The organism is Arthrobacter sp. 10T416 (genome assembly GCF_056394165.1).
The window spans coordinates 455,153-569,357 of sequence record NZ_JBFTHI010000001.1 but is presented as its reverse complement, the minus strand read 5'-3'; the positions used below and the strand labels follow the sequence as shown (position 1 = coordinate 569,357).

Annotated in this window: 108 protein-coding genes and 2 riboswitches (2 of these 110 cut by a window edge); of the genes, 66 read left to right on the top strand and 42 right to left on the bottom strand. The window is 67.5% G+C overall.

Features of this window, described 5'->3' with window-relative positions:
• Positions 1-1,956, bottom strand: the 5' portion of a protein-coding gene (locus AC1DBE_RS02585) for a bifunctional polysaccharide deacetylase/glycosyltransferase family 2 protein (protein WP_476969503.1). It extends 387 nt beyond the left edge of the window; only the first 1,956 of its 2,343 coding nucleotides appear in the window; it begins with the start codon at positions 1,954-1,956; its stop codon lies off the left edge, out of view.
• 428 nt (positions 1,957-2,384) lie between these two features.
• Between AC1DBE_RS02585 and AC1DBE_RS02580 the strand changes: the two genes are divergently transcribed.
• The 7 genes from AC1DBE_RS02580 to nrdF all read left to right on the top strand — a co-directional run bounded on the left by AC1DBE_RS02580 (position 2,385) and on the right by nrdF (position 9,568).
• Positions 2,385-3,038, top strand: a complete 654-nt coding sequence (locus AC1DBE_RS02580; RefSeq protein ID WP_476969502.1) for a hypothetical protein — start codon at positions 2,385-2,387, stop codon at positions 3,036-3,038.
• Positions 3,039-3,256: 218 nt separating this feature from the next.
• Positions 3,257-4,159 carry a hypothetical protein gene (locus AC1DBE_RS02575; RefSeq protein WP_476969501.1) on the top strand — a complete coding sequence of 301 codons (903 nt, stop codon included), beginning with the start codon at positions 3,257-3,259 and terminating at the stop codon, positions 4,157-4,159.
• Between the two features lie 212 nt (positions 4,160-4,371).
• Positions 4,372-5,094, top strand: coding sequence for a hypothetical protein (locus AC1DBE_RS02570; RefSeq protein ID WP_476969500.1), 723 nt, complete (start codon positions 4,372-4,374; stop codon positions 5,092-5,094).
• A gap of 456 nt (positions 5,095-5,550) precedes the next feature.
• Positions 5,551-5,796 (top strand): glutaredoxin-like protein NrdH, encoded by a 246-nt coding sequence (gene nrdH, locus AC1DBE_RS02565; RefSeq protein ID WP_018773329.1) that lies wholly within the window; start codon positions 5,551-5,553, stop codon positions 5,794-5,796.
• Positions 5,797-5,838: 42 nt separating this feature from the next.
• Entirely contained in the window at positions 5,839-6,306 is a 468-nt protein-coding gene (gene nrdI, locus AC1DBE_RS02560; RefSeq protein ID WP_476969499.1) for a class Ib ribonucleoside-diphosphate reductase assembly flavoprotein NrdI, read from the top strand.
• A gap of 77 nt (positions 6,307-6,383) precedes the next feature.
• Complete coding sequence (nrdE, locus tag AC1DBE_RS02555; RefSeq protein WP_476879812.1) at positions 6,384-8,504, top strand: class 1b ribonucleoside-diphosphate reductase subunit alpha; 2,121 nt, start codon at positions 6,384-6,386, stop codon at positions 8,502-8,504.
• 89 nt (positions 8,505-8,593) lie between these two features.
• On the top strand, positions 8,594-9,568 hold the full coding sequence (gene nrdF / locus AC1DBE_RS02550) for a class 1b ribonucleoside-diphosphate reductase subunit beta (RefSeq protein WP_018761532.1): 975 nt from the start codon (positions 8,594-8,596) through the stop codon (positions 9,566-9,568).
• Between the two features lie 152 nt (positions 9,569-9,720).
• Here the strand turns inward: nrdF and AC1DBE_RS02545 are convergent, their stop codons facing one another.
• The 4 genes from AC1DBE_RS02545 to AC1DBE_RS02530 all read right to left on the bottom strand — a co-directional run bounded on the left by AC1DBE_RS02545 (position 9,721) and on the right by AC1DBE_RS02530 (position 13,941).
• Positions 9,721-10,995: a S53 family peptidase gene (locus tag AC1DBE_RS02545; protein ID WP_476969498.1), complete on the bottom strand. Its 1,275-nt coding sequence runs from the start codon at positions 10,993-10,995 to the stop codon at positions 9,721-9,723.
• A 225-nt stretch (positions 10,996-11,220) separates the two neighbouring features.
• Positions 11,221-11,994 (bottom strand): hypothetical protein, encoded by a 774-nt coding sequence (locus AC1DBE_RS02540; protein ID WP_476969497.1) that lies wholly within the window; start codon positions 11,992-11,994, stop codon positions 11,221-11,223.
• A 29-nt stretch (positions 11,995-12,023) separates the two neighbouring features.
• Positions 12,024-13,097, bottom strand: a complete 1,074-nt coding sequence (locus tag AC1DBE_RS02535) for a DNA polymerase IV (RefSeq protein WP_476969496.1) — start codon at positions 13,095-13,097, stop codon at positions 12,024-12,026.
• An 88-nt stretch (positions 13,098-13,185) separates the two neighbouring features.
• Positions 13,186-13,941, bottom strand: coding sequence for a polysaccharide deacetylase family protein (locus AC1DBE_RS02530; RefSeq protein ID WP_476969495.1), 756 nt, complete (start codon positions 13,939-13,941; stop codon positions 13,186-13,188).
• 268 nt (positions 13,942-14,209) lie between these two features.
• Here AC1DBE_RS02530 and AC1DBE_RS02525 point away from each other — a divergent pair, with 268 nt between their 5' ends.
• The gene (locus tag AC1DBE_RS02525; RefSeq protein WP_476969494.1) at positions 14,210-14,929 is read left to right on the top strand and encodes an SDR family NAD(P)-dependent oxidoreductase; all 720 of its coding nucleotides are present in this window, start codon (positions 14,210-14,212) and stop codon (positions 14,927-14,929) included.
• Positions 14,930-15,029: 100 nt separating this feature from the next.
• A complete protein-coding gene (locus tag AC1DBE_RS02520) occupies positions 15,030-15,827 on the top strand; it encodes a dioxygenase family protein (protein ID WP_476969493.1) in 798 nt (265 codons plus the stop codon).
• Here AC1DBE_RS02520 and AC1DBE_RS02515 read toward each other — a convergent pair.
• Positions 15,824-18,262, bottom strand: coding sequence for an alpha/beta fold hydrolase (locus tag AC1DBE_RS02515; protein WP_476969492.1), 2,439 nt, complete (start codon positions 18,260-18,262; stop codon positions 15,824-15,826). The two genes, AC1DBE_RS02520 and AC1DBE_RS02515, sit on opposite strands and share 4 nt — an antisense overlap.
• Before the next feature lie 69 nt (positions 18,263-18,331).
• Between AC1DBE_RS02515 and AC1DBE_RS02510 the strand changes: the two genes are divergently transcribed.
• Positions 18,332-18,964, top strand: coding sequence for a TetR/AcrR family transcriptional regulator (locus AC1DBE_RS02510; RefSeq protein ID WP_476969491.1), 633 nt, complete (start codon positions 18,332-18,334; stop codon positions 18,962-18,964).
• A 26-nt stretch (positions 18,965-18,990) separates the two neighbouring features.
• Complete coding sequence (locus tag AC1DBE_RS02505) at positions 18,991-19,845, top strand: 3-hydroxyacyl-CoA dehydrogenase (protein ID WP_476879955.1); 855 nt, start codon at positions 18,991-18,993, stop codon at positions 19,843-19,845.
• Positions 19,846-19,873: 28 nt separating this feature from the next.
• Here AC1DBE_RS02505 and AC1DBE_RS02500 read toward each other — a convergent pair whose 3' ends face one another.
• Both AC1DBE_RS02500 and AC1DBE_RS02495 read right to left on the bottom strand, forming a co-directional pair.
• On the bottom strand, positions 19,874-20,206 hold the full coding sequence (locus AC1DBE_RS02500; RefSeq protein WP_476879954.1) for a carboxymuconolactone decarboxylase family protein: 333 nt from the start codon (positions 20,204-20,206) through the stop codon (positions 19,874-19,876).
• A gap of 80 nt (positions 20,207-20,286) precedes the next feature.
• A complete protein-coding gene (locus AC1DBE_RS02495) occupies positions 20,287-21,486 on the bottom strand; it encodes an MFS transporter (protein WP_476969490.1) in 1,200 nt (399 codons plus the stop codon).
• A gap of 129 nt (positions 21,487-21,615) precedes the next feature.
• Between AC1DBE_RS02495 and AC1DBE_RS02490 the strand changes: the two genes are divergently transcribed.
• Positions 21,616-22,503, top strand: a complete 888-nt coding sequence (locus AC1DBE_RS02490) for a helix-turn-helix transcriptional regulator (protein ID WP_476879952.1) — start codon at positions 21,616-21,618, stop codon at positions 22,501-22,503.
• Positions 22,504-22,507: 4 nt separating this feature from the next.
• On the opposite strand, the gene AC1DBE_RS02485 is transcribed toward AC1DBE_RS02490, so the two are convergent.
• Positions 22,508-23,767 (bottom strand): amidohydrolase, encoded by a 1,260-nt coding sequence (locus AC1DBE_RS02485; RefSeq protein ID WP_476879951.1) that lies wholly within the window; start codon positions 23,765-23,767, stop codon positions 22,508-22,510.
• A gap of 168 nt (positions 23,768-23,935) precedes the next feature.
• Between AC1DBE_RS02485 and mscL the strand changes: the two genes are divergently transcribed.
• The 3 genes from mscL to AC1DBE_RS02470 all read left to right on the top strand — a co-directional run bounded on the left by mscL (position 23,936) and on the right by AC1DBE_RS02470 (position 25,656).
• Positions 23,936-24,343 carry a large conductance mechanosensitive channel protein MscL gene (gene mscL, locus AC1DBE_RS02480; protein ID WP_476879950.1) on the top strand — a complete coding sequence of 136 codons (408 nt, stop codon included), beginning with the start codon at positions 23,936-23,938 and terminating at the stop codon, positions 24,341-24,343.
• 209 nt (positions 24,344-24,552) lie between these two features.
• Positions 24,553-24,774: a hypothetical protein gene (locus AC1DBE_RS02475; protein WP_476903321.1), complete on the top strand. Its 222-nt coding sequence runs from the start codon at positions 24,553-24,555 to the stop codon at positions 24,772-24,774.
• Between the two features lie 195 nt (positions 24,775-24,969).
• Positions 24,970-25,656 (top strand): dienelactone hydrolase family protein, encoded by a 687-nt coding sequence (locus tag AC1DBE_RS02470; RefSeq protein WP_476969489.1) that lies wholly within the window; start codon positions 24,970-24,972, stop codon positions 25,654-25,656.
• Here AC1DBE_RS02470 and AC1DBE_RS02465 read toward each other — a convergent pair.
• The 4 genes from AC1DBE_RS02465 to AC1DBE_RS02450 all read right to left on the bottom strand — a co-directional run bounded on the left by AC1DBE_RS02465 (position 25,634) and on the right by AC1DBE_RS02450 (position 30,653).
• Positions 25,634-27,106 (bottom strand): AAA family ATPase, encoded by a 1,473-nt coding sequence (locus AC1DBE_RS02465; protein WP_476969488.1) that lies wholly within the window; start codon positions 27,104-27,106, stop codon positions 25,634-25,636. The genes AC1DBE_RS02470 and AC1DBE_RS02465 overlap by 23 nt on opposite strands.
• Positions 27,107-27,149: 43 nt before the next feature.
• The gene (locus tag AC1DBE_RS02460; protein WP_476969487.1) at positions 27,150-28,193 is read right to left on the bottom strand and encodes a Gfo/Idh/MocA family protein; all 1,044 of its coding nucleotides are present in this window, start codon (positions 28,191-28,193) and stop codon (positions 27,150-27,152) included.
• 118 nt (positions 28,194-28,311) lie between these two features.
• The gene (locus AC1DBE_RS02455; RefSeq protein WP_476969486.1) at positions 28,312-29,544 is read right to left on the bottom strand and encodes a hypothetical protein; all 1,233 of its coding nucleotides are present in this window, start codon (positions 29,542-29,544) and stop codon (positions 28,312-28,314) included.
• Positions 29,545-29,936: 392 nt separating this feature from the next.
• Positions 29,937-30,653, bottom strand: coding sequence for a family 16 glycosylhydrolase (locus AC1DBE_RS02450; RefSeq protein WP_476969485.1), 717 nt, complete (start codon positions 30,651-30,653; stop codon positions 29,937-29,939).
• Positions 30,654-31,368: 715 nt separating this feature from the next.
• On the opposite strand from AC1DBE_RS02450, the gene AC1DBE_RS02445 reads away from it, so the two are divergent.
• Together AC1DBE_RS02445 and AC1DBE_RS02440 are read left to right on the top strand one after the other, a co-directional pair.
• Entirely contained in the window at positions 31,369-34,497 is a 3,129-nt protein-coding gene (locus AC1DBE_RS02445) for an Ig-like domain-containing protein (RefSeq protein ID WP_476969484.1), read from the top strand.
• A gap of 72 nt (positions 34,498-34,569) precedes the next feature.
• Complete coding sequence (locus AC1DBE_RS02440) at positions 34,570-35,217, top strand: DNA alkylation repair protein (RefSeq protein ID WP_476879943.1); 648 nt, start codon at positions 34,570-34,572, stop codon at positions 35,215-35,217.
• Here the strand turns inward: AC1DBE_RS02440 and AC1DBE_RS02435 are convergent.
• Positions 35,184-35,438 (bottom strand): hypothetical protein, encoded by a 255-nt coding sequence (locus AC1DBE_RS02435; RefSeq protein WP_476879944.1) that lies wholly within the window; start codon positions 35,436-35,438, stop codon positions 35,184-35,186. The genes AC1DBE_RS02440 and AC1DBE_RS02435 overlap by 34 nt on opposite strands.
• A gap of 201 nt (positions 35,439-35,639) precedes the next feature.
• A riboswitch (cyclic di-AMP (ydaO/yuaA leader) is annotated at positions 35,640-35,805 on the top strand.
• 4 nt (positions 35,806-35,809) lie between these two features.
• Between AC1DBE_RS02435 and AC1DBE_RS02430 the strand changes: the two genes are divergently transcribed.
• Complete coding sequence (locus AC1DBE_RS02430) at positions 35,810-36,562, top strand: NlpC/P60 family protein (RefSeq protein WP_476879945.1); 753 nt, start codon at positions 35,810-35,812, stop codon at positions 36,560-36,562.
• 82 nt (positions 36,563-36,644) lie between these two features.
• Here AC1DBE_RS02430 and AC1DBE_RS02425 read toward each other — a convergent pair whose 3' ends face one another.
• The 12 genes from AC1DBE_RS02425 to AC1DBE_RS02370 all read right to left on the bottom strand — a co-directional run bounded on the left by AC1DBE_RS02425 (position 36,645) and on the right by AC1DBE_RS02370 (position 48,184).
• Entirely contained in the window at positions 36,645-37,202 is a 558-nt protein-coding gene (locus AC1DBE_RS02425; RefSeq protein ID WP_476879946.1) for a dihydrofolate reductase family protein, read from the bottom strand.
• A gap of 54 nt (positions 37,203-37,256) precedes the next feature.
• On the bottom strand, positions 37,257-37,634 hold the full coding sequence (locus AC1DBE_RS02420) for a cupin domain-containing protein (protein ID WP_476879947.1): 378 nt from the start codon (positions 37,632-37,634) through the stop codon (positions 37,257-37,259).
• Between the two features lie 85 nt (positions 37,635-37,719).
• Positions 37,720-39,147, bottom strand: a complete 1,428-nt coding sequence (locus AC1DBE_RS02415; protein ID WP_476969670.1) for a DUF5129 domain-containing protein — start codon at positions 39,145-39,147, stop codon at positions 37,720-37,722.
• 107 nt (positions 39,148-39,254) lie between these two features.
• Positions 39,255-40,142: an esterase/lipase family protein gene (locus tag AC1DBE_RS02410; RefSeq protein ID WP_476969483.1), complete on the bottom strand. Its 888-nt coding sequence runs from the start codon at positions 40,140-40,142 to the stop codon at positions 39,255-39,257.
• 242 nt (positions 40,143-40,384) lie between these two features.
• Complete coding sequence (locus tag AC1DBE_RS02405) at positions 40,385-41,539, bottom strand: cation:proton antiporter (protein WP_476969482.1); 1,155 nt, start codon at positions 41,537-41,539, stop codon at positions 40,385-40,387.
• A gap of 104 nt (positions 41,540-41,643) precedes the next feature.
• Positions 41,644-42,642 carry a sensor histidine kinase gene (locus tag AC1DBE_RS02400; RefSeq protein ID WP_476879055.1) on the bottom strand — a complete coding sequence of 333 codons (999 nt, stop codon included), beginning with the start codon at positions 42,640-42,642 and terminating at the stop codon, positions 41,644-41,646.
• 7 nt (positions 42,643-42,649) lie between these two features.
• On the bottom strand, positions 42,650-43,324 hold the full coding sequence (locus AC1DBE_RS02395; protein WP_476879056.1) for a response regulator transcription factor: 675 nt from the start codon (positions 43,322-43,324) through the stop codon (positions 42,650-42,652).
• A gap of 4 nt (positions 43,325-43,328) precedes the next feature.
• A complete protein-coding gene (locus AC1DBE_RS02390) occupies positions 43,329-44,075 on the bottom strand; it encodes a DedA family protein (RefSeq protein WP_476879057.1) in 747 nt (248 codons plus the stop codon).
• Positions 44,076-44,085: 10 nt separating this feature from the next.
• Positions 44,086-44,844: a phosphatase PAP2 family protein gene (locus AC1DBE_RS02385; RefSeq protein WP_476879058.1), complete on the bottom strand. Its 759-nt coding sequence runs from the start codon at positions 44,842-44,844 to the stop codon at positions 44,086-44,088.
• 87 nt (positions 44,845-44,931) lie between these two features.
• A complete protein-coding gene (locus tag AC1DBE_RS02380; RefSeq protein ID WP_476969481.1) occupies positions 44,932-46,122 on the bottom strand; it encodes an alkaline phosphatase family protein in 1,191 nt (396 codons plus the stop codon).
• Positions 46,119-47,384 (bottom strand): alkaline phosphatase family protein, encoded by a 1,266-nt coding sequence (locus AC1DBE_RS02375; protein WP_476969480.1) that lies wholly within the window; start codon positions 47,382-47,384, stop codon positions 46,119-46,121. The genes AC1DBE_RS02380 and AC1DBE_RS02375 overlap by 4 nt, the downstream gene beginning before the upstream one ends.
• A gap of 92 nt (positions 47,385-47,476) precedes the next feature.
• The gene (locus AC1DBE_RS02370; protein ID WP_476879073.1) at positions 47,477-48,184 is read right to left on the bottom strand and encodes an endonuclease/exonuclease/phosphatase family protein; all 708 of its coding nucleotides are present in this window, start codon (positions 48,182-48,184) and stop codon (positions 47,477-47,479) included.
• Between the two features lie 124 nt (positions 48,185-48,308).
• Here AC1DBE_RS02370 and AC1DBE_RS02365 point away from each other — a divergent pair, with 124 nt between their 5' ends.
• The gene (locus AC1DBE_RS02365; RefSeq protein WP_476879061.1) at positions 48,309-49,112 is read left to right on the top strand and encodes a thioesterase family protein; all 804 of its coding nucleotides are present in this window, start codon (positions 48,309-48,311) and stop codon (positions 49,110-49,112) included.
• A 19-nt stretch (positions 49,113-49,131) separates the two neighbouring features.
• On the opposite strand, the gene AC1DBE_RS02360 is transcribed toward AC1DBE_RS02365, so the two are convergent.
• Positions 49,132-49,515 carry a DUF2177 family protein gene (locus tag AC1DBE_RS02360; protein WP_476879062.1) on the bottom strand — a complete coding sequence of 128 codons (384 nt, stop codon included), beginning with the start codon at positions 49,513-49,515 and terminating at the stop codon, positions 49,132-49,134.
• Between the two features lie 16 nt (positions 49,516-49,531).
• On the opposite strand from AC1DBE_RS02360, the gene AC1DBE_RS02355 reads away from it, so the two are divergent.
• Entirely contained in the window at positions 49,532-50,281 is a 750-nt protein-coding gene (locus tag AC1DBE_RS02355) for a lipoate--protein ligase family protein (protein WP_476879074.1), read from the top strand.
• 13 nt (positions 50,282-50,294) lie between these two features.
• Here AC1DBE_RS02355 and AC1DBE_RS02350 read toward each other — a convergent pair whose 3' ends face one another.
• Positions 50,295-50,798 (bottom strand): DinB family protein, encoded by a 504-nt coding sequence (locus tag AC1DBE_RS02350; RefSeq protein ID WP_476969479.1) that lies wholly within the window; start codon positions 50,796-50,798, stop codon positions 50,295-50,297.
• A gap of 311 nt (positions 50,799-51,109) precedes the next feature.
• Positions 51,110-51,207: riboswitch (glycine riboswitch) on the top strand.
• Positions 51,208-51,360: 153 nt separating this feature from the next.
• Here AC1DBE_RS02350 and cycA point away from each other — a divergent pair.
• From cycA to AC1DBE_RS02330, 4 genes are read left to right on the top strand one after another with little or no spacing between them, the layout of a single operon-like run.
• The gene (gene cycA, locus AC1DBE_RS02345; RefSeq protein WP_476969478.1) at positions 51,361-52,830 is read left to right on the top strand and encodes a D-serine/D-alanine/glycine transporter; all 1,470 of its coding nucleotides are present in this window, start codon (positions 51,361-51,363) and stop codon (positions 52,828-52,830) included.
• The gene (purU, locus tag AC1DBE_RS02340) at positions 52,827-53,738 is read left to right on the top strand and encodes a formyltetrahydrofolate deformylase (RefSeq protein ID WP_476969477.1); all 912 of its coding nucleotides are present in this window, start codon (positions 52,827-52,829) and stop codon (positions 53,736-53,738) included. Before cycA ends, purU begins: the two co-directional genes overlap by 4 nt.
• 34 nt (positions 53,739-53,772) lie before the next feature.
• Positions 53,773-54,663: a methylenetetrahydrofolate reductase gene (locus AC1DBE_RS02335; protein WP_476969476.1), complete on the top strand. Its 891-nt coding sequence runs from the start codon at positions 53,773-53,775 to the stop codon at positions 54,661-54,663.
• Entirely contained in the window at positions 54,660-54,893 is a 234-nt protein-coding gene (locus AC1DBE_RS02330) for a hypothetical protein (protein ID WP_476969475.1), read from the top strand. The genes AC1DBE_RS02335 and AC1DBE_RS02330 overlap by 4 nt, the downstream gene beginning before the upstream one ends.
• A gap of 39 nt (positions 54,894-54,932) precedes the next feature.
• On the opposite strand, the gene AC1DBE_RS02325 is transcribed toward AC1DBE_RS02330, so the two are convergent.
• The 3 genes from AC1DBE_RS02325 to AC1DBE_RS02315 form a co-directional block, all read right to left on the bottom strand.
• The gene (locus AC1DBE_RS02325; protein ID WP_476969474.1) at positions 54,933-55,571 is read right to left on the bottom strand and encodes an MBL fold metallo-hydrolase; all 639 of its coding nucleotides are present in this window, start codon (positions 55,569-55,571) and stop codon (positions 54,933-54,935) included.
• The gene (locus AC1DBE_RS02320) at positions 55,568-56,653 is read right to left on the bottom strand and encodes an S-(hydroxymethyl)mycothiol dehydrogenase (RefSeq protein ID WP_476969473.1); all 1,086 of its coding nucleotides are present in this window, start codon (positions 56,651-56,653) and stop codon (positions 55,568-55,570) included. Before AC1DBE_RS02320 ends, AC1DBE_RS02325 begins: the two co-directional genes overlap by 4 nt.
• A 112-nt stretch (positions 56,654-56,765) precedes the next feature.
• The gene (locus AC1DBE_RS02315; protein ID WP_138769191.1) at positions 56,766-57,023 is read right to left on the bottom strand and encodes a mycoredoxin; all 258 of its coding nucleotides are present in this window, start codon (positions 57,021-57,023) and stop codon (positions 56,766-56,768) included.
• A gap of 134 nt (positions 57,024-57,157) precedes the next feature.
• Between AC1DBE_RS02315 and AC1DBE_RS02310 the strand changes: the two genes are divergently transcribed.
• The gene (locus AC1DBE_RS02310; RefSeq protein ID WP_476969472.1) at positions 57,158-57,904 is read left to right on the top strand and encodes an SOS response-associated peptidase; all 747 of its coding nucleotides are present in this window, start codon (positions 57,158-57,160) and stop codon (positions 57,902-57,904) included.
• Positions 57,905-57,957: 53 nt separating this feature from the next.
• On the opposite strand, the gene AC1DBE_RS02305 is transcribed toward AC1DBE_RS02310, so the two are convergent.
• Positions 57,958-58,380, bottom strand: coding sequence for a VOC family protein (locus tag AC1DBE_RS02305; protein ID WP_476969471.1), 423 nt, complete (start codon positions 58,378-58,380; stop codon positions 57,958-57,960).
• Between the two features lie 14 nt (positions 58,381-58,394).
• Here AC1DBE_RS02305 and AC1DBE_RS02300 point away from each other — a divergent pair, with 14 nt between their 5' ends.
• On the top strand, positions 58,395-58,721 hold the full coding sequence (locus tag AC1DBE_RS02300) for a chorismate mutase (RefSeq protein ID WP_476879071.1): 327 nt from the start codon (positions 58,395-58,397) through the stop codon (positions 58,719-58,721).
• A gap of 29 nt (positions 58,722-58,750) precedes the next feature.
• On the opposite strand, the gene AC1DBE_RS02295 is transcribed toward AC1DBE_RS02300, so the two are convergent.
• Positions 58,751-59,137, bottom strand: coding sequence for a hypothetical protein (locus AC1DBE_RS02295; protein ID WP_476903330.1), 387 nt, complete (start codon positions 59,135-59,137; stop codon positions 58,751-58,753).
• Between the two features lie 132 nt (positions 59,138-59,269).
• On the opposite strand from AC1DBE_RS02295, the gene AC1DBE_RS02290 reads away from it, so the two are divergent.
• The 6 genes from AC1DBE_RS02290 (at position 59,270) to pdxS (ending at position 67,440) form a co-directional block, all read left to right on the top strand.
• The gene (locus AC1DBE_RS02290; protein WP_476969470.1) at positions 59,270-59,599 is read left to right on the top strand and encodes a DUF6504 family protein; all 330 of its coding nucleotides are present in this window, start codon (positions 59,270-59,272) and stop codon (positions 59,597-59,599) included.
• Positions 59,596-63,045, top strand: a complete 3,450-nt coding sequence (locus AC1DBE_RS02285) for a DNA polymerase III subunit alpha (RefSeq protein WP_476969469.1) — start codon at positions 59,596-59,598, stop codon at positions 63,043-63,045. Before AC1DBE_RS02290 ends, AC1DBE_RS02285 begins: the two co-directional genes overlap by 4 nt.
• A 19-nt stretch (positions 63,046-63,064) precedes the next feature.
• A complete protein-coding gene (gene thrS / locus AC1DBE_RS02280; protein ID WP_476903332.1) occupies positions 63,065-65,071 on the top strand; it encodes a threonine--tRNA ligase in 2,007 nt (668 codons plus the stop codon).
• Between the two features lie 14 nt (positions 65,072-65,085).
• Complete coding sequence (locus tag AC1DBE_RS02275) at positions 65,086-65,721, top strand: HIT family protein (RefSeq protein WP_476879961.1); 636 nt, start codon at positions 65,086-65,088, stop codon at positions 65,719-65,721.
• The gene (gene pgsA, locus AC1DBE_RS02270; RefSeq protein ID WP_476969468.1) at positions 65,711-66,349 is read left to right on the top strand and encodes a phosphatidylinositol phosphate synthase; all 639 of its coding nucleotides are present in this window, start codon (positions 65,711-65,713) and stop codon (positions 66,347-66,349) included. The genes AC1DBE_RS02275 and pgsA overlap by 11 nt, the downstream gene beginning before the upstream one ends.
• A 164-nt stretch (positions 66,350-66,513) precedes the next feature.
• Positions 66,514-67,440 carry a pyridoxal 5'-phosphate synthase lyase subunit PdxS gene (gene pdxS, locus AC1DBE_RS02265; protein ID WP_476903334.1) on the top strand — a complete coding sequence of 309 codons (927 nt, stop codon included), beginning with the start codon at positions 66,514-66,516 and terminating at the stop codon, positions 67,438-67,440.
• Positions 67,441-67,636: 196 nt separating this feature from the next.
• Here the strand turns inward: pdxS and AC1DBE_RS02260 are convergent, their stop codons facing one another.
• Complete coding sequence (locus tag AC1DBE_RS02260; RefSeq protein ID WP_476969467.1) at positions 67,637-69,649, bottom strand: M3 family metallopeptidase; 2,013 nt, start codon at positions 69,647-69,649, stop codon at positions 67,637-67,639.
• A gap of 81 nt (positions 69,650-69,730) precedes the next feature.
• Here AC1DBE_RS02260 and AC1DBE_RS02255 point away from each other — a divergent pair, with 81 nt between their 5' ends.
• Both AC1DBE_RS02255 and AC1DBE_RS02250 read left to right on the top strand, forming a co-directional pair.
• Positions 69,731-71,038 carry a CapA family protein gene (locus AC1DBE_RS02255; protein WP_476969466.1) on the top strand — a complete coding sequence of 436 codons (1,308 nt, stop codon included), beginning with the start codon at positions 69,731-69,733 and terminating at the stop codon, positions 71,036-71,038.
• 2 nt (positions 71,039-71,040) lie between these two features.
• Positions 71,041-71,538 carry a P-loop nucleotide/nucleoside kinase family protein gene (locus tag AC1DBE_RS02250; protein WP_476969465.1) on the top strand — a complete coding sequence of 166 codons (498 nt, stop codon included), beginning with the start codon at positions 71,041-71,043 and terminating at the stop codon, positions 71,536-71,538.
• A gap of 53 nt (positions 71,539-71,591) precedes the next feature.
• Here AC1DBE_RS02250 and AC1DBE_RS02245 read toward each other — a convergent pair whose 3' ends face one another.
• The 3 genes from AC1DBE_RS02245 to AC1DBE_RS02235 all read right to left on the bottom strand — a co-directional run bounded on the left by AC1DBE_RS02245 (position 71,592) and on the right by AC1DBE_RS02235 (position 74,231).
• Positions 71,592-72,074, bottom strand: coding sequence for a GNAT family N-acetyltransferase (locus tag AC1DBE_RS02245; RefSeq protein ID WP_476969464.1), 483 nt, complete (start codon positions 72,072-72,074; stop codon positions 71,592-71,594).
• Between the two features lie 58 nt (positions 72,075-72,132).
• The gene (locus tag AC1DBE_RS02240; protein ID WP_476879819.1) at positions 72,133-72,810 is read right to left on the bottom strand and encodes a type 1 glutamine amidotransferase; all 678 of its coding nucleotides are present in this window, start codon (positions 72,808-72,810) and stop codon (positions 72,133-72,135) included.
• Positions 72,811-72,926: 116 nt separating this feature from the next.
• Entirely contained in the window at positions 72,927-74,231 is a 1,305-nt protein-coding gene (locus tag AC1DBE_RS02235; RefSeq protein WP_476969463.1) for a MurT ligase domain-containing protein, read from the bottom strand.
• 92 nt (positions 74,232-74,323) lie between these two features.
• On the opposite strand from AC1DBE_RS02235, the gene pdxT reads away from it, so the two are divergent.
• The 9 genes from pdxT (at position 74,324) to AC1DBE_RS02190 (ending at position 84,308) form a co-directional block, all read left to right on the top strand.
• Complete coding sequence (pdxT, locus tag AC1DBE_RS02230) at positions 74,324-75,025, top strand: pyridoxal 5'-phosphate synthase glutaminase subunit PdxT (protein WP_476969462.1); 702 nt, start codon at positions 74,324-74,326, stop codon at positions 75,023-75,025.
• 3 nt (positions 75,026-75,028) lie between these two features.
• Positions 75,029-75,784, top strand: a complete 756-nt coding sequence (locus tag AC1DBE_RS02225; RefSeq protein WP_476969461.1) for a YebC/PmpR family DNA-binding transcriptional regulator — start codon at positions 75,029-75,031, stop codon at positions 75,782-75,784.
• Entirely contained in the window at positions 75,781-76,359 is a 579-nt protein-coding gene (gene ruvC / locus AC1DBE_RS02220) for a crossover junction endodeoxyribonuclease RuvC (RefSeq protein ID WP_476879270.1), read from the top strand. Before AC1DBE_RS02225 ends, ruvC begins: the two co-directional genes overlap by 4 nt.
• A gap of 129 nt (positions 76,360-76,488) precedes the next feature.
• Positions 76,489-77,133 carry a Holliday junction branch migration protein RuvA gene (gene ruvA / locus AC1DBE_RS02215; protein ID WP_476879269.1) on the top strand — a complete coding sequence of 215 codons (645 nt, stop codon included), beginning with the start codon at positions 76,489-76,491 and terminating at the stop codon, positions 77,131-77,133.
• Positions 77,126-78,247, top strand: coding sequence for a Holliday junction branch migration DNA helicase RuvB (ruvB, locus tag AC1DBE_RS02210; RefSeq protein WP_476903338.1), 1,122 nt, complete (start codon positions 77,126-77,128; stop codon positions 78,245-78,247). Before ruvA ends, ruvB begins: the two co-directional genes overlap by 8 nt.
• 213 nt (positions 78,248-78,460) lie before the next feature.
• Positions 78,461-78,895, top strand: coding sequence for a preprotein translocase subunit YajC (gene yajC, locus AC1DBE_RS02205; RefSeq protein ID WP_476903339.1), 435 nt, complete (start codon positions 78,461-78,463; stop codon positions 78,893-78,895).
• 107 nt (positions 78,896-79,002) lie between these two features.
• Positions 79,003-80,763 (top strand): protein translocase subunit SecD, encoded by a 1,761-nt coding sequence (gene secD, locus AC1DBE_RS02200; protein ID WP_476969460.1) that lies wholly within the window; start codon positions 79,003-79,005, stop codon positions 80,761-80,763.
• Positions 80,764-81,771: a protein translocase subunit SecF gene (gene secF, locus AC1DBE_RS02195; protein ID WP_476879265.1), complete on the top strand. Its 1,008-nt coding sequence runs from the start codon at positions 80,764-80,766 to the stop codon at positions 81,769-81,771.
• Positions 81,772-81,914: 143 nt separating this feature from the next.
• A complete protein-coding gene (locus AC1DBE_RS02190) occupies positions 81,915-84,308 on the top strand; it encodes a RelA/SpoT family protein (protein WP_476969459.1) in 2,394 nt (797 codons plus the stop codon).
• Positions 84,309-84,376: 68 nt separating this feature from the next.
• On the opposite strand, the gene AC1DBE_RS02185 is transcribed toward AC1DBE_RS02190, so the two are convergent.
• From AC1DBE_RS02185 to AC1DBE_RS02175, 3 genes are all read right to left on the bottom strand, one after another.
• Entirely contained in the window at positions 84,377-85,048 is a 672-nt protein-coding gene (locus tag AC1DBE_RS02185; protein ID WP_476969458.1) for a hypothetical protein, read from the bottom strand.
• A gap of 115 nt (positions 85,049-85,163) precedes the next feature.
• A complete protein-coding gene (locus AC1DBE_RS02180; RefSeq protein WP_476969457.1) occupies positions 85,164-86,753 on the bottom strand; it encodes a DUF349 domain-containing protein in 1,590 nt (529 codons plus the stop codon).
• Between the two features lie 61 nt (positions 86,754-86,814).
• The gene (locus tag AC1DBE_RS02175; RefSeq protein WP_476880548.1) at positions 86,815-87,621 is read right to left on the bottom strand and encodes a peptidylprolyl isomerase; all 807 of its coding nucleotides are present in this window, start codon (positions 87,619-87,621) and stop codon (positions 86,815-86,817) included.
• 221 nt (positions 87,622-87,842) lie between these two features.
• On the opposite strand from AC1DBE_RS02175, the gene hisS reads away from it, so the two are divergent.
• The 3 genes from hisS to AC1DBE_RS02160 all read left to right on the top strand — a co-directional run bounded on the left by hisS (position 87,843) and on the right by AC1DBE_RS02160 (position 92,053).
• A complete protein-coding gene (gene hisS, locus AC1DBE_RS02170; RefSeq protein ID WP_476969456.1) occupies positions 87,843-89,189 on the top strand; it encodes a histidine--tRNA ligase in 1,347 nt (448 codons plus the stop codon).
• Between the two features lie 162 nt (positions 89,190-89,351).
• A complete protein-coding gene (gene aspS / locus AC1DBE_RS02165) occupies positions 89,352-91,133 on the top strand; it encodes an aspartate--tRNA ligase (protein ID WP_476879930.1) in 1,782 nt (593 codons plus the stop codon).
• Positions 91,134-91,219: 86 nt separating this feature from the next.
• Complete coding sequence (locus tag AC1DBE_RS02160; RefSeq protein WP_476969455.1) at positions 91,220-92,053, top strand: GNAT family N-acetyltransferase; 834 nt, start codon at positions 91,220-91,222, stop codon at positions 92,051-92,053.
• 148 nt (positions 92,054-92,201) lie between these two features.
• Here the strand turns inward: AC1DBE_RS02160 and AC1DBE_RS02155 are convergent, their stop codons facing one another.
• Positions 92,202-92,849: an acVLRF1 family peptidyl-tRNA hydrolase gene (locus AC1DBE_RS02155; protein WP_476969454.1), complete on the bottom strand. Its 648-nt coding sequence runs from the start codon at positions 92,847-92,849 to the stop codon at positions 92,202-92,204.
• 76 nt (positions 92,850-92,925) lie between these two features.
• Between AC1DBE_RS02155 and AC1DBE_RS02150 the strand changes: the two genes are divergently transcribed.
• The 14 genes from AC1DBE_RS02150 to nusB all read left to right on the top strand — a co-directional run bounded on the left by AC1DBE_RS02150 (position 92,926) and on the right by nusB (position 106,599).
• Positions 92,926-94,350: a replication-associated recombination protein A gene (locus AC1DBE_RS02150; protein WP_476903344.1), complete on the top strand. Its 1,425-nt coding sequence runs from the start codon at positions 92,926-92,928 to the stop codon at positions 94,348-94,350.
• A 182-nt stretch (positions 94,351-94,532) separates the two neighbouring features.
• On the top strand, positions 94,533-95,159 hold the full coding sequence (gene rpsD / locus AC1DBE_RS02145) for a 30S ribosomal protein S4 (protein ID WP_091251848.1): 627 nt from the start codon (positions 94,533-94,535) through the stop codon (positions 95,157-95,159).
• A 145-nt stretch (positions 95,160-95,304) separates the two neighbouring features.
• A complete protein-coding gene (locus AC1DBE_RS02140; protein WP_476879934.1) occupies positions 95,305-95,679 on the top strand; it encodes a DUF948 domain-containing protein in 375 nt (124 codons plus the stop codon).
• A gap of 25 nt (positions 95,680-95,704) precedes the next feature.
• Complete coding sequence (locus AC1DBE_RS02135) at positions 95,705-95,992, top strand: DUF6167 family protein (protein ID WP_476969453.1); 288 nt, start codon at positions 95,705-95,707, stop codon at positions 95,990-95,992.
• A 168-nt stretch (positions 95,993-96,160) separates the two neighbouring features.
• Positions 96,161-98,839, top strand: coding sequence for an alanine--tRNA ligase (alaS, locus tag AC1DBE_RS02130; RefSeq protein ID WP_476969452.1), 2,679 nt, complete (start codon positions 96,161-96,163; stop codon positions 98,837-98,839).
• Positions 98,840-98,852: 13 nt separating this feature from the next.
• A complete protein-coding gene (gene ruvX / locus AC1DBE_RS02125) occupies positions 98,853-99,464 on the top strand; it encodes a Holliday junction resolvase RuvX (protein WP_476969451.1) in 612 nt (203 codons plus the stop codon).
• Positions 99,448-101,178, top strand: a complete 1,731-nt coding sequence (gene mltG, locus AC1DBE_RS02120; protein WP_476969450.1) for an endolytic transglycosylase MltG — start codon at positions 99,448-99,450, stop codon at positions 101,176-101,178. The genes ruvX and mltG overlap by 17 nt, the downstream gene beginning before the upstream one ends.
• Positions 101,175-102,053, top strand: a complete 879-nt coding sequence (locus tag AC1DBE_RS02115) for a shikimate dehydrogenase (protein WP_476969669.1) — start codon at positions 101,175-101,177, stop codon at positions 102,051-102,053. Before mltG ends, AC1DBE_RS02115 begins: the two co-directional genes overlap by 4 nt.
• A gap of 26 nt (positions 102,054-102,079) precedes the next feature.
• Positions 102,080-103,279: a chorismate synthase gene (aroC, locus tag AC1DBE_RS02110; protein ID WP_476880218.1), complete on the top strand. Its 1,200-nt coding sequence runs from the start codon at positions 102,080-102,082 to the stop codon at positions 103,277-103,279.
• Between the two features lie 56 nt (positions 103,280-103,335).
• Positions 103,336-103,875: a shikimate kinase gene (locus AC1DBE_RS02105; protein ID WP_476880219.1), complete on the top strand. Its 540-nt coding sequence runs from the start codon at positions 103,336-103,338 to the stop codon at positions 103,873-103,875.
• The gene (gene aroB, locus AC1DBE_RS02100; RefSeq protein ID WP_476880220.1) at positions 103,872-104,963 is read left to right on the top strand and encodes a 3-dehydroquinate synthase; all 1,092 of its coding nucleotides are present in this window, start codon (positions 103,872-103,874) and stop codon (positions 104,961-104,963) included. The genes AC1DBE_RS02105 and aroB overlap by 4 nt, the downstream gene beginning before the upstream one ends.
• Positions 104,963-105,481, top strand: coding sequence for a tetratricopeptide repeat protein (locus tag AC1DBE_RS02095; protein WP_476903348.1), 519 nt, complete (start codon positions 104,963-104,965; stop codon positions 105,479-105,481). The genes aroB and AC1DBE_RS02095 overlap by 1 nt, the downstream gene beginning before the upstream one ends.
• Before the next feature lie 144 nt (positions 105,482-105,625).
• Positions 105,626-106,189: an elongation factor P gene (efp, locus tag AC1DBE_RS02090; RefSeq protein WP_018773146.1), complete on the top strand. Its 564-nt coding sequence runs from the start codon at positions 105,626-105,628 to the stop codon at positions 106,187-106,189.
• Positions 106,189-106,599: a transcription antitermination factor NusB gene (nusB, locus tag AC1DBE_RS02085; protein ID WP_476880677.1), complete on the top strand. Its 411-nt coding sequence runs from the start codon at positions 106,189-106,191 to the stop codon at positions 106,597-106,599. The genes efp and nusB overlap by 1 nt, the downstream gene beginning before the upstream one ends.
• 71 nt (positions 106,600-106,670) lie before the next feature.
• Here the strand turns inward: nusB and AC1DBE_RS02080 are convergent, their stop codons facing one another.
• Positions 106,671-107,933: a PrsW family intramembrane metalloprotease gene (locus AC1DBE_RS02080; RefSeq protein WP_476969449.1), complete on the bottom strand. Its 1,263-nt coding sequence runs from the start codon at positions 107,931-107,933 to the stop codon at positions 106,671-106,673.
• 166 nt (positions 107,934-108,099) lie between these two features.
• Between AC1DBE_RS02080 and pyrR the strand changes: the two genes are divergently transcribed.
• The 6 genes in view from pyrR to carB are tightly spaced (at most 4 nt apart) and all read left to right on the top strand, a layout consistent with a single transcriptional unit that may run on beyond the window.
• On the top strand, positions 108,100-108,702 hold the full coding sequence (gene pyrR, locus AC1DBE_RS02075) for a bifunctional pyr operon transcriptional regulator/uracil phosphoribosyltransferase PyrR (protein WP_476880657.1): 603 nt from the start codon (positions 108,100-108,102) through the stop codon (positions 108,700-108,702).
• A complete protein-coding gene (locus AC1DBE_RS02070) occupies positions 108,699-109,706 on the top strand; it encodes an aspartate carbamoyltransferase catalytic subunit (protein ID WP_476903350.1) in 1,008 nt (335 codons plus the stop codon). Before pyrR ends, AC1DBE_RS02070 begins: the two co-directional genes overlap by 4 nt.
• Positions 109,706-111,091 (top strand): dihydroorotase, encoded by a 1,386-nt coding sequence (locus AC1DBE_RS02065; RefSeq protein WP_476879865.1) that lies wholly within the window; start codon positions 109,706-109,708, stop codon positions 111,089-111,091. Before AC1DBE_RS02070 ends, AC1DBE_RS02065 begins: the two co-directional genes overlap by 1 nt.
• Entirely contained in the window at positions 111,091-111,609 is a 519-nt protein-coding gene (locus AC1DBE_RS02060; protein ID WP_476879864.1) for a PH-like domain-containing protein, read from the top strand. Before AC1DBE_RS02065 ends, AC1DBE_RS02060 begins: the two co-directional genes overlap by 1 nt.
• 4 nt (positions 111,610-111,613) lie before the next feature.
• The gene (gene carA / locus AC1DBE_RS02055) at positions 111,614-112,885 is read left to right on the top strand and encodes a glutamine-hydrolyzing carbamoyl-phosphate synthase small subunit (protein ID WP_476969448.1); all 1,272 of its coding nucleotides are present in this window, start codon (positions 111,614-111,616) and stop codon (positions 112,883-112,885) included.
• Positions 112,885-114,205 carry the 5' portion of a carbamoyl-phosphate synthase large subunit gene (carB, locus tag AC1DBE_RS02050; RefSeq protein WP_476903351.1) on the top strand. It continues 2,030 nt past the right edge of the window, so only the first 1,321 of its 3,351 coding nucleotides appear in the window; its start codon is at positions 112,885-112,887; the stop codon falls past the right edge of the window. The genes carA and carB overlap by 1 nt, the downstream gene beginning before the upstream one ends.

Genomic DNA, 114,205 nt, shown 5'->3' with positions numbered 1-114,205 from the left:
CGGCATGGTCAGCAGGCCGAGCGCGCCGAAGCGCGGGTTGAAGAGCATCGACCGGTGCTTGTACAGGGTCTGGATGTTGCCGTAGGTCCAGCGGAGCCGCTGCTTGAACAACCCCTTCATGGTCATGGGTGCCTCGGTCCAGGCGATAGCGGAATTCTCCTGGACAATGCTGTATCCCAGTTGCTGAAGTGACAGGGTCAGGTCGGCGTCCTCAGCCAGTGTGTCGTGGGAGTAGCCGCCGGCCTCCAGGAGTGCCTCGCGCCGCCACGCGGCGCACGCGCCCGGGACAATGGAGATCGCGCCCATCAGTCCCTCAGCCATCCGGGTGACGCAGATGCCGGACAGGTATTCGAGGCTCTGCCAGGCGGTCAGGAGGTTGCGGCGGTTTCCGACCTTGACGTGCCCGGCCACGGCGCCCACAATCTTCCCGTGCCGAGGTGCCAGGAAATGCCGGGCGAACATCTTGATGGTCTGGGGCTCAAAGAGGGTATCGCCGTCCAGGGTCACCACAATGTCGCCCCTTGACTGGGCAATCCCGTGGTTGCTCGCTGCCGACTTTCCACCGTTGGGCTGGTCAATAACCCGCAGTTGGGGCCAGGTCTCTGCGTATTCGGAAAGCACGGCAAGGGTGCTGTCCGTGGAGCCGTCATTGATCGCCACCACTTCCAGGCGCGGGTAGTCGCTGGCTTTCAGGGCATCCAGGGTTTTGGACACCACTAGTTCTTCGTTGAAGACCGGAAGGACCACGCTTACGAACGGCCAGTCCTCGTCCTTGACGTCGGCCCATCGGCGCTTCTTCTGGCGGTTGTTGCTGATGACCGCCAGCACCACGTACAGGAAGGTCAGGATGGTCAGGGAACCGATGCCGAACCAGAACAGCCAGGTCAGCACTACGTTAGGGGTGACCAGATACGACGTCATTGCGGCGAGGGTGGCGTCGTCTGCGACCGATCCCTTAACGCCGGTCTGGGGAACGTACTCGGCCGGCAGGATGGGCTGGACCGTCGTGAAGGTGTAGCCCTGGGCTTTGGCCATGGGAATAAACGTCTTCAGCATTTCAATAGTTGCACTGCGATCGCCGCCGCCGTCATGCACCAGGACAATATGGCCCTGGCCATCCAGTTTCTGGGGTTTGATCGGCACGCCGGGGGGATAGGACCAGTCCCTCGTATCGAAATCCATATTGATGTGCAGGTACCCCAGTTGCTGGGCCTGAAGCAGGGCGAGCGAATTGTTTCCCGGGTCGCCGGTGGGGATCCTGAACAACCGCGTCGCGTAGTTGTCCGCGGCGCGCATCACCCGGTCCGCGCCAATGATTTGCTGGCGGTTGAAGGCGTCATCGTGGGCCCAGAAATCAATGTGGGACATTGTGTGGTTGCCCACCATATGGCCTTCCTTGACCATACGGCTGAAGATATCCGGGAATTTGACGATGTTGTCACCGACGGAAAAGAACGTCGCCGGGACCCCTTCGCGGGAGAGCAGGTCCAGGATTTGCGGTGTGTTGCGCGGATCCGGGCCGTCATCAAAGGTCAGCATCAGGGTGTGGTCCGCCGGCTTGCCGAAAGTTTCCATGGCGTACTTGCTATTGCCGATCAGGTCGATTTCGTCCGCAGTAGCCTCCCGCCAGATGGTGCTGCTGAAGGGATCCTTCAGGTAGACCTTGCCGTTCTTCCGTTCAATAAGGGCAATGCGGTCAAAGGCAAAGCCCCCCTCGGGACCAATCCTGGGAATGTTCCGGAGGTCCTGGCTGGAGAGCAGCTTCCGCGGATAATCGGCGGCCTGGTTTTCCTGCACGTTCCAGACCGGAGCGCTGGCGGCCGGCAGGATCCAGACAATGGACAGGGCAATCAAAAGGATGCTTGCAACGAGGGCAGCAAGAACCCGCCGCCACCTTTTCCCGCTGGGGTCAAAGAAGACTGGTGCTGTGCCGGAAACAGGGGATGATTTCGTCATGGATTGCCTCGCCATGGAATCGTTTGCTGAAGTCCTGGCCTGGGCCAGGGCGTGAGCGCCACCGCTGGTGGCCGGGGATCCAACCCGGGCCTGGCGATCGATTTCCATGAGAAGAAACCGGCGCTCGTTTGATCTCTCCCCTGAAGCCCTACGGGTCGCCGGCCTATGGCGGGCCCCCTTGTCTTTTGAGGTTAGGAGCGCCCTATGGGGTCACACACGCGTGGGTAACACTCGCGTTTTTTGGCCGGTTCTACTTGTTTTCCGGCACCAAGTACGCCGTCTGATAACCGGTTTTTGGGGGCGCGCCGCGGCAGCCGGGCGGACACGCGCGGATGACTTTCCAGGCCCGCGGAATTGGTGCTATCGCCATCGCGGAGGCAGGCGTAGCGTTCAACCTACGGGCCCGACTGAGTGGAGGCGGATGACCAATGCGCAGGGAAACCGGACTGCTGGCTGCCGCGCTGTCAATCCTCCTTGTGGCCGCTGCCTGTGAGAGTGCGCCCCCGGTACCGCCCGCCCCACCCGCCCCGCCGGCGTCGGCTCTGCCCGTTGCGCGGACGGCGGTTCCGGACACCTACATCACGGCCTACACCTGGTACGACAACACCCCCGAGGGTTCGCCGGACATCAGCCACCCGGTGCTGCACCGGAAAGCCGGCGGGACCGGGAGCTACGCGGACCCGGTGACCATCGCCGTCGGGCATTCCCTCGCAACGGGACGGGACGTCCTGGATTTCCCGGCGGGGACCCGGATCTATCTTCCTGACGTCCGCCGCTACTTCATTGTCGAAGACACCTGCGGGGACGGACCGACTCCCGAAGCCGGGCCGTGCCATGCCACCGCTTCCACGCACAGGGGTGCCGCCAGGTGGGTTGACATTTGGATCGGTGGCCAAGGTGCCGGAGAGTCGTTCACCAAGCGGTGCGCGGACCAGGTAACCGGCGTGCGGGTTGCCGTCTTTAACCCCGCGGCCAACCTGGTGGTGGCGCCCGGAGCGGGAATCATCCACGACGGCAAATGCGACAGCGGCTACGGCAACCAGCTCTTCACGACGTCGACCACGACGACGCCGTCCGGCTGAGGTGTGGGAGTTCCCACGATTAGCCACCCCGACCGGGACAAGGTAACGTTTAGGTCACCGGTTGGCCCACATGCCTGTCGGAGTGTTTTGAATGCTCTTGCGTGTGATAAGTCCCGCGGCGGCAGCGCCCCTGCGCTCCGCAGACCGTGACCGATTCCGGGCAAGGCTTCCAGAGGGCTTTCCCGATTCCGCACTCCCATGAATAGGCTTTATTTTCCATGCGCAGAAACTATCTGCTGGCTGCCGGCATGCTCTCCGTCCTCCTCGCCGCCTCGGCGTGCGGCGCGGGAGCCGGCGCCTCAAACTCATCCGCTCAATCCTCGGAGTCGGCCGCAGCCGGCGTTCAGGCCACCTCCAGCGCCTCGCCGGAGAAGTCGAATCCCGAGGTCGGCGCCTCGCAGCGTGCCGCCGCCGAGAAGGCCAAGGCCGCCGCCGTCGCCGCCAAGAAGGCCAAGGCAGTGGCTGCTGCCGCTGCGCAGAAGGCTGCTGCCCAGGCGCAGGCCGCCGCGCAGAAGGCCGCAGCTGTGCCCGCTGCACCCGCCCCCGCGGTCCCCGCCGTGGTTCCGGTGGCCCCGAAGCCGGCCCCGGCTCCCGTGGTGCCGGCGTCGTCCTCCGAGCGGGTCGTGAACACCACGTACACCACCGCGTACACCTGGTACGACAACACCCCGGTGGGCTCCGCCACGATCAGCCACCCGATCCTGCACCAGTCGGCTGGCGGCGCCGGGACGTACAACGACCCCATCACCATCGCCGTGGGCCACTCCACCGCTTCCGGCAAGGACGTGTTGGACTTCCCGGCCGGCACGCGCATCTACCTTCCGGACGTGCGCCGCTACTTCATCGTTGAGGACAGCTGCGGCGACGGGAACGATCCCCAGGGCGGCCCCTGCCACCAGGGCGTGAACGCCGGCGGCACCAACTCCACCATTTGGATCGACATGTGGATCGGCGGCCAGAGCATGAGCTCTGACGGAGCAGACGCCTGCGCCAGCCAGGTCACCAACATGCGCACCGCCGTCTTCAACCCGGCCAGCAACTACGCTGTGGCCCCGGGTGCGGGCGTCATCCATGACGGCAAGTGCGACGCCGGTTACGGCAACACGCTCCTGAAGCGGTAATCCACGCACCATTGAGCGTCCGGCCGAGACCGGAAGCTACAGCGGGGACCGGCGACTCGTCGCCGGTCCCCGCTGCCGTGTTCCCTGCCGTGTGGATACACGGAGGCTGGATGATGCCGGCCGATTCCCGGCCGGAGGCCCAAAGACCCTACTGTCCCGGTGGGGATGGACCAGAATAGGCGGAGTACTTGCACCCGGGAGGGGAGGGCGCCATGAGCCGGTCCGGTCCAGCCAGCAGGGGAGTTTCTGCCGCAGTCTTTGTTGCTGCACTGCTGACCGCCTGCTCGTCGCCCAGCAGCCTGCCGGTGGATCCGGGAACCTCCGCCGGTGTGACCACCCCCGCCACCTCAAAGCCAGCGCCCAAACCGGCGAAGGCGTCGCCGCGGGCGTCCGCGCAGCTCGAATGGAAGACCTATACGACGCCGGACGGCAAGCTGATGTTCGACTACCCGTCGACCTGGACGGTCAAGGACAGGGCGCGTGAGGCGGCGCCGGGCGGAATCTTTGTCGAAGTCCTCACCGCCGCCGGAAAGTCCGTGGCGACGCTGCGGACCAACATCATCCTCAAAGCCGATTGCCCCGCGAAGTATCCCTATGCCCTGATGGACTCGGGGGAGGTGCCGGCCCTGGAGCAAAAGGGGACCGCACCCATGTTTGTCTTTGAGGGCCGGGACGACCAGGCGGCATACCCGTCGCGGCCGGCGTCGCTGTCCTACGGCATTACCTCAGCGCCGCTGCCAACCGGACCGAGCGCGTGTCCGATCTTCCAGTTCTTCACCTGGCCGCCCGGTGTGGCGGCCTTCAGCGGTGTCTACGATCCGCTTGCCGCGATCCCCGGTGACACACCCAACGTCGATACCCCGGAGGCGTACACCGGGACCGAAGAGTACGAAGAGATCCGGCAGACCATCACCTCCCTCCGCCCGGCGGAGTAGCCGCCCGCAGGCCGCCTGCAGGCCGCCCGTAGGCCGTTCGCGGGACCAGCCGCCCGGCGTCGTCGTCGCCCCTGTGCCGTTAGGCACTACATGTAGTGCCACGTGCCACGTTGGAGCCCCTGGCGGGAGTACCGCGACACGCCGTCCAGTGCGCGACACGCGGGAGGGTTAATTGTGGCTAACTACTCCACAGGGTGTGGATTTCGTCCGCGAAAATGGCTGAAATCCGGACATTTTGAAGGCCCCCGGCTGTGGATTAAAGGTGCGTTAAATGACATACTTGTAATACATCATCTTGGGGTCCGCGCGGGACTCTTGCACTACATGTAGTATCGACATACAGTTCGAGCGGAGCGGTCGCTGACCGCTAAACGAGGCCAGTAACGGATAAGGATTCCTGTTCCGAGTCGGCCCCACCGGACACGAACCACAGACTTCAACAAAGGGGACCAGGACATGACCGTTACGGTGTACACGAAGCCGGCTTGCGTGCAGTGCAACGCCACCTACCGCGCGCTCGACAAGAAGGGCATCGCCTACCAGAGCGTCGACATCTCCCAGGATGCCGAGGCCCTTGAGCGCCTCAAGTCCCTGGGCTACATGCAGGCTCCGGTCGTCGTGACGGACCAGGACCACTGGTCCGGATTCCGCCCGGACAAGATCGAAGAACTGGCACAGGCTGCCGCCGTCGCGGTTGCCTGAAAGCCCCTCCAAAGCACCACCACATCGGATGAGGTGACTCCCATGGCACTGGCAACCGCCAGCACGCAGCCGGCAGCAGTCGCCCGGACCACGGCCAGCCACCTCATCTACTTCTCCTCCACCTCAGAGAACACCGAACGCTTCGTCCTGAAGCTGGGTATCGACGCCGCCCGCATCCCCCTCCACGCGAGGGAACCGGCCCTGCTGGCGACTGAGCCCTTTGTCCTGGTGGTTCCCACGTACGGCGGAACCGGGGGAGAGGGATCCGTTCCGAAGCAGGTCATCCGCTTTTTGAACGATCCGAGAAACCGGCATCAGCTCCGTGGAGTGATCGGGGCGGGCAACACGAACTTTGGGGACAACTACTGCATGGCCGGCGACATCATCGCCGCCAAATGCCAGGTCCCGCACCTATATCGATTCGAACTCATGGGGACGCCGGAAGACGTCAGCCGAGTACAACAAGGATTGGAAGAATTTTGGACACGACTGTCGCAGACACCGCAGTAGACGCGGCGGGTGCCCCGGCGCCCTCCGCCGTCGAGAGGCACACCGAGAAGCACACCGTTCCGGGCGAGAAGCCCGCGCTGCCCGCCGCCTACCAGGGCCTGGGCTACCACGAGCTGAACGCCATGCTGAACCTTTACGGCGCCAACGGCGAGATCCAGTTCGAGGCTGACCGCGAGGCCGCCCACCAGTACTTCCTGCAGCACGTGAACAACAACACCGTGTTCTTCCACGACCTCGAGGAAAAGCTCGACTACCTCGTCAAGAACGAGTACTACGAGCGGGAAACCCTCGACCAGTACACGATGAACTTCATCCGCGAGCTCTTCAACCGCGCCTACAAGAAGAAGTTCCGCTTCGAGACCTTCCTGGGCGCGTTCAAGTTCTACACCTCCTACACGCTGAAGACGTTCGACGGAAAGCGCTTCCTGGAGCGCTACGAGGACCGCGTCTGCATGGTGGCCCTGCACCTGGCCCGCGGTGACGAGAAGCTCGCCACCCAGATGGTGGACGAGGTCATCGAAGGCCGCTTCCAGCCGGCCACCCCGACGTTCCTGAACGCCGGCAAGAAGCAGCGCGGCGAGCTGGTCTCCTGCTTCCTGCTCCGCATCGAAGACAACATGGAGTCGATCGGCCGTTCCATCAACTCCGCACTGCAGCTCTCCAAGCGCGGCGGCGGCGTGGCGTTCGCGCTGACCAACATCCGCGAGGTGGGCGCGCCCATCAAGCAGATCGAGAACCAGTCCTCCGGCGTCATCCCCGTGATGAAGCTCCTCGAGGACAGCTTCTCCTACGCCAACCAGCTCGGTGCCCGCCAGGGTGCCGGCGCGGTTTACCTGCACGCGCACCACCCGGACATCTACCGCTTCCTGGACACCAAGCGGGAGAACGCGGACGAGAAAATCCGCATCAAGACCCTCTCGCTCGGCGTCGTGATCCCGGACATCACCTTCGAGCTCGCCAAGCGGGACGAGGACATGTACCTCTTCTCCCCGTACGACGTCGAAAAGGTCTACGGCATGCCGTTCTCCGATGTCTCGGTCACCGAGAAGTACTACGAGATGGTGGACGACTCCCGGATCAAGAAGACCAAGATCAAGGCCCGAGAGTTCTTCCAGACCCTCGCCGAGATCCAGTTCGAATCCGGCTACCCGTACATCATGTTCGAGGACACCGTAAACCGGGAAAACCCGATCGACGGCAAGATCATCATGTCCAACCTGTGCTCGGAAATCCTCCAGGTTTCCCAGCCCACCACCTACCACGATGACCTGTCCTACGACGCCACCGGCAAGGACATCTCCTGCAACCTGGGTTCGCTGAACATCGCCAAGACCATGGACTCGCCGGACTTCGGCCTGACCATCGAGACGGCCATCCGGTCCCTCTCCGCGGTCTCGGACATGTCCAACATCACCTCGGTGCCCTCGATCGCCCGCGGCAATGACCAGAGCCACGCAATTGGCCTCGGCCAGATGAACCTGCACGGCTACCTTGCCCGCGAGCGGGTCCACTATGGCTCCGAAGAGGGCCTGGACTTCACCAACATCTACTTCTACTCGGTGGTGTACCACGCTGTCCGGGCCTCGAACCTGCTGGCCATCCAGACCGGCCAGACCTTCGGCGGCTTCGAGAAGTCCAAGTACGCCTCCGGCGAGTTCTTCGACAAATACACGGAGCAGGAATGGGTCCCGCAGACGGCCAAGGTTGCCGAGCTGTTCCAGAACATCCACATCCCCACGCAGGATGACTGGCGCGAGCTGAAGGCTTCCGTCATGGAGCACGGTATCTACAACCAGAACCTGCAGGCCGTCCCGCCGACCGGCTCGATCTCCTACATCAACAACTCCACCTCCTCGATCCACCCGGTGGCGTCCAAGATCGAGATCCGCAAGGAAGGCAAGCTGGGCCGCGTGTACTACCCGGCGCCGTACCTGACCAACGACAACCTGGAGTACTACCAGGACGCGTACGAGATCGGCTACGAGAAGGTCATCGACACCTACGCCGCAGCCACCCAGCACGTGGACCAGGGCCTGTCCCTGACCCTGTTCTTCAAGGACACCGCCACCACGCGCGATATCAACAAGGCCCAGATCTACGCCTGGAAGAAGGGCATCAAGACCATCTACTACATCCGTCTCCGCCAGCTCGCGCTGGAAGGGACCGAGGTAGAGGGCTGCGTCAGCTGCATGCTGTAGCAACCCTTCGCGGGTAAGTACGACGGCGGGCGCCCGCCCGCCGTCGTACGCTTTAACTTAGAGAACTAACCCAACATTGAGGGGATGACATGACCGAGAAGGTCAAGCTGCTTAGCCACGTCGAGGCGATCAACTGGAACCGCATCCAGGACGACAAGGACGTGGACGTCTGGAATCGCCTGGTCAACAACTTCTGGCTGCCGGAGAAGGTGCCGCTGTCCAACGACGTCCAGTCCTGGAACACCCTGACGCCGGCCGAGCAGCAGCTCACCATGCGCGTGTTCACGGGCCTGACCCTGCTGGACACCATCCAGGGCACCGTTGGCGCCGTGTCGCTGATCCCGGACGCGCTGACCCCGCATGAAGAGGCCGTCTACACGAACATCGCGTTCATGGAGTCCGTGCACGCCAAGAGCTACTCGTCGATCTTCTCCACGCTGGCCTCCACCAAGGAAATCGACGAGGCGTTCCGCTGGTCCACCGAGAACGAGAACCTTCAGAAGAAGGCCCAGATCGTCATGGACTACTACCAGGGCGACGATCCCCTGAAGCGCAAGGTCGCCTCCACGCTGCTGGAGAGCTTCCTGTTCTACTCGGGCTTCTACCTGCCCATGTACTGGTCCTCGCGGGCCAAGCTCACGAACACGGCCGACCTGATCCGCCTCATCATCCGCGACGAGGCCGTGCACGGTTACTACATTGGCTACAAGTTCCAGAAGGGCCTGGAAAAGGTCTCCGAGGAGAAGCGCCAGGAGATCAAGGACTACACGTTCGAGCTGCTCTTCGAGCTGTACGAGAACGAGGTCCAGTACACGCACGATCTCTACGACGGCGTCGGCCTGGCCGAGGACGTCAAGAAGTTCCTGCACTACAACGCCAACAAGGCCCTGATGAACCTCGGCTACGAGGCCATGTTCCCGGCCTCCGTCACCGACGTGAACCCGGCGATCCTCTCGGCCCTGTCGCCGAACGCCGACGAGAACCACGACTTCTTCTCGGGCTCGGGTTCGTCCTATGTGATTGGCAAGGCTGTTAATACTGAGGACGAGGACTGGGACTTCTAGGTTCCTCTTTCCACGAAACGCAGAAGGCCCCGCACGTTGTCACCGACGTGCGGGGCCTTTGTTTGGCGGCGCGTTAGGTTCCGCTTTTGCCTGCAATTACAGGGGTGGCCGGCAGCCGTGGACTGCCGGCCACCCGTGCGTGCGGATTGCGATTAGAGGCCCGCGACTCCGTTTGGCGAGCCGACGCCGGTAGGTCCGTCCCAGCCAGTGCCTGCCAGGCACCACTGCGTAGTCGGGCAACTGCCCGTGGAACCTGCGGTGACATCGTTGAAGCTGCTGGTGTGTGAATAGGGGAGAGAGTTGGCCAGCGTGGAGGAGTTCCCGGTGTTTCCTGAGAGTGCATACATGGCGGCGATCAGCGGGGAGGACAGGCTGGTTCCGCCGTACTGGGCCCAGGACGATGCGGTGCTGGTGGTCGGTGCATACACTGACAAACCGGTCTGCGGATCTGCAACGGCCGAGACGTCGGCCGAGGCGCGCTTGCTGCAGCCCGTGCCGAATGACGCCGCTGCTGTCAGAGCCGCATTAACACTGGAGCATCCGGATCCCGAACCGGACCATGCGGATTCGCCCCAACCCCTGGTGCTCGAGTCCTTGACCAAAGACGTGCCGCCTACTGCTGTGACGTAGCTCGATGATGACGGGTAGGACGATCCGGTGTAGCCATTGTCGCCGGTGGAGGCCGTCACTGCGATGCCGGGGTGGTTGTAGTAGGCGCCGTAGCTGGAATCCGCGGAGTCGCCGCCGCCGTAGCTGTTGGAGATAGCGGCGACACCCGGCTGCTTGGCGGCTGTGGCGACAGCCGTTCCGAGATTGGCCAGGCTGGCTGTTGATGCCTGGACTACAAGGATTTTGCAGCCCGGGCAGGCGGCAGACACCGCGTCGACGTCAAGGGCCGTCTCGCCAGCCCAGCCCGCGTCGAAGCGGGGAAGTTTACTGCCGCCGTTCTGGTCCATGATGGTTAGGCACTTGTTGCTGACAGTGCAGGCCGGCAGACCAAACTGGGCGCGGTAAACGCCAAGGTCGCGCTCGAGGTTCGGATAACCGTATGCGTCCACGATGGCCACGGTACGTCCGCCGGGGTTGAGGCCGGCGATGTTATAGGCGCTCTGAATATCGGCAGGAGTCTTACCGGTGGGCGGCGGCGTGGTGGAAGCGGGCTGGACCTTTCCACCCTGGGCTGCGTTTGCCGTGGCTGAGTCGTCGACAAGTTTTAGCGCAAAGCATGAGGCGTGACCGCTTGGAGCGTCGGCGCAGACTCTCTGCGCATGCCAGTTGGCGGATGGAGCCGGCTGGGCGTTTGCCGGCGGCGCGAACGACGAGAGCGCACCAGCCAACAGCAGTAAGGTCCCTGAGACGCTAAGAATTTTCTTCACAAACTCTCCCTGAGGATCAACGTGATCCGTGTTGACAAAACCTGTCAGCACGTCGTGACAGAGAGTGTCGCACTATTTGTGAGAGTTGTCACTCATTTATTTTTCGGGGGTGACTGCCCGTCCGAGAGCAGCGGGGGATCGGGGCCCCGCCGACCCGGTTTCGTCGCCCGGAAGCCAGTGGTTGGGAGCGGAAGCCTCGTGCGTCCCGGCACGAGGGTGGCTGCAGGTGCGGAAGTGCGCGGCCCACACCCATGCCGGCCGGGCTGCGGTTGCTGCCTACTCCCGGGGCACGCCCGCGGCGGACTCGGCTGCCTTCAGGGCCTCGCCGTACGCCGTGACCGCGGACCGGTAGGTGACCGTGCTGCCCTCCGACTTGGCCTCTTCGGCTTTCCTTCTGGCCCGGATCATGGCCGCAGTCGCGGGGAAGGCGGTATCGGACATGGCGGGGAAGTCGAACTGAAGTTTCGGGTCGACCTCGTAGGCCAGCCACCGGCTGTCAAGGGCCTTGTGGCGGGCGGCGACCGAGGTGAAGGCCTGGGCATCCACCGCCGATAGGGCGCCCAGGGCCGCGGGTGCAACGCCGGCGGATTCCGCGGCCTTCCAGGCGGCCTCACGCTGGCGCTGCAGGGCGTGTGCCGTCCCCAGTTCCCGGGGGTCTTTGAGCCGGTGTTTGAGCCCCATGTTGTTCTCGTAGATCCGGATCTCCTCCGGCGTCAGGTTGTCGAGCTCCCCGGCGCTTTTGCTCACGACGTCGGCTGGGCCTCTTCGGCTGGCGATGCTGCTGCTCGGAATGGGGAACAGGAATTTGCCGGCCAGGAAGCCGCCGGCCAGGACAGCGAGGACAACCCAGTCCGGTGCACCTGCGGAGCCGCTCGAGCCGGCAAGAAAGAAGCCGCCCACACTGGTGACCGCCTGGCCCGTGGTGAACGTCAGGCGGGTCTTCCTGAAGCGGCGAACCGTGCGATGCGTGGTGAGCTGCCTGTAATGATACGAGCGGGCATCAGCGATCCACTTGCGTGCTCGGTCAACCGGTTGCGGGCTTTCAGTCATGGTCCCGAGAGTACCGTGGACCACCGACGTCACCAGCCGCCGCGCGTCGGCGTGTGACCTTTCCGGGCGTCGTCGGGCATCGCCATCTCAGCCCGCAGGCCCAGGAGCCGGATGGGCCGGTCCGCCTCGATGGCGGCAGCGAGGTCCAGGCTCTGCGCGAGGATGGTATCCCGGTCAAAAGTCTCCGGAATCTTCCGGGCGTGGGTCTTCGTCAGGAACGGTGCATAGCGAACTTTCAGGGTCAGTCCAACGACCGGACGGCCCTCGGCCACAACATCCTCGAGGACGCGCGCTGCAAGGTCCCTCACGGCGTCGTCCACCTGGGCAGGGTCGGTCAGGTCCTGCTGGAAGGTGGTTTCCCGGCTGTGTCCCCGGGCGACCCACGGGGTCGCGTCCACAGTGCTGGAGCCGTCACCCCGGCCCAGCTCCGCGTACCAGGGCCCCATCCGGGGACCGAACTCGGGGACCAGGTCCTGGGGATCGGCCGCAGCGAGCTCGGCGACCGTCGCGATGCCAAGTTTGGCCAGCCGGCCGGAGACCTTGGTTCCGACGCCCCACAGTTCCTTGGTGGGACGGCCGCCCATAACCTCGAGCCAGTTAGCCGCGGTGAGGCGGAAAACCCCGGCCGGTTTGCCGAACCCGGTGGCCACCTTGGCCCGGACCAGGGTATCGCCGATGCCCACGCTGCAGTGCAGCTGCGTGCGCTCCAGCACGGCGGACTGGATCTGCCGGGCATAGGCTTCCGGATCAGCCGTTTGAACGCCGACGAAGGCTTCATCCCAGCCCAGCACCTGCACGGTGGCGCCCGGCTGCGTGCGAAGGGTAGCCATCACCACCTCCGACGCCGCGAGGTAGGCCTCCTGGTCGACCGGCAGGATCACGGCGTCGGGAACTTTCCGGGCCGCGATACGCAACGGCATGCCGGAGCCCACCCCGAAGGCCCTGGCCTCATAGGAAGCCGTTGACACCACTGCCCGTTCCGTGGGGTCACCGCGGCCGCCGACGATGATCGGCTTACCGGCAAGCTCGGGCCGCCGGAGCACTTCGACCGCCGCGATGAACTGGTCGAGGTCGACGTGCAGCACCCACGGGATTCCGTTCACGCCAACAGTCTGCCCTAAACCGTCCTGGCCGGCATCCGCCCGCCGGCGTTCCGGAGCAGGCATCGTATTTAAGCGCCCCGCAACCGGCCTACCGGATATGGAACGTTGCCAGGCCCCAGTAGATGAGCGCATTGCGGACACCCGGGAGCGCCTCAAGCGTGTGGGGGCCGGTCCCGTGCATCAGGATGACGCCGCCGGCCCGCACGCGGGGGGTAAAACGGTCCCCGAACTGTACGCGCCGGATGATGGTGGCGGCCGATGAGCCGTCCCAGTCCCGGGTGTCGACGGTCCAGAAGGCAGGGCGGCAGCCGGCGCGGGCCAGGGCGTTGTAGACCCGGAGGCTGAATGCCCCGGCTCCATAGGGAGGCCGGCACAGTTTGGGCGACGTGGTGGGAATGACGCTGCCGAAGCGGCGGACCTCAACGTAGATCTGGTTGGCGGTCATCCGTGAGTAGTCGCCGTGGTCAAAGCTGTGGTTGCCCAGCAGTTGGCGGGCTCCGATGAGCTGCGCGCGGTACGTCGGGTGGGCCAGCATGCACTTGCCCGTGAAGAAAAAGATTGCCTGCACGTTGTACCTGCGCAGCCAGTTGAGGAGCCCGGTGAGGCGGGCCTGGGTGGCGCAATCATCAAACGTCAGGCGCACGTTCGCGCTGTGCGCGTAGAGATGAAGGATGTTGGACTGGTCGGCGGCCGACAGGCGGGCCGCGGTGAGCAGCTGCGGCATCGGGTTCGTGGCCATCCTGACCACGGCCGGATGCACGGCGGCAGCGGTCGGCGTCGGCGTCGGGGCGTTAAACCCGATGATGATCATCAGAGGGACGAGCATCAGCCGCAGGATCTTCATGTGCGCAGCCACCTCATTCTCAGGGAACAACCCGCGATTAGCACGCGGATTGGAGCGTTCCCGATTCAAGTCTGAGGCCTGTGCTCCGGCAGCACTAGGGCCAAGCGTCCCGTCGGCGGACCTCCGGGGGAGAGGAGACACGCAACAGGATTCATTACTTGACTTTTCAAGTATTAGTGGGAAACTATATGCATACGCATATAAAAGCGTAGGGCGGGAGCGCCGACCCGGATGCGCCCGCAACATTGCTCATAGATTGGACTGACTCATGCAGCTCGAGAACAAGGTCGCATTCATCACCGGCGGCGGATCGGGGCTGGGATTGGCTACGGCCAAGACCTTCATCGCCGAGGGGGCGAAAGTCATGATCTTCGACTACAACCCCAAGTCGCAGGAAGTCGCCGACGAAATCGGCGCCAAGTTCTTCCAGGGTGATGTCTCAAAGGCTGAGAGTGTGGCAGCGGCGGTGGCGCAGACCGTTGCGGAGTTCGGCGGCGTGGATATCGCCGTTGCCTCGGCGGGCGTCGGAGGCGAGGGCGACGTGGTCACCTCGACCGTCGACAACTGGGAGCGCACCAATGGCATCGATTACTCGGGGGTGTTCTACACCAGCAAATACGTCATCGAGCAGTTGCTCAAGCAGGGCCGCGGCGGTGTGGTGGTGAACCTCGCCTCCATGTTCGGCCTTGTGGCGGTCTCGAACAACATCGCGTACTCCGCGTCCAAGGGCGGTGTGGTGAACATGACCCGCGCTGCCGGCACGATGTACGCCAAGGAGGGCATCCGCGTGAACGCCGTGGCCCCGGGTGTCATCCGCACCCCGCTCATCGATGAACCCACGCTCGAGCAGTACGCCGGCCTGCACCCGGCCGGCCGGGTCGGGGAGGCCCAGGAGGTTGCCGACCTCATCACGTTCCTCGCCAGTGACAAGGCGAAGTTCATTACCGGCGCCACCATTCCGATCGACGGCGGCTACACGGCTGTCTAGCCGGACGACCGCTGCAGCCCTGGCCGCGCTTCCTTTCGAGGAAGTGCGGCCATTCTTTTGACACTTGAACCTTCAAGTAAACGTGGATAGAATAGTTTCCATGACACAGACCACCGGCCGCCCTCCCGTCCTTTTCCTCAGCCATGGAGCGCCGCCCCTCGCGGATGACGCCACGTGGACCCGGGAGCTGAGCAGCTGGTCCGGCACTTTTGAGAAGCCGAAGGACATCCTTATGGTGTCCGCGCACTGGGAGAACGCACCGGTCACCCTGAGTGCCACGGAACGCAACCCCGGCCTGGTCTACGACTTCGGCGGGTTCGCGCAGAAGTACTACGACGTCACCTACGACGCCCCGCAGGCCCCCGTTCTCGCCGCCGAGGTGGCAAAGCTGGTAGCCGGCCACGGCCACCACATCGAACGTGACGAGACCCGCGGCCTGGATCATGGCGCATACGTTCCGCTCAAGGAAATGTTCCCCGAGGCCGACGTGCCGATCGTGCAGATGTCCATGCCCACCCTGGATCCGCAGGGCCTGTTCGACCTCGGCAAGTCCCTGGCGCCCCTGCGTGATCGCGGCACCCTCATCGTCGGGTCCGGTTTCACCACGCACAACCTGCGCTGGTTCAACCCCGCCGGCGGCCCGGACAGCACCCCGCCGTCGGTTTCCCGCGAGTTCGACCACTGGGCGGAGGAAGCAATGGCGCGCGGCGACGTCGACTCCATCCTCGACTTCCTGCACAAGGCCCCGGCCGCCCGCGAAGCCCATCCCCGCAGCGAACACTGGGCCCCGCTGTACGTGGCTCTCGGCGCCGCTTACGAATCCGGCGACCTGCACGCCAAAACGGCCATCGACGGGTTCTGGTTCGGCCTCTCCAAGCGCTCCTGGACGCTGACCTAAACTGTAGCCCGCACCTCCGGCCGGCCGGCCCCCGGCCKGCCGGTCGCCAGATCGCCGGGCGTGCCGCGCCGGGCAAGGAAGTCCTCAGCCAGGGCGGCGAACTCATCGGCCCGCTCAATCTGGGGCATGTGGCCGGTCTTGGGGAAGACGTGCGATTCCGCGCCCGGCAGCGACGCCAGGGCCGCCTCGAGGTGGCTGAACGGCAGGACGTGGTCGTGGTCGCCCCAGACCACCAGTGTGGGAAGGTCCAGCCGCGCCACCGCGTCCAGCAGGGCCGTCCGCCATTCGGCCCGGATGCCCGAGATTGTCCCGAGGTCGCGGGCGACGTCAAGGACTGTTTGGCGGTGCGGAGCCCGCTGCGACAAGGCAAAGGCATGGCCGATGCGGTCCTCGGTCACCAGCGTCCTGTCGTAGAAGATCGACTGGACGGTCCGGCGGGACGCCGTCGGGTCGGGGCGCATCAGCAGCGCCGCCAGCGGCCTGATCGCGAGCAGCCGAAGGGCCAGCGCCACCTCCTTTCCGAACCCGGCACTGTTTGCCAGCACCAGTGCGGAAACGCGTCCCGGATGGTCGGCTGCCAGCTTCATGGCGACGGCGCCGCCGAGCGAGTTGCCCATCACGGGCACCGGGCCGTTGACCCCGACGGCGTCGAGGAACGCGGGCAGCGCGTCGGCAAGCGCCGCCAGCGTCGTCCGTCCCGGCAGCCGGTCTGAGTAAGCGAAACCGGGCAGGTCAACACTGATCACGGTGTGCTTCGCCGCGAGCCGTTCGTGCTGTTCGCTCCAGTCGTCCAGGCTCTGGCCAATGCCGTGCAGAAGCAGGACAGGGTCGCCGCTGCCGGTCCTTCGGAACCGCAGCCGGGTCCCTCCGGCGTTGATGTAGCCGGTGCCCGGAAGCCGGAGCGGATCCGCGAATATCTCCGGGGTTCTGGCGGCGGCGCGCTGCCCGCGCCGGCCGAAGCGGACATGGTCCGTAAGCCTCCCGGCCCGAAGGAGTGCGAAGTCGCGGAAGTAGTTCTGGTGCAGCCGCCAGGGGGAGACGGCACCCTGCCGCGGCAACTGGTCCGCCCCGCGGAAGATGTAGCCGGCCTTGAGGTCGATCAGGGAGCCCAGCTCGGCGTTGACCACCTCGGCCGGGGCGGCCGGCGCCACCCACTGCAGGTCTTTGCGGTCCAGGTGCTTCAGGAGCCGGCAGATGTAGCCGGCCACGAGATCCGCCTTCAGCGTCCAGGACGCATTGGTGTACCCGACGGTGAGCGCAAAGTTGGGGACGCCGTCGAGCATCATGCCCTTGTAGGTGAGGGTATTTCCCACGTCCACCGGGACGCCGTCGACGCTCAGCGCCATCCCGCCAAGCACCAGCAGGTTCAGTCCCGTGGCCGTGACAATCACGTCGGCCGGGATCGAGCCGCCGGAGGCCAGCTCAAGGCCGTCGGGCGTGATCCGGGTGATGCTGTCGGTCACGATGTCGGCGGTCCCGGCACTGATTGCCCGGTAGAGGTCGCCGTTGGGAATGGCGCAGACCCGCTGGTCCCACGGCTGGTACGTCGGCGCCAGATGCGTGTCCACGGCAAAGCCCGCGGGCAGTTTGGCGACGGCCGACTTCCGGAGGATGGCCTTCATGGTCTCCGGCCTCCGCCGGCTGAGCTGGTAGGTGAACATCGAAAAGAGGATGTTTTTGGCCCGGACGACGTCGTAGGCCAGTTGCGCGGGCACCTTGCCGCGGAGCCGGTCGGCGAGGTGGTCCCGGGACGGCACCGGGGCAATGTAGGTGGGGGAGCGCTGCAGCATGGTCACCTTGGCCGCGGACTTCGCCATGGTCGGTACGAGGGTCACGGCGGTGGCTCCGCTGCCGATGACCACCACCTGCTTTCCGGTGTAGTCGAGGCCGGCCGGCCAGTGCTGCGGATGCACGATCGCTCCGGCGAAGCTGTCGGCCCCCTCGATGGCCGGGGTGAACCCCTCGTCGTAGCGGTAATAGCCCGAGCAGACCGACAGGAACGAACACGTGAAGGTAACGTTCTCCCCGGCGTCGGGAGCGGCGTCGGCACTGTATTCGCCGGCCGCCGTGCGGACGGCGGTCACCGTCCACAACGCCGTGTCACTGGACCAGTCCGCCGCGACAACCCGCGTGTTCAGGCGGATCTGCGGTTCGAGTCCCTCATCTGCGACGGTGGCGTGGATGTAGTCACGGATGGAGTCACCGTCGGCAATGGCTTTGGCGCCTGCCCACGGCCGGAAGGAGTAACCGAGTGTGTACATGTCGCTGTCAGAGCGGATGCCCGGGTACCGGAAGAGGTCCCAGGTACCGCCAACGGCGCCGCGTGATTCGAGCAGCATAAAGGTTTTCCCCGGAAGGTCACGCTTCAGCCGGCTGGCGAAACCCACGCCGCTCAGCCCTGCTCCGACAATCAACACATCCACGTGCTCGCTCATCCCGCCAAGGTATCGACTCACAGTCGAGAGAGTCAACACCGTGTTGATTGGGAGGGTTAGGATGGGCGCATGGCTCAACGAGGACGACGCAGCGCACGGGTCTCGGGGGACGAACGCCAGGACGGAATCCTCGTGACTGCCGAGGCTCTCCTAGGCGAACGGTCCTTCGATGACGTCTCGATCGAGGACCTCGCCCGCGGGGCCGGGATCTCCCGGCCCACGTTCTACTTCTATTTCCCGGGCAAAGACGCCGTCCTGCTGGCCCTCCTGGACCGTGTCATCACCGAAGTGGAGCACCGGGTGGGGGGCCTGCCGCGGGACTTCGACAGTGACCCCGCCGGAGCATGGACCCGGTCCATCGGCATGTTCGTCGAGGTGTTCGTTGCCCACCGCGGGGTGGCCACCGCAGCCATCGCCGCTCGGGCACGCAACGAGGAAGTCCGTGAGCTCTGGTCCAGGTCGATGCAGTCGTGGGTCGACTACTCCAGCGGCGTGATCCGGTCCGAGCGGATGCGCGGCGCCGCTCCGGAGGGGATCGACGCCCACGACCTCGCGGTCAGCCTGAACCTGATGAACGAACGGGTGATCACCGCCGTCCTCAACCGGGAGACCCCTGCCATCACTGAGGCGCACGCCCTCGAGGTCCTATCAACCATCTGGATCCGCAGCATCTACGGGTCCGATACACCGGGCCGCTCCTAGCGCCCGGCCCCGAAAGGAAGAACCGTATGCCCCCGATCAAGACCCTGACCGTGCTCGGCACCGGAGTGCTCGGCTCACAAATCGCCTTCCAGGCAGCCTTCCACGGCTTCGCGGTGACAGCCTACGACGTCGACGACGCCGCCCTCGAGCTGGCCCGGGGCCGGTTCGCCAGGCTCGCCGGCATCTACCACGCCAGCATGCCCGGCGCGGAGGAGGGCCGGGCCGGGTCGGCCCTGGAAAGCCTCCGGCTCACCGCTGACCTGGCCGAGGCCGCAGCGGATGCCGACCTTGTTATCGAGGCAGTGCCCGAGCTGCTCGAGCTCAAACGCGGGCTCTACCGCCAGCTTGCCGGGCTCGCCCCGGACCGGACCATTTTCGCCACCAACTCCTCCACGCTGCTGCCCAGCGACCTGAAAGACTCCACCGGCCGCCCCGACCGATTCCTCGCCCTCCACTACGCCAACAACATCTGGGCGCAGAACATCGCGGAGGTGATGGGTACAGCCGAGACCGATCCGGCGGTGTTCAGCGCCGTCGTCGAGTTCGCCCGGAACAGCGGGCTGGAGCCAATCGAGATCAGGAAGGAGAAAGCCGGCTATGTGCTGAACTCGCTGCTGGTGCCGCTCCTGAACGCTGCCGCGGGATTGTTGTTGGAGGGTGTCGCGGACCCGCGGACCATCGACAAGACGTGGCGTATTGCCACCGGCGCCCCCAGCGGGCCGTTCCAGATTTTCGACGTCGTCGGCCTGGGCACCGCCTACAACATTGCCGCGTCGTCACCGGCGGCGGGATCGCAGGCGTTTGCCCGGCACCTGAAGGAGAACTACCTCGACGCCGGCAAACTCGGTGTCGCGACGGGCGAGGGCTTCTACAAGTACTAGGCCAGGACGGCCGCCGGGTCCGGCATGACTACTTCCCGTCGGTAAAGAGCTGCTGGGCCACGCCCATCGCGGCCATACCCTGGGGCCAGCCGGCATAAAGAGTGACGTGGGTGATGGCCTCGATGAGCTCCTCCTGGGTGACTCCGTTCTCAACGGCGCGTCCGAGGTGGAAGCCCAATTGCCCGGTGTTGCCGGCGGCGGTGAGCACGGCCACAGTGATCAGGCTGCGGTCCCGTGCGGAGAGTTCGGGGCGGTTCCAGACGTCCGCGAACAGGACGTCGTCGGTGAGTTCGGCGAGTTTCGGGGCGAAGTCGCCGAACATCTTGCGGCCGCCTCCCACCTGCAGGGGTTGTTCAGTCATGATGTTCCTTTCATGGGGTGCAGCGCGCGGGCTGCCGGTTGGGGGTTAGGTTTGGGGCTGCCGGCGTGTTCGACGGCGGTTCAGAGCCGGCGTGGAAATGCTGAACGGCGGCCGTACAAGGTGACCAGGAGGGCTGCCGCGCCCAGGCCGACCATCACCACCGGCAGCACCGAGCCGTCAAAAGGAACCAGCAGAACAGCGCCCAGAATACCGGCGCCGAAGATCGCGAGGTTGAAGGCAACCGGCAGGAATGAGTTGGCGACGTCTGCGTTCTCGCCGCCCGCCGTCGTCAGCGGTCCCTGCAGCTGCGGGGCCGCACCGCCAAAGGCGACTCCCCAGAGCGCCGCGGCGGTCAGGACGGCCGGGGCCGAACCGTGCCCGGCCAGCAGGATGATTCCGGCGCTGACAAACGCGGCGACACTCAGGTGCAGCAGCGGGCGCGGGTAGCGGTCCAGCAGGGCCCCGGTCAGCCCGACGCCGAGGACGGAGGCGATGCCGTAGACCAGCAGCACGAGGTCGGCGGTGAGGCCGGTGCCCCCGGAACGGAGATACGGGGCGATGTAGGTGTAAAGGGTGCTGTGGGCCAGCATCCAGACGACGATGACGGCCAGGATCAGGGCGACGCCGGGCAGCCGGAAGACGCGGCCCAGCGGAAGGCGGGTGGTGGCTGGCTGCCCGGGGGCATCCGGGACAAAGGCGATGATGAGCCCGACCACGGCGAGCGCCAGGACCGACAGAGCGCCAAAGGACCAGCGCCAGTCAGACGCCGTCCCGATCCAGGCGCCCAACGGCGTGCCGAACGCGAAGCCCAGCGGGGCTCCGGTGGAGACGATGGCCAGCGACAGGCCGGCGTTCCGCGGCGGGCTGATACGGCGGCCGTAAGCGGCCAGCATTCCCCAGATGACGCCGGAGAACGCGCCGGCCAGGAAACGGGAGACGAGGGACAACGCGACATCGGGGGAGAGCGCGGTGACAGTGTTGGCCACCACGAGTCCGGCGATGCCGGCGAGCAGCAGCGGCTTCCGCCGGAGACCCCGTGTCAGGGTGATCGCCGGGATGGTCGCGAGGACGGTGCCGAGGGCGTAGGCGCTGACCAGCAGGCCCACGGTTCCTTCGCTGGTGTGCAGGCCCGCAGCGATCACCGGCAGGAGGCCGGCCGGCATGGTCTCTGCGCTGATCAGGACGAAGCCCATCGCGGCCAGGAGGATCAGCGCCCCCAGCGGCAGGCGCGACGGGGCGGAAGGCGGTGTGGATGGTGCACTGACGGTGGCGGTGGTCATGGGTCTCCTGTGTGCGCTGTTTTCCGGGTCCAACCAGTCAAGCGCCGTTTCCGCGGGCGGGGGAGTCACTGCTGAGGGGTGTACCGGGAGGGGACCCCTTGTCCGGTCGCCGCGGCATAATCTTGAAGCATGGATAACCGGGCCGAAGTACGAGAGTTTCTGATGTCGCGGCGTGCCCGGCTCACCCCGGAAGAAGCGGGCCTCGCAGCCGGCGGCAACCGTCGGGTGGCCGGTCTGAGGCGCAGCGAAGTCGCCCTGCTGGCCGACGTCAGCGTGGAGTATTACGCGAAGCTCGAGCGCGGCTCGATCGCCGGCGCGTCGTCGTCGGTGCTGGAATCGCTCGCCCGTGCCCTCCGCCTCGACGACGCCGAGCACGCGCACCTGCTGCACCTGGCCCGTGCGGCGGACGGGATCCCTACGTCCGGCCGGCAGCGGAAGCGCTCCGGCCAGCAAACGGGTCCGCGCCTCAGCCTGCAATGGGCCCTGGACGCCGTGACCGACGGCGTCGCCTTTGTCCGGGACCCCTACCAGAACCTCTTGGCCACCAATGAGCTGGGGCGCGCCTTCTACTCGCCGGTGATCGGCGACGGCGGCCGCACCCCCAATCTGGCACGCTTCCAGTTCCTGGACCCGGCCTCGCGGGACTTCTATCCCGACTGGGAGCTGTTCAGCGAGATGTGCGTCGGCATCATGCGCGCCGAAGCCGGACGGGACCCGCACGACCGGACCATGCAGGACCTCGTCGGGGAACTCTCCACGCGGAGTGAAGTGTTCCGAGCGCTCTGGGGTGCCCACAATGTCCGCACCCACGGCTCGGGAACCAAGCGTTTCCAGCACCCGGTGGCCGGCGAGCTGATCCTCGCGTACGAGGAGCTGGCCATTACCGCCGAACCGGGCCAGGTGATGATGGTCTACACCGCGGAGCCGGGCTCGCCCTCGGCGGAAAGGCTCCGGCTGCTTGCAAGCTGGAGTGCCAGCGCGGACCCCGCGGCGGAGCGCCACCGCACCACGAGTTAACCCGTCAGGCCCCGGGCACCGCGGAGGGGCCGGCCGGGGCTGCCGCGAGGTAGGACAGGGCGGCGACAACGTGGGCCTGGACGCCCAGCGACAGCGTCGGATCCAGGACGGGCGCGAAGAAGGGCGAGTGGTTGGCCGGAATGTCCTGCGGCACGGTGCCCGCCGCGACGGCGGCCCGGTACCTCACGGGGTCCACCCCTCCGAGCAGCCAAAACGTGTACGGCACCCCGAAGGCGTCCGGGATGCGGCTGAAATCCTCCGAGGCGGTCTGCGGCGCGGCGCGCAGAACCGCGTCCGGACCAAAATGCGCGGCGAACGCGGCGCTCACCCGGGCAGTGACCGCGGCGTCGTTGCTGGTCAGCGGAAACTGGTCGTAGTACTCGAAGTCGGGCTCCCGGGGCGACCCGGCCGCAGCACACTCGCCCCGGGTGATCCGCTCAATCGCCGCCAGGACGGTGCGCCTGACCTGGTTGTCGTACGTGCGGATGTTCAGCAGGAGGACCGCGCGGTCCGGAATGATGTTCGACGTCGTCCCGGCGTTCAGGGCCCCTACGGTGACCACCGCGAAGTCCCCGGGTTTGGTCTCACGCGCCACCACGCTCTGCAGCCGCAGCACGATCGCGGCGGCCAGCACCACCGGGTCCACCGCCATGTGCGGCATGGACCCGTGGGCGCCCTTGCCGTGGACAGTAATCCTCAGCGAATCCCCGGCCGAGAGGACCGGCCCGGCCGTGGTGGCCAGGGTCCCGGCCGCTATCGGCATCACGTGCTGGGCCAGGGCGACGTCGGGCCGCGGCACGCGGGTGACCAGCCCGTCGTCGATCATGGCCTGGGAACCCGCGCCGATCTCTTCACCGGGCTGGAACAGTGCGACGTAAGTGCCCGACCACGCCCGGCGTCCGTCCGCCATCAGCTTCGCCGCTCCCAGCAGGGTGGCGACGTGGACGTCGTGGCCGCACGCATGCATGGTCCCGGGCACCTCCGAGGCATAGTCCAGTCCGGTGTCTTCGGTGACCGGCAGCGCGTCCATGTCTGCCCGGGCCAGCACGGTGGGGCCGTTCCCGTTTGCCAGGACGCCGACGACGCCGGTGCCGCCGCACCGGGTCACGGCGTACCCGAATGCGGTGAGTTTTTCCTCGACCAGCCCGGCCGTCTGGTGCTCCGCGAGGCTGAGCTCAGGCCGCCGGTGCACGGCCGTGTACGTTTCGCGGATCCAGCCGAGTTCCCGGTCCAGGTCCGCCAGAACCAGCTCCGAACTTTCCATGCGCCCGCGCTCCTTTGCGGTGGGGGCGCCCGGCCGTCCGGGCGCCGCTGGCACTGTCCACCCTAGACCCGAGGGCGGCACGTGCGCCTTGGAGGCTAGGAGGCCAACACCCCAAAAATTTGGCGTCGGGTCGCCCATATCCCATTTTCGCGGAGTAGCTTGGAAATTATGTTGACCGGATTCAAGAATTTCATCCTGAAGGGCAACGTCGTAGACCTTGCCGTCGCTGTCGTGATTGGTGCCGCTTTCGGTGCAGTGGTCACGGCCCTAGTCCAAAGCGTCCTCATGCCTTTTATCGCGGGCCTGACCGGAGCGCACAACTTTGACAGCTTCGCCGTTGTTACCCTCAACGGCAACGACATTAAATTCGGTGTCCTCCTCACGGCCATCGTCAATTTCCTGCTCGTGGCGGCGGCCATCTACTTCGTGGTGGTCGCGCCGATGAACCACATGATTGAACGCCGCAATCGCCGGCTCGGCATCAACACCGAAGTCAAGGACGAGGCGGCCGAAGACCCGCAGATCGCCCTGCTCACCGAGATCCGCGATGCCCTGCAGCAGGACCGCCGGGTCTAGCAGCGGCGCCGGCCCCGCAGGGTCCGGATACGGGCCCTGCGGGGCGGCGGGGTCCTGCAAAATTGGTCCTGATTTTCCCATCAATTATGGCCGGCTCTGCGATAGCCTAGCCGTCAGGGGTGCCGGGAATTTCCCGGTATCTGCGCAGTCCCTGGTCCGCCCCCGCGGTGGGAACGCGCATATTTCCGCATCGACGAAAGGAAATGAACATGGCTGTTTCCATTGAATTGGGCAAGGCACTCGATAAGGCCTACGAGAATGCCAGCCTCGAGGAAGTTCTCTCCGCGCCGCCCTCAGCCCTCGCGGGGCTGACGGAAAAGCACGACGAGCTTCTGGCCGGCCTCGGCATCAAGACCATTCGCGACCTCGGAAGCAACAAATACTTCGCCACAGCCGGTGTGCTTGTGGCACTGTCCGGCAAAGTCGGCTAGTTCCGGCGGCATTCGGTTCGACCAACAGGATGACAGTCCGGCCGGGGTCCCGGCCGGACTTTTCTGTGCCCTGAGCGGGCACCTTGACTCTTCCCGGAGAATCCGAATCGCTGGTAGACCGGCGGGAACCAGTTTCGGCCCGAGGCTCCGGAGGCGGCCATGTCCGAGGTGTTCATTGGAACCAGACGCGGCCGCATGCCGGCCTACCTTGCCGTGCCCGCTGGGCCGGGACTGTGGCCCGGCGTCGTGGTCATCCACGACGCACTCGGGCTCAGCACGGATACCCGCGCCCAGGCGGACTGGCTCGCGGCCGAAGGATTCCTTGCGGTGGCGCCGGACCTGTTCCACTGGGCACGCCGGGCGCTGTGCCTGTGGGCGCTGATCCGCGGCTGGCGTCCCCTCGGCGAGCTTGACCTCACCCGCGCCTGGCTGGCAGGACGCCCGGATTGCACCGGCCGGGTGGGAGTGATGGGTTTCTGCATGGGCGGCGGTTTCGCCCTGATGCTGGCGCCGGACCATGACTTCGCCGCTGCCAGTGTCAACTACGGCGGACTGGATGAGGCGACGGCGGCGGCGTTACCGCGCGCCTGCCCGATCGTTGCCAGCTACGGGGCCAGGGACCGCTGGCCGGGGGTGCGGGGTGTGCCGGACCGGCTGGAACCGGTCCTGGCAGAGGCCGGGATCGCCCACGACATCAAGGTCTACCCCGGCGCAGGCCACGGCTTCATCAACCGGCACGGCCCGGCGGACCTGTCGGTGGGGGACCGTGTGCTGGCGAAGCTCGTGGCGGCCGCGTATCACGAGCCGTCGGCGGAGGACGCGCGCCGGCGGATCCTTGCGTTCTTCCACGAGCACCTGCTCAGCCCGGGAACGGGGCGCTGAACCCGCCCCCGGCACCCGGCGGCGGGGCAAAGGGCCCGGCACCCGGCGGCGGGGCAAAGGGCCCGGCGCCGGCTCCGCCGCCGGTGCCKAGCAGGCTGCGGGTGAGTGCCTCGCCGTCGGCCATCAGGTGTTCCACGGCCGTCAGCAGGTGGCCGTCCGCCACCGCGGTGCCGTCCATCGCGGCCGCCACGACAGCACGGCGGATCAGTTCCCGGGCAAAAGAAGCCGTTGTGTCCCCGGTCCGGGCGGCCGCCTCGTCCAGGGCGGCGTCGCTGAACGGAATGTCCCGGGCATACAGCTTGAGCAGTGCGACCCGCTCCGGCAATGCCGGCAGTGGTATCTCCACGGCAAGGTCCACCCGCCCCGGGCGCTGGGCCAGGGCCCGTTCAAGCATGTCCACCCTGTTAGTGGTGAGCACAAAGGCAACATCGGCGTCGCTGGCCAGTCCGTCCATGGCATCAAGGACCTCAAACAACAGCGGCTGCGGCCCGTGCCCGAAGCTGCGGTCCTCGGCAATCAGGTCACAGTCCTCCAGAACGACAATTGACGGCTGAAGCGCCCGCGCCATGGCGGCTGCCTCCGAGATCCGGGCGAGCGATCCGCCGGCCAGGAGGATGGCGGTGGTGTCCGCGCTTCGGCTCAGCAGATACCGCACCGTGTGGGTCTTGCCCGTGCCCGGCCGGCCGTACAGCAGGACGCCGCGCTTGAGGTGCTGGCCGTACCGGGCGAGGGTGCTCCTGTGCTCGGCAATGGCCAGGGCATGGTCCGAGACCCGCTGCAGCAGGCCCTCAGGAAGGACCACCTCGGACGCGGACAGCTCCGGCCGGGCATGGAAGGTCACGCCCGCTGCGCTGGGCCCGTATTCGCCCATGACCAGTGAGATGACCTGGCCCTTGAGGACGCTGTGATTCTGCATCCGACGGCGGAACTCCGCCAGGAATGCCGCGGCCAGGTCACTGGATCCGGCCAGCACCTCCAGGGATGCCGACTGCCGGCCGTACCGGGGGTTCGCGTCGCGTTGCAGCACTGCGAGCGGTCGGCCCTCGTAGCGGAAGAGCCATAGGCCCAGCGCCACAGCCTGCCGCTGCTCGTCCGGACCCACCGCGAGGTTGGTGTAGTCCGGCTGGGCCAGCGGAAAGTTGGGGTACTGCTGTGCCTGTTGCAGCATGTCGCTGAGGGAGTGGTGGTGGCGTTGGTCCCCGCCGCCGATGCCGGCCAGCCGGAACTGTGGGTCCGCGCCGGCGAGTTCCGCCAGCTGAATGTCGGCGTCCACGAAGCGGTGCGGCGGAATGTCCTCGACCACCACGGGTAGTGAACCCGCCGGGCTGTCCAAATGCGCGGTTAGCGATGGCAGGAGCTGTTCGCCCGCGGGTTCCCGGCGCTGCCCGGACTGTGCCAGCTGTACGAGCAGCGCGAAATCGTCGATGAACTTCCCCAGTTTTTCATCCATGGGCAGACCCTACCAGTACGCCTGCGGCCGCGGAGCGGAGCCCTTACCGGAGGTCGCTGGCGTACCTCAGGCCGATCCTGCCGCGCACTGCGTCGAGGGCCGCCATCACCGCGACACTTTCGCTGGGCGGGAGGATCTCATTGGCGGTCGCGCCGGCGGCAACCAGCCGTTGCAGCTCCCATGCCTGGTATTGCATGCCCCGGCCGGACACCGGCTCGTCGAAGCGTTCGACGACGTTCCCGCCGTCGTCGTACCGGGTAAACCCGGTGGGCGTGTACCAGACCGGGTCCACTTCGATGCTTCCGGCGGTGCCGATGACGGCGGCCCGGTTGGGGCCGGCGGTGTCCAGCGCGCAATGCAGCACCGCTTGCTGGCCGTCCGCGTACTCGAAGATCATGGCGGTCTGGCGGTCGACGCCGGTGGTGGTCATGCTGGCGGCCGCTTGGATGGTGGCCGGTGCGCCAAACACGTCGAACGCGAACGACACGGGATAGATGCCGAGGTCCAGCAGCGCGCCGCCGCCCAGCGCCGGATCGTTCAGCCGGTGGCCGGGATCCTTGGGGAGGTTCTGGTTGTGGTCCGCGATGACCGTGCGGACCTCGCCGAGGGCACCCGTGGTGATCAGCTCCCGGATCCGCACCATGTGGGGCAGGTAGCGGGTCCACATGGCTTCCAACGCGACCAGGCCCCGTGCCGCAGCGAGGTCCACGATCTCCTGCGCCTGGCCGGCGCTCATTGCGAAGGGCTTCTCGACCAGCACATGTTTGCCGGCCTTCAGAGCCAGCAGCGCGTGCTCATGGTGGAACGGGTGCGGCGAGGCGATGTACACCACGTCCACGGCGGGGTCGTTGACCAGGGCCTCGTAGCTGCCGTGCGCCGTCGGCAGTTGAAACTTGGCGGCGAATTCCTGGGCCGTTGCGGCGTTGCGGGACCCTGCGGCCTGGACTGTGAAACCGTGGTCCACGAGGTCGGACGCCTGCAGCCCGGCAATCAGCCCGGTGCCGAGGATTCCCCAGCGGAGGCCGCTTCCGGAGCCTCCCGGGCCCCCGGACCGGTCGGCGGGAGCATGGATGGCGGTTTCTGGCATGGCTCGGATCTCCTCGGACGTGGTCATTACGGCGGTTGGGTGCTGAGCGGAATACGCAACGGAACCGTGTCTGCATGCTAGCCCAGGTCGGCGCAGGCCCGCCCAGTGTTGTCGCGTGCTAGGTGCCCACCCTGGCCATGACTTTGTTGATGGTGGCAGCCAGCCCGCGTGCTGCCTGCAGGGCCGTGGCCTCGGAGCGGGCCTCGGTTTCCGCTTCCACGGAGAGAGTGCCCTTCCGGGCGGCCACCAGGATGTGCCGGACTCGGGATCCGCCGGAGACCCCGTAGGAGAGGGCATAACCCGTTTCACCACTGGTGTCGACCGCGAGGCGGCGGACGGCCGTCCAGGTACGGGAGGGCACTCCCGGCACCTTCTGCTCGATGACCTTACAGCCGGCGAACCCGGCGGCCCGGCGGTCGAAGGGCATCGCGGCCGATGGGCCCCGGGCAAACCGCACCAGCCGGAGGCTGATGTGCTCCGACGTCGGCAGTGCCGCCGGAATCTCCGCGACCACCAGGGGTGCGCCATGGAGCGTCCCGAGGTACTTCGTGTCGTCGTAGGTGCACGGAGGCGACGGTGGTCCGGGCTCAGGGCCGGCCGGCGCGTACCGGCCGGCGAGGACCCGGGCTTCGTCACCGTGCGGGCCGGTGATGTGCTGCAGGAGCCGGGCCAGGTGCTGCGGTGTCTCCTGCGGCAGAGGGGCCGGCGCTGGAGCGGGTACGGCCGGCGGGGCTGTGGGAGACGGGGACTCCGCCGGCTGGCCAACCATGCGCTTTCCGATCCGGAGCAGCGGTTCCAGCGCGGCCCTGAGTTCGACGTCGGAACTGGTAGCGGGTGCCTGCCGGCTCAGCCCGATCGTCAGGGAGCCTTTGAAGACCTGCAGGGCAAGTGTGGCCGGCGGCGGGGGAGTTCCTGCAGCGGCCGCGGGAACGGTGGCGGTGGCGTAAGCCTTCTCGCCCACCGCTGCCAGGGGGAGCAGCCGGACCGTGGAGGCCGGTCCGCTGCCGGCGGTCCGCCGGAACCGGGCGCACCTGCGCGCCTGCTCATCCGTGTAGGAAAAATCAGCGGCCTGTACGTCACTGCGGGGAGCGCTGCGGACCAGGACAAAGGCGAGGGCCTCCCTGGACCATTCTCCGGTCAGCGTCAGCACTCCGGCCGCAAAATGCATCCCAAGGTCGGCGCTGCTGGTTGGGGCGCTGTGCGGCCGAAACACGCCGCACTCGGCGGGATCGACGGCGGGGCCGGGCCCGGGCTGCGGCTGATTCTGGAGCCGGGAGCGGAGATCGTTGCTGTCCGCGACCCGGGCAGTCCCGTTGTGCGCGGTGTTGATGGCCGCGTCCATCAGGGCCATCAGTTCCTGGTCGGAGAGTACCTTCTCTGGTGCGGAAGCTGGCGGCCCCGTGGTGGTAGCGGGTGTGGAAGGCGCGGCTGTGGCCGGGGTTGCAGTGTGGGGGGCCGCAGTCGCCGGTGGCGGCGCGGGCGGCGGGGAGGAAGTGCAGCCGGCGGGGGCGACGGCGGCGAGGGCGGCGGCAACAGCAAACCGGCAGGACGATAACCTGCCCCGCCGCAGCGGGACGCGGGTACTTCGCATGGGTGCAGCGCCTGGACACACGGCTGGGCTCCCTGCCGTCGGAGGTTGTGCTCCATCCATGCTGGGCCCCGGCTGCCGCCGGTGCCAGAGGATTTGGGCCCGTCCGAGACGGGGCTGTCGTCCTAGTAGCAGTCGCTCTCGTTGCGGTCGCCCTAGTTGTAGACGCGCACCCAGTCCACGTTCATCTGGGACGGGCCGCTGGTTCCGGCGTCGGGGAACCAGTCGAGCTGCATCATCTGGCGCATGTCCACCGCGGGCTGATGACCGGGGTCCGGATCGTTGAAAGTCCTGACGCCGTCGACGTAGCCCGTGATGCCGGAAGCGGTCCACTCCACGGCGTAGTTGTGCCACTGTGTTGTGTCGACGGGCGCCGCCGCCGCGGACGGTCCCGTGGCGCCGCCGCATGCGTAGTGCAGCAGGAAATCCACGCCGGTCCCTTTGGCAGTGCCCGTGGCGTAGTCCACCTCTGCGCAATTCGGTGAGGTGTTGTTGCTGGGCCAGAGCAGGACCAGGGGCCGGTAGTGGGCATCGCGGGTGGTGGTCTTCATCCGGGTTTCCCAGCGGCCGTACTTCTGCGCACCGAACCGCGCCGCCATGGCGCCGGTCGCTCCGGTGGCGTCGCCGCGGACGGTGGCGACCCCGTCAGCAACCGTCCAGGCTTCGGGCCGCCGGTTGCCCAGCCCGGCGTGGCCCGGGCCGGTGGCAACGTTCCACTTCGTGGCGTCAGGCGCTCCGGCATAGCCGAATTCGTCTCCGGCAATCACCGGCCCCCACCGGTGAGCAGTGGCCGCCTCCGCGCCCTCTCCGGCCGCCGGTGCTGCGGGAGCGGGTACCGCGGGAGGTGCTGTCCCCGCCGGCTCGGGGGTCACAGCCAAGGAGCCTGGGACGGACGGTGCGGCTGACGTGGTCGGTGCCGCGGCAACTGGCCCTTTGGTGGCTGTGCCCGGGGAAGTGCTGTCGGTGGCGGAAGCGGCGGGCGAGTGCCCCGGGCCGCGAGACGATGGCGTCGACGCGCCGGTATTGGCGGGGGAGGTCGACGCCGGCGTGCCCGATCCTGCAGGGGACGAGGGGGACGCCGCGCCGGTGCTGGGGGCAGCGCTGCATCCGGCCAGGGACAGGGCGCCGAGCGCAGCGGTAATGGCGATTTTCTTGAGCAAGCTACCCCTCCGGGCTGTTGACGTGGCAAACGCTTCTCCGCACGGACCCCGCGGACCAGCCGTCAACGTTACCTGATCGTGACCTGCGCCTGCAATGCCGCACGCCGCCCGCAAGCCGGAAAAGAGCGCGCGAAATGGGGGCTGCGGGTCGCCGTCCAAGTGGTCCCGCGGAGGGACCAAGTAGTGCGGCACGAAAAGCGCGAAATGCCCCGCAGAAGACGGGTGGAGCCCACTCGCGACCCCGTCTTTCCGCGCTTTTAGGCTCCTGAGTACTGGGTCATGAAAGTCAAATGCAGTGGTCAGAAATCGGGTCTCAACCATGCGTGCAGCAACAGAATCTGGGGTAACTGTCGATCAAATCCGCCGGCATGCCGGCCGGCGGCGCCGAGGCGCTAAACCGCGCTCGCAGGGCGCCTGGGCCGGGCTGTTGGCAGCCTCACTGACGCTCGCCGGGCTGAGCGTCGGTGCCGGTGCTGCCGCCGACGTCGGCACCATCGCCCACGACCTGCTGCGGACCGGGTGGGACAGCAACGAGACCATCCTGTCGCCGACGTCGGTCGCGTCCTCGAACTTCGGCAAACTGTTCTCCGCAACGGTGGACGGCCAGGTCTACGCCCAACCCCTGGTGGTGGGCGGCACCGTGATAGCCGCGACCGAGAACAACAACGCCTACGGCCTGGACAGCAGCACCGGAGCGCTGAGGTGGCAGCGGAACCTCGGGCCGGCGTGGCCGTCCGCAACCGTCAGCTGCGGCGACCTCGCCCCCAACGTAGGTGTCACCTCGACCCCTGTCTACGACGCCGCGACCAACAGTGTTTTTATGCTGGCCAAGACGAACGACGGCGCCACCCCGCAGCTCCCGCACTGGTACATGCACTCCCTGGACCGGACCACGGGTGCCGAACGGCCCGGATTCCCCGTCCTGATCGGGGGCGCCCCGACCAACGACCCGACCCGGCCGTTCAACGCCATGACCGCCATGCAGCGGCCCGGGTTGTTGCTGCTGGGCGGGGTTGTGTACGCCGGTTTCGCGAGCCACTGTGACTGGGCGCCATTCGTGGGCTACGTCGTCGGTGTTTCTACCGCCGGCCGCCAGACCACCATGTGGGCCACCGAATCGGGCAACAGCAGCGCGGAGGGCGGCATCTGGCAGTCCGGCGGGGGACTGGTCTCCGACGGCGCCGGCCAGATCCTCTTCTCCACCGGCAACGGCATCTCCCCGAAAGCCGGTCCCGGGAAGACCCCGCCCGCCACCCTGGCCGAGTCCGTCGTCCGGCTCACCGTCGGCGCCGACGGCAACCTCAAACCCACCGACTTCTTCAGCCCCGCCAACAACGCCAAGCTGGACCAGAACGACGCCGACCTCGGATCCGGTGCGCCCATCGCCATCCCGGCCGGCTATGGAACCGCAGCGCATCCCCGGCTGCTGGTGCAGGTCGGGAAGGACGGGCGCGTCTACCTGCTGGACCGGGACAACCTGGGCGGCATGGGGCAGGGGGCCGGCGGTACCGATGCGGTCGTCGACGAGGCCGGGCCGTACAGCGGAGTCTGGGGACGGCCGGCCTTCCTTGGGACCACCAGCGGCGGCTACGTCTACACCGTCGAGAACAAGGGGTACCTCCGGGCGCATAAGCTCCTGCCCAGCAGCACCGGCGGCATCCAGCTGGCCTCGGTCGGGACCTCCGTAGGCACGTTCGGCTATACCTCCGGGGCCCCGTCCGTAACCTCCAACGGCACCAACGCGTCCACCGCCCTGGTGTGGGCGGTCTACGTCACCGGCCCCACCGGTACCGGAGCTGAGCTTCGGGCTTACCGCGCCCTTCCGGACAGCGCCGGCAAACTCCAGCAGGTCTTCACTGCGCCGCTGGGCATTGCAGCCAAGTTCTCAACTGTGGCAACCGACAACGGCCGGGTCTACGTCGGGACGCGGGACGGCCACATCATCGGGTTCGGCGCGCCGACCACGTCCGCGATGGGCACCGCCAGCGGAGACCTCGGGACGGCTGAGGTCGGCACGGTGAAGACCGGCTCCGTGACCATCACCGCCACACGCGCCGTCACGGTTCAGACCGTCACGGCGGCCGCTCCGTTCGGGATTGGCACGCTGGCGCTGCCGCGCACGCTGGCGAACGGGGCGAGCTTGACGGTTCCGGTGACGTTCGCGCCGGCAGCCCCGGGACAGGCGGACGGGGCGCTGACTGTCACCATGGCCGACGGCGAGGTGGACCTTTTGGGGGTCCATGCCATAGGAACCAAGGAAGGCCTGGGCGCCACTCCGGCGACGCTCACCTACACCAGTGTCCCGACCCAAACCAGCAGCCGGCAGACGGTCAACGTCGTCAACACGGGCCTGAGCGTTGCAACCGTTACGGGTGTGACCCTGCCGGCCAATGCATCCCTGAGCGTCGACCCCGCCACGGTTCCGGCGGTGGGCCAGGTCATCCAGCCCCTCACCTCGGTCCCTGTCTCGGTGACGTTCAGCCCCACAACGGCGACCCCCGTCACTGACCAGCTGGTGGTCACCACCAACCGCGGCTCGCTGACCGTCCCCGTGAACGCCACCGCCGTCTCGGGAGCGGCCCACCTGCAGCTCCCGCCGTCCCTGGCGTTCGGCAATGTTCCGATCGGGACCTCGGCCACGTGGGACTTCACGATTGTGAACACCGGCAATATCCCAATGACCATCACCAAGGCGAAGGCGCCGCTCGGGGTCTTCTCCACCACCAATCCCATCGCCGAAGGCCTCGTGATCCCCGCGGGTGAATCCGCCTACCAGAGCGTCACGTTCAAGCCCACGGCGGTCGGCCAGGCCGGAACCGCGGACACCTACTACCTGATTACCGCCGACGACGGGCAGGGCGCGCAGAAGGTCATGCTCACCGGGGCCGGCGTCGATGACCCCATCGCCCTGAAGGCCTACCAGACCGGCGCCGGCGACCCGAGGTCGGTTTTGGGCAGGTCGCTGACCCTGGAGTACCCGGTCGGGGCAGGAAAGTGCCAGGACTACGTCAAGGGCGTCATCTGCTGGTCCCAGGCCACCGGGGCGCACTGGGTGGGCGGCGCCATCTACGCCCGCTACAAGGCCATGGGCGGGGCCGCCGGAATCCTCGGGTTCCCGACCACTGACCAGCTGACCACCCCGGACACGATCGGCCGGTACGGCCACTTCTCCGGCTCGGGCGGGGCCTCGATCTACTGGTCACCCGCCACCGGGGCGCACTACATTGTGGGGGTCATCCGGGCCAAGTGGACGGCGATGGGCCGGGAGCGCGGCCCGCTCGGTTATCCGACGCAGGACGAGACCCGCACCCCGGACGGGCTGGGACGCTACAACCACTTCGCCGGCTCGTCCGGATCGTCCATCTACTGGACCGCGAAGACAGGCGCCCACTTTGTCCTGGGCGCGATCCGCGGCCGCTGGACTGCCCTGGGCAGGGAAAGCGGACGGCTCGGGTACCCCACCACGGATGAGTACGCGGTCACCGTCGGCCGGGCCTCGGACTTCCAGCGGGGCCGGCTGACCTGGAACCGGACAACCAGGCTGGTCACCGGCTGAGACGGGCCACGGCCGCCGCGCGGCGCACCGCAGCGGCGGCACACCCCGGCGGCGGCACGACAGAATGGACCCATGAGCGAAGCCGGTGAATTCATTGACTCGGCCCTGCAGCGGGAGGGCTCGTGGCAGCGGGCGGAGGAGGCCCGGGCCCGTTTCGGGACCGGGCTGGCAAGCTACGGTTCATCCGTCGGGGCCATCCGGGGAACGGTCCGGGACGCACTGCGGCGGTACCGGAACCTAAGCCATGACGACATCACCGCCCTCTGCTCGGAACTGTGGGAGGCGCCCGTCTTCGAGCGCCGGTTCGCCGCCGTCGTCCTGCTCCAGTCCCGCCTTCCGGTGCTGGATAACTCGGACCTGACCCGGATCGAAGGTTTCCTGCGGACCGCGCGCCTGCGCGAGCTGGCCGATCCGCTGGCGACCGACGTCGTCGGGCCGCTCACCGCAGGCCTCGCCGGCCAGAACCGTTCCCGCGCGGAGGCCGTGCTGGGCCGCTGGCTGCAGGATCCGGACGATTGGCTGCGGCGGGCCGCCCTGCTGGCCCCGCTCCGCGGGCTCCGGGCCGGGGACGGCGACTGGGACCGCTGGCAGCGGCAGGCGGGGCTGGCCCGGACGGGGACCGCGGACGACGCCGGGCTGGTCCGGGAAGCAGTCGAAACGGGCGGTACGGAAAAGGCGAAGAGCGGTTACGTGCCGGGCCGGCGCTCCACCACGGCGTAGGCTTTCCCGTCCAGGAACTGCCAGTCCGTGACCACCATAAACCCCAGCGCGTCCACCCGGTCGTTCAGGACGTGCACATCGAAGCCCCCGTCACGCGGCTCGGCGTCCCAGGTGCCGACATGGATCTCGGTTCCTTCCAGGACCAGCAATTCGGTGTTGACATCAAAATCCTCCCGGGGCTGGTCGCTCAGCTGGCAGATTGCCACACAGGGACTGGTCATGTTCGGGCCTCCGCTCCGGGAACGCTGGATGCCTTCATCCTATGCGCGGCGGGGCACCCGGACGTAGGAAAATTTTGCCGCCACAACACGGTCCCGTTACCTGAATGTGACAATCCGGCGCGGAGTCGTTACCGTTGATGGGTGCCTGTTTGTATCCGATACGGGCGCTCCCGAGCCGATTGCCTAACTCTGCCGCGGCCCGGGATCCGAATGCAACCATCTGGCAGAGACGGGGAAACCACTTTCGACCTGCGCTCTTAGCGGGTCTTGGGGTGAAGCCGCACAGCGTCCGTTTCAGACGGGCCCGCGGCCGGGTGCCTCCCATCCGAATCCGACAGCTCACCTCGCAGGCATTGGGAGAGGCAACATTCATGTCTTCAAGCATTACTTCTGCGCGCCATCGCTCCGACGCAACCGCCGGGCGGGGTTCAGCATTCTCGGTCAAGTCCGGCACCATCGGCCGCCAGGCCGCGGTGATCTTCGCAGCCTCCGGCCTGGTCCTCACCAGCGGCATGGCCGCCAACGCCGCCACCGCACCGGCCGAGCGTGACGCCGCCCCGGCATCCTCCGTGGACGTCGGCAGCAAGGTTTCGGCGCCCGTCTCGGCGGACTCCGCCGTGCGCATCAGCTTCGACCGCCCGGCAGTCGCCACCACGCCGGCACCCGTCATCGAACAGCCGAAGCCCGTGGCTGCGGCACCGGCTCCCGCCGCCGTCCCCGCCCCTGTGGTTGCCCAGGCTCCGGCCGCACCCCAGATCACGGTCCAGGCAAAGGCTGCAGTCGCACCTGCCCCGGCAGCCGGCGGAGTCAACGCCGCGATGCTCTCGGCCGCCTACAGCCAGATCGGTATCACCCAGGACTGCACCGCCATGGTCGAAAAGGCCCTGGGCGCAGCCGGCATCCCGGTGGGCGACCTTGGTCCGCAGCAGTTCATGAACTACGGCAAGGTTGTCAGCACCCCGCAGCCTGGCGACATGATCGTCCAGTCCGGCCACGTGGCCATCTACGCCGGCGACGGCCAGGCCATCAGTGGTGGCATGAACGGCAGCAACCAGACCATCAAGCACCCCCTGTCGTGGCTCACCGCCACCGGCAGCGTGACGTTCGTCCGCGCCGGCGCCTAATTACCGCGCAAGGCCTCTTTCCAAGGCCGGCGGCCGGTTGCCCTCGGGCACCCGGCCGCCGGCCTTTTGGTGTTTTGAACGCCTAGCTGCCGTACCGCAGCAGGACCACGCCGTTGCCGAACCTGCGGGTTTCAGCGAGGGCCATTGCCGTCCTGCCCTCCGCAGGCTTGAACAACGGCTTACCCCGGCCCAGCAGGACGGGATGGACAAAGATCCAGTACTCGTCGATCAGTCCGTGCCGGCGGAAAGTGTCTGCAAGTTCCGCGCCGCCGAGCGCCAGGTCCCCGCCGGGCTCGGCCTTGAGCGCCAGCACCTCCTCCGCAACGACGTCGCGCACCACCGTGGTGTTCCAGCCGGCTTCCCGGAGGGTCCGGGAGTAGACGATTTTCGGCATGTCACGCCAGATCCGGGCAAACTCGACCTCCCGCGGTGAGCTGTCCGGGTCCTGGTCCGCCGTCGGCCAGTAGTCGGCCATCAGCTGGTAGGTGACCCGGCCATCCAGGAACGCCCCCATGGTGCTTAGCTGGTCGTTAAAGTAGCCGTGGAGTTCGTCATCGACCATGTGCCAGCCAATGTCGCCGTCCGGTCCCTCGAAGAAGCCGTCCAGGGAAACCTGCATCGCTACGATGATCTTCCGCATGGCCCGAGCGTACCCGTGGCCCCGCCGCCACGGGAAGGGCCGTGCGGGTGGTGCCTAGTCCGGTAATTTGGCGTAGGCGGCCGCACTCAGGAACTCAACCCCGACGAACGGATCGCCGCCTTCAACCCAGGCGTCGTGGCCCGGCGGAATGGTGTAGGAGTCGCCGGCGGCGATGTCGATCCGGCCGCCGTCGGTGGTCTCGACAGTCAGCTTGCCAGACACGCAGAAGCCAACGTGGCTGTTCTGGCAGGAATCAGTGTTCACCACGGGTTTGATGCATTCGGACCAGCGCCATCCCGGCTCGAAACTCAGCCGGCCGATGGTGTAGTCGCCGACCGACACGATGTCGATCTCGCTCTTGTCCGGCCGGCGCTTTTCATCAGGGGAATTGTGGGATTTTACTTGCAGCTGGGTGACAACGTTGGTGGACATTGCACTCCCTCTTTTCGCTCAGGGAATTTAACTGCTTACGGAGCCAAGAATCCTCGGTTGGCCGCCGGTTGTCGATACACCTTTCCTAGAAGCTGGAGGAGCTCCCGGAACCGGAAAAACTGCCGCCCGAGCCGCCGTATCCCGTGGTGCTTCCGCCCCGGGCTGAGCTGACGCTGGAAACCCCGGTGCTGAGCCCAGTATTAAAGGTGGGGACCGAGAAAAAGTAGTACGACGGATACACCGTGCCCAGGATGCTTGGCTCGTAACTGCGCCGTTGCTTCTTCCCCGTTCCTTCCTGCGCTTCCTCCATCTGCGTCCGCATGAGCTCGGCCTCCCGGTCATTGCGTGCATAGCCCGCGATTACCGTGTCGGCGTGGGCCTTGAGCAGCCCGGACAGTTCAGTCCTGGCGTCGCGCAAGCGGTCAAGCGCCGTCTCAGGGGTGATGGTGCCGTCCGCGAGGTCTGCGGTCCAGCGTTCCATGTCCCGCTGGCTGGCGTCGCGGAAGGACCGCAGGGAAGCGGCCGTCGCGGAATCGCCTTCACCGTGGCCCTTGGCGAGCATGCCCTCAATGCCGGCCAGGTCGCTGCGGAACGGTGCCAGTTGACGGTCCCACGCCGTCGCCCACGTGGACCCGCGGTTCAGCAGGGCGTTTGTGTCGGCGATGACGTCGTCCAGGGCATCGAGTTCCGCGGCCGCATCGGCGTACTCCCGGGCCAGCGCCAGGCCGGGCCTGCGTGAGAGTTCCCGGGACGTCAGCGCGTGTACCTGGTTGGAGAGGCCCGTGGCGGCTTTATAGCGGCTCAGGAAGGTGCGGTGTTTCTCCAGCACCGTGCTGCCGTAGCGCGAGGACGCCGGGATGGTGCCTGCGTTGAGTTCGGTCACCTGCAGGTCCATGCTGACGTTGGAGTAGTTTGCGTCACCGCGGGCAATTTCCCTGCGGCTTCCCACCCGGGTGCGCCACCGCACCAGCAACCAGGCGCCCGCACCGGCCACCACCGTTCCTGCGGCGCTCCAGGCGGTGACCAGGAAGGCGGTGGAGCGGTACCAGGGCTGGTTGATTAGTTCCGCGCCGCGGCGGATGCCGGCAATGGTCCCGTCCGTCCACTGGGCGTCGCGCAGCAGTTCCTTGGCTGCGTCCTGGATGTCGGTGCGCTGCTCCAGGGATACCTTCCGGTCTTCGCCCATGTAGGTCCCGACGTGCCGGCCCACCGGATCCAGCGCGAAGATGAACAGGCCGTCGGCCCATTTCTGGCCGTCCTTGCTGATCCAGTCCGGGTGCTCCGCCCGGGCGAAGCGCAGGACCTCTTCATTCAGATTGTCCGCCGCGCTGCCGTTGTACGTATATATGGCGACGGTGGTGGGCTGGTAGAACTCGATCTGCTGCACGGCCGGGAGCAGCGTATTGCGGTCCAGGACCCCGGCCTTGTCCTCCACGACGACGCCGACCGGCGCAACAGCGAACGCCGCCGCGGCGGGTCCCAGCAGGAGACCCGCCACGGCGGTGAACAGCATTAGTACAGCCGGCGGTTTGTGGCCAAAGACGTTCCGGATGATCCCCATGGTCAGAGACTAGTGTCTGCTGCCGGCGTCGTCGACGATCAGAAGCCCCCGGTTCCCGGTTAGACGCAGCTTGGCCGGTACGCAGGATCCGCCGGCTGCCCGGCGGGCCGGCCCAGCGCGTTGGAGACGAGGCGCTGCACCACGGGGTCGTTCGGCGTCTGGTCGTGCTCGATCACATCCGCCGGGCACTTGTCCTGGATGGTGATGTTGGTGACCTTCTGCGCGGATCCGGCCAGGAACTGGCTCTGGTACGGGGTCACTACCTCATCGTGCGTGGTGGAGATGACGGTGTACACCGGTCCGGCCACGGTGTCTCCGATGGAGTTCAGCTTGGTCAGGAACGCGGAGCCGGCCTGCTGGTCGGCGCAGGCCTGGCAATTGGAGCCGCCAACCGACGTTGCCGGCGGCACGGAGCCCGGGACCGGTGTAATCAGTCCCTGGGTCCCGTGGTTCGACGGGGCGATGCCCACCAGCTGGTTGACCTTTTTCGCCCCGTTCAGGAACCCCAGGTAGTACCGGGGCATCATCCCGCCCTGGCTGTGCCCCACCAGGTCCACCTGCTTTGCGCCGGTCGAGGCCAGCACGGCATCAACGAACGGGGCAAGCTGGGCTGCGGAGTCGGCGACCGGTCCGGTGGCATCGATCCCGTTGGTCGCTCCGTAATTGAGGGCATAGACGCAGTAGCCCTGGTTCTTAAGGGCAGGCGACATGGTGGCCCAGTTCTTCGCCATGTTCTCAAAGGTGCCCGGGACGAGGATCACGGGACGGGGGTGCGCCGCGCTGGGCTTGCAGGACCAGTCGTTTGCCCCGGGCGGGGAGATGTCCACGGTGTCTGCGGTGGCCGCGGGGGCCGACGCCAGGGATCCGCAGAGCAGGGCGATGGCTGCGAGCGCGGCGGACTTGGCGACTGCGCGGGCCGGTCGGGACGCAATATTGGGCTGGGTCACGGGACTACCTCTTAGGTTGGGCCCCTCAGCGGTGAGGGGCTTGATGGATGCAGGCGAGTTGCCGGCCCTTCCCCACTGTGACCTGACTCACGCCAACCCTTTCCACGGTAGGGACCATGGCGCGACGTTCAGAGGATTCTGCACGTTTGTGCACGATTATTTGGTCGAAGGGGGTTACTTTCCGGTAACCGGGGCGGGCAGCGTGCACGTTTTCGCGTTTCGCACCTCCGGTTTCCGCTGGCTTAGCCGACGGCTGCGGCGCCGGACGGCGGGGCGAAGTCCCGGGCGGCCCGCGATCCCGCCCAGGCGCTCGCGGCGATAGTCACCAGCGCGCCCAGGAGCAGGGCCGCGTTCTCTCCGGGCTGCAGGACATGGAGCTGTGTGCCGATGCTGGCTGCCGCCACCGGCACACCCAGCTGGGCGGCGGAGAGTACGCCGAGCGGCAGCGGCACTCCGAACACCCTGAGGCCGGCATGGAGCAGAAGGGTGCCGATCCCCAGCGACAATCCCAGGAGGACCATGTCCGGATGCCCGGCGAGGTCACGCAGGTTAAGGGAAGCGCCCAGCCAGACGAAAAAGATGGGGCCAAGAAAGCCGTCGCTCACGGCAAAAAGCTGGCGGGCCAGGCGCCGGGGTTCGCCGACGGCGGAGACCACCAGTCCGAACGAGAACCCCGCCAGCATCACCGATACGTGGCCGAAGCTCGCCACTCCGGCCAGGGCAAACAGCAGTGCCAGCTGGATCCGCAGCTCCAGGGCAAACTTGCGGTCCTCGGACAACCGGTGCATCCGCTGCCGGGTCCCGTTTCGCTCCAGGGCTCGCAGCACGAAGAAGAGGGCGACGGCGGCGGCTCCCACCGCGAGCGCCCCCAGGGCGGCGCGTCCTGCATTCGGCGGGTCCACCGCCAGCGGCAGGGCGAGAATGCAGGCGATGTCGGCAATGGCCACCTGGGCTGTCGTGGCGACGACGTCCGGTCCGCGCAGGCGCAGTGAGTCGACGATCGGGAGCACCAGGGCCGCGGACGAGGACGCCAGGAGCACGGCGTACAACGGGGCATGGCCGGTGCCGAACGCCAGGCCCACCCCCGTGCCGACGATCACTGCCGCCGCGGCCGCCAGCGCGGTCCGGGCCGACCCCTTCCCCAGGGCCGCTCGGATTTCCGGGTCCCGGACCGGGACGTGGGTTCCGGCGACGAACATCATCAGTGCGAAGCCGATGCTGGCCAAGAGGCTGAGGGTGGGGTCTTCGGGATCGACGAGGGAGAAGCCGGTCCGGCCTATCACCACGCCGGCGAGCAGCTCGCCGAGGACAACGGGCAGCCGCCAGCGGGCCGGCAATGCGAGGAGCGGCCCGGCCAGCGCGACCACCGCGATCAGCGACAGGGACAGGAACGTCATCCGGTGCCTGCCCGGCTGGCACGCGTCCTGCATTCTCTCGCCATGGAATGAGAGTAGCCCCGCGGACGTTCGGGTGCCCGCGTCTGGGCGCCCCGGCGTCGGAGTTAGGGTGCGGCCGGGGGAAGGATGATCTGCATAACCGTTCCGTCGGCCCCCGTCCGGGCAACCTCAACGGTGCCGCCGGCAGCCATGGCAATTTCACGGACCAGGGACAGGCCGATGCCGAAGCTCCGCTGGCGTGCGGCGCCGTCGGACCCGGGCGTCCGGACAAAACGGTCGAAGATGCGCTCCTGATCGACGCCGGTGATCCCCGTCCCGGTGTCCGCCACGGTGATAACAGCCTGGTGCGGCGTGGCCTCGGTTGAAATGGAGACCCGGCCGCCCGGGGGAGTGTGGGCAAGGGCGTTGTCCGCGAGTGCCAGCACCGCACGGCGCAGCGCGTTCCGTTCGATCCGGGCGTGCGGACGGTCGACGGCGGAGAAATCCACGCTGACGTTGCCGGCGGCCGCCAGCTGCTCGAGGCTCTCGGCGACGGAGGCCGCGACGTCGGCCAGATCCACCGGTTCGGCGGCCGGGTCCGGGGTGTCGGCCGTGGCCGCCAGCAGGAGTTCGTTGACGATCCCGGTGAGTGTTGCCGCGTCCTCTCGGATCCGGGCCAGCTGCCTGGCCGCCGCTGACTCCGGCTCTGCGCCGCGCTGCGCCAGCTGGATGCGGGTATCCAGGATGGCGAGCGGGGTGCGGAGTTCGTGGCTGGCGTCCTGGACGAACCTGCGCTGCAGGGCCAGGGCTTCGCCCAGCGGCCGGATGGCGCTGCGGGCGCTGAGCCACCCCACCAGCCCGGCGAGCGCGATGCCGGCGACTCCGGCAACGATCATGGCCTCGAGCAGGTCCTTCGAGTCCAGGTAGGCGTAGGTTGTGCCGCCAGGGCCCGGGGGCACCAGCTCCGGCCGGGCAAGTTTGTTCATCAGATACAGGGCGGCTACGGCGAGCAGGCCCAGGACCATCACGGCGCAGGCAGCACTGATGCGCACAGCCACCTTCAGGGATGCCCTGCGCAGGGTGGACTGGTCCGGGGTTCCACCGCGCGATGGTCCTGGTGTCATCTCTTCCTTAGTCATCGGCGTCGCCGATCTGGTAGCCGACGCCGTGGACGGTCCGGATGACGGACCGGGTGATCTTGCGGCGGAGGTGGTGGACGTAGGTGTCGATCACTCCGGGCTGGTCCGTGGGGTCGAACAGGGCGGCCAAGAGCTCGTCGCGGGTAAACACCCGGCCGGGTTCGGCGGCCAGGGCTGCCAGGAGTTCGGATTCCTTCGCCGTCAGCGACACCAGCCCGCCGTACACCGAGCGGACAGTGCGCGAGGACGGGTCCAGCTCCCAGCCGCCGATGGTGACCGGCCCGCCGGCCGGGGCGTAGCTGCGGGTCAGTGCGCGCAGCCGTGCGGCCAGCTCGCCGGCGTCGAAGGGTTTGGTGACGTAGTCGTTGGCGCCGGCATCCAGCCCGCGGACCTTCTCGTCCGGCTCCGCCAGCGCAGTCAGGATCAGGATGGGCGTGGCGATTCCCTTGGACCGCAGGGCCGCGATCACGGCTATCCCGTCCATCCCGGGCAGGCCGCGGTCGATCACCAGCACGTCCCACGGCTCGGTGAGGCCCAGGTGCAGGCCGTCCTGGCCGTTGGCGGCCAGGCGCACGCGGTAGTCCGGTTCCAGCAGTTCGGCGATCAGCGGTCCCAGGACGGGGTCGTCCTCGACGAGCAGGAGGGCGGGCCGGTCAGTGACTGTCATGCGGCTATTCTTTCGCGGCCAGCTCCCGGTTGGGTTCGACGTCGCCCGTGTCGCCGCCGTCCGCGGCCGGCGTGCCACCGGCATCCGCGGCGTCGCGCCGGTTCTGGCGGCGGCGCTTGAGCAGTTGGATGATCCAGGGAACGACCGAGACGAGGACCATAACGACGGCGATGACGTCGATGTTCTTGGCGATGATCTCGTAGTGGCCCAGCCAGGTACCGAGCAGGGTCACGGACACCGCCCACGCGAACGCCCCGACGATGTTCCAGAGCGTGAAGGCCTTGTACCCGTAGCGGCCGATGCCGGCGGTCAGCGGCGCGAACGTCCGCACCATGGGCACAAACCGGGCAAGTACGACGGCGGCACCACCGTGCCGGCGGAAGAACTCCTCGGTGGTTGCCAGGTGGGCGGTCTTGAGGATCCGTGCGTCATCTTTGAACCACCGTCGGCCGAAGGTGCGCCCCAGCATGTAGCCGACCTGGTCGCCCGCCACGGCGGCAGCGGTGACGACGCCGATCAGCACGGGCAATGTCAGGTGGAGCTGCTGGTGCAGCAGTCCGGCGGTGAAGAGCAGGGAATCGCCGGGCAGGAACGGGAACAGGACGCCGGACTCCACAAACACCATGGCGGCGATGACGCCGAGGGCGGCGGGTCCGAGCCCGGCGAGCAGGCTGGCCGGGTCCAGCAGGGACGGCGTGCCGGCCGCGGCCGCCAGGGCCGGGGCCAGCCCGGTGGTCAAAATGCTGTGCATGGTCACGTCCTTAGGGTCGGTGTGCGCGGACGACGGCGGCGGGCAGCCTGTCGACAAGCCGCGGCGCGAAGCGGTTCCAGAGTCCGGAGAGCAGAACGACAGCAGCTCCTGCGGCCAGGAACGAGCCTGTGACGTCAGTGGGGTAGTGGACCCCGATGTATAGGCGTGACCAGGCAACCACGAGGGCCATGGCGGCGCCGGCGTAGGCGGCCACCTTGGACCAGCGGGTGCCGCGGGCCAGGAAGTAGAGCGCGAAGGCGAGGGCGACGGCGAAGGAGACGTGGCCGGAGGGGAAGCTGTCCGTTCCTGACTCGGGGGCCAGCGGATCGAACAGCTGGGCCTGATCGGGCCGGTGGCGGGCGATCAGGAGTTTGAAGACCTCGCTCGCCGCCCAGCCGGAGCAGGCAACCAGGCCGAACGCCACAGCCGTGACGAGGTCGCGGCGGAACAGCAGGACGCAGAGCGCGATGGCGCCGATCAGCACCAGCCCGGGCAGCGGGCCGAACAGCACACTGATGCCCATGGCGAGCGCGGTCAGCGCCGCGGCGTGGTGCTGGCTGAGGCCCTGGTCCACACTTAGCTCGGCCTGGGTGTCGCCCGGCACCAGCTGAACGGTCAGGCCCAGGGCGATCACGGCGGCGCAAAGGAGCAGGCCCACCAGGAGCCAGTGGCGGACCTGCGGGAGTGCCCGGAAGCGCAGCCCGGCGGCGGGCGGGCCCACCGGGAAGCTGGGTGGTGCTAGGCGGTCCTCAGGGGCAGGTCCAGTCATCGAATCCTCCGGCTCGGTGGTGGGCGCGCAGTCACGCGCCCACCACCAGTCTTCCGTGCGCCGTTTAAGAAACGCTTAAGAAGTGGCTTAGACCCCGGCGTTGTAAACGTCCAGGCCGAAGCGGTTCAGCCCGGGAGTCCCGGCGTAGCCCAGGTACGGCAGGCCGAAGGTGTCTTGGATGCTGGCCAGCAGGCTGTAGTGGTTGTAGGGCGTGGTGGACCAGGTGCCGCCCTTGGTGAAGGGCGAGAGCACCAGTGCGCCCACCCGGCCGCCGCCGGGGCCCGTGATGCCCGGCAGCGCGGAATTCGGTCCCGGGCCCTCGCCGCAGCACGCACTGGCGTCACTCTGCGGTCCGTCCGATTCGTCGAAGGTGATCACCAGGACCCCGTCCTGTTTGAACGCGGGGGAGGAGGTGATGGCGGGCACCCACTGCTTGAGCCACGCGTCGGCGCTGGCCAGGCCGCCCGGCTGTCCATCGACGCAGGGGGAGTCGTGGCCGTCGTGGCAGAGGTTGGGGGTGATCATGGACAGGTTTGGGGTGGAGGCGGCGGAGGCGAGGTCCGTTTTCAGGGATGTGAGGTCGACGTCGTTGGCAGCGCAATCGGGCGGGCCCGTGATCCCGGCGAAGTAGACGAAGGGGTTGCGGCGGGCCGCGTACTGGTCCCCGACTTTGGCTTTCTGGGTGTCGTCAACGGCGCCCAGGGCGGGGTGCCGGCACGGGGTTCCCATGTCCTCCATGTATCCCTTCCACGTCTTGCCGGCGGCCTTCAGCTGGCCGGCGACCGTGGGCACGCTGGGCGGGAAGACGCACCCGTCACCCACGGCCTGGCCGGGGCTGGCCGTGCCGGTGCCGGTGAACGGCGTGTAGCTCTGGCAGTCGGCCTGCATCTGGGGGTTTGGGCCCTGCCCGGAAATCTGGGCCACGTAGTTGGGCTGCGAGTTGTGGGCCGTGCCGAAGTACTGGTTCAACAGCACACCCTGGCTCCGGAGCGTCTGCGAAAGGTAGGGCGCGGCCGACGCCGGTCCCCATGTTTCGTCATACCCCTTGTTTTCCAGGTTGATCACAAAGACGTGCTTGGCGCCGGGCAGGTAACTGCCTGCGGCGGCCGTTGCGGGAGCCGCGGCGTTTGCCGGTGTGCCTGCCGTCGCGGACGGGGGCCCGTAGCTGAGTGCCGCGGCGCCGAGCAGCACCAGCGCGGCCGCAGCGGCCCTCCGGAGGTAGCGGCGGCTGCGGCCGCGGGGCTGCGCGGTGGCGGGCGGTGCGGTGGTGGTGTTCACGGGAGCTTCCATCCGTCGGCGAGGGCTTTCTGTTTCAGGCCGGACCATTCCTCGGCCGCCGGCGGTCCTACGGGAGTGCAGGCCGGCCCGGCGGCGAAGGGCGGCACGAGGTACTTGGGGGCGGCGAGGTTGGGCGGTGTCCCGAAGTCCAGGACTTCGGCGATGTTGCGGGCCGCGGTGTCGCGCGGGGTCAGCGGGGGCAGGTTCCAGCGCCATTCGATCGCCTTGAGGACCGAGCTGTGGTCGTAGACGTCGTGCGCCACGTACCGGCGCCGGGCACGCGGGGAGATCACCACGGAGGGGACCCGGAAGCCGCGCAGCGCGGTGGCGGCGCTGGTGTCGGGGGCGGCGGCCGGTGCGACGTGGTCGAAGAAGCCACCCCACTCGTCGTAGTTGACCATCAGCAGAGTGTTGGCCCAGCCCGGTCCGCTGGTGACAGCGTTGTAGACCTCGGCGAGGAACGTCTCGCCGGAGCGGATGTCCGCGTGGGGGTGGTCATCACCCGAGGTGCCGGAGCCCTCGTCGGTGAACCGCGGGTCGACGAACGACACCGCCGGCAGCGTCCCCGCCGAGCAGTCCGTGAGGAACTCCGAGTAGTGGTGTGAGATGCCCTGGTACTTGGTGCCCCACAGCGCGGTGAAGGGGATGTCGCCGTAGTAGTACTTGCCGGCGACGCCGGCGGCGGCCAGCCGGTCCCAGATGGTGGGCAGGGTGGACGTGACGGTCGAGTTATGGATCCGGTCCGTGGCCGCGGAGTGCTGGTAGAAGCGGTTGGGATAGGTCTCGGCCATGGTCGCCGCGAAGTACCGGTCGCAGACGGTCCAGTCCGGGCCGGCCTGCCGCCAGAAGTCGAGGTCGGCGGCGTCGTAGTAGCCGACGGCGAACTCGTCGTTCTCGCCGGCCAGGAGCCAGCCGTTGTTCTTGCCGCCGTTGTACTGGATCCGGCCGCCCTCGTAGGAGTGGTCCGGGTCAGGATGGCCGCAGCCCTGGAAGTCCGTCAGGTGATGGGTCGCATGCGGGATCCCGTAGCGGTCCGTGAAGCTGAGCCCGGACTGTTTGCCGTCCGCGCCGGGCATCCAGCCCAGGAAGTGGTCAAAGGAGCGGTTCTCCATCATCACCACGATGATGTGCTCGATTCCGGAGCCTGCCGGCGTCGGCAGGGCCGCTGCCGTCTGGGCCGCACGGGCCGCGCCCCCGGTGGCGAGGGCGGTGGCCGCGACGGTCCGGGCGGCGGTCATAAAGTGACGTCGAGTTAAGTTCACGCCCAAAAGTAGATCACGAAAAGATCACGGGTCCGGGCCGTTTGTTGGCCCGTTCATGAACAGTTAACCGGGTGTTTAGCAGCCCGAGTGGCTCAGGCCGCGCCGCTCACCCCGGTGGCGCCCTTGGCGTCCTGCCCGTACTCCGCCGTGATGAGGATGGGCAGGTGGTCGGAGGCGCCGCGGGGCAGCGTTTCGACGTTGTCAATCATCAGGCCCTGGGACGTGGCGAAATCAAAGTGGCCCTTGAACACCTTGTACCGGGTGTAGGTCCTCCGGTCGCTGAGCGAGAGTTCGTAGCCCGCGTCCTTCATCTGCTCCGTCAGGTACTTGGTGAAGAACGGATAGTTGAAGTCGCCCACCATCAGCGTCATCGGCCCGCCGCCCATGCTCAGCAGTTCCCCGTGCGCGGCGTGGATCTGGTTCCGGCGCAGGGAGTTCGAGGCCGTAAGCGGCGCGGCGTGGAAGGAGGCGATCACCAGGTCATGGTCTGTTTGGTTGTCCACCACCCGGGTGCCGATCAGCCGTTCGTGTGCTGGTGCCAGGACCCGGTCGTGCAGGGATTTCTTCAGCGCGAAGGTCTTGGTCTCGTAGGCGGTGAAACGGTCCTGGCGGTAGTAGATGGCCAGGCCCAGCCGGTTGCCTCGCGTGGCGTCCGCCAGCTGAAGGTCGCCGATGCTGTCCGGCAGGTCTTCGGTGTCGCACTCCTGGAGGCAGAGCGCATCGATTGCATAGCCGCTGGCCAGGGCTTCCAGTTCGCCGCTGGCCTTGTGTTTCCGGAGGTTGTAGCTGATTACTCGGATCAGGGGGAGCACCTCTTCGCACGATAGTCGGGGTAAGCCTGATCCCGAGTCTACCCAGTCCGGCCGGGGGAGGAGGCGATAGGGTGGTGGGGATTCTCTGATTGTTGCTGCGAAAGGGTCGACGTTGACTGCTGAATTACCGGTGCTGGCCGAGGGCGATTTCTACTACGAGGTGCTCGGCGGCGGGCGTTTCCGCTCCACCGTCCACGCCCAGGGCGCCTGGAACGAGCACGAACAGCACATGGCACCGGCGTCGGGCATTATGGCCGACTGCCTGGCCCGGCACGAGCCGCGCGATGACATGCGCATGGCCCGCATCAGCTATGAGATCCTCGGCCTCATCCCCGGCGGCGAATTCGAGGTCACCACCACCACGCTGCGCCCCGGCCGCACCATCGAACTGCTGCAGGCCGAGTTGGTTGCCGGCGGCCGCGTGGCCATCCGGGCGACGGCCTGGCGGATGGTGACCTCCGATACCTCGGCTGTCGCCGCGTTTGAAGATCCGCGGATCCCGGCACCGGAGAATTGCGAGCCGTACGACGCCGCCACGGTCTGGCCCGGCGGGTACATCGCCTCCCTGAGCATGCGGATCGCCGAGGGGCACCGTGCCGGTTCCGGAACCGTCTGGCTGCACACCGACTACCCGCTGACCGACCGGGCGGACAGCAGCGACCTCGCCCGGCTGATCGGACTGGTGGATACGGCCAACGGCATTGCCGCCCGGGTTCCGCCGGGAAAGGGCAGCTACGCGTTCCCCAACCTGGACCTCCAGATCCACATGTACCGGCGGCCCGAGGGCGAGTGGCTTGGCCTGGACAACGAGGTCTCCTTCGGTACGGACGGCATCGGCCTGACCTCCACCGTGCTGCACGACCTCACGGGACCGTTCGGGCGAGCCGAACAGATCCTGACGCTGCGGAAGAGCTGACCGGCGGCCGCGGCGCCGGCTAGTGGAAAACGAGCCAGCCGACGACGGTGGCCAGGCCGGTCAGGAACGCGCCCCAGAGGATGTCCGCGACCACGATCGCCAGCGGCCAGTTTTTCAGGGTGGCGGCGTTGGTGAGGTCATAGGTTGCATAGGCGAAGCCGCCCAGCGCGGCGCCGTAACCCAGCGCCGTCAGCCAGCTGCCGCCGTCGAGCGCGGGCCGGAGGGCAAAGAAGAGGATCCCGGCGATGTACAGCACGTAGAACACCACGGCGTACCCTAGATGGGGCTTGTCCGACATCAGGTGGCCCAAGTGCCGGCGGTAGAACTTGTTCATCGACTTGAGCCAGACGGCGTCGATGACGGCGAACGCGGCGGCTACCACCAGGAATTGCAGAATGACCATAAGGGAGCATAACAACATGCAGCAGGCCGCGGCGGGACCCCGGAACCTGACGGTGTTCCGGCAGGATCACTCCCTCGGCCCGGCGGCGGACCTCGACTTCGCCCTGACCCTTCTGCAGCGGGTCAAGACCGGGTCCCTGGTCCCCCTGCTGCGGCTCTACCGGCCCGCCCCCACGGTGGCGTTCGGCCAGCGTGACACCCACTTGCCCGGCTTTGACGCCGCCACCCTGGCCTGCCGGGAACTTGGTTTCGAACCGCTGGTCCGGAAGGCCGGGGGCAGGGCCGCCGCGTACCACGAGGGCACCCTGGTGATCGACCACCTGGAGCCCCATGCTGACGCGATTGCCGGGGCCAAAGGCCGGTTCTCCCTCTTCGGCGAGCTGCTGGCGCAGGCCCTGCGCGACGCCGGGGTGGCGGCCGCTGTCGGCGAGATTCCGGGGGAGTACTGCCCGGGCGAATTCAGTGTCCACGGCCGGGATCCCCTGGTCCCGGAGCACCCCATCAAGCTGGTCGGCACCGCCCAGCGAGTGGTGGCCGGCGGCTGGCTGTTCAGCTCCGTGATCATCGTGGAGAACTCCGCGCCCATCAGGGCAGTCCTCGAGGCGAGTTACGCCGCGCTGGGCCTTGACTGGGACCCGGCCACCGCCGGCGCCGCCGATGACCTGGTCCCGGGCCTGGACGTGCCCGCCGTGGAGGCAGCCGTACTGGCCGCCTACGCCCGGTACGCCACGCTCGACGACGGCGACTTCGGCGCCCTGCTGCCCTAACGGCCGAGACGGCTCACGCTGGGCGGGCGGCCAGGAGCTGTTCGCGCAGGATATCGGCGTGCCCGCAGTGCTGGGCCAGTTCCCGCAACAGGTGCAGGTAAACCCACCGCAGCGGCAGCGGGCCGCGCCTGTTTCCGGTCACCAGGTGGTCCAGGGCGAGAGGTGCGGCGCGCTCACGCGATTGGGCGCAGGCTTCCCGGTACGCGGCCTGGACGCCGGCGATCGAGTCATCGGGAGCCAGGATGAAGGACTCGTCCGGGGTGGCCGGAATACCGATGTCCTGCCGGCTGCGGCGGGTGATGGCCTCGTCGAACCAGACCTTCTCCACGAACGTGGCGTGCTTGACCAGCCCCAGCAGCGTGGTGCGGGAGGTGACCAGGGACGCGCGGGCCTCCTGTTCGGTCATTCCGTCCAGGCAATCGTGCAGCGCGGCCCGGTGTTCGTCGAGGAATGCGTCGAACTGCGTCCGCAGATCCGCGGCGAAAATACCGGGCTCCGTGCTGGGGTGATGGCTCATAGGGCCACATCCTAATAGCACCCGGCCCGGCACCGGCCCCTGCGGCCCCTCCGGCCCGGCCGGTGCTATCCGCCCGGAGGACCTACCGGCGGGTAGCGCCAGAACGCGGGCTGCGTCACAAATCCGGCGGTTTGACTTTCCGGCGTGATCCATCCCACACTGAATCCGCCGGACAATCCTTCCGAGGAGGTCCCGGCGATCATGTTTGGCGGTTACCGGCCCGAGCCAGGGCACGGCAACCATGACGACGCGTTCTTGCCCGGAGCCACCCTCCGCAGCGCCGCGCCACCCCCTATAAGTAAACAAGCCTATGATCTGCGGCGGGAGAGTCCTGCCGGTACATGCAGCAGGCGCCGTAGGAGCAAATCCTCCCCAGGAATCTCTCAGGCCCACGTACCGCCGCGGCGAGGCAACTCTGGAAAGCAGCCGGATCATTTCCCGGCTCACCGACGGTGCAAGCGGTTCCTGCGGGGGCAGGTACGCGGAAACTCTCAGGTCCAAGACAGAGCGGGGAGGAACCCGAATCATCGTGGCACCAGCCACTTGAACGATGGAGTTCCTTATGACGATTCAGCGACCACCTTCCACCATGGTTGAAGCTCCCCACCTCGAGCGGCAGCTCAGCAACCGGCACATCCAGCTCATCGCGATCGGCGGCGCCATCGGCACGGGCCTGTTTATGGGCTCGGGCAAGACCATCTCCGCGGCCGGCCCCTCGGTCATTTTCGTCTACATGATCATCGGCTTCATGCTGTTCTTCGTCATGCGGGCCATGGGCGAACTGTTGCTCTCCAACCTGCACTACAAGTCCTTCAGCGATTTCGCCGCCGATCTGCTGGGCCCGTGGGCGGGCTTCTTCACCGGGTGGACGTACTGGTTCTGCTGGGTGATCACCGGCATTGCCGACGTTATTGCCATTGCCGGGTACTCCCAGGAACTCTGGCCCGGCCTGCCCCTCTGGATTCCGGGCCTGGTCACCATCGCGATCCTGCTGCTGCTGAACCTGACCACCGTCAAGGCCTTCGGCGAGACCGAATTCTGGTTCGCGCTGATCAAGATCGTCGCGATCGCGGCGTTGATTGTTGTGGGCCTGTTTATGATCTTCAGCGGGTTCAGCTCCGACGCCGGACCCGCGACTTTCAGTAACCTCTGGAGCCACGGCGGCTTCTTCCCGAACGAGTTCATGGGCTTTGTGGCCGGCTTCCAGATCGCCGTCTTCGCCTTCGTCGGCATCGAACTGGTCGGCACCACCGCAGCCGAGGCCAAGGACCCCGAGAAAAACCTGCCGCGGGCCATCAACTCCATTCCGATCCGTGTCCTGCTGTTCTACGTCGGCGCACTTATCATCCTGATGTCGGTCACGCCGTGGACCCAGTTCGCCGCCGGACACAGCCCGTTCATCGCCATGTTCTCCCTGGCCGGCCTCGGCGCCGCCGCCACCGTGGTCAACCTGGTGGTCCTGACCTCGGCCATGTCCTCGGCCAACTCCGGGATTTACTCCACCTCCCGCATGGTCTACGGCCTCGCCCAGGAAGGTGACGCCCCCGCCCGCTTCGCAGCGCTGTCCCGCCGCAAGGTTCCGCAGAACGCCTTGTTCCTTTCGTGCGTGCTGCTGCTCTCCGGCGTCGTGCTGATGTACGCGGGGGAGAACATCGGCAAGGCCTTCGAAATGGTTACAACCGTCTCCGCCGTCTGCTTCGTCTTCGTGTGGTCCATCATCCTGGCCAGCTACCTGGCCTTCCGCAGGCGCCGCCCGCAGCTGCACGATGCCTCGAAGTTCAAGATGCCCGGCGGCGTGCCCATGGTCTGGGTCGTCTTCGCCTTCTTCGCCTTCGTGCTCTGGACGCTGACCACGCAGCCGGACACGCTGTCGGCCCTGCTGGTGACGCCGGTCTGGTTCATCATCCTCGGCGCCGCATGGCTGGTCCTGCGCCGCCGTCCGGTGCACCTGGCCCGTTACGAGGCCTTCAAGGCCGAACTCCAGTCCGAGCAGGATGAAGCTGCCGGTTCCCGGAAGGTGGATAGCCTGTGAGCACCGCAGCAACCCCACAGTCCGGCGGCCCCGCAGCTGTACAGCGGGAGGAGCCCGGCGCCGAGTTCGTCCTCACCCTCGACTGCGCCGAATCACCCGGCATCATCAACGCGGTGTCCAAATTCCTGCTGGACCACGGCTGCAACATTGTGGACATCAAGCAGTTCGGCGACCGGCTCGTGGAGCACTTCTTTATGCGCGTGCACTTCGTCTCAACCGGCACCGCGGCGGACGTCGAGGAGCTCCGGCAGGATTTCGCGCCGGTCGCCGCCGAGTGGGCGATGACCTGGCGGCTGGAACGCCACGGCCGGAAGCAACGGATCCTCGTTATGGTCTCCAAATACGGGCACTGCCTGAACGATCTTCTCTTCCGCGCCAGAATCGGTGAACTCCCGGTCGAGATTGTCGCCGTCGTGTCCAACCACCCGGACCACGAGGGCCTGGTCACCTGGCACGGGATCCCCTTCCACCACGTGCCCGTCAGCCCCGCGACCAAGCCGGAGGCGGAAGCAACGCTCCTGGACCTGGTGGAGGCGTACAACGTGGAACTTGTGGTCCTCGCCCGGTACATGCAGGTCCTCAGCGACAACCTCACGGCCAGGCTCGCCGGCAGGGCCATCAACATCCACCACTCCTTCCTGCCGAGCTTCAAAGGAGCCAAGCCCTACCACCAGGCTTACGCCCGCGGCGTCAAGACTGTCGGGGCCACGGCGCACTACGTGAACTCGGAACTGGATGAGGGGCCGATCATCGCCCAGCAGGTCATCGAGGTGGACCACACCTATACCCCGGAGGACCTCGTCGCCGTGGGCCGGGACGCCGAATGCAAGGCCCTGACGAACGCCGTCCGCTGGCACTCCGAGGGGCGCATCATCCTCTCAGGGAACCGCACCGTCATCCTGCGCTGACCCGCGCCCGCCTGCCCAAATTCTGGAGTTCCCTGTGAAGACCCACCTTCCTCTGTCAACCGCGTCCCATGCCCCGTCCGCCCAGCCGGATTGCGCCCCGGCAGACACCACACTGCCGGCGCGGCTGGAAATCATTCCCACCTCCGGCATCGTCACCAGAGTCCAGGCCGGACTTGCGCCGGGGGCGGCGCTGACCGTGACCTGCCTTCCCCATCACGGTGTCCAACCCACCCTGGAAACAGCCGTCCAGCTGCGCGGGCTCGGCTACAGCGTGGTCCCGCATCTGGCGGCGAGGAGCCTTGAAAGCCGGGCGCAATTGGCCGGCATCCTCACCGAGTGCCGGACCGCGGGGATTACCGAGGTTTTTGCCGTCGGCGGTGATGCCGCGCAGCCGGCCGGCCCGTACCAGAACAGTGCACGGCTCCTGGAGGACATCGCCGATTTGTCCGGCGGGTCCATGTCGGCCGGCGTTGCCGGGTACCCGGAAGGGCATCCCGGGCAAAGCCAGCTGTACATGCTGGATGCGCTGCTGGAAAAACAGCACCTCGCCACCAGCGTGGTGACGCAGATGTGCTTCTCGGCGGCCCGGATCAGTTGGTATGTCGAGTTGCTCCGCCGCGAAGGCGTCACCCTTCCGGTGTGGGCCGGCGTCGCCGGGTCCGTTCCACGGACCAAGCTCATTTCGCTGGCGACCAAGATCGGGGTGGGACCGTCCCTGCGGTTCATCAGCCGCAAGGGCCCGCTGGCCCGGCGGCTCCTCGACGGCGGCAACTACTCGCCCAGCCGCCTCGTGGCCGAATTGTCGGCGGCGCAGCCGGCCCTGGCGGGCGTCCACCTCTATACATTCAACAACCTGGAACCGTACGCGGCCGCCGGCGTAACGGCGGCTTCTGGAACGGCGGCGCCGGTGGAGCGGCAGCCATGACCGCGCCGGCCGGCGACCCCAGGCAGCTCCCGCGTACCGGGTGGCGGCTGCCGTGGGCAGCCCTGCCGCGCGGCCTGCCGGTACGGATCACGGCCGGCGGCCGTTACCTGGGGCCGGGAACCGTGGACGGGTCGACGCCGGACGGTGCGGTGATGTGGGTCCGCTTCAACGGCCTCGAGGGCCGCCGTATGTTCCACCGCGACGACACGGTGTTCGTCGAAGTGGGCTAGTCGAAGTCGGCTGGGCGGCGGTGGCGGCCCGCGGCGCTGTCAGTGGCCGCGGGCTATCCACTCCTCCAGGTGCGGCGCCTCGGCGCCCACCGTCGTCGAATCGCCATGACCGGTGCGCACCACGGTGTCTGCGGGCAGCGTGAGCAGCCGGTCGCGGATGGACCCGATGATGGTGGGGAAGTCGCTGAAGGACCGGCCGGTGGCGCCCGGACCGCCCTGGAAGAGCGTGTCACCGGTGAAGACGGTTCCCTCGGCGGGCAGGTAGAAGCTCACCGAGCCGGGGGAGTGGCCCGGGGTGTGCAGTGCTTCGAGGCGGGCCCCGGCCACCTCGAACGTGTCGCCGTCGTCAATGCCGTGCTCCGGTTCGGTCCCGGGGAAGACGCGGTCCCACAGCATCCAGTCCTGCTGGTTCAGGTAGACCGGGGCGTTGACCAGGCTGCGGAAGGCGCCGACCGCTGCGATGTGGTCGTCGTGGCCGTGGGTGAGCAGGATGGCCTTGACGTTCCGGCCGGCGACGGCGGCCGCGGTGGCGCCGGCGTCGTGGGCGGGGTCGATCACCACGCATTCCTGGTCGTTGCCGACGATCCAGACGTTGTTGTCCACGTCCCATGTGCCGCCGTCGAGCGAGAACGTCCCGGACGTGACCAGGCGGTCGATCCGCAGTGCTCCGCCGCTCACAGTTCCACCACCGAACGCAGCACGGCACCGTCGTGCATCTTGTCGAAGGCGTCCTCGATCTGGTCGATGGTGATCCGCTCCGTGACGAAAGCGTCGAGGTCGAGCCTGCCCTGCCGGTACAGGTCGATCAGCATGGGGAAGTCGCGGGATGGGAGGCAGTCGCCGTACCAGGAGGACTTCAAGGCACCGCCGCGGCCGAAGACGTCCAGCAGTGGCAGTTCCAGGGTCATCTCCGGGCTGGGAACACCCACCAGGACCACGGTGCCGGCGAGGTCGCGGGCATAAAACGCCTGCTTGTAGGTCTCCGGGCGGCCGACGGCGTCGATCACGACGTCGGCGCCGAAGCCGCCGGTCAGTTCGCGGATCGCCTCGACCGGATCCACGCCGGAGGAGTCCACGGTGTGGGTTGCGCCGAGCTCCTTGGCGCGATCGAGCTTCTTGGCGTCGATGTCCACCGCGATGACAGTGGTGGCGCCGGCCAGGGCCGCGCCGGCCACGGCCGCCACGCCCACTCCGCCGCAGCCGATCACGGCCACGGAATCGCCGCGGCCGACGTTGCCGGTGTTGATGGCGGCGCCGAGGCCGGCCATCACGCCGCAGCCGAGCAGGCCGATGGCGGCGGGGTCGGCGTCGGGGTCCACCTTGGTGCACTGCCCGGCGGCCACCAGGGTTTTCTCGGCGAAGGCGCCAATGCCGAGCGCAGCGGTGAGCTCCGTGCCGTCCGCCAGGGTCATCTTCTGGGTGGCGTTGTGCGTGTTGAAGCAGTACTGCGGCTCGCCGCGGCGGCACGCGCGGCACTCGCCGCAGACAGCGCGCCAGTTCAGGACAACCCGGTCACCGGGGGCAACGTCGGTCACGCCGGGCCCCACCGCGCTGACCACCCCGGTGGCCTCATGGCCGAGCAGGAACGGGAAGTCGTCGTTGATGGCGCCCTGCTTGTAGTGCAGGTCCGTGTGGCAGACCCCGCAGGTGAGGATATCCACCAGGGCCTCGCCGGGCCCGGGGTCCGGAACCAGGATGGTCTCCAGGGTGACGGGGGCGTTCTTGGAGCGGACGACCGCGCCTTTGACTTCGTGGACCATGGGTGGCTCCTTTCATCACCGCGTCCGCGACGGGATGCGGCACGGCGCGGAACCCCGGGGTCAGCAGGGAGTCCGCGCCGTGGTGGTGTGGTGGTGGGTGTCCTGGTGGGACTTAGGCCGCGAGGCGGGTCTTGACCTCGGCCGCCGAGGGATTGGTGGCTGCCGTGCCGTCCGGGAAAAGGACGGTGGGGACGGTGCGGTTGCCGCCGTTGAGCTTCTCCACGAGTTCGGCGGTGCCTTCGACTTCCTCGATGTTGATCTCGGTGTAGCCGATGCCCTGGGCGTCCAGCTGCTTCTTCAACCGGTTGCAGTAACCGCACCAGGTGGTCGAAAACATGGTGATGGTGCCGGAATCGGGGGTGAAGTCCACGAAGTTCTCCTCAACGCTGGTGGGCGGCGCGCAGTTGGCAGCGCCTCTGCCGGCAAAGCCGGATGTCACTGTGATCAACCGTAACCCGGGAGGCCCTATTCCCGCACGGCGGGTCCCGATGGCATGCTGGTGCCATGTGTGGACGCTACGTGATGGCCCGGGCCGTGGGGGATCTTCTGGCCGAGTTCGACGCCGGACTCGAGGAGGAGGTGGTCATCCCGCCGTCGTGGAATGTGGCCCCGACGGCGGACGTGCCCATCCTGCTGGAGCGGCTGGTGGACGGCGAACCGGTGCGGCAGCTGCACATTGCCCGCTGGGGCCTGGTGCCGTCGTGGGCCAAGGATCCCGGCATAGGCTCCAAGATGATCAACGCCCGCAGTGAGAGTGTGCTGGAGAAGCCGGCCTTCCGGAAGGCCACCCGTGCCCGGCGCTGCGCTGTGCCGGCGGACGGATATTACGAATGGAAGGGCGAGGGCCGCGGCAAACAGCCCTATTACGTGCACCCGGCGGACGGCTCCCCGGTGGTCTTTGCCGGCCTCTACGAATGGTGGAAAGACCCGTCCAAGGCCGAGGGGGATCCGGAACGCTGGCTGTTGTCCACGTCGATCCTGACCACTGACTCCCCGCCGGAGGGCTACGCCGACGGGATGCTCGCCGAACTGACGGCGCTGCACGACCGCGTTCCGCTGCCAATGGACCGGGCTACCATGGCGACCTGGCTGGATCCGCAGGCCGACGACGCCGCTGCCCTGGTGGGGCTGGTCCGGGCCGGCGCGCACGACGTCGCCGAGGGCTGGAAGATCGACGCCGTGGGCACCGCCGTCGGGAATGTCCGGAACGATTCCCCGGAGCTGATCGAACCGGTCGGCAGCCTGTTCTAGGGGACACCCCGCGGTCGCGCGAACGGCTGCGGCGGGCGGCCCGAGGGCCGCGCCTAGACCGTGACTTTGCCGCCGGCGTCGACCGTCCACGTGGGGTTGAAGGCGACCTCCCAGCGGAAGCCGTCAGGGTCCGCGAAGTAGCCCGTGTACCCGCCCCAGAGTTGCGTCTTCGGGGCAGCCACGACGGCGGCCCCGGCGGCTTCTGCCTGGCGCAGTGCGGCATCAACTTCCGCGGCGCTGCCCACGTTGTGGCTCAGGGTAATGCAGGGGATGCCGGCCGGGGCGTCCGTGGCCGCCTCGGCCTGCATCTGGCCCGCATCCCACAGGGAGAGAATCAGGCCATGGTTGGCCTGCAGGAAAAGCACTTCGCCGGGAACCTCGCGGTGGACAGGCCACCCCAGTCCCTCGACATAAAAGCGGCGGGAGGCGTCAACGCTGCGGACACCCAATGAGATGAAGTCGACTCGTGGTTGCATGATTCGATACTGTCATGCACATGTCCACACATCACCGTGACGCCAAACACGCCCAGGCCGACAAGGAACAGCTCGCCGCCGTGCGGGTGGCCGTCGACGAAGTGGATGAGCAAATCGTCGCGCTGATCGGCCGGCGCGAACGGCTGATCCGGATCGCCGGCACCCTKAAAGCGGACAGCGCCGAGGTCAGGGCACCGGGCCGGGTTGAACGCGTCCTGGAGCACGTCAAGGCAACGGCTGAGCAGAAGGACATCGACACCGACATTGTCGAACAGACTTACCGGGGCATGATCGATGCCTTTATCCGGCTGGAGCTGGAAGTTTACAAGGCCAGCAGCTAAGGCTGCGGCAGGACACCCCTAGAGCGACTCTAGAGGGATTCTTCTACGGGCACGTTGGACTGGTAGTCCCTGCCCTCACAGTCGCTGTACGCCGTCATGAGGTGGCCCTTGGCCAGGCCCATGACCGTGCTGAGCGGAAAATTCCCGGTAATGGTGTTACCGGAGTGCTCCACGCCCTTGATGTCGAAGTTCTCCTCCGTGCCGTCGTGGCTGAAGCAGAAAAAGGAGACGGCCTCGCCGTTCATGAACTCGATTTCCATCCGGCGCTGGTGGGAGTGGTCCGGGGTGGCCGCCACGAGCCCCACCACGTAGGCCCCGGAACTCGGGATATTCCCGTCAATATCGAACTTCGCCACCAAGGTTGAATCCTTGGCGGCGATGCTTACGTGCTTCAGGAGTGCGCTGTGGGAGCTCATGGCTCAATCCTGCTACCTCGGCTTGCGTCCGTCCACCCCCATCTAGGTTTTGCCCCGGGCCCGGCGTAGACTTGATTTGTTCGAAGATATATTCGAATTAATCTGTAGGATTTGTAGTTGCCGGGAGGCCTCATGGGGATGTTCAGCGAGTCGGTGGACGTCGCCTGTTCCCCGGCGGGCCAGCCGCAGACGGTCACCTGGAAGGGCAGGCAGTACGAGGTCTGCGCCGAACCCGTCCGCTGGTTCGAGCGGCGGCAGTGGTGGGCCGAGGAACAGCGGGCACCCCTGGGCAGCGGACCGGGACTGGTCGACCACGAGATCTGGCGGGTCCAGGTCCGGGACACCGTCACGCCGGACCGGACTTTCACCCTAGACCTCACCCGGCACTTGGGCAGCGGCCGCTGGCGGGTGCTGCGGATCCATGATGCCTTGCACGCATCGCGGGAGCCTGAATCGGCATGAGCTTCACCCATCTGCATGTCTCCACCGCCTTCAGCGCCCACTACGGGGTGTCCTGGCCGGAGGAACTCGCGGCGGCCGCGTCCGCCGACGGGGCCACGGCGCTCGCCTGCACTGACCGCGACGGACTCTACGGCACTGTCAAGCACCTTAAAGCCTGCATGGCGGCGGGGCTGGACCCCGTGGTGGGTGTGGATCTGGCGGTCTTTGACGACGACGGCGACCTCCGCACCCAGCTGGGCGGACGTGTTGTGGTGCTCGCCCACGGGCATAACCAGGGAGCCGGCTACCGTGCCCTGTGCCGGCTGGTCTCTGACGCACATGCCCGCACCACGGGGAAGGCGGGGGGAGTGGTGCCTGTTGCGGTGACCAGGGCTGAGCTGGCCTCACGCGCCCTCGATCCCACAACACTTGAACCGGTACTGACCGTTCTGATCGGTCCCGACTCGGACGTGGGGCGGGCCATGGGCGGGCGCCGGTACCTACGCCCCCGCACCCTCTTCAAACGCTGGCTGGATGTGATGCCTGCGGGAACCGTCGCGGCAGAGGTTGTGTCCCAGCTCAGCCCGCCCGGGGAACCCTTCAGCACCGCCCATGCCGTGCGGATGCTCAAACTCGCCGCCGAGCACTCGGTCCCCGCGGTCCTCAGCAACGCGGTGCGCTATTGCGCCGAGGACGGGGCAGCTACGGCTGACGTGCTGGATTCCGCCCGCACCCTGAAATCCCTTCCCGAGCTCTCCGCCGCCCCCCAGCTGCAGCCCAACGGCCAGGGCTGGCTGAAGACACCGGCTCAAATGCTGCGTCTGGGCCAGGAAATCATGCATGCCGCTGGCTACGGCGCCGCGGACCTCAAGAGCCTGCTGGCCCACACCGAGGCGCTCGCGGACCGCTGCCGGATGGACCCGGTCACGGACATGGGGTGGAAGCAGCCGGTGGTGCCCGAAGCCTCCGTGATCGGGATCGCCGGCGACCCGCTGGTGGAGCTTACCCAGCGGTGTGAGGCCGGGATCAACCGGCGCTTCCCGGGGATCACCGGGAAGGCTGCAGAGGAACTGCGCGCCCGGCTGGAACACGAGCTGCGGATCATCGACGGGCTCGGCTTCGCCTCCTACTTCCTGACGGTTGCCGAGGTGTCCCGGATGATCCTGGACATGGGGGTCCGGGCGGCGGCCCGCGGGTCGGGTGCCTCCAGCCTGGTGAATTTCCTGATCGATGTCAGCCAGGTCAACCCGCTGCAGCACGACCTCATTTTCGAACGCTTCCTTTCCCGCGACCGGGCCACGCTGCCAGACATCGACATCGACGTTGAAAGCGCCGAACGGCATAACGTCTACCGGAAGATCTTTGAACGGTTCGGCTCCGAGCGCGTCACGTTGATGAGCATGCAGAACGGATACCGTGCCCGCGGGGCGGTACGCGACGCCGGCCTGGCGCTGGGTATGGATGGCGGGGACATCGATGAGATCGCCAAGCAACTGTGGCGCTTCTCGGCGCGGAACTTCCGCGAAGCACTGGTGGAGAAACCGGAACTGAAGGAATTCGCCGGCCGGGTGGAGCAGCGGGACTTCACGGAGAACCAGCAGTTGGATCTTCTGGTGGACCTGACCGAACGGCTGGACCGCCTGCCGCGGCACATTTCGATGCACCCCTGCGGGGTCATCCTGGGGGATGCCACCCTGCTGGACCGCACCCCGGTCCAGCCCAGCGGCCTGGGCCTGCCGATGAGCCAGTTCGACAAGCACGACATGGACCCGATGGGCATGCTCAAACTTGATGTGCTGGGCGTCCGGATGCAAAGCGCCATGGCCTTCGCGGTCCGGGAAGTGATCCGGCTGCACCCGTCCAAGGCCGAGGTGGTGGCGGCCGGCCGCCACCCCGTAGGCTCCGACGGGACCGGCCCGGACTACATCGCAGCCGACGGCCGGATCGACCTCAACGCCGTGCCGCTCGACGACGAACCCACCTATGAGCTGATCCGCAGCACCCACACCCTGGGCTGCTTCCAGATCGAATCTCCGGGGCAGCGGGAACTGATCGGCAAGCTGGCGCCCCGGGAATTCAACGACCTCATCATCGACATCTCACTCTTCCGGCCCGGACCTATGAAGTCGGACATGGTGCGGCCCTTCCTGGAACACCGGCACGGTTTCGCCCCTGAGGTCTATCCGCATCCGGACCTCAAGCCCGTGCTGCAGGAGACCCATGGCGTGACGGTTTTCCACGAGCAAATCCTTAAGACCTTCGACGTGATGACCGGCTGCGGGCTGGCCAGGGCGGACGAGTTCCGGCGTGCCCTCGGCAATGAGGTCATGGAAGGCAAGGTGGAGGAATTCTTCCGCCGTGAGGCACGGGCACGGAACTATACCCCTGCCGTGGTGGACAAGGTCTGGGGAACCCTCAAGGCGTTTGGCAGCTTCGGGTTCTGCAAAGCCCACGGGGCGGCCTTCGCCGTGCCCACCTACCAGTCGGCCTGGCTGAAGACCCACCATCCCGAGGCGTTCCTGGCCGGGCTCTGGGAGCACGACCCCGGTATGTACCCCAAACGGCTGCTGGTGGCAGAAGCCCGGCGCCTGGGCATTCCCATCCTGCCCCTGGACATCAACCGCAGCCAGGCCGAATACCGGGTGGAAAGGGTGGAGGCCGGCCCGGACCAGGGCAAACTCGGCATCCGGCTGAGCCTGAACGGTATCTACGGGCTGTCCGGAGCCGAGCTGAAACGCACCGTGGCCGGCCAGCCCTACGATTCCCTCGCTGACCTGCGCGCCCGTTCACGGCTGAGCAAACCCAGCATCCAGCGGCTTGCCCAGCTGGGGGCCTTCGATTCCCTGCACCGCTCCTCCGGGGGAACCGCCAACAGGGCTGACCTGGTCCAGCATCTGCAGCAACTGCAAACCCGTCCGCAGCGTAAAGGCGTAGAGATCATAGAGGGCCAGCTCGCCCTGCCCCTGGGCGATGTCGAGCTCAAAAACCTGAAAGGAGGCCTGCCTGCCCCCACCCTGGTGGAGACGGTCCGCGCCGAACTGGATCTGTTGGCCCTGGACGTCAGCGGGCACCTGATGGCCAGCCACGCGCCGCTGCTGGAAAGGCTGGGCGTGACGACGGCGGACAAGCTCCTGGGGTTGCGAAACGGCACCGAAGTCCTGGTGGCCGGGGTGCGGGTAGCCACCCAGACCCCGCCGATGCGCGGCGGCCGTCGGGTGGTCTTCATCAGCATCGATGACGGCACCGGCTGCGTGGATTCCGTGTTCTTCCACGAGGCCCAGGAACAGTCAGGTCCCCTACTCTTCGGCACCCGGCTGCTGCTGATCCGCGGGACCACCCGGCGGACCGGACCGCGCGGCATCAGCATCAGCGCCTCCATGGCCTGGGACCTCAGCCGTACCGAGACCCTGCCGTTCCCTCCGGCGGCGGAGGGTCCCGGCCGGGGGCCACAAGCTACGAAGCCTTAACTTTGAATAGGAGACACCCGTGTCAGATGCCCAGCAGATCACCCTTCTCGTCGACGGCGAAGAGACCAAGGTGACTACCGGGACCACCGGCGCGGAACTCTTTTTTGAGCGCCGCGACGTTGTTGTGGCCCGCGTCAACGGCGAACTGAAGGACCTGGACCAGGCGCTCCCGGAGGGTGCCGCCGTCGAATCCGTCACCATTGACTCCCCGGACGGCCTCAATGTCCTGCGGCACTCAACAGCCCACGTTATGGCCCAGGCGGTGCAGCAGTTGCGCCCCGACGCCAAGCTCGGCATCGGCCCGTACATCACCGACGGCTTCTACTTCGACTTCGACGTCGAGGAACCCTTCACCCCTGAAGACCTGCGCCAGCTGGAAAAGATGATGCAGAAGATCATCAACCAGAACCAGAAGTTCGTCCGCCGGGTTGTCTCCGAGGACGAGGCGCGCGAGGCCATGAAGGACGAGCCCTACAAACTCGAACTGATCGGCCTTAAGGGCGCCGGGTCCGACGCCGACGGCTCCAACGTCGAGGTCGGCGGCGGCGAACTGAGCATCTATGACAACGTCGAGCGCAAGGAAGGCACCGCCGTCTGGTGCGACCTGTGCCGCGGGCCGCACCTGCCCAACACCAAGCTGATCTCCAACGCGTTCGCCCTGACCCGCTCCTCGGCGGCCTACTGGCGCGGCAGCGAGAAAAACAAGCAGCTGCAGCGCATCTACGGCACTGCCTGGCCCACCAAGGAGGCCCTGAAGGCCTACCAGGAACGGGTTGCCGAGGCAGAGCGCCGCGACCACCGCAAGCTCGGCGCCGAACTGGACCTGTTCTCCTTCCCGGACGAGCTGGGTTCCGGCCTGCCGGTGTTCCACCCCAAGGGCGGCATCATCCGCAAGGCCATGGAGGATTACTCCCGCCAGCGCCACGTCGACGCCGGGTACGAGTTCGTCTACACCCCGCACATCACCAAGGGCCACCTTTACGAGGTCTCCGGACACCTCGACTGGTACCGGGACGGGATGTTCCCCCCGATGCACATCGACGCGGAACTGAACGAGGACGGCACGGTGCGCAAGCCCGGCCAGGATTACTACCTGAAGCCGATGAACTGCCCCATGCACAACCTCATCTTCGGCTCCCGGGGACGGTCCTACCGCGAACTGCCGCTGCGCCTCTTCGAATTCGGCTCGGTGTACCGCTACGAGAAGTCCGGCGTGGTGCACGGCCTCACCCGCGTCCGGGGCATGACCCAGGACGACGCCCACATCTACTGCACCCGCGAGCAGATGAAGGACGAGCTCACCACCACGCTCAACTTCGTCCTCGGGCTGCTGAAGGATTACGGCCTTGAGGACTTCTACCTGGAGCTGTCCACCAAGGACCCCGAGAAGTTCGTCGGTTCCGACGAGGTCTGGGAGGAAGCCACCCAGACCCTGGCCGAGGTCGCGCAGGAATCGGGACTGGAGCTTGTCCCGGATCCGGGCGGAGCAGCGTTCTACGGCCCCAAGATCTCGGTCCAGGCCCGGGACGCCATCGGCCGGACCTGGCAGATGTCCACCATCCAGCTGGACTTCAACCTGCCGGAGCGGTTCGAGCTTGAGTTCCAGGCCGCCGACGGCACCCGGCAGCGGCCGGTCATGATCCACCGCGCCCTCTTCGGCTCGATCGAACGGTTTATGGGTGTCCTGACCGAGCACTACGCCGGGGCGTTCCCCGCGTGGCTGGCGCCGGTCCAGGTGGTGGGCATTCCCGTGGCCGAAGCCTTCAACGACTACATGTTCGACGTCGTCGGCCAGCTCAAGGCCGCCGGGATCCGCGCCGAGGTGGACATTTCCTCGGACCGTTTCCCGAAGAAGATCCGGACTGCCAGCAAGGACAAGATCCCGTTTGTGCTGATCGCAGGCGGGGACGACGCCGAGGCCGGCGCCGTGTCCTTCCGCTTCCGTGACGGCAGCCAGGACAACGGGGTGCCCGTGGCCGAGGCCGTCCAGCGGATCGTCGACGCCGTCCGTAACCGGGCCAGCTAGCGGGGGAGCAGCACGTGCAGGAGACCACAGGCGCTGTCCCGGGCTACCCGGGGGACGACGGCGTGACCGACGACTTTGGCCTGGCCGGGGTGCCGGACGCGTTCCAGCGCCTGTGGACTCCGCACCGCATGGCCTACATCAAGGGCGGCCAGCACCAGTTCAAGAACCCGGACGACTGCCCGTTTTGCGTCGCTCCGGAGCGTGAGGACGACGATTCCCTGATCGTGTACCGGGGACAGACCTGCTACGTCGTCCTGAACCTCTTCCCGTACAACCCCGGCCATCTCCTGGTCTGCCCCTACCGGCACATCCCGGACTACACGGACCTGACCGTCGAGGAAACCGCCGAGTTCGCGGACCTGACGCAGACAGCCATGCGGGTGCTGCGCAAGGTGGCCAACCCCAGCGGGTTCAACCTGGGAATGAACCAGGGGGTGACCGGCGGTGCCGGGATCGCCGGCCACCTGCACCAGCACGTGGTGCCGCGCTGGGGCGGGGACGGGAACTTCTTCCCGATCATCGCGCAGACCAAGGCGATCACCCAGACGCTCGGCGAAGTCCGCCAGCAGGTCGCCGAGGCGTGGCCGCAGGCCGCCGACAGCGGCAGTGACGCCGGTCCGTCGACCCCGGGGACCGCGAATGCTGAATAAGCACGCCCGGAGTTTCTTCACCGCTCTCTTCTCGCCGCTGGCCCGGTGGCTGCTGCGGATGGGCATTTCACCCGACGCCGTCACCATCATCGGCACCGCCGGTGTGGTGGTCGGTGCCCTGGTGTTCTACCCCCTGGGCCAGTTGTGGTGGGGAACGTTGTTCATCACGGCCTTTATTTTTTCCGACGTCATTGACGGCATCATGGCCCGCATGCAGGAACGCGGCGGACGCTGGGGCAACTTCCTGGATTCCACCCTGGACCGCGTCGCCGACGGTGCGCTCTTCGCCGGCGTCGCCATCTGGTTCTTCACCGGCGGCGCCGATACCCCCATCGCCATCGCCGCCGTCGTCTGCCTGGTGCTGGGCATGGTGGTGTCCTACGCGCGGGCCAAGGCCGAAGCGCTCGGCTACCACGCGAACGTCGGGATCGCTGAGCGGGCCGAACGGCTGGTCTCGGTGCTGGTGGTCACCGGTTTTACGGGTCTCGGCCTGCCCACGGTGGTCCTTCTCGCCACCCTCTGCCTGCTGGCCGTGGCCAGCTTCGTGACCATTGTGCAGCGGATCGCCGCCGTGCACCGCCAGTCCGTCGACGAGATCGAGGGAACGGCCACCGAACAGGCGGCCTGAACACCGTAACCGGAATACAACCGGGCCCGGGCGGGGGACTAGTATTAGCCTTACCGGCCAATGGTTCCCGGTAATCCGGTGTGTGCGAGCCGGTGTACGCCAGATTGTCATCTGCGTGCCGCCCGTGCCCCGGCGAGGTCATCTATCTACCCATAGGGGTTTTTGTGTCTACACCTGATGTAAGCAACGAAGCCGGCGCGTCCGCCAAGAACGTAACGGGCAGCAGCCGCGTCAAGCGCGGCATGGCGGAGATGCTCAAGGGCGGCGTCATCATGGACGTCGTCAACGTCGAGCAGGCCCTCATCGCCGAGGACGCCGGCGCCGTTGCCGTCATGGCGCTCGAGCGTGTTCCCGCCGATATCCGCGCCCAGGGCGGCGTGTCCCGCATGAGCGACCCGGACATGATCGACAAGATCATCGACGCCGTGTCCGTCCCCGTGATGGCCAAGGCCCGGATCGGCCACTTCGTCGAAGCCCAGGTCCTGCAGTCTCTCGGAGTCGACTACATCGACGAGTCCGAGGTCCTGACCCCGGCGGACTACACCAACCACATCGACAAGTGGAACTTCACCGTCCCGTTCGTCTGCGGTGCCACCAACCTTGGTGAGGCGCTGCGCCGCATCAACGAGGGCGCGGCCATGATCCGTTCCAAGGGTGAGGCCGGCACCGGAGACGTCTCCAACGCCACCACCCACATGCGCCAGATCCGCGCCGAGATCCTGAAGCTGGCCGCCCTGCCCGAGGACGAACTCTACGTCGCCGCCAAGGAACTGCAGGCCCCGTACGAACTGGTCAAGGAAGTTGCCTCCACCGGCAAGCTCCCGGTGGTGCTGTTCACCGCCGGCGGCATCGCCACCCCGGCTGACGCCGCGATGATGATGCAGCTTGGCGCCGACGGTGTCTTCGTCGGCTCCGGCATCTTCAAGTCCGGCAACCCGGCCCAGCGCGCCGCCGCCGTCGTGAAGGCCACCACCTTCTTCGACGACCCGGACGTTATCGCCAAGGCCTCCCGCGGCCTGGGCGAAGCCATGGTCGGGATCAACGTCGACGAGATCCCGCAGCCGCACCGCCTCGCCGAGCGCGGCTGGTAGCCCTGCGGGGCGCCGGACGGCGCGATCCTCTGCGTGCTATTCCCCACGCCCTGTTGGCAGCTAAGCGGCTGCGCGGGGCGCGGGGCCCCTTTTACGCACGCAGCCGGATCACACCGCCCGTCGCCTTGCGCTCCTGATGTACGACGCCGGCCGGTCACCTGTTGAGGGGACCGGCCGGCGTCGTTGTTTTGGGGGTTTAGTCCAGGCCGCGGCGCTTGAGCAGAGGTTCCAGCTGGGCGTCCCGGCCGCGGAATGCACGGAAGGACTCCAGCGGGTCCCGGCTGTTGCCGCGGGAGAGGAGTTCGGCGCGGAAGAAGTCACCGTTCGCCCGGGTCAGCCCGCCGTTGGCCTTGAACCACTCCACGGTTTCGGCGTCGAGGACTTCGCTCCAGATGTAGGAGTAGTACCCGGCCGCGTACCAGCCGCCGGCGAAGATGTGCTGGAAGTAGCCGGTCCGGTAGCGGGGCGGGATCAGGCTGTGCGCCACCCCGGCCGCGGCGAGGGCTTTCGCTTCGAACTCCAGCGCGTCGTCGGGAATCTCCGAGCCGTCGAGCACATGCCAGGCAAGGTCCAGCAGGGCCGCGCCCAGGTACTCCGTGGTGCCGAAGCCCTCGCCCCAGAGGGCGGCCTTGTTGAGCTTGTCCACCGCTTCCTGCGGGAGCGGCTCGCCGGTGGCGTGGTGCCTGGCGTAGTTGGCGAGCACCTCCGGCCACATGATCCACATTTCGTTGACCTGGGACGGGTACTCGACGAAGTCGCGCGGCACGGAGGTGCCGGCGAACCGCGGGTACGTGACCGAGGAAAACAGGCCGTGCAGAGCGTGCCCGAACTCGTGGAACGTGGTTCGGAGCTCGTCCAGCGTCAGCAGGGTGGGTTCCCCGGCAGGCGGCTTGGAGATGTTCAGGTTGTTGATCACCACCGGCCGGGTATTCAGCAGTCCGGTCTGCTCCACCAGCGAGTTCATCCACGCCCCGCCGCGTTTGGAATCCCGGGTGTAGTAATCGCCCAGGAACAGTCCCAGGTCGGTGCCATCGGCGTTATTCACTTCCCAGACCCGGACATCCGGGTGGTATCCGGCAAGGTCGGTGCGCTCGTGGAACGTGATGCCGTACAGGGCCGTGGCTGCGAAGAACACGCCGTCGCGGAGCACCCGGTCCAGCTCGAAGTACGGCCGCAGGGCCTGTTCGTCCACGGAATACCGCTCGCGTTTGACCTTCGCCGAGTAGTATGCCCAGTCCCAGGCCTCCAGCGGGTGGCCGGCGACCTCGGCCAGGGCCTCAGCCTCGGCATCGGCGTTCCGGACAGCGGCCGGGGCCAGCCGGTTCATCATGGCCTGCACCGCCTCGAAGTCCGGGGCGGTCTGCTGGTCGACGCTGAGCTCGGCAAAGTTCGCGAACCCGAGCAGCGCCGCCTTCTCGGCACGGAGCCGGACCATGTCCTTGACCAGATCCAGCACGTCCAGGCTGCCGCCGCCCGTGCCGCGGCTGACGGAAGCCTCGAACAGCCGGCGCCGCACATCACGGTTCTCGAGCGCGGCCAGTGCCGGCTGGTTGCTCGGCTGGATCAGGGTGAGCAGGAACTTCCCCTCGTGGCCTGCCGTCCGGGCGGCCTCGGCGGCGCTGGCGACGTCGTCGGCGGGAAGCCCGGCGAGGTCGGCGGCGTCATCGAGCAGCAGCGAGGCCGACTTCATGCCCTCCTTCACGCGCTGGCCGAACTCGGTGCCGAGCGTGGAGAGCTCGGCGTTGATGGCCTTCAACCGTTCCTGGCCGGCGTCGTCGAGCTGGATGCCCGACTGGCGGAACTCCTTGAGGTATTCGGCCACCAGCCTGCCCGATTCGGCGTCAAGCCGGTCGGTATTGATCGCAGCGAAACGCTCGAACAGCCCCCGGTTCAAATAGACGGCGTCCTGGTGCGCCGAGAACGCGGGGGAGAGCTGCGTCTCCAGCTCCCGGATGGCGTCCGAGGCATCCGCGGAGACCAGCGTGAAGAACGACGCCGCCGCGCGCTGCAGCAGTTGCCCGGAGCGCTCCATGGCCAGCGCGGTGTTTTCGAAAGTCGCCGGTTCCGGGTCGTCCACGATCGCCTGGATTTCGGCCAAATGTTCGGCCAGGCCTGCTTGGACGGCTTCGGAGTAATGCCGGACCTCGATGTCCGCGAAGGGCGGCAGTCCGTAGGGCAAGGGGCTGGGGCTCAGGAGGGGGTTGGTCATGAAATAACTCTTTCATGTACGGCGCCGGTTCTCAATGGAGTGCTGCGCGTGTTGTGATCCCGGCCACCGTACGATGGCGGAATGCATATCATCACCACCGGGCTGCGCGGGCGGCTGCTGGCCGGATCTGCAGCGCTTGCGCTGACGGCCACCCTGGCCTCCTGCGGACTTGTGGCCCGCCCGGACGCCAACTCCGCGCCGTCGTCGTCCGCCACCTCAGCAGGCGCGTCCGCCGGCGCCTCCGCCGGTCCAACCACAGGCTCCAGCCCCGGCGGCACGGGTTCGGCGGCGGGCACACAAGAGCCGTCCACGCCCGCTCCCACGCCGACCCCCGGGAAGGGGCCAGCCTGCGCCGCCGTCCGCTGCACCTCGGTGCTGATGACCGGAGACATGCTGGTGCACGCCCAGCTGTGGGAACAGGCTCGCGCGGACGCCCTGGCGGAAGGCTCCAAGGGCCTTGACTTCGGTCCACTCCTGGCCGGCCAGCGCAGATACATCGGAAAGAGCGACCTCGCCATCTGCCACCAGGAGACGCCGGTGTCCACGCCCACCGGCCCGTTCTCCGCCTACCCGTCGTTCAACGTTCCGCCGCAGATCATCACCGCTGCCCAGCAGGTGGGGTATCAGGCTTGCACCACGGCCAGCAACCACACCATCGATCAAGGCACCAAGGGCCTGGTCCGGACGCTGGACGCCCTCGACGCCGCGGGCCTCCAGCACACCGGGTCCTACCGCAGCGAAGCCGATTCCCGCGGCATCATGATCATTCCTACCGCCGCCGCGAATGTCGCAGTGATCGAGGGGGCCTACGGGCTGAACGGCCAGACCCCGGAGTTCGCGTGGCAGGTGGACATGCTCAATCCTGCCGCGATGATTGCCAAAGCCAAGAAAGCGCGGGCGCTGGGGGCGGACATTGTCCTCGGGGTGATGCACGCGGGGGATGAGTATGCCAGCGTGCCGAACGCGGAACAGCGCAGCGTGGCACACGCCCTGGTGGACAGCGGCCAGTTCACCATGATCTATGGCCACCACACCCACTCGGTGCTCCCCATCGAACGGTACAAGGGGACCTGGATTGCCTACGGGCTTGGGAACGGCGTCACGGAACTCTCACCCTGGTACGTGGTGAACAACGAAGGGCTGCTGCTGCGCGCACAGTTCAGCCAGGACTACGCCGGGAAGTGGTCCGCGTCGGACCTCACCTGGGCGCCGTCTGTCATTGTCCGCGGCCCCTACCGCTGGTGCTCTGTGGCCTCCGACGCCCCGCAGGGTCCCTGTGCCGGCGCCGCGGCGGACGCGGCCACCCGCCTGCGGACCCGTACCGTGGTGGAATCGATGGGCGCCGCCGCCGCGGGCGCCCACGAACTGCTGATCACCAAGGAACGCTAGGGGTGGCCGCGGAGCGGCCCGCAACCGTCCACCTGTTGTGTGGCCTGAACGGTGCCGGCAAAACAACCCTGGCAAGGGAACTCCAGGCCTCCCTTCCCGCAGTCCGGTACAGCCTGGATGACTGGATGCTCCGGCTCTACCCGGGCCTGCACTACGCCACGGGCGAGTATGGCCGCCGGGCGGAGGCCTGCAAACTCCTGATATGGGATACAGCCCTGCAGGTCCTGGAGGCCGGTACCGACGTCGTCCTCGACTGGAATCAGTGGAGCAGCGCCCGGCGGGCGGAGTGGCGGGACCGGGCCACGGGCGCCGGTTTTGCCGTTCTCCTGCACCACGTCCGGACTCCGCTGCACACAGCCATCGAGCGCACGCGGCTCCGGACGTTGGCCGGAGAGCCGAACTCGCACCCGTTGGACGAAGCTGGTGTCCGGCACCTGGCGGGCATCTTCGAGGACCCCGAGGCCTCGGAAGGCTTGCCGGTAGTCACGGTGTCCACCTAAGGACGTCGGGACTTGGGACTGCGGCCGGCCGCCAACAGGCGCCCCCCGCCAGCCTAGCCGTCCGAAACCGCGCGGACCATAAAGACGCTGTGCGGGTCCAGGACGTAGTCCGCGAACGGCGGGCAAACGGTGAACCCGTGCCGTTCGTAGAGCCTGCGGGCCGGGGCGAAGAACTCCTGCGACCCGGTCTCAAGGAACAGCCGCTGGTAACCACGTCGCGCCGCCTCATTCAGGATCCCGGCGAGCAGAAGCGAAGCCACACCGCGGCCGCGGGCGTCGTTGGCCGTGCGCATCGACTTGATCTCACCTTCGGCGGTCCCGAGTTCCTTCAAAGCCCCGCAGCCCAAGAGCCGGCCGCCGTCCGGGCCGCCGTCGTCGCGAGCAGTCCAGAAGGCGATGTCCGGACCGGCCAAAGCCTCCGGGTCGAGGGCGTGGACACTCTCGGCCGGTGAGGTGGCGGCCATGTCGGCGAGGTGCTCCGCCAGCAGCTTCAGCACGTCCGGCCGTGCCGGGCTGTCACGCGCGATGGTGATCATGCCCGGGCCTCCGGCGCCGGGATTGAAGCTGCCCCGTAGCATCCTGGTGAGGTCCCGGTCAGCGCGGCCGGCGGGCTGCGTGCTCGCGTGCCTGCACGGCGTAGGTGTCATCCGGGGTGCCTGGGACGAAGCTGCCAAACTTCCGCTCCGCCGCAGTCTTGATCAGGAAGTCGGCCAGCGCAGGGTTCTTCGGCAGCAGCGACCCGTGGAGGTAGCTGGCGACGATGTTGCGGTATCGGGCGCCTTCCTGGCCGTCGCTGCTGTTGTTGCCAGTTCCCTTCGCCGTGGTCCCCAGCGGTGTCACGCCCGGTCCCAGCGTCGTCTGGCCGCTGTGGTTTTCGTACCCCAGCACCGTGCCGAACTCCGGCGAGGACACCGCGACGTTGCCGATCAGCCGCTCGTCGGTGCCGTGGGTCTCGACGTCGAGGACGCCGATTCCGGGGATGACGGAGCCGGTCCTGGTCTTAAAGAACTTGCCGAACAGCTGGTAGAGCCCGCAGATGACCAGCATGGGCATCCCGTCCTCGGCCAGTTCCTTCAGGGTGGTTTCACGCGACAGAAGGTCGTCCTGGATGACCAGCTGGCCGCTGTCCTGGCCGCCGCCGCCCACGATCAGGTCCACATCGGCGGGAAACTCGTCACCGACGTTGTATTCGAGCAGTTCCGGGGTGTACCCGTGCCAGCGCAGCCGCTGGGCGAGGACCAGGGCGTTGCCCCAGTCGCCGTAGATGTTCATGTCCCGCGGGTAAAGCTGGAGGACGCGGATGGTGCCCTTGTCCGGGCCGGCCGGGTCCTCGGGCGGCAGGACATGCCCGAAGGAGAGTCCGTGCTGGGCGTCGGGGGATGCCGGGGTCATGAGACCACCTCCACTGTGGTGATTTTGGAAAGCTCGCGGCGGATGGCCAGCATGGCGGTGTAGGTGCAGAAGATCCGCTTTGGCTGGTCCTTCGCGCCGCGGATGAAAGCGGCCAGCGCCGGGGCAATGTCGGTGTCCACAGCGCCGATCGCAACGTCGTCGTACTGCAGCCGCAGGGCCATGTCGTAGGCGCGGGAGCCGGAGAGCTGGTCCACGCCGGCATCACGCAGGGTGTCGAATTCGACGTCCCACAGCCAGGACATGTCGCGGCCGTCGGCGTAGTTGTCGTTGATGGCGATCATGGTGGCGTAGCCGGCGGCCGGGAACGACTTCAGGCCCAGCCGGAATCCGCTGGGGTTCTTCACCAAGACCAGTTCCAGCGGGAGGCCGTCGACCACCAGGGACTCACCGCGCCCGAAGGCCGGAGCGACGTTGGCCAGCGCCGTCAGCAGTCCGGCCTGGTCGGTACCCGTGCCGCGGACGGCCGTGACCGCACGGGCCAGGGTCAGCGCGGCGGCGGCGTTGAAGATGTTGTACACGCCTCGCAACTTCATGCCGGTGCTGACAGTCTCGCCGTCGTACTCGAAGTCGGCGTCGCTGGCACCCACGCGGCGAAGCACGACGTGGGCATCCGGCTTGGCGGGTGCCGGCGGCACCGGGCTGCCCGGCGCGGCCCGCATTTCGTCGTCGTTGGGGAAGGTGCTGAGCAGTGAATCGTCCAGGCCGAAGTAGCGCACTTCAGGGCCGCCGTGGCCGGCCTGGGGGAGCGCGTCCGCGATCCGGGCGACGCGGGGGTCCTCACGGTTCAGGACGACGGTTCCGGTGGTTTTGGCGGCGATGTGCTGGAGCAGTTCCGCCGTCTTGTCGATTTCGCCGAAGCGGTCCAGCTGGTCGCGAAGGACGTTCAGCAGCAGGCAATACCGCGGCGGGACCCTGTTGACGAAGTGCACGGCGTGGGCCTCGTCGAGTTCCAGGACTGCGACGTCGGCATCCAGCCGGCCGCGCCAGTCCACCTCGCCGAGCAGTGCTGCCGCAACGCCACGGGTGAAGTTGCTGCCGGTTCGGTTGGTGAAGACCTTCAGGCCCTGGCTCTCCAGGAGTTCGACGACCATCTTGGTGGTAGTGGTCTTGCCGTTGGTGCCGCTGACGACGGCGACGCCCAGCGGAAGGGTGGAGAGCGTCCGTTGCATAAACCCGGGGTCGATTTTCTCGACCACCAGGCCGGGGAGGGCAGAGCCTCCGCCCCGGAGCCGGGAAACCCGGCGAACGAACTTGCCGAGCGGAACGCTGAAGTAGAGCATGCTTTGTAATATATCCCAGCGGCGGCATGGAACCGGGTCCTGCGGTGCGCCCCGGTGCGGCCCCGCGCGGCGCCGAGCACTATGCTGGCAGGATGACCACCCCCCACTCTTCGCCTGGCTCCCCCGTGGGATCCGGCCTGCGGATTGGCGTCCTGGCCCTCCAGGGCGACTTCCGGGAACATCTCCACGCCGTTGAAGCCGCCGGCGCCGCCGGCACCGCCGTCCGCCGCCCCACCGAACTCGACGGACTGGACGGCCTCATCATTCCAGGCGGCGAATCGACCACCATCGACAAGCTTTCGCGGATGTTCGACCTGCGGGACCCCCTCCGTGACCGCATCCGGTCCGGGCTTCCCGTCTATGGCTCCTGCGCGGGCATGATCCTGCTGGCCGATGAGATCGCGGACCCCGCGACCGACCTCGCCGGCAACCCGCAGCAGACCTTCGGCGGCCTTGACATCACTGTCCGCCGCAACGCCTTTGGCCGGCAGCGCGAGTCCTTCGAAACCGACCTTGAATTTGCGGGGCTGGAGTTCAGCGCCGACGAATCCGGCGTGGCCCCCGTGCACGCCGTCTTCATCCGCGGCCCCTGGGTGGAGCGCGTCGGCCCCGCCGTCGAAGTTCTAGCGAAGGTGGAACCGTCGAAGGCCGGCCACCCGGAATCCCTCGACGGGACAGCTAGAATTGTTGCAGTGCGTTCCGGCAAGCTGCTGGCCACCTCCTTCCACCCGGAAGTGACGGGGGAGAAGCGCGTGCATGAACTGTTTATTCGAATGATCAGAGGAGAAGCGTAAAGCATGTCAGGCCACTCCAAATGGGCGACGACCAAGCACAAAAAGGCCATCCTTGACAGCCGCAGGGCCAAGTCGTTCGCCAAGCTGATCAAGAACATCGAAGTTGCCGCGCGGATGGGCGGACCGGACCTCTCCGGCAACCCCGGCCTCGAACTCGCCGTCACCAAAGCCAAAAAAACCTCGGTTCCGGCTGACAACATCGACCGCGCCATCAAGCGCGGCGCCGGACTCACCGGCGAGGTAGTCGACTACACCGAAATCATGTACGAGTGCCGCGGGCCCCAGGGCTCGGCCCTGCTCATCGAGTGCCTCACGGACAATAAGAACCGCGCGGCCTCCGAGGTCCGCCTGGCCATCTCCCGCAACGGCGGCACCATCGCCGATCCCGGGTCGGTCAGTTACCTGTTTTCCCGCAAGGGTGTTGTGTCGCTGCCGAAGAACGGCCTGACCGAAGACGACGTCCTGATGGCCGTCCTCGAGGCCGGCGCCGAGGAAGTCAAGGACAACGGCGAGACCTTTGAAATCCACTCCGAGCCGACCGACCTGCAGGCCATCCGCGATGCGCTGAAGGAAGCCGGGATCGAGTACGACACCGATGAGGCCGAATTCGTGCCCTCGATGCAGGTGCCGCTGGACCTGGACGCCGCCAAGAAGTTCATGAAGCTGGTGGACGCACTGGAAGAGCTCGACGACGTGCAGAACGTCTACAGCAACGCCGACCTCAGCGACGAAGTACAGGCAGCGCTGGAAGCCGAGTGACCCTCCGCGTCCTCGGCGTCGATCCGGGCCTGACCCGCTGCGGCATCGGCGTCGTGGACGTGGAAAAGAACCGCCGGGCCACGATGGTGGCCTTCGGCGTCGTTGGCACGTCCCCGGACGAGAGCCTGGACCAGCGTCTTCTGGTGATCGCCACGTCCATCGACGAATGGCTGGATAAGCACGAGCCGCACGTCCTCGCCGTCGAACGGGTGTTTTCCCAGCTCAACGTCAGCACCGTGATGGGCGTTGCGCAGGCGTCCGGGGTGGTGATCGCCGCGGCGGCGCGCCGGGGCATCCCGGTGGCGCTGCACACGCCGTCGGAAGTCAAAGCGGCAGTGACCGGCAGCGGCACATCCAACAAGGACGCCGTCACCAAACTCGTCACCAAGATCCTCCGGCTGGACGCCCCGCCGCGGCCCGCAGACGCCGCCGACGCACTGGCACTGGCCATCACGCACGCGTGGCGGGCCGGCAGCGGTGCGGCGGTAGCCACGACGGGCCCCGGAAGCCAGTCGCTGACCCCCGCCCAGCGCGCCTGGGCAGCGGCGGAAGCCAAAGCGCGCCGGGCGCGGTGAATGTCCCGCCGTCCCGACGCACTGCTTGGTAGGGTATTCGTAGATATGTTCGGATAGCGGGTCCGGCCGGTAAACACTGGCTGAACCAGCACCAGCCGGAAGTTCGGCTAAAAACCCAGGAGCCAGGCCTTGATCAGTTTTCTCCGCGGAACCGTAGCGCACGTTGGCCTGTCCTCGGCAGTGATCGACCTCAACGGCGCCGGCATGAGCGTCAACGCCACGCCGCAAACCCTCAGCAAACTCCGGGTCGGCGAGGAAGGCAAGCTGTTTACCTCCCTGATCGTCCGGGAAGACTCGCTGACCCTCTTCGGCTTTGGCAGTGACGACGAACGTGAGGTCTTTGATGTCCTGCTCAGTGTGAGCGGCGTCGGTCCCCGGCTGGCCCTGGCCGTCCTCGCCGTCCACGAACCCGAGGCGATCCGCGTCGCCGCGCATTCAGGGGACGGCAAGGCCTTCACCAAGGTGCCCGGCATTGGCCCCAAGGTCGCGGGCCGGATTGTGCTGGAACTCGCCGGCAAGCTGGTGCCGCACGGCACGCCGGGCGCGGCTGTGCCGTCCGTCTCCGCAGAAAGTGTGTGGAAGCCCCAGGTGGTGGCGGCCATGACCAGCCTGGGCTGGTCCGAAAAGGACGCCACCGCCAGCATCGACAAGTCGCTGGCGGATTCGCCCGAACTCGCCGAGCAGGGAAACGTCGCAGAGATCCTTCGCGCCACCCTGCGCTGGCTCGGCCAGGATGGCGCCCGTGCCGGGAACCGGGTAGGCGCGCGTGGCTGAGCCATCCATCGTCGGCGGGGGAGAGGAACCCGAGGAGCGCGCCATCGAGGCGGCCCTCCGGCCCAAGAACCTGCACGACTTCGTCGGACAGCACCGGGTCCGCAAGCAGCTCTCCCTGGTGCTTGAAGCGTCGCGGATGCGCGGCCGCAGTGCCGACCACGTGCTGCTCTCCGGGCCTCCCGGCCTGGGTAAAACAACGCTGTCCATGATCATCGCCGCAGAGATGAATGCCCCGCTGCGGATCAGCAGCGGCCCGGCGATTCAGCACGCCGGCGACCTCGCTGCGATCCTGTCGTCCCTGTCTGAAGGGGAGGTCCTGTTCCTCGACGAGATCCACCGGATGTCCCGCCCGGCCGAGGAAATGCTGTACATGGCCATGGAGGACTTCCGCGTCGACATCGTCGTCGGGAAGGGTGCCGGCGCCACGGCCATTCCGCTGGAACTGCCGCCCTTTACCCTGGTGGGCGCCACCACCCGCGCCGGCCTGCTCCCGGGGCCGCTGCGGGACAGGTTCGGCTTTACCGGGCACCTGGAGTTCTACTCCGTCGAGGAACTCGAACTGGTGCTCCGGCGTTCGGCCGGCCTGCTGGACCTGAAGGTGAACTCCGCAGGTTTCAGCGAGATCGCCGGCCGGTCCCGGGGCACACCCCGCATCGCCAACCGCCTTCTGCGCCGCGTCCGGGACTGGGCGCTGGTGCACGGTGTCGACCAGATTGACGCCCGTTCCGCCTCCGCAGCCCTGGACATGTACGAGGTCGACAAGCGCGGCCTGGACCGCCTGGACCGGGCAGTGCTTGAGGCGCTGATCACCAAGTTCGGCGGTGGCCCGGTGGGGCTGTCCACCCTGGCGATCGCCGTTGGCGAAGAAACCGAAACCGTGGAAACCGTCGCCGAGCCCTACCTCGTCCGCGAGGGCCTGCTGGGCCGGACGCCACGGGGCCGGATCGCGCTGGCGCCGGCATGGACCCATCTTGGATTCGCTGTCCCCGCCGGTGTCTTCGGGCAGGACCCGCTGGACCTGTTCCAGGCCGGCGAGCCGGACAGCGGGCCGGCCGGAAGCGGGGAGTACGCTGCGCCCGCCGCGGACCCGGAATGGATCCGTAATAGTCAATAGCACTCGCTMGTGACCTTTTCCCTTTAGACTGGTATGACGCTCGGCACGTTCGGGCCTTCGTTTCCGTGTGCGGCTACCACTAGCCGCTGCTGGCAGGGCATGGTCTTTCTGCCCCGCCAACTGCCGGGTCCCTACCGGGCGGTTCCGGAACGAGGCGGACGTTGCTGTGAAACCAGCTTGCAAGTACAGAACGGAACTTTCCCCTTGGATCCAATGACAATTCTCCTGTTCGTCATGCTCGGCGTGTTCGTCTTTATGATGTTCCGCCGCAACAAGAAGACGCAGCAGCAGCAGGCGGAGCTCCAGTCGAAGTTCAGCCCCGGTGTTGAGGTAATGACCAGCTTTGGCCTCTTCGGCCGCATCGTCCAGATCGACGACGCCGAGAACAAGGTTGTCCTGGAGCTCTCCCCGGGCAACACCGCCACCGTGCACCGCCAGGCCGTGACCAAGGTCGTCGAGCCGGTAGTTGCTGCCGAGGAGCCCACGGTCGTTCCCGACGACGCTTCCTCGCTGACCCACGAGCCCGCCGAGACCGTGAGCCCGGTTGACAACGTCGACGGCGCCGCCGTCGCCGGCGACCCGCTCCGCAACGAAACGCCGGATGAAACCCTGCGCCGCCTCAACGACGAAGGCAAAAAAGACAGCTAGTCTGCCTCCTGAGCTAACCCGCGGCGCTACGGTGCGCGGGCATCCGCCGGTGCAGGCCTGAGAGCCCGCACCGGCGGTTTCCTCCGTAAACAATAGAAAGATCGACAATGGCACGAACTGGCCCCAAAAACTCAGCCCTCCGGGTGCTGGTCTGGCTTGGCGTTATTCTCGCCGTCTTGACTGCCGTCCTGGCCGGCGGCAACATCGCCGGGCAGGCGAGCTGGGCTCCGAAGCTGGCCCTGGACCTTGAAGGCGGCACCCAGATGATCCTGGCGCCCAAGGTGGAGGGCGGTTCTGGCATCAACGAAGAACAGCTCAACCAGGCCGTCGCGATCATCCGCCAGCGTGTTGACGGTTCCGGCGTCGCCGAAGCCGAGATCAGCACCCAGTCCGGCCGCAACGTGGTGGTCAGCCTTCCGGGTACCCCGTCGAAGGAAACCCGTGCCTTGATCCAGGCCTCGGCCGATATGAACTTCCGTCCGGTGATCCAGGCCGGGGCCGGAGCAGCCGTTCCGGTCGCCTCCCGTACCCCGGCGAACAAGCTGCCCAAACCTACCGCGGCCCCCGCGAACAGCAGCGACGAGAACTGGATAACCGCCGACGTCTACAAAAAGTACGAGGCGCTGGACTGCGACAACCCCTCCCAGGAAAAGCAGGAGCGCTCCGACCCTGCCAAGCCCCTGGTCACCTGCGAACCGGCTGCCGATGGCAGGCCCGCGGTGAAGTACATCCTGGGTCCGGTTGAGGTTAAGGGATCCAACATCAAGACCTCGTCCTTCCAGCTCCAGCGCGGCGCCCAGGGTGCCGTCACTAACGAGTGGGCCGTCGACATCCAGTTCGATGAGCAGGGCACCGCGAAGTTCAAGACAATCACCGAGCGCCTGAACAAGTTCTACGTCGCCGCCGGCGGCACCACGGGTTCGGACCCGAAGGCCCAGTTCGCCATCGTCCTGGACGACCGCGTCATCTCAGCACCGCGGTCCCAGGCGGTCATCACCGACGGCCGCCCGCAGATCACGGGCAACTTCACGGAGCAGTCGGCCAAGGCCCTGTCGGACCAGTTGCGCTTCGGCGCCCTGCCGATCAGCTTCGAGATCCAGAGCGACCAGCAGATTTCCGCCACCCTCGGCGGGGAGCAGCTGCGTATGGGTATGCTGGCCGGCCTGATCGGCCTGCTGCTGGTGGTTGTCTACTCCCTGTTCCAGTACCGTGCCCTGGGCCTTGTCACCGTTGCGTCCCTGGTGGTCGCCGGTGCCCTGACCTACCTCGCCATCGCCATCCTCGGCTGGACCGAAAACTACCGCCTGTCGCTGGCAGGCGTGGCCGGTATCATCGTGGCCATCGGCCAGACGGCGGACTCGTTCATCGTCTACTTCGAACGTATCCGTGACGAACTGCGCGAAGGCCGGGGCCTGGTTTCCGCCGTCGAGAACGGCTGGAAGCGGGCCAAGCGGACTGTGCTTGCCTCGAAGGCCGTCAACCTGCTCGCAGCCCTCGTGCTCTACTTCGTGGCGGTCGGCAACGTCCGAGGCTTCGCCTTCACCCTGGGCCTGACCGCCATTGCCGACCTGATCGTGGTCTTTATGTTCACGCACCCGACGCTGCAGGTCCTGGCCCGCACCAAGTTCTTTGGCGAAGGCCACAAGTTCTCCGGCCTCGACCCGAAGCGCCTCGGCGCAGTGCCACTGTACCGCGGCGCCGGCCGGATCCGCACACCGGATGACAAGCCGGTGGCGACTCCGCGCGCCAAGAACACCGGTGCCACGGCCGAAGCCGAACGCCGTATGACAATTGCAGAACGACGCCTCGCCGAAAGGCAGGACCAGCTCGCCGGGTCCGCCAAGAGTGCGTCCAAGGAGGGCAAGTAAATGGCAAGCTTCGCCACATTCGGTAACGAGCTTTACACCGGCAAGCGTTCGTACGACTTCGTCGGTTCCAAGAAGATCTGGTTCCTCATCGCCCTGGTCGGCGTCGCGCTGTCCATCCTGCTGCCGGTCGCCAAGGGCGGCTTCAACCTCGGCATCGAGTTCCGCGGCGGCTCGGAATTCACGGTCTCCAACGTCAAGGACCGCGACGCCGGGCTCGGCGAAAAGGCTGTCCAGCAGGTCGTTGCCGGCAGCCTCCCGCGGGTTGCCAACGTCGCCGGCAACACAATGCGGATCCAGACGGACAAGCTCAACGACGACGAGGTCCTCAAGGTCAAGGACGGCCTGACCAAGGCCTACGGCGTGACCGACAACGAGGTGACCTCCACGTTCGTGGGTCCCACCTGGGGCGCCGACGTGACCAAGCAGGCGCTGTTGGGCCTCGCGGTCTTCGTTGGCCTCGCCGCAGTCCTGATGGCCCTGTATTTCCGGACCTGGAAGATGTCGCTCTCGGCCCTGGCGGGTATGGCCGTGACCATGTTCATCACGGCCGGCATCTATTCGCTGAGTGATTTCGAAGTGACCCCCTCGGCCATCATCGGGTTCCTGACCGTGCTCAGCTACTCGCTGTACGACACCGTGGTGGTCTTCGACAAGATCCGCGAAAACACCGCCGACCTGCAGGCCTCCACCCGGCGCACGTTCGCCGAGGAGGTCAACCTCGCCGTCAACCAGACCCTGGTCCGTTCCATCAACACCATGATGGTGGCCATCCTTCCGGTCGGCGCCATCCTCTTCATCGGTGCGGGACTCTTGGGCGCGGGAACACTGCGGGACCTCTCCCTGGCCCTGTTCGTCGGTATCCTGATCGGCACCGCGGCGACCATCTTCGTCGCCGCCCCGCTCTATGCCTGGCTGCGCCAGGGCGAGCCGGACCTGGTCAAGCAGGCCAAGCGGGTGCAGCAGCGCCGCGCGGAGAACGCCGCGAAACCGGCGCCTGCCACGGCCTAGCCGGCAACCCCGCCGAACACCGCCCCACGGGCCGGAGAGCGTCCCCGCGACGCCCCCCGGCCCGTGGCCGTTCGTCCCGGTTATCGACGTACCCCGCTGCGGGAATAGACTTGAATAATTAACGGGTTGTGAGAGGTGCTTCATTGGAAGAACGTGCGACGCCGGCGCCAGCAGCGCCAGCGGATCAGGGTGCCGGCCAGGGTAGCCAGACTGGTGTGGTTGCTGCCGGACGCCCGGATACGGCCGTCCCGGTCGACAACTCGGGAACCCGGCCCACGTTCCCCGGCCGGCGTGAGCGCACCCGCTCCCGGCTGGCGCGCCTGACCGGCCGCGGCACGCCGGCTTACTCGCCTATCCTGGAGCCGCTGCTGCGCACCGTCCGGGCGAACAACCCCAAGGACGACTTCGAGCTCATCCAGCGCGCTTTCGTTGTGGCGGAACGCTGCCACCGAGGGCAGAAGCGCAAGAGCGGTGATCCCTACATCACCCACCCGGTAGCCGTGGCCACCATCCTCGCCGAGCTGGGACTAAGCGGGACCACCTTGGCTGCCGCCCTGCTGCACGACACCGTGGAGGACACCTCCTACACTCTGGAGGACCTGAAGGGCGAGTTCGGCCCCGAGGTTGCCATGCTGGTGGACGGCGTTACCAAGCTCGACAAGGTCAGCTTCGGCGAAGCCGCCCAGTCCGAGACCGTCCGCAAGATGGTCGTGGCCATGGCCAAGGACATCCGTGTGCTCATGATCAAGCTCGCGGACCGCCTGCACAACGCCCGGACCTGGCGTTTCGTGTCGGCCGAGTCGTCCGCCCGCAAGGCGCGCGAAACCCTGGAGATCTTTGCCCCGCTGGCCCACCGGCTGGGCATGAACACGATCAAGTGGGAACTGGAGGACCTCTCCTTCGCGGCCCTGTACCCCAAGGTCTACGAGGAAATCGTCCGGATGGTGGGGGACCGCACCCCGGAGCGCGAGAAGAGCCTCGCAGTCATCCGCAACCAGATCACCGAGGACCTGCGCACCGCCAAGATCAAGGCCACGATCACCGGCCGGCCCAAGCACTATTACTCGATTTACCAAAAGATGATCGTCCGGGACAAGGACTTCGACGACATCAACGACCTAATGGGCGTCCGCGTCCTGGTCGACTCCGTCCGGGACTGTTATGCGGCGCTCGGCGCCATGCATTCGCGCTGGAACCCGCTCCCGGGCCGGTTCAAGGACTACATCGCGATGCCCAAGTTCAACATGTACCAGTCACTGCACACCACGGTGATCGGCCCGGGCGGCAAACCGGTCGAGATCCAGATCCGCACCCACGAGATGCACCGCCGCGCCGAGTACGGCGTCGCGGCGCACTGGAAATACAAAGACCAGCCCAACCGCACCGCTGCCGGACCGGGGAGCCCCCGCGACGGCGACATGGGCTGGCTCCGGTCTCTGGTTGACTGGCAGCAGGAAACGTCCGACCCGGGTGAGTTCCTCGATTCGCTGCGGTTCGAGATCAACGCCCGTGAGGTGTTCGTTTTCACCCCCAAGGGCGAGGTCATGGCCCTCCCCGCCGGTTCGACCCCGGTCGACTTCGCCTACGCCGTCCACACCGAGGTGGGCCACCGCACCATCGGCGCGCGGGTCAACGGCAAGCTGGTCCCGCTCAACAGCGAACTGAACCACGGCGACTGGGTGGAGATCTTCACCTCCAAGGCCGAAGGCGCCGGGCCGAGCCAGGACTGGCAGCATTTCGTCAAGAGCGCCCGCGCCCGGAACAAGATCCGGCAGTGGTTCAGCAAGGAACGCCGCGAAGAGGCGATCGACCGCGGCAAGGACCTGCTCACCAAGGCGATGCGCAAGCAGAACCTGCCCCTGCAGCGCCTGATGACCCACGACGCCCTGGCCGCCATCGCGGAGGACTTCAAGTACACCGACATCTCCGGGCTGTACGCGGGAGTCGGCGACGGCCACACCTCGGCGCAATCCGTGATGGAGCGGCTCGTTGAAAGCCTCGGCGGCAACGACACACCCGAGGATGACCTCACCGAAGTCTCCATCCCCACCCAGGTCGCCAAGGCCCGCTACTCGGACTCCGGTGTGGTGGTCCGCGGGGTCGACGACGTCTGGGTGAAGCTGGCACGGTGCTGCACCCCGGTGCCACCGGACCCCATCCTGGGCTTCGTCACACGCGGCTCCGGCGTGTCCGTGCACCGGACGGACTGCACCAACGTCTCCGGCCTGATGGACCAGCCGGACCGGATCGTCGAGGTGGAGTGGGCACCGACCCAGTCCAGTGTCTTCCTGGTGGAGATCCAGGTTGAGGCGCTGGACCGCAAATCGCTGCTGTCCGACGTCACGCGCATCCTCTCGGAGAACCACGTCAACATTCTGGCCGCCAGCGTTCACACCTCCACCGACCGGGTGGCGATCTCCAAGTTCGCCTTCGAGATGGGGGACCCGAAGTACCTCAGCCACGTCCTCAGCGCCGTCCGTCGCATCGACGGGGTCTTCGACGTCTACCGCACCACGGGTAACCGCCGCCGCAGCTGACCGCGGTACAGGGGTCCGGTAACGAGGGTCTCGTGCCCGGATAGGCGGCACCCGGACAGGCTGTGACGTTATGGGCCGCGAGCCGTGCGGCCGCCCTGATCGGCCTGCAATTGCGCCAGCGTGGCCAGGGCCGACTTCTTGTGGGGCACCCGCGGCGTGGACTCCACCGCGCGGATCAGCAGCCGAAGCCGGACCCCCAGGCCCGGCGCTGAGACCAATGCTGCCAGGGCTGGCAGTGCGCGTTCGGCCTCCACATGCATGGCGATGTCCACCGCGGTCCGCAGCGGGCTGGTGACCATCAGGCCGCCGAGGCTGACGACGTCGAACGGGCCGAGCCGCACCTCGTGGAAAGTGCACCCGCGCAGGGCCCGCAGGCTGGAAACCCGCCGGTTGGCATCGACCAGCAAGGCCAGCCGGTCCGGTTCCGGGCTGCAGCCGTAGATCCAGGCAGCCGTCATCCGCCCCGCCACTACCCGTTGCCGGACAGGCCCGGGTACGGCGCAGGCCGCCGCCCGCGCACGCAACTGGGGACTCGGCGCGGCCCCGGGCGGCAGGTAGCCGCGCTGGGAGAGCCGCGTCAGCACGCCGTCGGACGCCATCGCCTGCAGCTCGGACCAGGAGAAGAGGGTGCCCGGGGAGTAGAGCACCGTGGGCGCGCCCGGGGGACCGGCACCCGGAGGCCCGGCGCCGTGGGCGGCCGGCGTGAAGGCTGTGGCGGGGCGGCCGGAGGACGGGGTCATTCAGCCATCGTGCCGTGCGGTCCCGGACATGGAACAGGCCCCGCCGCGGTCATGTGGATAACCGCGGCGGGGCCTGTCGGGCAGCTTGGGGCCGGCCGATGCTACGTGGTGCTGCCTAGGACAGTTCGCTCGCTGAGCGCTCCAGCTGCTCCAGCCAGGCCTGCCGTGCCTCCAGCGCTTCGCGGGCGGCCTTGATCTTCCGCTCGTCCCCGGCCTTCTCGGCCTTGGCAAGCTCTTCCTTGAGGCCGGCGATGGCGGACTCAAGCTGCGAGAGGGCGCTGTTGGTGCGGGCCTTCGTTTCCGGGTTGGACCGCTTCCAGTTCTCGTCCTCCGCGTGGCGGACGGCGTCCTCGACCTTCCGCAGCCCGGCTTCGATCCGGCCCATGTCCGCACGGGGAACCTTGCCGGCTTCCTCCCAGCGGTCCCGGATGGACTGCAGGGCCTTCTTGGCCGCTGCGAGGTCCTTGATCGGCAGGAGTTCGTTGGCCTCCACCAGCAGGGCCTCCTTGACCACGAGGTTCGCACCGTATTCCTGGTCGATTTCCTCGTTGGCGGCCTGGCGGTTCGTGAAGAAGACGTCCTGCGCGGCACGGAAACGCGCCCACAGGGCGTCGTCGTCCTTGCGGCTGGCGCGGGGGGAGGCCTTCCACTGGTCCATGAGACGGCGGTACTCGCCGGCCACAAAGCCCCAGTCGGTGGAGGACGAGAGCGCCTCGGCCTCCGTGATCAGCTTCTCCTTCGCGGCCTTGGCCGCCGAGTTGTTGCTGTCGAGCTGGGAGAAGTACGCCCGGCGGTGCCGGTCGAACACGGTCCGGGCGGCGCGGAACCGCTTCCAGAGCGCATCCTCGTTGCTGCGGCCCAGCCGGACACCACTCTTCTGGGCGGTCTTCCAGCTCTCGAAGAGTTCGTTCATCCGGGCGCTGGAGGTCTTCCACTGGACCTGGGCCGGGTCGTGACCGGCGATGGTCTCGGCTTCGGCGACGATGGCCTCACGGGCGGCGAGTTCAGCGGCGCGGACGGCGTCGTGCTCGGCCTTCTCGGTCTTCTCGAGCTCGGTGATCTGTCCGGAGAGCGTGTCGAGGCGTCCTTCAGCGGCGCGGAGGTCACCCACCATGTTCTTCTCCGCCAGGATTTCGCGCAGGTGCGTGACGGTCTTCTGCATGTCCGTGGCGGGAGCCTTGGAGGCTACGCGCTGTTCGAGCAGGACGATCTGGGCGACGACGTCGTCGTACTTCCGGGCGAAGTAGCCCAGCGCTTCCTCGTCACTGACGCCCGGATACTGGCCGACAGAGTGTTCCTCGCCATCAATGGTCAGGTAGACGTGACCGTCGCCCTCGACGCGGCCCCAGCGGGCGGCCTCGGCAAGCGAAGCGGCGCTGGAGGCGGGCGCGGCAGCCGGCGCCGCCGGCGCCGGCGTTGCCTTGGGGCGTGCCGCGAAGGCGGCAGGCGACGGCGCGGGGCGCGGTGCGGGCGCCGGGGCTGCGGGCGCAGCGGCGGGGGCCGCCGCTGCCGGGGCCTCCTCCGTGGCGGGTGCCTCGGGCACCTCCGTTGCCGGGGCCTCCTGGACTTCTGCCTCCGGAGCGGCGGGCTCGGCGGCCGGCGTGGTTCCGCCCGGGTCTACTGCCGTGTCGGTCACCGCAACCTCGGCTTCGGTTTCGTTGGCAGCTGCTGCCACTGTTTCGTCGGATTTCTGACTGTCTGTCACCGCTAGAAGTCTTTCGCTTGGAGGGAAATACCGGCACCGCGGCCGCGAGGGCCCCGGCTGGTTACTTCAGAGAGAACGAGTCTATCGTGACTGGTTCTGCCGGTGCGCCGTCGGTGGCGCTGGCACCGGCTTTGAGGCCGGCCGCCGCAATCTTGCTGACCACGTCAAGGCCGGACGTGACCTTGCCTACCACGGTGTAACCGCCGGCGGCATCCGCTGGAATCACGGTGTCCTTATAAACAATGAAGAACTGTGTCCCGTTGCCGTAGGCGTTGCCGCCGGTGCGCGCCACCGCAATGGTGCCGGCCGGGTACTTGTTGTCCTTGGGCGTGTTCTCGAGCGGGCCCCAGTTGTAGGCGGGGTCGCCGCTGCCGTCGCCAGACTTGGAGCCGCACTGCAGCACGCCGAAGGAATCGGCGGTGGTGAGCCGGTGGCAGGCCAGGCCCTTGTAGAAATTCTGGTCCGCGAGGGACTTGAACACGGCGGCGGCCTGGGGCGCCTTGGTGCCGTCGAGCGCGACCCCCAGGCTGCCCCGGTTCAGCGCCAGTGTGCCGGTGAAGGTCTTGCCGGCGGCCGTCTCCGGTTTCGGAATATTCGCGCCGTTGCTGGTTGCGGGCGACGGCGTCGCGGACGCCGTCGGGCTCTCCAGGCCGGCCTCGGCGGCCTTGAACTCATCCTCAGTGGGATTGCTGGAGAAAACTGTCAGCTGCAGCACTATCGCGAGAACCAGGGCGGCCGCGCCCCCGGCGGTGGCGAGGACGTTATCCCGTTTCCGGCGTTTGTCCTGCTCCCGGCGCAGCTCACGCTTCGCCTCCATCTGCTGGACGCGCCGCTTGGCTTCGCGGGCGCTCCGTGAACTGGCCGCCAAAAGTCCTCCTGGTTGTAAGGCCGCAACCCGGGCCGCGCGGTGGGCGTCGATCCGGGTGCAACACGCATGCTGCGGCAGCCGCGCCCGCCGCGGCCGCATTAGAGATGCGCGCGCCGAAAGCATAAACTGACTGCCGCACACAGTTTATGCACGACTGGCCGGTCTGCGCGCGACGCCGCGGCCGCCGGGCCGCCGTCGTTATCAGAGGAGAAAATTCCACCATGGCACGCACCGCCTCCCTGTCCGGATTCCCCGAGTGGCTTCCCGAGGAGCGGATGGTGGAGCTGCATGTACTGGATACCCTGCGCCGGACCTTTGAACTGCACGGCTTCTCCTCGATTGAGACGCGCGCCGTGGAGACTGTGGGTCAGTTGCTCCGCAAGGGCGAAATCGACAAAGAGGTCTACGGCCTCAGCCGGCTGCAGGACGATGAGGCCGGGACCGACGCGTCCCACAAGGCCGATCCCAACGCCCTGGCCCTGCACTTTGACCTGACGGTGCCTTTCGCGCGGTACGTAGTGGAGAACGCCGGCTACCTGGCGTTCCCGTTCCGCCGCTACCAGATCCAGAAGGTGTGGCGTGGCGAGCGTCCGCAGGAGGGCCGCGCCCGCGAGTTCACCCAGGCGGACATTGACATCGTGGGCGACGGCGAACTGCCGTTCCGCTACGACGTTGAAATCGCGCTGGTGATCGCCGAGGCGCTGAGCTCCCTGCCGATTCCGGACTTCCTGCTCCGGATCAACAACCGCAAACTGGCCGAGGGTTTCTACAACGGCATTGGCCTGACCGACACCGCCGGCGTCCTCCGGAGCATCGACAAGCTGGAAAAGATCGGCCCGGCCAAGGTCGCCGAACTGCTGCAATCGGAGCTCGGCGCCACCGCCGAACAGGCCCAGGCGGCCCTGAAGCTGGCGGCCATCCGGACCGGCGACACCTCGTTCGTGGAGCAGGTCCGCGCGCTCGGCGTCACCAACGAGCTGCTGGAGGAGGGCCTGAACGAACTCGAACAGGTCATCGCCGCAGCCGTCCAGCGGGCCCCCGGCAAGGTCGTGGCCGACCTCAGCATCGCCCGCGGGCTCGACTACTACACCGGCACCGTGGTGGAAACCGTCCTGGTGGGCCACGAGCAACTGGGCTCCATCTGCTCCGGCGGCCGCTACGACGCCCTGGCCAGCAAGGGCAACCGCAAGTTCCCCGGCGTCGGGCTGTCCATTGGTGTGACCCGGCTGGTCTCCCGGATCCTCAGCCAGGACCTCGCCAAGGCCTCCCGGGCCGTGCCCACGGCCGTGCTCGTGGCGCTGGCGAACGACGGCAGCTGGGGAGCGGCCCAGGACGTCGCGGCGCAGCTCCGTGCCCGCGGCATCGCCACCGAAGTGGCGGCAAAGGCAGAGAAGTTCGGCAAGCAGATCAAGTTCGCGGACCGGCGCGGGATTCCCTTTGTCTGGTTCACGGACGACGACGGCAAACACGAAGTCAAGGACATCCGCACCGGTGAACAGGCCGACGCCGATCCCGCCAGCTGGATGCCGGCCGACGAGGACCTCCACGCCCGCGTGACGCGGGCCTGACCCGGCCGAGGCCCGGGGCTTCGTCCCGGGGCCGCCCCGGCCGCGGCGGTGCTGTTCGCTGGCCGTGGCGGGCAGGGCCTCTCCAGCGGGTAAACTCGAACGGGACCGTTCCTGTAGCGGTCCTCTTTAACATCACCCTGTTTTCCTTCTGAAAGGCGAGCTGTGCTGCGCACACACGACCTCGGATCCCTTCGCTCCGAGCACATTGGACAAACCGTAACCCTCGCCGGCTGGGTCGGCCGGCGTCGTGACCACGGTGGTGTCGCATTCGTGGACCTGCGCGACGCTTCGGGCGTCTCCCAGGTGGTCGTCCGCGAAGAAGAGGTCTTCCACAATCTCCGCAACGAGTTCGTGCTTCAGATCATCGGCACCGTCGCCAAGCGTCCCGAGGGCAACGAGAACCCCTCGCTGGCCACCGGCGAGATCGAGGTCATGGCCGAAAAGGTCACCATCCTCAACACCTCGGACCCGCTGCCGTTCCAGATTGACGAGCACGTTGAAGTAGGCGAGGAAGCACGACTCAAGCACCGCTACCTGGACCTGCGCCGCCCCGGCCCCGCCCGCAACCTGCGCCTGCGCTCCGAGGCGAACCGCGTGGCCCGCGAATTGCTGCACCAGGACGGCTACGTCGAGATCGAGACGCCCACGCTGACGCGGTCGACGCCGGAAGGTGCCCGCGACTTTGTGGTACCCGCCCGCCTCGCGCCGGGATCCTGGTATGCACTGCCGCAGTCCCCGCAGCTGTTCAAGCAGCTCCTGCAGGTCGGTGGCTTCGAGAAGTACTACCAGATCGCGCGCTGTTACCGGGACGAGGACTTCCGTGCCGACCGCCAGCCGGAGTTCACCCAGCTCGACATCGAAGCCAGCTTCGTGGAGCAGGACGACATCATTGGCCTCGGCGAGAACATCGTTAAGGCGCTCTGGAAGCTGATCGACGTCGAGATCCCCACCCCGATCCAGCGCATCACCTACAACGACGCGATGGCCCGCTACGGCTCGGACAAGCCGGACCTGCGCTTCGGCCTGGAGCTGACCGAACTCACCGAGTTCTTCAAGGACACGAACTTCGGCGTCTTCAAGGCTCCCTACGTCGGCGCCGTCGTGATGCCCGGCGGAGCCTCGCAGGCCCGCCGCGCCCTCGACGCCTGGCAGGAATGGGCCAAGCAGCGCGGCGCCAAGGGCCTCGCGTACGTCCTCTTCAAGGAAGACGGCGAACTCGCCGGCCCCGTAGCCAAGAACCTGACCGAGACCGAACGGGCCGGGCTCGCGGAGGCCGTCGGCGCCAACCCCGGCGACTGCATCTTCTTCGCCGCCGGCGAGAAGACCCCGTCCCGTGCCCTGCTCGGCGCGGCACGTGTGGAAATCGGCCACCGGACGGGCCTGATCAACCCCGCCGACTGGGCCTTCTGCTGGGTAGTCGACGCGCCGATGTTCGAACCCGCCGCCGCCGCTGTGGCCTCCGGCGACGTAGCTGTCGGCGCCGGCAAGTGGACGGCCGTGCACCACGCCTTCACCTCGCCGAAGCCGGAGTTCATGGACAGCTTCGACACCGACCCGGAAACCGCGCTGGCCTACGCCTACGACATTGTCTGCAACGGCAACGAAATCGGCGGCGGTTCCATCCGTATCCACCAGGGCGACATCCAGGAGCGGGTCTTCAAGGTCATGGGCCTCTCGCACGAGGACGCCCAGGAGAAGTTCGGCTTCCTGCTCGAGGGCTTCAAGTTCGGCGCGCCCCCGCACGGCGGCATCGCGTTCGGCTGGGACCGCGTGGTCTCCCTGCTCGCCGGCGTGGACTCCATCCGCGACGTCATCGCGTTCCCGAAGTCCGGCGGCGGCTACGACCCGCTGACCCAGGCACCCGCGCCCATCACGGCGCAGCAGCGCAAGGAAGCCGGCGTCGACTTCAAACCGGAAACCAAGAAGGACGACGGCTCCAAGTAGCCTGCGTTGACTGGCAGCACGTGGCTCCCCGGGAAACCGGGGGGCCATTGCTGTCGGCGGACTGAATATTGAGGGAAGAGGATCCCATGGGACACGATGCGCCCGCCGCGCTGGAGGCACTCATGGATGCCGCGTGGCCGGCCGCCGAACGGGCGGACACCGCCGGGTGGGTGCTCCGCGCCGCCGCCGGAGTGACGCAGCGCGCCAACTCCGTCTGGCCCCGCGAACCCGGAGCGGACCCGCATGCGCAGCAGGCCGCGCTCCGGGAAGCGCGGCTCTGGTACCGGACCCGCCGCCAGCCCCTGATATTCCAGGTCTTCGACGGCGCAGAGTCCGGGCCGTTGAACACGCTCCTCGACACCGAAGGCTTCACCCGGCAGTCCGAAACCCTCGTGATGGCCCGGCACGGCGCAGGTATAGGCACCGGCGTCGCAGCGGGTGACCGCGGCGCCGTCGAACTCTCCAACGAGCCATCGGGGGAGTGGCTGCGGCTCTGGTGGAGCGTGGACGGCCGGGGCGACGATGCTGCCCTCGAGGTGGCCCGCGGGATCCTGACGGGCTGCCCGGCGCTGTACGCACTGGTGCGGGACGACGACGGCGTCCCCGCCGCCGTCGGACGCCTCGCCCTGCCGGTGCTCGCCCCCGGGCGCTCCGTCGACACCCCGGCCGCGGATAGCAGTCAGTGGGGAGGGGTGTACTGCATGGCGACCCGTCCGGACGCACGGCGCCGGGGCTACGGTGCTCACGTGCTCCAGGCCCTGCTGGGCGAGGGAAGCCGCATGGGTCTGGCGGGCTACTGGTTGCTCGTTACGGCGGCCAACACTGGCGCGCGGCAACTCTACGGCCGGGCCGGATTCACAGAGTCCGGCCGCTACCTCTACCGGCAGGAACGGCCCAAGCGCCACCTGACCGGCTGCTGACCCGCCCCACCACCCCGGGCCTCCACCCGGCGCCATTTCGACGGTTCCCTGCGCATTAGACGTATCTGCGCGTCGAGTCGGCACGGAACCGTCGAAACGGCCCGGCCCAGGCGGTGCTCAGGTGGCGCGAGGCGGGGCGGGGCGGGGCTTACGACGGCGGGTCGGTGACGTGGATCCGCACGGCGCAGACGTCGGCGGCGGCCTTCTTGAGCACCACCGCGCGCGGGTCCGGGACGTCCAGGAATGCCAGCCGGTCGAGCCCCGCATAGCCTTTCAGCACGGGTTTGGCGAGCACCTCGTCGGCCAGGGTACGGTCCCCGCCCGGAGCCAGGTACTCGATGCTGTGGTCCGCGAAAATCCGTGCGGCGTGTGCGGCCACCGCCTCGACCAGGGCGTCCGCCTGGTTTGCCCGGCGCCGCGCAAACCGTTGCTGGGACCATCCGCCCGCTGCGGTGCGGGACTGCACGTGCCGGGTACCGGTCTTGGACGCGAGTACCCGCCCCTCGGAAACCGCCGCCACCGAATACCCGCCGCGGCGCACCAGGACCAGGCCCAGGCGCCGGGGCTGCGACGCCAACGACGCGAGCCGGGCAACCGGACCATCGCCGCGGCCCGGCCTGCCGGCGTCGGGCCACGGGGGCTGCAACAACGCCACGGCGCCGTCGGCCGCGACCAGCTGCAGGCCAGCGTCCAGTGATTCTTCCCGCAGATCTCCATGGCTGGCGCGGAACCTCTCCACCCAGCCGGCCAGCCGGTCGCCGGAGACGAATGCCACACGGGTCTCGGGGCTGGGCATGGCGGGGTCTCCAGTGTGAGGGGAAGGGGCGGCCGCCGTGTCGGGGCGGCCGCGGAACTAGAAGTAGCCTATCTATGTGGATGATCTCTTTGGCGCAGGACAGGACAACGCGTCCGCCAACAACGACGACGCCGACGAGGCCGGCCGGTCCCCGTCGAGCGGGAACTCCACCCCGCGCAGCCCCCTGGCGGTCCGCATGCGGCCGCGGAGCCTCGACGACGTCGTAGGCCAGCAGCACCTCCTGGGCCAAGGGTCGCCACTACGCCAGCTGGCTGCCGGCAGCGACGCCACCGGACCGGCGGGGCCGAGCTCACTGATTCTCTGGGGCCCCCCGGGGACGGGTAAGACCACCCTCGCCCACGTCATCGCCAAGGGTCCGGGGCGCAAGTTCGTTGAGCTCTCCGCGATCACCGCCGGAGTGAAGGACGTACGGCGCGTGATGGACGAGGCGCTCACCGCCCGGGACCTGTATAAAACCACCACCGTGCTCTTCCTGGACGAGATCCACCGCTTCAACAAGGCCCAGCAGGATGCGTTGCTTCCTGGCGTCGAAAACCGCTGGGTGGTGCTGGTCGCGGCCACCACGGAGAACCCGTCGTTCTCGGTGGTGTCGCCGCTGTTGTCCCGTTCGCTGCTGCTGACCCTCAAGCCACTCACCGACGCCGACGTCGAGGGGTTGCTCCGCCGGGCCGCCGAGGACGTCCGCGGCCTCAACGGCAAGGCCGAGCTCGACGACGAGGCCCTGGCCCACCTGGTCCGGCTCTCGGGCGGGGACGCCCGCCGGGCGCTGACGGCCCTGGAAGCCGCTGCCGGCGTCGCCTTCGGGGACGCGGACGACGCCGACGGCACCGCCGCGGAGCCTGCGGTCAGGATCGAGCTCAAGCACACGGAACGTGCCCTCGACGTCGCCTCGGTGCGCTACGACCGGGCCGGGGACCAGCACTACGACGTCGCCAGTGCCTTCATCAAATCCATCCGGGGGTCCGACGTCGACGCCGCACTGCATTACCTCGCCCGGATGCTGGAGGCGGGGGAGGACCCACGGTTCGTGGCCCGCCGGATCGTGATCTCCGCGGCCGAGGACGTGGGAATGGCGGATCCCACCGCGCTGCAGACCGCGGTGGCCGCAGCGCAGGCGGTGCAGCTGATCGGCATGCCCGAGGGCCGGATCATCCTGGCCGAAGCCGTGGTGCACCTTGCCACCGCGCCCAAATCCAACGCCGCGTACATGGGGATCAACCAGGCGATCGCGGACGTCAGGGCCGGGCTTGGCAACGGCATCCCCGCCCACCTGCGGGACGCCCACTACCCGGGATCCAAGCAGCTGGGCCACGGCAAGGGCTACAAGTACGCCCATGACGCGCCGCATGCGGTGGCCACGCAGCAGTACCCGCCGGACGACCTCGTGGGCCGGAACTACTACGAACCGACCGGCAACGGCGCCGAGCGGGAGATCTCCACCCGGCTTGAGCGGCTGCGGAAGATCATCCGGGGCAAGTAGGGATCATGCTAGGATTGTCTGTTGTCTGGCAAGGCACGGACGCACAATCCACCGGTTTTCAGCGGTTGACGCTGATGTGATGGGTTTGCCCTGTGCCCAGTAGCAAAAGGCAGCGGTTGGCCGATGCTCTCCATCGTGGAGGCCAGTAACACTGACACACCGCAGATATTGGAAGGACACAAGTGGCTAACAACACTCGTGCTCGCCGTACCGCACGCCTCTCGCGTGCACTCGGCATCGCTTTGACCCCCAAGGCCGCCAAGTACATGGAGCGCCGCCCGTACGGCCCCGGTGAGCATGGCCGTGCCCGCAAGAAGCAGGACTCCGACTACGCCGTACGTCTGCGCGAAAAGCAGCGTCTGCGCGCCCAGTACGGCATCCGCGAAGCCCAGATGACCCGTGCCTTCGAAGAAGCACGCCGCACCAAGGGCCTGACCGGTGAAAACCTGATCGAACTGCTCGAAATGCGTCTCGACGCCCTCGTGCTGCGTGCAGGCTTCGCCCGCACCATCGCCCAGGCCCGCCAGCTGGTTGTGCACCGCCACATCCTGGTTGACGGCATCCGCGTTGACCGTCCGTCTTTCCGCGTCGGTGAGGGCCAGCTGGTCCACGTTCACAGCCGCAGCGAGACCATGCCTCCCTTCCAGGTGGCAGCGGCCGGCGCACACCGCGACGTTCTGCCCATGGTTCCGGCCTACCTGGACGTCAAGCTCGACGCCCTGCAGGCCCGCCTGGTCCGTCGCCCCAAGCGCTCCGAAATCCCCGTGACCTGCGAAGAGCAGCTCGTCGTGGAATTCTACGCACGCTAGATCCAGCGCGACACCTTACAAAGAAGCCCGTGGCAAGCGCCGCGGGCTTCTTTGTATGTAAGGTACTTGGGGGAGTTCTCCGATTGCCGTCCCGGCGCCAGAGGACCTTGCAGCAATCCACGGAGTTTCAAGGAGATGAACGTCTATGACTGGTGGCGATATTGCCGGCCTGATCGCGGCCGGGGTGTTTGCACTGCTGGTGCTGCTGCTCGCCGTGCCGATCCTGAAGCTCGGGGGCGTCTTTGACGAGGTGCGCAGCACCATCCGTTCGATCAGCGACGGCGCCACCCCCCTCATGGATGAGGTCACTGCCACCGTCTCCACGACCAACCAGCAGTTGAAGAAGGTTGACGGGATCTCCTCCAACGTCTCGGATGCCTCCGCCAATATCTCGGCGCTGTCCTCCCTGGTGGCCGCCACCGTCGGTTCCCCGCTGATCAAGGTGGCCGCGTTCAGCTACGGCGTCCGCTCCGCCTTCACGGCCCGCAAGAAACCCGCCACCGGCCGCCGCAGCCGCTGACCACGCCGACCTGACAGGAACTGACATGAACAGGATCATCTGGATGGGCATCGGCGTCGCGATCGGTGTCATCGCCTTCCGCAAGCTCACCGAGGCGCAGTCAACGCTTGGCCCCGAGGGCCTGAACCGTGCCGTCGGCCGCCTCGCCGACGGTGTGTACGATTTCGCCGACGCCGTCCGCGTGGGCATGCGCGAACGGGAGACCGAACTCCGCACGGCCCTCGGCGTGGACGTCGGGGCCGACGCCGGCGCGGACTCCGCCGCGGACGCCCCCTACGGTGCCCTGCCGGGCCGGGGTGCGGTCCGGCGCTAGCCGGGAGAGAATGAGAAGCACCGGCGTCCCGCGGGACGCCTGCCGGAACCATTCCGGTATTTCAAGCCTTCCGGAGGCGGCAGCACGGCGTTTGGCGCCACCACCAGCTGCCGGCCAGCATCCGGGAACCAACTATGCAGTGAATATTGAAGGGTAAGTAACTAGGTTATGAAGTCGCAGGAGATCACCAAGCGCTGGATCGACTTTTTTGTCAGCAAGGGCCACACCGCCGTGCCCTCGGCCTCCCTGGTCTCCAGCGACCCCTCCCTGCTGTTCACGGTGGCCGGTATGGTCCCGTTCATTCCGTACCTGACCGCCCGTGAGGAAGCACCCTACTCGCGGGCCACCAGCGTGCAGAAGTGCATCCGGACCGGCGACATCGAGGAAGTCGGCAAGACGGCCCGCCACGGCACCTTCTTCCAGATGTGCGGTAACTTCTCCTTCGGCGATTACTTCAAGGAAGACGCCATCAAGTTCGCCTGGGAACTGCTGACCACCAGCGTTGACGACGGCGGCTACGGCCTTCCGCCGGAGCGTCTTTGGGTCACCGTGTACGAAGAGGACGACGAAGCCAAGGAGCTTTGGCTCAAGAACACCGGCGTGCCCGCCGAACGCATCCAGCGGATGGGCAAGGCGGACAACTACTGGTCCACCGGCCAGCCGGGCCCCGCAGGCCCCTGCTCCGAGATCTACTACGACCGCGGGCCGGCCTACGGCATCGAAGGCGGCCCGCTGGCCGACGAGACCCGCTACATCGAGATCTGGAACCTCGTGTTCATGCAGTACCAGATTGACAATGTGCGCTCCAAGGTCGACTTCGACATCACCGGCGAGCTCCCCAAGAAAAACATCGACACCGGCCTCGGCATGGAGCGCCTCGCGATGATCCTGCAGGGCGTCGAGAACATGTACGAAACAGACCAGGTCCGCCCGGTCATCGACAAAGCCGCCGCTCTCTCCGGCAAGGAATACACCTCCGCCGAGACCGCGGAAGACCCGCACCACACGGACGACGTCCGGATGCGCGTGGTCGCCGACCACATCCGGTCCGCCCTGATGCTGATTGCCGACGGCGTAACACCCTCCAATGAGGGCCGCGGCTACGTGCTGCGCCGCCTGATCCGCCGGGCCGTGCGCTCCATGCGCCTGCTGGGCGTCGAAAAGGCGTGCCTGCCCGACCTGCTGCCCGCATCCCGGGACGCCATGAAGGGCGTCTACCCGATCGTCGAGACCGACTTCGACCGGATCAGCCGGATCGCCTACGCCGAGGAAAAGGCGTTCCTGCGCACCATCGCCTCCGGCACCGCCCGCCTCGAGGACGCCGTGAAGGAGTCCAAGGCCGCGGGCCAGCCGCTCTCCGGCGCCGACGCCTTCGCCCTGCACGACACCTACGGCTTCCCGATCGACCTCACTCTGGAAATGGCCGAGGAAGCCGGCCTTAAGGTTGACGAGCCCGAGTTCCGCAAGCTGATGCTGGAACAGCGCCAGCGCGCCCAGGCCGACGCCAAGGGCAAGAAGGGCGCCCACGCCGACCTCAGCGCATTCCAGGAACTCCTGGCCTCCGGCGAGACCGTCTTCACCGGCTACACCGAGCTCGCCGGCGAGTCGAAGGTCCGCGGCATCCTGGCCGGCGGCCGCAAGGTCTCGCAGGCCTCCACCGGTGACGAAATCGAACTGGTCCTGGCCGAAACGCCGTTCTACGCCGAGGCCGGCGGCCAGGCCGCCGACACCGGGCTCATCACCGGCGACGGGTTCGTCGTCGAGGTCCTGGACGTCCAGCGGCCCATCAAGGGACTCAGCGTGCACAAGGCGATCGTCCGTGAAGGCGAAATCGGGGCCGACGCCATGGTCCAGGCCGCCGTCGACCGGGAACGCCGCCACGCCGCCGAACAGGCCCACACCGGCACGCACATTGTGCACGCCGCCCTGCACCAGATCCTCGGCCCGGAAGCACTGCAGCGCGGATCCTTCAACAAGGCCGGATACCTCCGCTTCGACTTCTCCTGGGGTGAAGGCCTCAGCGCCGCCACGCGCTCCGAGATCGAGGAAGTCTCCAACATCGCCATCCGGAACAACTTCCAGGTCCAGACCAAGGTCATGGGACTCGCGGAAGCCAAGGCGCTGGGCGCCATGGCACTGTTCGGCGAGAACTACGGCAACGAAGTCCGCGTTGTGGAGATCGACGGCGCCTGGTCCCGCGAGCTGTGCGGCGGCACGCACGTCTCCAACACCTCCCTCATCGGCAGCCTCTCCCTGTTGGGCGAGCAGTCCGTCGGTTCGGGAAACCGCCGTGTGGAGGCCTTCGTCGGCATGGACGCGTTCCGGCACCTCGCGGCCGAACGCGCCCTGGTCACTGAACTGACGGAAATGCTCAAGGTTCCGTCCGGCCTGCTCACCGAGCGCATCGCAAGCACCCTGACCAAGCTCAAGACGGCTGAAAAGGAACTGGAGCGGCTGCGCAAGGAGCAGCTGTCGGCCGCGGCCGCACAGCTGGTCGGCACCGCCAAGGACGCYGCCGGCGTSAAGGTKATYGCCCACGAYGCCGGCMTGGTCAGCGGCGCCGATGACCTCCGCGGACTGGCGCTGGACCTCCGGACCCGCCTCGGGTCCGAGCCCGCCGCCGTCGCCGTCGCCGGCGTCAGCAACGACCGCCCGGTCATCCTGATCGCCACCAACGAAGCAGCACGGGCCGCCGGGGTTAAGGCCGGTGCGCTGGTGCGCCTCGCTGCCGGCATCCTCGGTGGCGGCGGCGGTGGCAAGGACGACGTCGCCCAGGGCGGCGGCACGGACGCGGCCAAGGTCGGCACGGCCCTCACCGCCGTCGTGGACGCCATCACCCGGCGCTAGCACGGAACAACGGATGACTGAATCGGCCATACCCGGCGGCTACCCCCGGGGCGTGAAACTCGGGGTAGACGTCGGTACCGTGCGCGTGGGCGTGGCGGTGTGCGACCGGGACGGGATCCTCGCCACTCCGCTGCGTACCCTGACCCGCAACGTGAAGAAGAACACTGATGTGGGAGTTCTCGCAAAGCTGGCCGGGGAGCTCGAGGCGGTGGAAATCTTCGTTGGTTTGCCGCGCACCATGAAAGGTGAAGAGCACGCTTCCGCACGAATGGCCACCGAGTATGCAAAGCTACTCGTCGGGAAACTATCCGAGGCCGGTTCCGACGTGCCAGTGAGGCTGGTTGACGAACGGCTGACCACGGTGACAGCCCACCGCAACCTGCACCAAGCTGGCATGAGCAGCAAGGACCACCGTAAAGTAGTTGATCAGGTCGCCGCCGCAGCCATTCTGCAGCACGCGATCGATATGCAAAAGGCCAGGGAAACGGAAGTGGGAAGCCGCGTCAGCGCGGACCTGCCGCCGGGGCCACCCGGCGGCGGCGCTCAGGCCGCCCCGGCAGTACAAACGCATTCTGCACAACGCATTCTGCCCAAACTGGAAGGCTACAGTGAGCCCGGTCAATAATGACGACTCCTCTGGTGATGCCAATAATGGCGCTGGCCGTCCGCTGACGCGTAAAGAGATCCGTGCCCAGGAGAAGTTCCTGGCGACACAGGGTCACGATGTCATCCCGCCCCAGGCTTTCGAGACCGAGTCCGAAGCTTCGGTAGAGCAGCCCGACGCTCCCCGCGAAGCTGCCGCCCCGGACCTTCCCGCTGCAGAGCCGACCGTGCACGAACCGGTTCGCGAGGACTCCGCTGAGCCCACCCGTGAGGCGCCCGCGCCCCAGGAACGGGTTCACCACGAGCCCGTTGCCGAGGAGCCGGTTCACCACGAGCCCGTTGCCGAGGAGCCGGTTCACCACGAGCCCGTTCACGAGGAACCGTTTGCCCAGGAACCCGTGCACCACGAGCCGGTTCACCACGAGCCCGTTGCCGAGGACCCCGTTTATGAGGAACCGGTCCACGAGCCCGTCCACAACTACGCCGCCGGTATGTCCCGCGAGGAAACCCTGCGCCGTGCCGACGAACTGCAGTACGGCCACAGCGCCCACCACGGGGCAGATTACGATCCCGCCTACGCGGACCACCACGAGGACGACCCCCACGGCTACGACGAGGAGCCGGGCCACGGCCTGATGGCTGGGGCCGCCAGCATTCCCACCGCGAAGGGCCCCTCCAAGAAGGTCCGCCGGCGCCGCCGCTTCCTCGCTCTGCTCCTGACGCTGACCGTCTTCGTCGTCGCGATCGTCGTCGGCGCCCAGGTCATCAAACCCCTTCTCGGTGGAAACGCCGCAGCAGACTATCCGGGCCCCGGCACCGGCTCCGTGACTATCACCGTGCCGCCAGGCGCCGGGCCCCGGTCCGTGGCCGCGGACCTGGAATCCAAGAAGGTCATCGCCAACGCCGACTCGTTCGTCAAGCAGTTCGCGTCCTCCGGGGGAGCGCTAAGCCCCGGCACCTTCACGCTTCGGCAGGAGATGAACAACGCCGACGCCGTCGCGATCCTGCTGAACAAGGGCGCCGACAAGGTGATGTACTTTGCCCTGAGCGCCGGCCTGAGGATCAACGAATCGCTGCAGGCAATCTCCGACGGCACAGGTATTTCGGTGCCGGAACTGAAGGCACTGAGCGATAACCCGAAGCAGTTCGGCGTCCCTGCCAAGGCCAAGAACCTCGAGGGATTCCTGTTCCCGGGTGAATACCGCTTCCCGATCGGGACCTCCGCCAAGGACATCCTGAAGAAACTCAGCGGCAGCGCACTCGACGAGCTCAAGGCCCAGGGCGTCACCGACCCGAACAAGCAGTACGACGTCGTGACGGTCGCCAGCATTGTGCAGGCCGAGGGCGGCCAGGCCGAGTACGGGGACGTGGCAGGTGCCATCTACAACCGGCTGAAGCCGAACAACACCGAGACCAACGGCCTCATCCAGTCGGACGCCACGGTGACCTACGGCCTGGGCATCCGGAGTTTCCACATCGACGAGGCCCAGAAGGCCGACAAGTCCAACAAGTACAACACGTACGCCAATGTTGGCCTCCCGGCCGGTCCCATTGGCTCGCCGGGCAAGCGCGCCCTCGACGCGGCCGCCAAACCCAAGAGCAACGACTACCTGTACTGGGTCACCATCAACCTGGACACCAAGGAGACCAAGTTCTCCAAGACCCTGGCCGAGCACAACGGCTACGTCGCCAAGTACAACGCGTGGTGCGAGGCCAACCCGGGCCGTTGCGTGTGACGCTGCGGGCCGCCGTCCTCGGGCATCCCATCAGCCACTCGAAGTCCCCGGCGCTGCACCGCGCCGCCTACGCGCAGCTCGGCGTCGCGATGGACTACGACGCCATTGATGTCACCGTCGACGCCCTGCCCGCCTTTATGGCTGGTGTCCGGGCCGACGGCGCCTGGCGCGGACTGTCCGTCACCATGCCGCTGAAGGCCGCCATGGCCGCGGAGGTGGACGAAGTCCGCGGCGTGGCCCGGGACCTCGGGGTCATCAACACCGTCGCGTTCGAGCGGGCACAGTCGGCCACCGGCGCACCGGCCCGGCTGGTGGGCTACAACACGGACGTCGCGGGAATCGTGAACGCCCTGCGCTACGCCGGGGCCAGCCGTGAGCCCGCCGCCGTCATCCTGGGCGGCGGCGGAACAGCGGCGGCCGCAGTGGCGGCCCTGAAGGAACTCGGTGCCCCCGCCGCCACGGTCTACGTCCGGGACGTCGGCCGCGCCGCCGAAGCCCGGACAGCGGCGGCCGCCGTCGGACTGTCCCTGACGGTCCTGCCCCTGGAGATGGCCGCACCGGCCGTCGCGGCCGCCGACGTCGTCATCTCCACCCTCCCCCCGCGGGCAGCCGACGGGGTGGCGGAACAGCTGGCCACCCTGCCCGCCGGAGCCGCAGCAACCGGCGTGCTCCTCGACGTGGCCTACGAGCCCTGGCCCAGCCGGATCGCCGCGGCCTGGGCGGCCCGGGGCGGCCGTGTGGTGCCCGGGCTGGAAATGCTGCTGTACCAGGCCATCGAACAGGTACGCCACTTCAGCGGCCTCGGCGGCCCCGTCCCGGCCGAAGTCATAGATGTGATGTGTGACGCAGTCGGGGCTCCTCGACGGGTGTTCTAAGTGCCTTGCATGGCAGGATGGATTTTATGTTGCGTTGGTTGACTGCCGGAGAATCCCATGGCCCGGCCCTGGTCGGAATTATCGAAGGCGTCCCCGCCGGTGTGGAGCTCACCAGCGACCGGATCGTCGAGGCACTTGCCCGGCGGCGCCTTGGATACGGCCGCGGCGCCCGGATGAAGTTCGAACAGGACACGGTCTCAGTGCTCGGCGGTGTCCGCCACGGAACCACGCAGGGCGGCCCCGTCGCCATCCAGGTGGGCAACACCGAATGGCCCAAGTGGGAACAGATTATGTCCGCTGATCCCGTGGATCCGGAAGTCCTCGCCGATCAGGCCCGCAACGCGCCCCTGACCCGGCCACGGCCCGGCCACGCCGATTTCACCGGCATGCAGAAGTACGGCTTCGATGAGGCTCGGCCCGTCCTGGAACGCGCCAGCGCCCGGGAAACCGCAACCCGGGTGGCCCTCGGCGCCGTCGCCGCCGCCTTCCTGCAGCAGCTCGGCATCGAGCTGGTCTCGCACACCGTCTCGATCGCCAACGTTTCCGTTCCCGAGGGACGGCCCCTGCCGGTGCCCTCGAACGTGCTGGCGCTCGACGCCGATCCGCTGCGCTGCTTCGACCGCGAAACGTCCGACGCGATGGTGGCCGAGGTGGACGCTGCCCACAAGGAGGGCGAAACCCTTGGCGGCGTCGTCGAAGTCCTCGCCTACGGCCTCCCGCCGGGACTGGGCAGTTACGTGCACTGGGACCGCCGCCTCGATTCGCGCCTCGCCGCGGCCCTGATGGGTATCCAGGCGATCAAGGGCGTTGAAGTCGGCGACGGCTTCCTCACAGCGGCGCGCCGCGGCTCCGCAGCCCACGATGAAATCGTGAAGGATGCCGACGGCCGGATCATCCGCACCTCCAACCGGGCCGGCGGCATCGAGGGCGGCATGAGCATTGGCGACGTGCTCCGGGTCCGTGCCGCGATGAAGCCCATCGCGACGGTGCCCCGTGCGCTCAAGACCGTTGACGTGAAGACCGGAGAAGCCGCCAAGGCCCACCACCAGCGCTCGGACGTCTGTGCGGTCCCGGCCGCGGGCGTGGTGGCCGAGGCCATGGTGGCTTTGGTGCTTGCCGAAGCGGTCACGGAAAAATTCGGCGGCGACTCCGTGCAGGAGACCGCCCGCAACATCAAGGGCTACCTGGACAACATCCCGGCGTCCCTGGACTCGATCGGGCACTAGTGCCGCCTCGTAATCCACGCAAAGGACAGGACCGCCCGGTCGCACTGATCGGCCCGATGGCGGTGGGGAAGTCGGCCATCGGCCAGCAGCTTGCCCTCCAGCTCGGCGCACCGTTTGTTGACACCGACGCCGAAGTCGTCGCCCAGCACGGGAGCATCGCGGACATCTTCGCCGGCCAGGGCGAATGCGCGTTCCGCGAACTGGAGGCCAGGGCCGTCGCCCAGGCCATCGAAAACGCGGCTGGCAGCAACACCGTCATCTCCCTCGGCGGGGGTGCCGTACTGGACTCGGGGACCCAGCAGCTGCTCGCCAGCTGCACCGTGGTCTACCTCGAATGCGACGCCGCCACCGTGTCCGAAAGGATCGCCCGGAACTCCGGGCGGCCGCTATTGGCCGGCGACGCATTGGAACGCTGGCGGGCCCTGTTCGCCACCCGGCAGCCGGTGTACGAACGGCTCGCCGACCTGACACTCGACGTCCGCACCGGGTCCGTCCAGGACCTCGCGCGCCGGCTTGAAGATGCGCTGGAGCAGTTTACCGACGCCAGTACCGCGGAAACTCCGGCGCCAGCAGCGACTAGGAAAGTTGAAAAGTGAACACCGAATCAACAGTCATTAAAGTCACCGGCACCACTCCGGGGGAAAACTACGACGTCGTCGTCGGTCGGGGCCTGCTGGCCAGCCTCCCTGGACTGCTGGGGGAGCGCGTCCAGCGTGTCCTCGTCATTCACCCGCGGGCGCTCCGGCTGACCGGCGACACCGTCCGTGAGGAGCTGGCCGCCGCCGGCTTCACCGCGCTGACCGCTGAAATCCCGGACGCCGAAGAGGGCAAACACATCGAGGTGGCCTCCTTCTGCTGGCAGGTCCTGGGCCAGAATGACTTCACCCGGTCGGACGCAATCGTCGCCGTCGGCGGGGGAGCGGTGACCGACCTCGCCGGTTTCGTCGCCGCCACCTGGCTGCGCGGAGTCAAGGTCATCCACATGCCCACCAGCCTTCTCGGCATGGTGGACGCCGCCGTCGGCGGGAAAACCGGCATCAACACCGCAGAAGGCAAAAACCTGGTGGGCGCCTTCCACCCGCCGGCCGGGGTCCTCGCGGACCTCGACACCCTGGACACGCTGCCGAAGAACGAGATCATCTCCGGCATGGCCGAGGTCATCAAATGCGGGTTCATTGCCGATCCCGCCATCCTCGACCTGATCGAGAAGGACCCGGCGGCGGTCTCCGATCCCCGCTCCGATGTCCTCCGGGAACTGATCGAACGGGCCATCACGGTCAAGGCCCGGGTGGTCTCCGAGGACCTGAAAGAAACCGGGCAGCGCGAGATCCTGAACTACGGCCACACCCTGGGGCACGCGATCGAACTGGCCGAACGCTACTCGTGGCGCCACGGGGCCGCCGTCTCGGTGGGCATGATGTTCGCCGCGGAGCTCGCCCGCAGCGTGGGACGCCTCAGCGACGCCGACGCCGACAGGCACCGCACCATCCTCGAGAGCCTCGGCCTGCCCATCACCTACCGGCGTGACCGCTGGCAGGCGCTGCTCGACGGAATGCGGCGGGACAAAAAGTCCCGCGGCGACCTGCTGCGCTTCGTTGTGCTCGACGGCGTCGGCCGCCCCGGCATCCTCGACGTGCCGGACACCTCGCTGCTTTTCGCGGCCTACCAGGAAATCGCGTCCTGATGATCAGCGACAACGGCGGCACCACCGAATGGCCCGACGGCGGGTTCCCCGGCATCCGGATCAACCCTGAAACACTGATGCCGCAGGTGGTCAACGAGGACGCGTGCGCCGAAGCCCTGGCCCGGTCCACGGACCCGACGGACCTGATCTTCGTCCGCCTGGTTGAGGGGCACCCGGGCGAGGCCGCGGAGCTGCTGGCAGAGGCGCGGTACAAGGACCCGGACTCCTTCCGGCTCCGGATGTTCGAGGCCGAGGTCCTGCGCGTTTCGCACCGCTTCGACCGCGCCGTTGAGCTCTACCGGCAACTGCTTCCGGAAGCCCAGGGGACCCCGGAGGAGGCCGTCGTCCGGCAGCACCTGGGCCGTTCGCACTTCGCAGCCGGCCACGCCGCCGCCGCCGTCGAGTCCTTCGCCAGAGCGCTCGACCTGCGGGTGGCGGGCTCAGCGGACGCGGCCCTGATCTACTCCTCGACGGTGGCGCTGCAGCGGGCCCGGGACGTGCTCGACCTGGCCTGCTAGGGGACCGTACGGCAGCCTGCCGGCAAAACCGGTAGAATGGTTTTTGGATTTTTGATAAATACGCGCTGGCGGGCCGATTGGCGTGCCCGCCTGGCATAGGCGGCTGGTGGCTAGAACCAGTCCACGAAGAAACCTGAGGATACTGTGGCAACCACGAACGACATCAAGAACGGAACCGTGCTCAAGCTCGAGGGCCAGCTGTGGAACATCATCGAGTTCCAGCACGTCAAGCCCGGCAAGGGTGGCGCGTTCGTCCGCACCAAGATGCGCAACGTGATGTCCGGCAAGGTCGTCGACAAGACCTTCAACGCCGGACTCAAGATTGAGACCGCAACGGTTGACCGCCGCGACTACCAGTACCTGTACCAGGACGGCGCCGACTTCGTGTTCATGGACACCTCGGACTTCGACCAGCTCACTGTTTCCGCCGCGACCGTGGGCGATGCCACCAACTTCATGCTCGAAAACCAGATGGTGAACATCGCCATCCACGAGGGCAACCCGCTGTACATCGAACTGCCCCCGAGCGTCGTGCTTGAGATTACCTACACGGAGCCGGGCCTGCAGGGCGACCGTTCCTCGGCCGGCACCAAGCCCGCCACTCTCGAAACCGGCTACGAGATCCAGGTGCCCCTGTTCGTTGAGAACAACACCAAGGTCAAGGTCGACACCCGCGACGGCAGCTACCTCGGCCGGGTCAACGACTAGTGAGTGCCCGCGGTAAGGCCCGTAACCGGGCCCTGGATGTTCTCTTCGAGGCGGAGCAGCGCTCCACCTCCGCATTCGATGTGCTGCGTGCCCGTCGTGAAAAGACGGATCAGATCATCAACCCCTACACCCTGGAAGTCGTCGAGGGGGTCGTGTCCCACCAGGCCGCGATCGACGAATTCCTCGAAACCTACTCGCAGGGCTGGTCGCTGGAGCGGATGCCCGCGGTGGACCGCATTATCCTGCGGATCGGCACCTGGGAACTGCTCTACAACGACGACGTTCCGGACGGCGTTGCTGTGAGCGAAGCCGTGGCGCTGGCCAAGACGCTCTCCACCGACGAGTCGCCGTCGTTCATCAACGGCCTCCTTGGCCGCCTCCAGCAGCTGAAGCCTTCGCTGCTGGCCTGATGCGCCGTTGACCTCAAAGGACCGGTGTCCGCCTTATGGCGGGCACCGGTCCTTTGCGTTGGGCCACTGCCTCAGTGCAGAACGGCGTCACGCAGGAGCAGGATCTCTGCCAGCTGCCGTTGCTCGTCGAGCCGGTGGGCCGGGACGTCCCGGCCGCTGAGGATCCGCTGGCGGGTCAGGGCCAGCCGGGTGGCCGCCTGCAGGAACGCCCGCATCTGCGGGGTGCGCCCGATGGAGCGCGCCCAGCGCAGGGCCGAGCGGCGCCCGGCCGGTGTTGCCAGCATCGCGACCTCCTGGCCCGAAAACCAGCCGGCTGCCGCATACTCCTGCAACCGCTGGCGGGTCAGCCGGCGTTCGGCGACGCGCAGCAGCACCACCACCAGTACCGCGGCCAGGAAGATCGGGACCTGGACCAGGATGTACTGGGCCAGGAAGTCCTGCCCCATGGAGTTCCAACCGCTGTGCAGCACCATGGCCGGGACCAGCCCTACCGGGAAGGCCAGCAGGCTCAGGCCGGAATGCCAGCGGCGTGCCGCCAGGCCCAGGACGAGGCCGGTGCTGCCGGTGAAGATCGCGTGGGCGAAGGGTGACATCACCCCGCGGAGGAAGAACACCACCGCGAAATCAACGCCCGGGTTGGACGACTCGGCGATGGCCCGGCCGAAGTACAGGATGTTTTCCGTGAACGCGAAACCGCCGGCAATGGTGAAGGCGAAGACCACCCCGTCCACCGGGCCGTCGAACTGCTTGCGGGCAAACACGAGGAGCAGCAACAGTCCCAGGGATTTCGCGAACTCCTCCACCACCGGCGCCTGGACGGTCACGGCGAACGTCTGGTAGTCCAGTCCCGAGGCAGGGCCGGCGGCGAGCGAGAAAACGGGCTGCAGCAGCATGGTCACGGAAATCGACACCAGGGCGCCCCAGCTGAACGCGAACACCAGCAGCCGCCTGGGCTCGGGCTCCCACCGGTCAATGTAGCGGACGGCCAGCAGGACACAACCCAGCGGCAGCAAAGAGGCGATGAAACCCACAACGAAGCCAGCCGGACCGGTACTGCGAAGCACAAAGGGAAGAACCAGGAACAGGCTGACGAACGCCAGGACCCCGCCGCCGAGGACCAGCGCGGCCATCCCTCCTGAAGCCCTTGCCGCGGGCAGCCGGGGATACCCGGGCGCGGGCGGCGGCCGGTACCCGGGCTGCAGTTGCTGCCCGAAGCCCGGCGCCGGCCGGTAATGCTGCGGCTGGATCTGCCCCATCCAGCTGGGGTTGGATTCCTGCAACGGGTCCGGCGTCACATGTGCCGGCCGGCCGGGGCCGGGATCAGGGCTCGTCATGCCATGAGCCTATGGTGCCCGGTCCGGTCGGCCCAACGGCCAGGTTCCGGTGTGACGGACGACGCCTCCGCCGGAGCGGGGCCGCGGCGGCCTGTGTGGTAATTTGAAAGAGCAAATGATCCTTTTTTAATTCCGTCCCGTGAGGCGGGGAAAGGGGAGACGAGCGTTGACTTCTGTTCCAGAAGCACCGGTTCCGGCCGCGGTCCAGCTCAGCAGGGTTGTCCTCAACCAGGCCGACATTGACCGTGCACTGACTCGTATCGCCCATGAGATTCTCGAATCCAACAAGGGCTCCCAGGACCTTGTCCTGCTGGGCATTCCCAGGCGCGGCTATCCACTCGCCAAGCGCCTCGCCGCCAAGATTGCCGCCGCCGATCCCGGCGTGGATCCGGCCGCAATTATCGGCCAGCTGGATGTGACCATGTTCCGCGACGACCTCTCGCGCCAGCCCACCCGGCCGCCGTACCCCACGCAGCTGCCCCGGACCGGGATCGACAACAAAGTAGTGGTGCTCATCGACGATGTGCTCTACTCCGGCCGCACCATCCGCGCCGCACTGGACGCCATCATCGACCTCGGCCGGCCCCGGATTGTCCGCCTCGCCGTCCTGATCGACCGTGGCCACCGCGAACTGCCGATCCGCGCCGACCACGTGGGAAAAAACCTCCCCACGTCCTCCTCGGAGAAAGTCCGCGTCCGGCTCCACGAAACGGACTCCGCCGGCAACGCCGCGGCCGCCGATGAAGTAGTCATCGAGGCCACCGCATGAGGCACCTGCTCTCCACCGAAGACCTGGGCTACGCCGACGCCATCCGCATCCTCGATACCGCCGAAGAAATGGCCGCGGTAGGGGAGCGGGAGGTCAAGAAGCTCCCCGCACTGCGGGGCCGCACGGTGGTCAACCTCTTCTTCGAGGACTCCACCCGCACCCGGATCTCGTTCGAGGCGGCGGCCAAACGGCTCTCGGCGGACGTCATCAACTTCGCAGCCAAGGGCTCTTCCGTGTCCAAGGGCGAGTCCCTCAAGGACACCGCGCAGACGCTGGCCGCAATGGGGGCAGACGCCGTCGTCATCCGGCATTGGGCCTCCGGCGCCCCGCACCGGCTGGCCGCAACCGACTGGATCGATGCCGCGGTGATCAACGCCGGCGACGGCACCCACGAGCACCCCACCCAGGCGCTGCTGGACGCATTCACCATGCGCCGGCACTGGTCAAAGCTCGCGGGGACGCCATCCACCGGCGCCGACCTGCGCGGAATGCGCGTCGCGATCGCGGGTGACGTCCTGCACTCGCGCGTCGCCCGTTCCAACGTCTGGCTGCTGCGCACCCTGGGGGCGGACGTGACCCTGGTGGCGCCGCCCACGCTGCTGCCGATCGGCGTCGAACAGTGGCCCTGCAAGGTCAGCTACGACCTTGACGAGACACTCGCCGGCGGCGTGGACGCGATGATGATGCTCCGCGTTCAGGGCGAGCGGATGAACGCTTCCTTCTTCCCGTCCACCCGCGAATACTCCCGCCGCTGGGGCTTTGACGACAACCGCCTCCGTGCCCTGGACCGCCTGGGCCTGAAGGACACCATCATCATGCACCCCGGCCCGATGAACCGCGGGCTCGAAATTTCCTCATCCGCCGCCGACTCGCCCCGTTCCACCGTCCTGGCACAGGTGCGCAACGGCGTGTCCATCCGCATGGCCGCCCTCTACCTGCTGCTCTCCGGGGACTCCCGCGAGCCAGCCACCCCCACCGCCGCCTACTCCAAGGAGAGCCACTGATGGCATCACAACACCAGGACGCAGGCAGCGCCGGCGCCTACCTCATCCGCGGAGCCTCGATTCTCGGCGGCGCCGCTGAGGACCTGCTGATCCGCGACGGCGTCATCGCCGGCCGCGGCCCCAACCTGGACACGGACCCAGAAGCGGCCAAGGGCGCCACCGTCATCGACGGCGCCGGTCTCATCGCGCTGCCGGGCATGGTGGACATCCACACCCATCTGCGCGAACCCGGCCGCGAGGACGCCGAGACGGTCGAAACCGGCACCCGCGCAGCGGCCCTGGGCGGCTACACCGCCGTGCACGCGATGGCCAACAGCACCCCGGTGGCGGACACCGCCGGCGTCGTCGAACAGGTCCTGACCCTGGGCCGCACCGCCGGCTGGGTGGACGTCCGGCCCGTCGGCGCCGTCACGGTCGGCCTGGCCGGCCAACAGCTCGCCGAGCTCGGCGCCATGGCCGACTCGCGGGCCAGGGTCCGGGTGTTCTCCGACGACGGGATCTGCGTCAGCGACCCCGTCCTGATGCGCCGTGCCCTCGAATACGTCAAAGCGTTCGACGGCGTGGTCGCGCAGCACGCACAGGAACCCCGGCTCACCGCCGGCGCGCAGATGAACGAAGGCGACGTCTCGGCCGTGCTGGGCCTCACCGGCTGGCCCGCCGTCGCCGAGGAAAGCATCATCGCCCGCGACGTGCTGCTCGCCCAGCACGTCGGCTCACGGCTGCACGTCTGCCACGTGTCCACCGCGGGGTCGGTCGAAATTGTCCGCTGGGCCAAGTCCCGCGGCATCAACGTCACGGCCGAGGTCACACCGCACCACCTCTGGCTCACCGACGAACTGGTCCGCAGCTATGACCCCGTCTACAAGGTCAACCCGCCGCTGCGCACCGACGCGGATGTCCAGGCACTGCGGGCCGCACTGGCTGACGGCACGATCGACGTCATCGGCACCGACCACGCACCGCACCCGAGCGAGCACAAGGAATGCGAGTGGGCCCAGGCCGCCATGGGCATGACGGGCCTCGAAACGGCGCTCTCCGTGGTGCAGCACACCATGATCGAGACCGGGCTCATGGGCTGGGACGACTTTGCACGCGTTACCTCCACCACACCGGCAGCCATCGGCCGGCTCGAGGACCAGGGCAGGCCGCTGGAGACCGGCGAACCCGGGAACGTCATACTCGTGGACCCGGCTGCACGCTGGACCGTGGACCCTTCTAAGATGGCAACCATGGGCCGTAACTCTCCGTTCGCGGGCCGGGAACTTCCCGGCCGGGTAGTGGCCACGTTCTTCAAAGGCCACCCCACCGTCCTCGACGGCCAGCTCAACACCCCCTACCGGTGGCCGGCCGACGCCGTCGACGCCGCACCGGCGGGCCGCAACTGATGGACAGGCTGCTCCCCGGGCTGCTGATGCTCGCCGTCGCGGCGGTGGTCATCGCGCTGATCGCTGTCGGCTGGCGCAACCGCCTGCGCCGCCAGGCCGACGTCGAGCCCCTGCCCCCCGTCCCGGACGAACCCGGTGCGCCGCTGGCGTCCGCTGCCGGCCAGTATGTTGCCTCCACCACGGCCGGCGACTGGCTGGACCGGATCGCCGTGCACCAGCTCGGGATCCGCACCAACGCCGAGCTCAGCGTCCACCCCGGCGGGGTGCTGTTCGACCGATCCGGGGCCGTGCCCCTTTTCATCCCGGCCGCCGCACTCACCGGCGTTCGGCAGGAGAGCGGCATGGCCGGCAAATTCGTCGAGAAAGACGGACTCCTGGTACTCAGCTGGCGGCTCGGGCCGCGCGAGCTGGACACCGGTTTCCGCACCCGCCGGGCCGAGGACAAGGTCCTGCTCCTGGCCACCCTTCAAGATTTGATCTCCGCTGCCCCCCAGGCAGACGCCGATAGTGGAAAGTAACAACGTGACGGAATCCAACGCAGTGACAGAAGAAGTGTCAGAGACAGCCGCAGCGGCGGCCACCAACGGGGCGCCGGCAGCACCGGCCCTCGCCGTGCTGGTGCTCGAAGACGGGCGGATTTTCCGCGGCAGCAGCTACGGCGCCACCGGCACCGCACTGGGCGAGGCCGTGTTCGCGACCGGCATGACCGGCTACCAGGAAACCATCACCGACCCGTCCTACGCCCGGCAGCTGGTGGTGCAGACCGCACCGCACATCGGCAACACCGGCGTGAATAAGGACGACGCCGAGTCCCGCCGCATCTGGGTGGCAGGCTACATTGTCCGCGACGCCGCCCGCCGCCCCTCCAACTGGCGCTCGGAACGCAGCCTGGACGAGGAACTCACGGAGCAGGGCATCATCGGGATCCAAGGCGTCGACACCCGCGCCATCACCCGGCACCTGCGTGAACACAAGACCATGCGCGCCGGCATCTTCTCCGGCGACGCGGCAGCCGCCAGCGACAAGGAACTCGTGGAGGCCGTCCTGGCCAGCGCGCCGATGGAAGGCTCACGGCTCGCCGAGGAAGTCAGCGTCGACGAGGCCTACACGGTGGAGCCCGCCGACTGGGGCTGGGAAGGCGAGCCGCTGTTCAGCATCGCCGCGATCGACCTCGGCATCAAGCGCATGACCCCCATCCGCTTCGCCGAACGCGGCGTCCGGGTCCACGTCCTGCCGGCCACGGCGACCCTCGAGGACGTCACCGCGGTCAACCCCGACGGTGTGTTTATGTCCAACGGCCCCGGCGACCCCGCCACCGCCGACAGCCAGGTCACCCTGCTCCGCTCCGTCCTGGACGCCAAGCTTCCGTACTTCGGAATCTGCTTCGGCAACCAGATCCTGGGCCGCGCCCTTGGCTTTGGAACCTACAAGCTCCGTTACGGCCACCGCGGCATCAACCAGCCCGTGATGGACCGCCGCACCGGCAAGGTCGAAATCACCTCGCAGAACCACGGCTTCGCCGTCGACGCCCCGCTGGAGGGCGCCACCCAGGCGCCGGAAGAACGCTTCGGCCGGGTGGAAGTCAGCCACGTCAGCCTCAACGACGACGTCGTCGAGGGCCTGTACTGCCTCGACATCCCGGCCTTCTCGGTCCAGTACCACCCCGAGGCTGCCTCCGGCCCGCACGACGCCGCCTACCTCTTCGACCGCTTCATCGCCCTCATGGGGGAGACCAAGAAGCCTGCCGGCGAGACACAGACTGCCACCGAATCCAACACTGAGGACAAGAAGTAATGCCCAAGAGAACTGACCTTAAGAGCGTCCTGGTCATCGGTTCCGGCCCGATCGTCATCGGCCAGGCCGCCGAATTCGACTACTCCGGCACCCAGGCACTGCGCGTCCTCAAGGAGGAAGGCCTGCGGGTCATCCTCGTCAACTCGAACCCGGCCACCATCATGACCGACCCGGAGTTCGCCGACGCCACCTACATCGAACCGATCACCCCGGAGGTGGTAGAGAAGATCATCGCCAAGGAACGCCCCGACGCGATCCTGCCCACCCTGGGCGGCCAGACCGCGCTGAACACGGCGATCGCCCTCGACAAAAACGGTGTGCTGGAGAAGTACAACGTCGAGCTGATCGGCGCCAACATCGCGGCGATCGAGCTCGGCGAGGACCGCGAGAAGTTCAAGGGCGTGGTGGAGCGCTGCGGTGCCGAATCCGCCCGCAGCCACATCATCCACAGCATGGACGAGGCCCTTACGGCGGCCGAGGACCTGGGCTACCCGATGGTGGTCCGCCCCTCCTTCACCATGGGCGGGCTCGGCTCCGGCCTGGCCTACAACGAGGGCGACCTCCGCCGGATCGTCGGCCAGGGCCTGCAGTACAGCCCCACGTCCGAGGTATTGCTCGAAGAGAGCATCCTTGGCTGGAAGGAGTACGAGCTCGAGATGATGCGGGACAAGAACGACAACGTCGTGGTGGTCTGCTCCATCGAGAACTTCGACCCCGTCGGCGTCCACACCGGCGACTCCATCACGGTCGCCCCGGCCCTGACCCTGACGGACCGCGAATACCAGCGGCTGCGCGACATCTCCATCGCCGTCATCCGCGAAGTCGGCGTCGACACCGGCGGCTGCAACATCCAGTTCGCCGTCGAGCCGGACACCGGCCGCGTTGTGGTCATCGAGATGAACCCCCGCGTCTCCCGCTCCTCCGCGCTGGCCTCCAAGGCCACCGGCTTCGCGATCGCCAAGATCGCCACCAAGCTCTCGCTCGGCTACACGCTGGACGAGATCCCGAACGACATCACGCAGAAGACCCCGGCGTCCTTCGAGCCGACCCTCGACTACGTCGTGGTCAAGGTCCCGCGGTTCGCGTTCGAGAAGTTCCCGGCCGCCGATTCCACCCTCACCACCACCATGAAGTCGGTGGGCGAGGCCATGGCGATGGGCAGGAACTTCACCGAGGCCCTGCAGAAGGCCCTGCGGTCGCTGGAGCAGAAGGGCTCCCAGCTGGACTTCGGTCCCGTCCCCGAATGGGAAGTCCCCGAGCTGATTGAGAAGGCCAAACGGCCCAGCACCGAACGCCTGCACCAGGTCCAGCGCGCCCTGC

Coding starts and splice junctions, on each gene's coding strand:
- AC1DBE_RS02580 (WP_476969502.1), top strand. CDS start 2,385: ATGCGCAGGGAAACCGGACTGCTGGCTGCCGCGCTGTCAATCCTCCTT.
- AC1DBE_RS02575 (WP_476969501.1), top strand. CDS start 3,257: ATGCGCAGAAACTATCTGCTGGCTGCCGGCATGCTCTCCGTCCTCCTC.
- AC1DBE_RS02570 (WP_476969500.1), top strand. CDS start 4,372: ATGAGCCGGTCCGGTCCAGCCAGCAGGGGAGTTTCTGCCGCAGTCTTT.
- nrdH (WP_018773329.1), top strand. CDS start 5,551: ATGACCGTTACGGTGTACACGAAGCCGGCTTGCGTGCAGTGCAACGCC.
- nrdI (WP_476969499.1), top strand. CDS start 5,839: ATGGCACTGGCAACCGCCAGCACGCAGCCGGCAGCAGTCGCCCGGACC.
- nrdF (WP_018761532.1), top strand. CDS start 8,594: ATGACCGAGAAGGTCAAGCTGCTTAGCCACGTCGAGGCGATCAACTGG.
- AC1DBE_RS02540 (WP_476969497.1), bottom strand. CDS start 11,994: ATGACTGAAAGCCCGCAACCGGTTGACCGAGCACGCAAGTGGATCGCT.
- AC1DBE_RS02530 (WP_476969495.1), bottom strand. CDS start 13,941: ATGAAGATCCTGCGGCTGATGCTCGTCCCTCTGATGATCATCATCGGG.
- AC1DBE_RS02525 (WP_476969494.1), top strand. CDS start 14,210: ATGCAGCTCGAGAACAAGGTCGCATTCATCACCGGCGGCGGATCGGGG.
- AC1DBE_RS02520 (WP_476969493.1), top strand. CDS start 15,030: ATGACACAGACCACCGGCCGCCCTCCCGTCCTTTTCCTCAGCCATGGA.
- AC1DBE_RS02510 (WP_476969491.1), top strand. CDS start 18,332: ATGGCTCAACGAGGACGACGCAGCGCACGGGTCTCGGGGGACGAACGC.
- AC1DBE_RS02505 (WP_476879955.1), top strand. CDS start 18,991: ATGCCCCCGATCAAGACCCTGACCGTGCTCGGCACCGGAGTGCTCGGC.
- AC1DBE_RS02500 (WP_476879954.1), bottom strand. CDS start 20,206: ATGACTGAACAACCCCTGCAGGTGGGAGGCGGCCGCAAGATGTTCGGC.
- AC1DBE_RS02495 (WP_476969490.1), bottom strand. CDS start 21,486: ATGACCACCGCCACCGTCAGTGCACCATCCACACCGCCTTCCGCCCCG.
- AC1DBE_RS02490 (WP_476879952.1), top strand. CDS start 21,616: ATGGATAACCGGGCCGAAGTACGAGAGTTTCTGATGTCGCGGCGTGCC.
- AC1DBE_RS02485 (WP_476879951.1), bottom strand. CDS start 23,767: ATGGAAAGTTCGGAGCTGGTTCTGGCGGACCTGGACCGGGAACTCGGC.
- mscL (WP_476879950.1), top strand. CDS start 23,936: ATGTTGACCGGATTCAAGAATTTCATCCTGAAGGGCAACGTCGTAGAC.
- AC1DBE_RS02475 (WP_476903321.1), top strand. CDS start 24,553: ATGGCTGTTTCCATTGAATTGGGCAAGGCACTCGATAAGGCCTACGAG.
- AC1DBE_RS02470 (WP_476969489.1), top strand. CDS start 24,970: ATGCCGGCCTACCTTGCCGTGCCCGCTGGGCCGGGACTGTGGCCCGGC.
- AC1DBE_RS02460 (WP_476969487.1), bottom strand. CDS start 28,193: ATGCCAGAAACCGCCATCCATGCTCCCGCCGACCGGTCCGGGGGCCCG.
- AC1DBE_RS02455 (WP_476969486.1), bottom strand. CDS start 29,544: ATGGCCCTGATGGACGCGGCCATCAACACCGCGCACAACGGGACTGCC.
- AC1DBE_RS02440 (WP_476879943.1), top strand. CDS start 34,570: ATGAGCGAAGCCGGTGAATTCATTGACTCGGCCCTGCAGCGGGAGGGC.
- AC1DBE_RS02435 (WP_476879944.1), bottom strand. CDS start 35,438: ATGACCAGTCCCTGTGTGGCAATCTGCCAGCTGAGCGACCAGCCCCGG.
- AC1DBE_RS02430 (WP_476879945.1), top strand. CDS start 35,810: ATGTCTTCAAGCATTACTTCTGCGCGCCATCGCTCCGACGCAACCGCC.
- AC1DBE_RS02425 (WP_476879946.1), bottom strand. CDS start 37,202: ATGCGGAAGATCATCGTAGCGATGCAGGTTTCCCTGGACGGCTTCTTC.
- AC1DBE_RS02420 (WP_476879947.1), bottom strand. CDS start 37,634: ATGTCCACCAACGTTGTCACCCAGCTGCAAGTAAAATCCCACAATTCC.
- AC1DBE_RS02415 (WP_476969670.1), bottom strand. CDS start 39,147: ATGCTGTTCACCGCCGTGGCGGGTCTCCTGCTGGGACCCGCCGCGGCG.
- AC1DBE_RS02405 (WP_476969482.1), bottom strand. CDS start 41,539: ATGACGTTCCTGTCCCTGTCGCTGATCGCGGTGGTCGCGCTGGCCGGG.
- AC1DBE_RS02400 (WP_476879055.1), bottom strand. CDS start 42,642: ATGACACCAGGACCATCGCGCGGTGGAACCCCGGACCAGTCCACCCTG.
- AC1DBE_RS02395 (WP_476879056.1), bottom strand. CDS start 43,324: ATGACAGTCACTGACCGGCCCGCCCTCCTGCTCGTCGAGGACGACCCC.
- AC1DBE_RS02390 (WP_476879057.1), bottom strand. CDS start 44,075: ATGCACAGCATTTTGACCACCGGGCTGGCCCCGGCCCTGGCGGCCGCG.
- AC1DBE_RS02385 (WP_476879058.1), bottom strand. CDS start 44,844: ATGACTGGACCTGCCCCTGAGGACCGCCTAGCACCACCCAGCTTCCCG.
- AC1DBE_RS02360 (WP_476879062.1), bottom strand. CDS start 49,515: ATGGTCATTCTGCAATTCCTGGTGGTAGCCGCCGCGTTCGCCGTCATC.
- AC1DBE_RS02355 (WP_476879074.1), top strand. CDS start 49,532: ATGCAGCAGGCCGCGGCGGGACCCCGGAACCTGACGGTGTTCCGGCAG.
- AC1DBE_RS02350 (WP_476969479.1), bottom strand. CDS start 50,798: ATGAGCCATCACCCCAGCACGGAGCCCGGTATTTTCGCCGCGGATCTG.
- cycA (WP_476969478.1), top strand. CDS start 51,361: ATGACGATTCAGCGACCACCTTCCACCATGGTTGAAGCTCCCCACCTC.
- AC1DBE_RS02330 (WP_476969475.1), top strand. CDS start 54,660: ATGACCGCGCCGGCCGGCGACCCCAGGCAGCTCCCGCGTACCGGGTGG.
- AC1DBE_RS02320 (WP_476969473.1), bottom strand. CDS start 56,653: ATGGTCCACGAAGTCAAAGGCGCGGTCGTCCGCTCCAAGAACGCCCCC.
- AC1DBE_RS02310 (WP_476969472.1), top strand. CDS start 57,158: ATGTGTGGACGCTACGTGATGGCCCGGGCCGTGGGGGATCTTCTGGCC.
- AC1DBE_RS02305 (WP_476969471.1), bottom strand. CDS start 58,380: ATGCAACCACGAGTCGACTTCATCTCATTGGGTGTCCGCAGCGTTGAC.
- AC1DBE_RS02295 (WP_476903330.1), bottom strand. CDS start 59,137: ATGAGCTCCCACAGCGCACTCCTGAAGCACGTAAGCATCGCCGCCAAG.
- AC1DBE_RS02290 (WP_476969470.1), top strand. CDS start 59,270: ATGGGGATGTTCAGCGAGTCGGTGGACGTCGCCTGTTCCCCGGCGGGC.
- AC1DBE_RS02285 (WP_476969469.1), top strand. CDS start 59,596: ATGAGCTTCACCCATCTGCATGTCTCCACCGCCTTCAGCGCCCACTAC.
- pgsA (WP_476969468.1), top strand. CDS start 65,711: ATGCTGAATAAGCACGCCCGGAGTTTCTTCACCGCTCTCTTCTCGCCG.
- AC1DBE_RS02260 (WP_476969467.1), bottom strand. CDS start 69,649: ATGACCAACCCCCTCCTGAGCCCCAGCCCCTTGCCCTACGGACTGCCG.
- AC1DBE_RS02255 (WP_476969466.1), top strand. CDS start 69,731: ATGCATATCATCACCACCGGGCTGCGCGGGCGGCTGCTGGCCGGATCT.
- AC1DBE_RS02245 (WP_476969464.1), bottom strand. CDS start 72,074: ATGATCACCATCGCGCGTGACAGCCCGGCACGGCCGGACGTGCTGAAG.
- AC1DBE_RS02240 (WP_476879819.1), bottom strand. CDS start 72,810: ATGAACATCTACGGCGACTGGGGCAACGCCCTGGTCCTCGCCCAGCGG.
- AC1DBE_RS02235 (WP_476969463.1), bottom strand. CDS start 74,231: ATGCTCTACTTCAGCGTTCCGCTCGGCAAGTTCGTTCGCCGGGTTTCC.
- pdxT (WP_476969462.1), top strand. CDS start 74,324: ATGACCACCCCCCACTCTTCGCCTGGCTCCCCCGTGGGATCCGGCCTG.
- AC1DBE_RS02225 (WP_476969461.1), top strand. CDS start 75,029: ATGTCAGGCCACTCCAAATGGGCGACGACCAAGCACAAAAAGGCCATC.
- yajC (WP_476903339.1), top strand. CDS start 78,461: ATGACAATTCTCCTGTTCGTCATGCTCGGCGTGTTCGTCTTTATGATG.
- secD (WP_476969460.1), top strand. CDS start 79,003: ATGGCACGAACTGGCCCCAAAAACTCAGCCCTCCGGGTGCTGGTCTGG.
- secF (WP_476879265.1), top strand. CDS start 80,764: ATGGCAAGCTTCGCCACATTCGGTAACGAGCTTTACACCGGCAAGCGT.
- AC1DBE_RS02185 (WP_476969458.1), bottom strand. CDS start 85,048: ATGACCCCGTCCTCCGGCCGCCCCGCCACAGCCTTCACGCCGGCCGCC.
- hisS (WP_476969456.1), top strand. CDS start 87,843: ATGGCACGCACCGCCTCCCTGTCCGGATTCCCCGAGTGGCTTCCCGAG.
- AC1DBE_RS02160 (WP_476969455.1), top strand. CDS start 91,220: ATGGGACACGATGCGCCCGCCGCGCTGGAGGCACTCATGGATGCCGCG.
- AC1DBE_RS02155 (WP_476969454.1), bottom strand. CDS start 92,849: ATGCCCAGCCCCGAGACCCGTGTGGCATTCGTCTCCGGCGACCGGCTG.
- AC1DBE_RS02140 (WP_476879934.1), top strand. CDS start 95,305: ATGACTGGTGGCGATATTGCCGGCCTGATCGCGGCCGGGGTGTTTGCA.
- AC1DBE_RS02135 (WP_476969453.1), top strand. CDS start 95,705: ATGAACAGGATCATCTGGATGGGCATCGGCGTCGCGATCGGTGTCATC.
- ruvX (WP_476969451.1), top strand. CDS start 98,853: ATGACTGAATCGGCCATACCCGGCGGCTACCCCCGGGGCGTGAAACTC.
- aroC (WP_476880218.1), top strand. CDS start 102,080: ATGTTGCGTTGGTTGACTGCCGGAGAATCCCATGGCCCGGCCCTGGTC.
- AC1DBE_RS02105 (WP_476880219.1), top strand. CDS start 103,336: ATGGCGGTGGGGAAGTCGGCCATCGGCCAGCAGCTTGCCCTCCAGCTC.
- AC1DBE_RS02095 (WP_476903348.1), top strand. CDS start 104,963: ATGATCAGCGACAACGGCGGCACCACCGAATGGCCCGACGGCGGGTTC.
- AC1DBE_RS02080 (WP_476969449.1), bottom strand. CDS start 107,933: ATGACGAGCCCTGATCCCGGCCCCGGCCGGCCGGCACATGTGACGCCG.
- AC1DBE_RS02070 (WP_476903350.1), top strand. CDS start 108,699: ATGAGGCACCTGCTCTCCACCGAAGACCTGGGCTACGCCGACGCCATC.
- AC1DBE_RS02065 (WP_476879865.1), top strand. CDS start 109,706: ATGGCATCACAACACCAGGACGCAGGCAGCGCCGGCGCCTACCTCATC.
- AC1DBE_RS02060 (WP_476879864.1), top strand. CDS start 111,091: ATGGACAGGCTGCTCCCCGGGCTGCTGATGCTCGCCGTCGCGGCGGTG.